The 113474-nt window shown below is 62.2% G+C and carries 112 protein-coding genes and 1 pseudogene (1 of these 113 running past the window's edge); 62 read left to right on the forward strand and 51 right to left on the reverse strand.

Translation table 11 applies throughout. The features are described 5' to 3' along the window. From J7I86_RS01075 to J7I86_RS01085, 3 genes and pseudogenes are all read right to left on the reverse strand, one after another. Positions 1-533: pseudogene (locus J7I86_RS01075) on the reverse strand (hypothetical protein); the annotation flags it as partial. Positions 534-577: 44 nt separating this feature from the next. Further along, positions 578-1072: a DinB family protein gene (locus J7I86_RS01080; RefSeq protein WP_214814954.1), complete on the reverse strand. Its 495-nt coding sequence runs from the start codon at positions 1070-1072 to the stop codon at positions 578-580. Beyond that, positions 1069-1500: a VOC family protein gene (locus J7I86_RS01085; RefSeq protein WP_214814955.1), complete on the reverse strand. Its 432-nt coding sequence runs from the start codon at positions 1498-1500 to the stop codon at positions 1069-1071. The genes J7I86_RS01080 and J7I86_RS01085 overlap by 4 nt, the downstream gene beginning before the upstream one ends. A gap of 47 nt (positions 1501-1547) precedes the next feature. Here J7I86_RS01085 and J7I86_RS01090 point away from each other — a divergent pair, with 47 nt between their 5' ends. Genes J7I86_RS01090 through J7I86_RS01100 form a run of 3 tightly spaced genes read left to right on the forward strand, consistent with a single transcriptional unit; the run spans position 1548 to position 3464 of the window. Beyond that, entirely contained in the window at positions 1548-2036 is a 489-nt protein-coding gene (locus J7I86_RS01090) for a hypothetical protein (RefSeq protein WP_286179152.1), read from the forward strand. Positions 2037-2088: 52 nt separating this feature from the next. Beyond that, a complete protein-coding gene (locus tag J7I86_RS01095; RefSeq protein WP_214814956.1) occupies positions 2089-2778 on the forward strand; it encodes a hypothetical protein in 690 nt (229 codons plus the stop codon). Then, on the forward strand, positions 2775-3464 hold the full coding sequence (locus J7I86_RS01100; RefSeq protein ID WP_214814957.1) for an SDR family NAD(P)-dependent oxidoreductase: 690 nt from the start codon (positions 2775-2777) through the stop codon (positions 3462-3464). Before J7I86_RS01095 ends, J7I86_RS01100 begins: the two co-directional genes overlap by 4 nt. A 143-nt stretch (positions 3465-3607) precedes the next feature. Here the strand turns inward: J7I86_RS01100 and J7I86_RS01105 are convergent, their stop codons facing one another. After that, positions 3608-4108, reverse strand: a complete 501-nt coding sequence (locus tag J7I86_RS01105) for a GNAT family N-acetyltransferase (protein WP_214814958.1) — start codon at positions 4106-4108, stop codon at positions 3608-3610. A gap of 125 nt (positions 4109-4233) precedes the next feature. After that, positions 4234-6600, reverse strand: coding sequence for a glycoside hydrolase family 3 N-terminal domain-containing protein (locus tag J7I86_RS01110; RefSeq protein WP_214814959.1), 2367 nt, complete (start codon positions 6598-6600; stop codon positions 4234-4236). A gap of 211 nt (positions 6601-6811) precedes the next feature. On the opposite strand from J7I86_RS01110, the gene J7I86_RS01115 reads away from it, so the two are divergent. The 4 genes from J7I86_RS01115 to J7I86_RS01130 all read left to right on the forward strand — a co-directional run bounded on the left by J7I86_RS01115 (position 6812) and on the right by J7I86_RS01130 (position 10785). Beyond that, on the forward strand, positions 6812-7918 hold the full coding sequence (locus J7I86_RS01115; RefSeq protein WP_214814960.1) for a Gfo/Idh/MocA family protein: 1107 nt from the start codon (positions 6812-6814) through the stop codon (positions 7916-7918). Between the two features lie 61 nt (positions 7919-7979). Further along, positions 7980-8990: a PmoA family protein gene (locus tag J7I86_RS01120; protein ID WP_214814961.1), complete on the forward strand. Its 1011-nt coding sequence runs from the start codon at positions 7980-7982 to the stop codon at positions 8988-8990. A gap of 1 nt (position 8991) precedes the next feature. Continuing rightward, complete coding sequence (locus tag J7I86_RS01125) at positions 8992-9738, forward strand: cupin domain-containing protein (protein ID WP_214814962.1); 747 nt, start codon at positions 8992-8994, stop codon at positions 9736-9738. Positions 9739-9762: 24 nt separating this feature from the next. Continuing rightward, a complete protein-coding gene (locus J7I86_RS01130; protein ID WP_214814963.1) occupies positions 9763-10785 on the forward strand; it encodes a LacI family DNA-binding transcriptional regulator in 1023 nt (340 codons plus the stop codon). Between the two features lie 38 nt (positions 10786-10823). Here J7I86_RS01130 and J7I86_RS22575 read toward each other — a convergent pair whose 3' ends face one another. After that, a complete protein-coding gene (locus J7I86_RS22575) occupies positions 10824-11237 on the reverse strand; it encodes a hypothetical protein (RefSeq protein ID WP_286179153.1) in 414 nt (137 codons plus the stop codon). Between the two features lie 266 nt (positions 11238-11503). Here J7I86_RS22575 and J7I86_RS01140 point away from each other — a divergent pair, with 266 nt between their 5' ends. From J7I86_RS01140 to J7I86_RS01150, 3 genes are all read left to right on the forward strand, one after another. After that, complete coding sequence (locus J7I86_RS01140; RefSeq protein ID WP_214814964.1) at positions 11504-12241, forward strand: GAF and ANTAR domain-containing protein; 738 nt, start codon at positions 11504-11506, stop codon at positions 12239-12241. 64 nt (positions 12242-12305) lie between these two features. Next, positions 12306-13670, forward strand: coding sequence for an MFS transporter (locus J7I86_RS01145; protein ID WP_214814965.1), 1365 nt, complete (start codon positions 12306-12308; stop codon positions 13668-13670). A gap of 8 nt (positions 13671-13678) precedes the next feature. Further along, positions 13679-14314 (forward strand): hypothetical protein, encoded by a 636-nt coding sequence (locus tag J7I86_RS01150; protein ID WP_286179154.1) that lies wholly within the window; start codon positions 13679-13681, stop codon positions 14312-14314. 33 nt (positions 14315-14347) lie between these two features. Here the strand turns inward: J7I86_RS01150 and J7I86_RS01155 are convergent, their stop codons facing one another. Further along, the gene (locus tag J7I86_RS01155) at positions 14348-15439 is read right to left on the reverse strand and encodes a hypothetical protein (protein WP_214814966.1); all 1092 of its coding nucleotides are present in this window, start codon (positions 15437-15439) and stop codon (positions 14348-14350) included. A 299-nt stretch (positions 15440-15738) separates the two neighbouring features. On the opposite strand from J7I86_RS01155, the gene J7I86_RS01160 reads away from it, so the two are divergent. Genes J7I86_RS01160 through J7I86_RS01170 form a run of 3 tightly spaced genes read left to right on the forward strand, consistent with a single transcriptional unit; the run spans position 15739 to position 18244 of the window. After that, positions 15739-16734: an NADP-dependent oxidoreductase gene (locus J7I86_RS01160; protein ID WP_214814967.1), complete on the forward strand. Its 996-nt coding sequence runs from the start codon at positions 15739-15741 to the stop codon at positions 16732-16734. A gap of 27 nt (positions 16735-16761) precedes the next feature. Further along, entirely contained in the window at positions 16762-17613 is an 852-nt protein-coding gene (locus J7I86_RS01165; protein WP_214814968.1) for an alpha/beta fold hydrolase, read from the forward strand. A 28-nt stretch (positions 17614-17641) separates the two neighbouring features. Next, the gene (locus tag J7I86_RS01170) at positions 17642-18244 is read left to right on the forward strand and encodes a TetR/AcrR family transcriptional regulator (protein ID WP_214814969.1); all 603 of its coding nucleotides are present in this window, start codon (positions 17642-17644) and stop codon (positions 18242-18244) included. 20 nt (positions 18245-18264) lie between these two features. On the opposite strand, the gene J7I86_RS01175 is transcribed toward J7I86_RS01170, so the two are convergent. Beyond that, a complete protein-coding gene (locus J7I86_RS01175; RefSeq protein WP_214814970.1) occupies positions 18265-19452 on the reverse strand; it encodes a TerC family protein in 1188 nt (395 codons plus the stop codon). 180 nt (positions 19453-19632) lie between these two features. On the opposite strand from J7I86_RS01175, the gene J7I86_RS01180 reads away from it, so the two are divergent. Next, positions 19633-20076 (forward strand): hypothetical protein, encoded by a 444-nt coding sequence (locus tag J7I86_RS01180; RefSeq protein WP_214814971.1) that lies wholly within the window; start codon positions 19633-19635, stop codon positions 20074-20076. Then, positions 20073-20378 (forward strand): transcriptional regulator, encoded by a 306-nt coding sequence (locus J7I86_RS01185; protein ID WP_105694115.1) that lies wholly within the window; start codon positions 20073-20075, stop codon positions 20376-20378. The genes J7I86_RS01180 and J7I86_RS01185 overlap by 4 nt, the downstream gene beginning before the upstream one ends. 15 nt (positions 20379-20393) lie before the next feature. On the opposite strand, the gene J7I86_RS01190 is transcribed toward J7I86_RS01185, so the two are convergent. The 11 genes from J7I86_RS01190 to J7I86_RS01240 all read right to left on the reverse strand — a co-directional run bounded on the left by J7I86_RS01190 (position 20394) and on the right by J7I86_RS01240 (position 29369). Beyond that, positions 20394-20606, reverse strand: a complete 213-nt coding sequence (locus J7I86_RS01190; RefSeq protein WP_214814972.1) for a hypothetical protein — start codon at positions 20604-20606, stop codon at positions 20394-20396. 141 nt (positions 20607-20747) lie between these two features. Then, the gene (locus J7I86_RS01195) at positions 20748-21398 is read right to left on the reverse strand and encodes a hypothetical protein (RefSeq protein ID WP_214814973.1); all 651 of its coding nucleotides are present in this window, start codon (positions 21396-21398) and stop codon (positions 20748-20750) included. 60 nt (positions 21399-21458) lie between these two features. Next, on the reverse strand, positions 21459-21941 hold the full coding sequence (locus J7I86_RS01200; protein ID WP_286179155.1) for a hypothetical protein: 483 nt from the start codon (positions 21939-21941) through the stop codon (positions 21459-21461). A 208-nt stretch (positions 21942-22149) separates the two neighbouring features. Continuing rightward, positions 22150-22941 (reverse strand): hypothetical protein, encoded by a 792-nt coding sequence (locus J7I86_RS22580; RefSeq protein WP_286179156.1) that lies wholly within the window; start codon positions 22939-22941, stop codon positions 22150-22152. Positions 22942-23151: 210 nt separating this feature from the next. Then, positions 23152-23769 carry a hypothetical protein gene (locus J7I86_RS01210; protein WP_214814974.1) on the reverse strand — a complete coding sequence of 206 codons (618 nt, stop codon included), beginning with the start codon at positions 23767-23769 and terminating at the stop codon, positions 23152-23154. Positions 23770-23779: 10 nt separating this feature from the next. Next, positions 23780-26179, reverse strand: a complete 2400-nt coding sequence (locus J7I86_RS22585; RefSeq protein ID WP_286179157.1) for a hypothetical protein — start codon at positions 26177-26179, stop codon at positions 23780-23782. A gap of 4 nt (positions 26180-26183) precedes the next feature. After that, the gene (locus tag J7I86_RS01220) at positions 26184-26555 is read right to left on the reverse strand and encodes a DUF6507 family protein (protein ID WP_214814975.1); all 372 of its coding nucleotides are present in this window, start codon (positions 26553-26555) and stop codon (positions 26184-26186) included. Between the two features lie 18 nt (positions 26556-26573). Further along, positions 26574-26879: a pore-forming ESAT-6 family protein gene (locus J7I86_RS01225; protein WP_214814976.1), complete on the reverse strand. Its 306-nt coding sequence runs from the start codon at positions 26877-26879 to the stop codon at positions 26574-26576. Positions 26880-26883: 4 nt separating this feature from the next. Then, positions 26884-27222, reverse strand: a complete 339-nt coding sequence (locus tag J7I86_RS01230) for a hypothetical protein (protein WP_214814977.1) — start codon at positions 27220-27222, stop codon at positions 26884-26886. 1023 nt (positions 27223-28245) lie between these two features. Continuing rightward, entirely contained in the window at positions 28246-28839 is a 594-nt protein-coding gene (locus J7I86_RS01235) for a hypothetical protein (protein ID WP_214814978.1), read from the reverse strand. A gap of 23 nt (positions 28840-28862) precedes the next feature. Continuing rightward, entirely contained in the window at positions 28863-29369 is a 507-nt protein-coding gene (locus J7I86_RS01240; RefSeq protein ID WP_286179158.1) for a MarR family winged helix-turn-helix transcriptional regulator, read from the reverse strand. 84 nt (positions 29370-29453) lie between these two features. Here J7I86_RS01240 and J7I86_RS01245 point away from each other — a divergent pair, with 84 nt between their 5' ends. Continuing rightward, positions 29454-30419 carry an EamA family transporter gene (locus J7I86_RS01245; protein ID WP_286179159.1) on the forward strand — a complete coding sequence of 322 codons (966 nt, stop codon included), beginning with the start codon at positions 29454-29456 and terminating at the stop codon, positions 30417-30419. 146 nt (positions 30420-30565) lie between these two features. Here the strand turns inward: J7I86_RS01245 and J7I86_RS01250 are convergent, their stop codons facing one another. Continuing rightward, positions 30566-31744 (reverse strand): YDG/SRA domain-containing protein, encoded by a 1179-nt coding sequence (locus J7I86_RS01250; protein WP_214814979.1) that lies wholly within the window; start codon positions 31742-31744, stop codon positions 30566-30568. Positions 31745-32077: 333 nt separating this feature from the next. Here J7I86_RS01250 and J7I86_RS01255 point away from each other — a divergent pair, with 333 nt between their 5' ends. Further along, positions 32078-32524, forward strand: coding sequence for a dihydrofolate reductase family protein (locus J7I86_RS01255; protein ID WP_214814980.1), 447 nt, complete (start codon positions 32078-32080; stop codon positions 32522-32524). 526 nt (positions 32525-33050) lie between these two features. After that, entirely contained in the window at positions 33051-33251 is a 201-nt protein-coding gene (locus J7I86_RS01260; protein WP_214814981.1) for a hypothetical protein, read from the forward strand. Between the two features lie 72 nt (positions 33252-33323). Here the strand turns inward: J7I86_RS01260 and J7I86_RS23230 are convergent, their stop codons facing one another. The 3 genes from J7I86_RS23230 to J7I86_RS01275 all read right to left on the reverse strand — a co-directional run bounded on the left by J7I86_RS23230 (position 33324) and on the right by J7I86_RS01275 (position 35605). Then, the gene (locus J7I86_RS23230; protein ID WP_396019844.1) at positions 33324-33872 is read right to left on the reverse strand and encodes an HNH endonuclease; all 549 of its coding nucleotides are present in this window, start codon (positions 33870-33872) and stop codon (positions 33324-33326) included. 52 nt (positions 33873-33924) lie between these two features. Continuing rightward, positions 33925-35169, reverse strand: a complete 1245-nt coding sequence (locus J7I86_RS01270) for an NAD(P)/FAD-dependent oxidoreductase (protein WP_214814982.1) — start codon at positions 35167-35169, stop codon at positions 33925-33927. A gap of 64 nt (positions 35170-35233) precedes the next feature. Beyond that, positions 35234-35605, reverse strand: coding sequence for a TfoX/Sxy family protein (locus J7I86_RS01275; RefSeq protein ID WP_214814983.1), 372 nt, complete (start codon positions 35603-35605; stop codon positions 35234-35236). A gap of 326 nt (positions 35606-35931) precedes the next feature. Between J7I86_RS01275 and J7I86_RS01280 the strand changes: the two genes are divergently transcribed. From J7I86_RS01280 to J7I86_RS01300, 5 genes are all read left to right on the forward strand, one after another. After that, positions 35932-36135 carry a cold-shock protein gene (locus tag J7I86_RS01280; protein WP_024819996.1) on the forward strand — a complete coding sequence of 68 codons (204 nt, stop codon included), beginning with the start codon at positions 35932-35934 and terminating at the stop codon, positions 36133-36135. A 388-nt stretch (positions 36136-36523) separates the two neighbouring features. Further along, complete coding sequence (locus tag J7I86_RS22590; RefSeq protein ID WP_309476639.1) at positions 36524-39082, forward strand: LuxR C-terminal-related transcriptional regulator; 2559 nt, start codon at positions 36524-36526, stop codon at positions 39080-39082. An 82-nt stretch (positions 39083-39164) separates the two neighbouring features. Further along, the gene (locus tag J7I86_RS01290) at positions 39165-40427 is read left to right on the forward strand and encodes an APC family permease (protein WP_214814984.1); all 1263 of its coding nucleotides are present in this window, start codon (positions 39165-39167) and stop codon (positions 40425-40427) included. A 328-nt stretch (positions 40428-40755) separates the two neighbouring features. Then, on the forward strand, positions 40756-41334 hold the full coding sequence (locus J7I86_RS01295) for a plasmid pRiA4b ORF-3 family protein (protein ID WP_214814985.1): 579 nt from the start codon (positions 40756-40758) through the stop codon (positions 41332-41334). A 167-nt stretch (positions 41335-41501) separates the two neighbouring features. After that, a complete protein-coding gene (locus tag J7I86_RS01300; protein WP_214814986.1) occupies positions 41502-42020 on the forward strand; it encodes a hypothetical protein in 519 nt (172 codons plus the stop codon). Between the two features lie 86 nt (positions 42021-42106). Here J7I86_RS01300 and J7I86_RS01305 read toward each other — a convergent pair whose 3' ends face one another. The 3 genes from J7I86_RS01305 to J7I86_RS01315 are packed head-to-tail and all read right to left on the reverse strand — an operon-like array spanning position 42107 to position 45434. After that, positions 42107-42859: a tyrosine-protein phosphatase gene (locus tag J7I86_RS01305; RefSeq protein WP_214814987.1), complete on the reverse strand. Its 753-nt coding sequence runs from the start codon at positions 42857-42859 to the stop codon at positions 42107-42109. A 23-nt stretch (positions 42860-42882) separates the two neighbouring features. Continuing rightward, positions 42883-44268, reverse strand: coding sequence for a UDP-glucose/GDP-mannose dehydrogenase family protein (locus tag J7I86_RS01310; protein WP_214814988.1), 1386 nt, complete (start codon positions 44266-44268; stop codon positions 42883-42885). Next, positions 44265-45434, reverse strand: a complete 1170-nt coding sequence (locus J7I86_RS01315; RefSeq protein WP_214814989.1) for a glycosyltransferase family 1 protein — start codon at positions 45432-45434, stop codon at positions 44265-44267. Before J7I86_RS01315 ends, J7I86_RS01310 begins: the two co-directional genes overlap by 4 nt. Before the next feature lie 182 nt (positions 45435-45616). Here J7I86_RS01315 and J7I86_RS01320 point away from each other — a divergent pair, with 182 nt between their 5' ends. Both J7I86_RS01320 and J7I86_RS01325 read left to right on the forward strand, forming a co-directional pair. Beyond that, positions 45617-47500 (forward strand): FG-GAP-like repeat-containing protein, encoded by a 1884-nt coding sequence (locus J7I86_RS01320; protein WP_214814990.1) that lies wholly within the window; start codon positions 45617-45619, stop codon positions 47498-47500. 225 nt (positions 47501-47725) lie between these two features. After that, positions 47726-48388 (forward strand): excalibur calcium-binding domain-containing protein, encoded by a 663-nt coding sequence (locus J7I86_RS01325; protein WP_214814991.1) that lies wholly within the window; start codon positions 47726-47728, stop codon positions 48386-48388. A gap of 81 nt (positions 48389-48469) precedes the next feature. Here the strand turns inward: J7I86_RS01325 and J7I86_RS01330 are convergent, their stop codons facing one another. Then, positions 48470-48910: a MerR family transcriptional regulator gene (locus J7I86_RS01330; RefSeq protein ID WP_214814992.1), complete on the reverse strand. Its 441-nt coding sequence runs from the start codon at positions 48908-48910 to the stop codon at positions 48470-48472. Positions 48911-49063: 153 nt separating this feature from the next. Between J7I86_RS01330 and J7I86_RS01335 the strand changes: the two genes are divergently transcribed. The 5 genes from J7I86_RS01335 (at position 49064) to J7I86_RS01355 (ending at position 53295) form a co-directional block, all read left to right on the forward strand. Beyond that, a complete protein-coding gene (locus J7I86_RS01335) occupies positions 49064-49486 on the forward strand; it encodes an Hsp20/alpha crystallin family protein (RefSeq protein WP_026005349.1) in 423 nt (140 codons plus the stop codon). Positions 49487-49748: 262 nt separating this feature from the next. Further along, positions 49749-50093 carry a J domain-containing protein gene (locus J7I86_RS01340; RefSeq protein WP_309476644.1) on the forward strand — a complete coding sequence of 115 codons (345 nt, stop codon included), beginning with the start codon at positions 49749-49751 and terminating at the stop codon, positions 50091-50093. Next, positions 50093-50470, forward strand: coding sequence for a hypothetical protein (locus J7I86_RS01345; protein WP_214814994.1), 378 nt, complete (start codon positions 50093-50095; stop codon positions 50468-50470). Before J7I86_RS01340 ends, J7I86_RS01345 begins: the two co-directional genes overlap by 1 nt. 91 nt (positions 50471-50561) lie before the next feature. Then, positions 50562-51599 carry a VOC family protein gene (locus tag J7I86_RS01350; protein WP_214814995.1) on the forward strand — a complete coding sequence of 346 codons (1038 nt, stop codon included), beginning with the start codon at positions 50562-50564 and terminating at the stop codon, positions 51597-51599. Between the two features lie 364 nt (positions 51600-51963). Then, entirely contained in the window at positions 51964-53295 is a 1332-nt protein-coding gene (locus J7I86_RS01355) for a DUF6350 family protein (RefSeq protein WP_214814996.1), read from the forward strand. 39 nt (positions 53296-53334) lie between these two features. On the opposite strand, the gene J7I86_RS01360 is transcribed toward J7I86_RS01355, so the two are convergent. After that, entirely contained in the window at positions 53335-53784 is a 450-nt protein-coding gene (locus J7I86_RS01360) for a hypothetical protein (RefSeq protein ID WP_214814997.1), read from the reverse strand. Between the two features lie 11 nt (positions 53785-53795). Between J7I86_RS01360 and purN the strand changes: the two genes are divergently transcribed. Beyond that, the gene (gene purN / locus J7I86_RS01365) at positions 53796-54365 is read left to right on the forward strand and encodes a phosphoribosylglycinamide formyltransferase (RefSeq protein WP_214814998.1); all 570 of its coding nucleotides are present in this window, start codon (positions 53796-53798) and stop codon (positions 54363-54365) included. A 229-nt stretch (positions 54366-54594) separates the two neighbouring features. Next, complete coding sequence (locus J7I86_RS01370) at positions 54595-55014, forward strand: endonuclease domain-containing protein (protein WP_214814999.1); 420 nt, start codon at positions 54595-54597, stop codon at positions 55012-55014. Positions 55015-55080: 66 nt separating this feature from the next. On the opposite strand, the gene J7I86_RS01375 is transcribed toward J7I86_RS01370, so the two are convergent. Genes J7I86_RS01375 through J7I86_RS01385 form a run of 3 tightly spaced genes read right to left on the reverse strand, consistent with a single transcriptional unit; the run spans position 55081 to position 58354 of the window. Next, a complete protein-coding gene (locus J7I86_RS01375; RefSeq protein WP_214815000.1) occupies positions 55081-56433 on the reverse strand; it encodes an MFS transporter in 1353 nt (450 codons plus the stop codon). 51 nt (positions 56434-56484) lie between these two features. Then, positions 56485-57435, reverse strand: coding sequence for an N-acetylmuramic acid 6-phosphate etherase (gene murQ / locus J7I86_RS01380; protein WP_214815001.1), 951 nt, complete (start codon positions 57433-57435; stop codon positions 56485-56487). Beyond that, positions 57410-58354, reverse strand: coding sequence for an N-acetylglucosamine kinase (locus tag J7I86_RS01385; protein WP_214815002.1), 945 nt, complete (start codon positions 58352-58354; stop codon positions 57410-57412). The genes murQ and J7I86_RS01385 overlap by 26 nt, the downstream gene beginning before the upstream one ends. 121 nt (positions 58355-58475) lie before the next feature. Here J7I86_RS01385 and purH point away from each other — a divergent pair, with 121 nt between their 5' ends. Next, entirely contained in the window at positions 58476-60146 is a 1671-nt protein-coding gene (gene purH, locus J7I86_RS01390) for a bifunctional phosphoribosylaminoimidazolecarboxamide formyltransferase/IMP cyclohydrolase (RefSeq protein WP_214815003.1), read from the forward strand. A 97-nt stretch (positions 60147-60243) separates the two neighbouring features. On the opposite strand, the gene J7I86_RS01395 is transcribed toward purH, so the two are convergent. After that, positions 60244-61353, reverse strand: coding sequence for a hypothetical protein (locus J7I86_RS01395; protein ID WP_214815004.1), 1110 nt, complete (start codon positions 61351-61353; stop codon positions 60244-60246). A 129-nt stretch (positions 61354-61482) separates the two neighbouring features. Here J7I86_RS01395 and J7I86_RS01400 point away from each other — a divergent pair, with 129 nt between their 5' ends. From J7I86_RS01400 to J7I86_RS01410, 3 genes are all read left to right on the forward strand, one after another. Beyond that, on the forward strand, positions 61483-62034 hold the full coding sequence (locus J7I86_RS01400) for a DUF2243 domain-containing protein (protein WP_214815005.1): 552 nt from the start codon (positions 61483-61485) through the stop codon (positions 62032-62034). A gap of 4 nt (positions 62035-62038) precedes the next feature. Beyond that, positions 62039-62905: a cytochrome c oxidase assembly protein gene (locus tag J7I86_RS01405; RefSeq protein WP_214815006.1), complete on the forward strand. Its 867-nt coding sequence runs from the start codon at positions 62039-62041 to the stop codon at positions 62903-62905. A gap of 87 nt (positions 62906-62992) precedes the next feature. Beyond that, a complete protein-coding gene (locus tag J7I86_RS01410) occupies positions 62993-65215 on the forward strand; it encodes an NADP-dependent isocitrate dehydrogenase (RefSeq protein WP_214815007.1) in 2223 nt (740 codons plus the stop codon). A 79-nt stretch (positions 65216-65294) separates the two neighbouring features. Here J7I86_RS01410 and J7I86_RS01415 read toward each other — a convergent pair whose 3' ends face one another. From J7I86_RS01415 to J7I86_RS01435, 5 genes are all read right to left on the reverse strand, one after another. Next, positions 65295-66404, reverse strand: coding sequence for an FAD-dependent oxidoreductase (locus J7I86_RS01415; protein ID WP_214815008.1), 1110 nt, complete (start codon positions 66402-66404; stop codon positions 65295-65297). A gap of 91 nt (positions 66405-66495) precedes the next feature. Next, a complete protein-coding gene (gene phnE / locus J7I86_RS01420; RefSeq protein WP_214815009.1) occupies positions 66496-67350 on the reverse strand; it encodes a phosphonate ABC transporter, permease protein PhnE in 855 nt (284 codons plus the stop codon). Further along, positions 67347-68132, reverse strand: a complete 786-nt coding sequence (locus J7I86_RS01425; RefSeq protein WP_214815010.1) for a phosphonate ABC transporter ATP-binding protein — start codon at positions 68130-68132, stop codon at positions 67347-67349. Before J7I86_RS01425 ends, phnE begins: the two co-directional genes overlap by 4 nt. Further along, entirely contained in the window at positions 68132-69046 is a 915-nt protein-coding gene (locus J7I86_RS01430; protein WP_214815011.1) for a phosphate/phosphite/phosphonate ABC transporter substrate-binding protein, read from the reverse strand. Before J7I86_RS01430 ends, J7I86_RS01425 begins: the two co-directional genes overlap by 1 nt. A 43-nt stretch (positions 69047-69089) precedes the next feature. Continuing rightward, positions 69090-70307 (reverse strand): TIGR03364 family FAD-dependent oxidoreductase, encoded by a 1218-nt coding sequence (locus J7I86_RS01435; protein WP_214815012.1) that lies wholly within the window; start codon positions 70305-70307, stop codon positions 69090-69092. A gap of 163 nt (positions 70308-70470) precedes the next feature. On the opposite strand from J7I86_RS01435, the gene J7I86_RS01440 reads away from it, so the two are divergent. The 3 genes from J7I86_RS01440 to J7I86_RS01450 all read left to right on the forward strand — a co-directional run bounded on the left by J7I86_RS01440 (position 70471) and on the right by J7I86_RS01450 (position 72457). Beyond that, positions 70471-71253: a GntR family transcriptional regulator gene (locus J7I86_RS01440; RefSeq protein WP_214815013.1), complete on the forward strand. Its 783-nt coding sequence runs from the start codon at positions 70471-70473 to the stop codon at positions 71251-71253. Next, complete coding sequence (locus J7I86_RS01445) at positions 71250-71921, forward strand: phosphonatase-like hydrolase (protein ID WP_214815014.1); 672 nt, start codon at positions 71250-71252, stop codon at positions 71919-71921. The genes J7I86_RS01440 and J7I86_RS01445 overlap by 4 nt, the downstream gene beginning before the upstream one ends. A 95-nt stretch (positions 71922-72016) precedes the next feature. Further along, entirely contained in the window at positions 72017-72457 is a 441-nt protein-coding gene (locus tag J7I86_RS01450; protein WP_214815015.1) for a DoxX family protein, read from the forward strand. Positions 72458-72472: 15 nt separating this feature from the next. Here J7I86_RS01450 and J7I86_RS01455 read toward each other — a convergent pair whose 3' ends face one another. Then, entirely contained in the window at positions 72473-73591 is a 1119-nt protein-coding gene (locus J7I86_RS01455) for a Gfo/Idh/MocA family protein (RefSeq protein WP_214815016.1), read from the reverse strand. 1363 nt (positions 73592-74954) lie between these two features. Here J7I86_RS01455 and J7I86_RS01460 point away from each other — a divergent pair. The 4 genes from J7I86_RS01460 (at position 74955) to J7I86_RS01475 (ending at position 78315) form a co-directional block, all read left to right on the forward strand. Continuing rightward, positions 74955-75185 (forward strand): hypothetical protein, encoded by a 231-nt coding sequence (locus J7I86_RS01460; protein WP_214815017.1) that lies wholly within the window; start codon positions 74955-74957, stop codon positions 75183-75185. A gap of 124 nt (positions 75186-75309) precedes the next feature. Then, positions 75310-76404 (forward strand): efflux RND transporter periplasmic adaptor subunit, encoded by a 1095-nt coding sequence (locus tag J7I86_RS01465; protein WP_214815018.1) that lies wholly within the window; start codon positions 75310-75312, stop codon positions 76402-76404. Between the two features lie 4 nt (positions 76405-76408). Next, the gene (locus J7I86_RS01470) at positions 76409-77137 is read left to right on the forward strand and encodes an ABC transporter ATP-binding protein (RefSeq protein ID WP_214815019.1); all 729 of its coding nucleotides are present in this window, start codon (positions 76409-76411) and stop codon (positions 77135-77137) included. Next, entirely contained in the window at positions 77134-78315 is a 1182-nt protein-coding gene (locus tag J7I86_RS01475) for an ABC transporter permease (protein ID WP_214815020.1), read from the forward strand. The genes J7I86_RS01470 and J7I86_RS01475 overlap by 4 nt, the downstream gene beginning before the upstream one ends. Here the strand turns inward: J7I86_RS01475 and J7I86_RS01480 are convergent. Next, positions 78293-78985: an ABC transporter ATP-binding protein gene (locus J7I86_RS01480; protein WP_214815021.1), complete on the reverse strand. Its 693-nt coding sequence runs from the start codon at positions 78983-78985 to the stop codon at positions 78293-78295. The two genes, J7I86_RS01475 and J7I86_RS01480, sit on opposite strands and share 23 nt — an antisense overlap. 2 nt (positions 78986-78987) lie before the next feature. Further along, positions 78988-80463, reverse strand: coding sequence for an FtsX-like permease family protein (locus tag J7I86_RS01485; protein ID WP_214815022.1), 1476 nt, complete (start codon positions 80461-80463; stop codon positions 78988-78990). A 296-nt stretch (positions 80464-80759) separates the two neighbouring features. Between J7I86_RS01485 and J7I86_RS01490 the strand changes: the two genes are divergently transcribed. Beyond that, the gene (locus J7I86_RS01490; RefSeq protein WP_214815023.1) at positions 80760-82250 is read left to right on the forward strand and encodes a polysaccharide lyase family 1 protein; all 1491 of its coding nucleotides are present in this window, start codon (positions 80760-80762) and stop codon (positions 82248-82250) included. 82 nt (positions 82251-82332) lie between these two features. Here J7I86_RS01490 and J7I86_RS01495 read toward each other — a convergent pair whose 3' ends face one another. The 4 genes from J7I86_RS01495 to J7I86_RS01510 all read right to left on the reverse strand — a co-directional run bounded on the left by J7I86_RS01495 (position 82333) and on the right by J7I86_RS01510 (position 87677). Continuing rightward, a complete protein-coding gene (locus J7I86_RS01495; protein ID WP_214815024.1) occupies positions 82333-83430 on the reverse strand; it encodes a sugar-binding protein in 1098 nt (365 codons plus the stop codon). 54 nt (positions 83431-83484) lie between these two features. Beyond that, positions 83485-84756, reverse strand: coding sequence for a multiple monosaccharide ABC transporter permease (mmsB, locus tag J7I86_RS01500; RefSeq protein ID WP_214815025.1), 1272 nt, complete (start codon positions 84754-84756; stop codon positions 83485-83487). A 44-nt stretch (positions 84757-84800) separates the two neighbouring features. Further along, positions 84801-86357 (reverse strand): multiple monosaccharide ABC transporter ATP-binding protein, encoded by a 1557-nt coding sequence (gene mmsA / locus J7I86_RS01505; protein ID WP_214815026.1) that lies wholly within the window; start codon positions 86355-86357, stop codon positions 84801-84803. Positions 86358-86486: 129 nt separating this feature from the next. Next, a complete protein-coding gene (locus J7I86_RS01510; protein WP_214815027.1) occupies positions 86487-87677 on the reverse strand; it encodes an ROK family transcriptional regulator in 1191 nt (396 codons plus the stop codon). Between the two features lie 302 nt (positions 87678-87979). Between J7I86_RS01510 and J7I86_RS01515 the strand changes: the two genes are divergently transcribed. After that, complete coding sequence (locus tag J7I86_RS01515; RefSeq protein WP_214815028.1) at positions 87980-88819, forward strand: carbon-nitrogen hydrolase family protein; 840 nt, start codon at positions 87980-87982, stop codon at positions 88817-88819. 18 nt (positions 88820-88837) lie between these two features. Here the strand turns inward: J7I86_RS01515 and J7I86_RS01520 are convergent, their stop codons facing one another. Beyond that, on the reverse strand, positions 88838-90481 hold the full coding sequence (locus J7I86_RS01520) for a PucR family transcriptional regulator (protein WP_214815029.1): 1644 nt from the start codon (positions 90479-90481) through the stop codon (positions 88838-88840). Then, positions 90471-91703, reverse strand: coding sequence for an alanine racemase (gene alr, locus J7I86_RS01525; protein WP_286179162.1), 1233 nt, complete (start codon positions 91701-91703; stop codon positions 90471-90473). The genes J7I86_RS01520 and alr overlap by 11 nt, the downstream gene beginning before the upstream one ends. 194 nt (positions 91704-91897) lie before the next feature. Between alr and J7I86_RS01530 the strand changes: the two genes are divergently transcribed. Together J7I86_RS01530 and J7I86_RS01535 are read left to right on the forward strand one after the other, a co-directional pair. Further along, positions 91898-93328, forward strand: a complete 1431-nt coding sequence (locus J7I86_RS01530) for an amino acid permease (RefSeq protein WP_286179201.1) — start codon at positions 91898-91900, stop codon at positions 93326-93328. Beyond that, complete coding sequence (locus J7I86_RS01535; protein WP_214815031.1) at positions 93325-95034, forward strand: NAD(P)/FAD-dependent oxidoreductase; 1710 nt, start codon at positions 93325-93327, stop codon at positions 95032-95034. Before J7I86_RS01530 ends, J7I86_RS01535 begins: the two co-directional genes overlap by 4 nt. Before the next feature lie 128 nt (positions 95035-95162). On the opposite strand, the gene J7I86_RS01540 is transcribed toward J7I86_RS01535, so the two are convergent. Beyond that, positions 95163-95681 carry a gamma carbonic anhydrase family protein gene (locus J7I86_RS01540; protein WP_214815032.1) on the reverse strand — a complete coding sequence of 173 codons (519 nt, stop codon included), beginning with the start codon at positions 95679-95681 and terminating at the stop codon, positions 95163-95165. Between the two features lie 117 nt (positions 95682-95798). Beyond that, positions 95799-96650, reverse strand: coding sequence for a formyltetrahydrofolate deformylase (purU, locus tag J7I86_RS01545; RefSeq protein ID WP_214815033.1), 852 nt, complete (start codon positions 96648-96650; stop codon positions 95799-95801). A 237-nt stretch (positions 96651-96887) separates the two neighbouring features. On the opposite strand from purU, the gene glyA reads away from it, so the two are divergent. The 8 genes from glyA (at position 96888) to J7I86_RS01585 (ending at position 104411) form a co-directional block, all read left to right on the forward strand. Further along, the gene (gene glyA, locus J7I86_RS01550) at positions 96888-98183 is read left to right on the forward strand and encodes a serine hydroxymethyltransferase (RefSeq protein ID WP_214815034.1); all 1296 of its coding nucleotides are present in this window, start codon (positions 96888-96890) and stop codon (positions 98181-98183) included. A 130-nt stretch (positions 98184-98313) separates the two neighbouring features. Further along, on the forward strand, positions 98314-99207 hold the full coding sequence (locus J7I86_RS01555; RefSeq protein ID WP_091466032.1) for a bifunctional methylenetetrahydrofolate dehydrogenase/methenyltetrahydrofolate cyclohydrolase: 894 nt from the start codon (positions 98314-98316) through the stop codon (positions 99205-99207). 97 nt (positions 99208-99304) lie between these two features. Further along, positions 99305-100501 (forward strand): sensor histidine kinase, encoded by a 1197-nt coding sequence (locus tag J7I86_RS01560; RefSeq protein WP_214815035.1) that lies wholly within the window; start codon positions 99305-99307, stop codon positions 100499-100501. Continuing rightward, a complete protein-coding gene (locus tag J7I86_RS01565) occupies positions 100498-101163 on the forward strand; it encodes a response regulator transcription factor (RefSeq protein WP_214815036.1) in 666 nt (221 codons plus the stop codon). Before J7I86_RS01560 ends, J7I86_RS01565 begins: the two co-directional genes overlap by 4 nt. Positions 101164-101313: 150 nt before the next feature. Next, entirely contained in the window at positions 101314-101634 is a 321-nt protein-coding gene (locus tag J7I86_RS01570) for an SHOCT domain-containing protein (RefSeq protein ID WP_286179166.1), read from the forward strand. Positions 101635-101795: 161 nt separating this feature from the next. Beyond that, a complete protein-coding gene (locus tag J7I86_RS01575) occupies positions 101796-102725 on the forward strand; it encodes an ABC transporter ATP-binding protein (RefSeq protein WP_214815037.1) in 930 nt (309 codons plus the stop codon). Positions 102726-102762: 37 nt separating this feature from the next. Next, entirely contained in the window at positions 102763-103581 is an 819-nt protein-coding gene (locus tag J7I86_RS01580) for an ABC transporter permease (protein WP_214815164.1), read from the forward strand. Continuing rightward, positions 103578-104411: an ABC transporter permease gene (locus J7I86_RS01585; RefSeq protein ID WP_214815038.1), complete on the forward strand. Its 834-nt coding sequence runs from the start codon at positions 103578-103580 to the stop codon at positions 104409-104411. The genes J7I86_RS01580 and J7I86_RS01585 overlap by 4 nt, the downstream gene beginning before the upstream one ends. A 64-nt stretch (positions 104412-104475) precedes the next feature. Here J7I86_RS01585 and J7I86_RS01590 read toward each other — a convergent pair whose 3' ends face one another. Both J7I86_RS01590 and J7I86_RS01595 read right to left on the reverse strand, forming a co-directional pair. Then, positions 104476-105816, reverse strand: coding sequence for an MFS transporter (locus J7I86_RS01590; protein WP_286179168.1), 1341 nt, complete (start codon positions 105814-105816; stop codon positions 104476-104478). A 27-nt stretch (positions 105817-105843) separates the two neighbouring features. Further along, on the reverse strand, positions 105844-106950 hold the full coding sequence (locus J7I86_RS01595; protein WP_214815039.1) for a C45 family peptidase: 1107 nt from the start codon (positions 106948-106950) through the stop codon (positions 105844-105846). A gap of 168 nt (positions 106951-107118) precedes the next feature. On the opposite strand from J7I86_RS01595, the gene J7I86_RS01600 reads away from it, so the two are divergent. The 7 genes from J7I86_RS01600 (at position 107119) to J7I86_RS01630 (ending at position 112659) form a co-directional block, all read left to right on the forward strand. After that, positions 107119-108171, forward strand: a complete 1053-nt coding sequence (locus J7I86_RS01600; protein ID WP_214815040.1) for a LacI family DNA-binding transcriptional regulator — start codon at positions 107119-107121, stop codon at positions 108169-108171. Positions 108172-108235: 64 nt separating this feature from the next. Then, on the forward strand, positions 108236-108802 hold the full coding sequence (locus tag J7I86_RS01605; RefSeq protein WP_214815041.1) for a hypothetical protein: 567 nt from the start codon (positions 108236-108238) through the stop codon (positions 108800-108802). A gap of 10 nt (positions 108803-108812) precedes the next feature. Then, the gene (locus tag J7I86_RS01610) at positions 108813-109646 is read left to right on the forward strand and encodes an exodeoxyribonuclease III (protein ID WP_214815042.1); all 834 of its coding nucleotides are present in this window, start codon (positions 108813-108815) and stop codon (positions 109644-109646) included. A 19-nt stretch (positions 109647-109665) separates the two neighbouring features. Further along, positions 109666-110790 (forward strand): tryptophan--tRNA ligase, encoded by a 1125-nt coding sequence (gene trpS / locus J7I86_RS01615; protein ID WP_214815043.1) that lies wholly within the window; start codon positions 109666-109668, stop codon positions 110788-110790. A 4-nt stretch (positions 110791-110794) separates the two neighbouring features. Next, the gene (locus tag J7I86_RS01620; RefSeq protein ID WP_214815044.1) at positions 110795-111472 is read left to right on the forward strand and encodes a 2'-5' RNA ligase family protein; all 678 of its coding nucleotides are present in this window, start codon (positions 110795-110797) and stop codon (positions 111470-111472) included. Beyond that, positions 111399-112484, forward strand: coding sequence for a YihY/virulence factor BrkB family protein (locus J7I86_RS01625; RefSeq protein WP_214815045.1), 1086 nt, complete (start codon positions 111399-111401; stop codon positions 112482-112484). The genes J7I86_RS01620 and J7I86_RS01625 overlap by 74 nt, the downstream gene beginning before the upstream one ends. A 22-nt stretch (positions 112485-112506) precedes the next feature. Continuing rightward, entirely contained in the window at positions 112507-112659 is a 153-nt protein-coding gene (locus J7I86_RS01630) for a glycine zipper domain-containing protein (protein WP_214815046.1), read from the forward strand. A gap of 72 nt (positions 112660-112731) precedes the next feature. Here the strand turns inward: J7I86_RS01630 and J7I86_RS01635 are convergent, their stop codons facing one another. Further along, a protein-coding gene (locus tag J7I86_RS01635) for a hypothetical protein (RefSeq protein ID WP_396019851.1) crosses the window boundary here: on the reverse strand, positions 112732-113474 show its 3' end. 1390 nt of this gene lie beyond the right edge of the window; the window shows 743 of its 2133 coding nt (coding positions 1391-2133); its start codon lies off the right edge, out of view — the gene reads right to left on this strand; the stop codon is at positions 112732-112734.

Consider the following 113474-nt stretch of genomic DNA (forward strand, 5'->3'; position numbering starts at 1 on the left):
GCCTGCGCCGCAACGACCTGCAAATACTCCACGCTCCGCGAGATCTCCTCAACCCGGCCCGCGAAATCAGCAGCCTCAACAAACCCCAACAACCGCACCCCACCGGTTGCGGACAAGCGTGCGGAGTCCAGAAGTGCAGCGGCGTCTTCAAGAAGTCCAGTCAGCTCCGATCCCGAAACCGCAACGGGTTCAGGACACTGAGTGTCAAAACATTGGACTGGCTGAGCAGACTTGGAGCCAGGGCCGGTCTGGGGATTCAGCTGTGGTTTAGGGTTCGATCCTGTACTTTGGGCCGAAACGTCGGCCAAGGCGGGGCCCGTGAGCGATGAAGCCCGGGCGGTCCTAGCCAGGCTGCTGACCAGCCCGACGCCGTGAAATGCGCCGGTGATGGTGACGGGCGCCGTCGAATCCTTAAACCCGGCCCTAAGCAAGTCCGGCGTACTCAAGAAGCGTCGTGACCGGACAGCGGTCAGGGCAGCCACAGCGGGGGACAGTTCCGCCCTGGGTGCTGTTAGCTGCCCTGTATCTTCCATAAAAACATCATGTCAGGGGGGTCCGACATTTTTAGGGTGCCCGGCTACCGGGTGATCTGCTCCCGCAAAATATCGGCGTGCCCGCAGTGCTGTGCGAGCTCACGCAGCATGTGCAGGTACACCCACCGTAGGGGGAGCGGGCCGCGGCGGTTTCCCAACACAAGGTCATCAAGCCCAAGAGGAGCCGCGGCACGCCTGGAAGCTTCGCACGCCTCCCGGTGAGCCGCCTGGATGCTGGCAATGGTGTCCGCGTCGTTCAGGATGAACGACTCGTCGGGTGTGGCCGGAATGCCGATCTCGCTGCGGGGACGGGACGTGATGGCTTCGTCGAACCAGACCTTTTCCACGAAGGTCGCGTGCTTCACCAGGCCCAGAAGTGTTGTACGGGAAGGTACCAGCGAGCGGCGCGCTTGCTCTTCCGTGAGTCCATCCAAGCACTCGTTGAGCGCCCTGCGGTGCTCGTCCAGGAAAGCATCGAACTGGGCCCGTGCATCCTGGTTGATGACATCCTCAGCGAACGTCGGCGGTGTGGCGCTCATCCGAAAACCACCGTTCCGTCGTCGTCAATCCGCCAACCGGGATTGTGTGCGATCTCCCAAACGATGCCGTTCGGGTCCTTGACATGGCCGTGGAAGATGCCGCCGAAAGCGCCGGCCTGGGCGGGTTTCAGCACAGTCGCCCCGGCCGCGGTCAGGGCGTCGATGGTGCTGGAGACTTCCGCCGAGCTGCCGACGTTGTGGGAGAGCGTCACTCCGCTGATCCCCGGCGTCGGAGCAGTGGCCCCGAGGTCCTGATCGAACTTTTCGGCGTCGAACAGGCCGAGCATCAGCCCCGGCGCAATCTGGAAGAAGAGGATTTCACCGGGAACGTCCATGGCCGGATCCCAGCCGAGCCCGTCCTTATAGAAGGCGCGCGCGGCGTCCAGATCCTTTGTGGCGAACGTGAGGAAATGCAGTCGCTGGTCCATACGGGAATCGTAGCGGGAAGGTACGACGGCGGTGCCACAATGAAGGAATGGCCAAAGCAGCTCATACCAAGCGCCGCAGGGTGGAGTCGTGGATTCTTGCCGTAGTGCTGGCAGTGTTCCTCACGATTAGCGCTGCGGGGTGTAGCCCTTCTCTGGGTTCACTGCCGTGCATGCCCCCCGAATATAGCGTGACCCCTTCGTCCGCAAAGCTTGGGGGAGTGGTAACGGTTTCGGCCCTGGATGCCACGTGCAATCCCCGTTATGGCGGCAACACTCAGGTCCGCATTGTGTTCACCGACGCCACCGGAGCTGACGTGCTCAACACCACGGCGCCCATGTCTGACAAGGGCGGCTTCGCCTTCACCACAGAGGTTCCCCTGCAAACGGCAGCGGGTGAGGTGGCCGTTTATGCCGCGCCGGAGGGAGTCGACTGGTGTGACGACACGGGTAAGAACAACCGGGCCCGTCCAGACGAGGCCGAGCTGGAGATGGCCTCCTGCGCGAAGCCCATGAAGCCCCTCAACATCACGAACTAGACCCAACGGCCAGTCCTGTTGAGACCCGGTCCAAGCGTGGGAGGATGGAGCAGTGGAACCCCTCTTCGACTTCCTTGGCCATTACTGGTGGCTTATTTTCCCTATCGGCGGCATGGCTGGTGGCTGGGCAAGGTCGTGGTCCAAGGCCAGCGAAGAACGACACCGCCGCAAGGTGGAGTTGCTGAAGTTGCGGAACCAGCTGGCCGTGCACGAGGAAGCCAACCAAGCCGAAGTAGTCTCGCTCGTCGCAGCGCACGATTCCGTGAATCACCGGTGGCTGGAATACGAGCTGGACGTAGGTAACCTCATCGATTTTCCGCTCATGACGGACGTGCGCGAACCGCTCACAGTCGCGTTCCTGCGGGCCAAGAAAGAGGCCGACGGCTTACGTCCCGCCACTCCTGAGGAGATCTCGACGCCGGCCAGGCTGGCTGAGTATCGGGCAGCCGTCCACAGCTACGAATTGGCTTTCGATGTTGCCGAACGCGAAGCCAGGCGCATCAAGGACGGCAACTTCTCCGGCCCGGAACGGCAACGCCTGGCGACTGCAAGGAAGCTCCTGCGCATCGCCGAGGACACCGCGGCCACCCCCGCCGAACGTCAAACGGCGTACAAGCGTGCCCGCAAGGAACTCGATGGCCTGATCGTCCTGCCCGAGGCCACCGTTGCCGCGCTCGAGAACAAGATCATCAGCATGCTGGATTCCCGCAAGGACCCCGAGTCGGACGTCCGATCCGTTTGACGCCGAGGAGAAGGCTCGCCGTTATCACGGGTGCCGGCCGCGGACTGGGAAAGTCTCTGGTGGATGAATTCTCCGACGCCGGTTGGGCAGTTGTCGCACTCACAAGAACACCGACGACGTCGGTCGACCGGCAGCACGTCATGGCAGCCACTCACGACGTCCGGTATGAGCCAACCGCCGAGCTGATGTCAGCCATCGGCAACCGGCCCGTTGATGTGCTCATTAACAATGCCGCCCAGGGAGCTCCGCACGCCAAATTGGGCGGCATCGCAGCAGCGGGCGTTCTGAACGCCGTTGACGTCAATGTCGCTGGACCCCTGCGTCTGGTGCAGGCCCTCTTGCCTCAGTTGCTGGCTGCGCCAGCCCCAGCGGTCATCAATGTCACGTCGCGCTTGGGCTCTGTGACGGCGCAGGCCCGCGGTGACTACTCGGATCTCTCCACGAGCTACGCTTACAAAATCTCCAAGGCTGCACAGAATATGTTGACTATTTCCCTCGCTCAAGACCTCTCGGGCCGGGTGCGATGCTGGGCGGTTCACCCGGGCAAATTGGCCACAGGAATGGGCCAGGCCGACGCGTCCAAGGATCCGCGGGTCGCGGCCCGTGAGTTGAGGGAGCTGCTTGATTCCGAAGACCGTACATCGCCACGCTTCATTTCACTGGGAGCGGCAGACCTCGCCTGGTAGCGGCGCCCTTACTCGCGGCCTTCCGGCCTGTGCGTTCCTCACCCTCTTTGAACCAATAAGACCCATAAACAACCAACATCGGCTGAATTTGGGCCCTCCGAGGATCAAAGTAGGTGATGGCGGCACACCATACCGGACTCCAGCTAGCTGAACTCAACGCCCATCACGGTCCGCGCCACGGATCCGCCCAGATCGTCCCCAAGGTGCCGCATTCCGAGCCGCTCAGCAACCCGGCGGGAAGCCATGTTCTCCGGGTGAATGATGGCAACGAGGAGTGGCACTCCAAGGACATCCCGCGCGAAATTCCGGCAAGCCAACGCTGCCTCTGTTGCGTAACCCAGTCCCTGCGCGTCCCGGCGAACGTGGTAGCCCACTTCGAGTTCTGACTGCCCGTTAACCTGTTGCCACGTCAACCCGCAGTCGCCCACGAACCCGCCGTCGTGCGTTTCAACGATCCACAACCCGTATCCGTGGCGGGCGTAGTTGTCTTGGTTCCACTTGATCCAGGCCGCTGACTCATCCCGTGATTTGGGCGCCGGGTAGTACGTCATGACGTCGGGGTCACCCAGCATGGAGCTCATCAGATCGAGATCAGCCATTGTCATCTCGCGGAAGCGCAGCCGGGCAGTTGGGCGGGGGAGCATCCCCGAAGCCTACCCGTAGCAGGGCGGTACCTTCCTCACCCTCTTTGAACTCGCAAAGCCCGCGAATCAACCAGTTTCGGCTGAGTTAGGGCGTCCCGAAATCCAAAGTAGGTGATGGCGGCACACTATCCCTGCCGCACGCTCACCGGTGTCAACATTTCACGCTCGAAGCCCACCACGCGACGCGGCCCATCAAGGATCACCTCATGCGAAGCAGCATCGGACGTGCTGGACGTGGAAACATGCAGTTTCACCAGCCCGGGCGTCACCACACGCTGGAGGTCCAGCCCCGTGAAGGACGTGCGGTCCGCGTGAACCACGAAATCCACGACGGCGAACGCGCCGGCTTCCAGCTCGACGCGGGCGTAGCCGATCAACTCGCGGACCGGACGGACCACCTCGCCCACCGGATCCTCGAGGTACAGCTGCACAACCTCGGCGCCATCACGCGAACCAGTATTCGTCACCGTGCAACTCACAAGCACCGAGTCCGACGTCGACATTGTGGGCGCGCTGCATTGATGACCGGTCAACTCAAACGAGGTGAAGGTCAGTCCATGCCCGAAACCGAACAGCGGGGACGGGTCCAGCGCGCTGACTCCGCTGGGTCCTGCAAGCTTGGAATGAAGGTATGTGCCGGGCTGGCCGCCTGGGGAGCGCGGCACTGATACGGGCAGCTTCCCGGAGGGATTGACGACGCCGGTGAGCACGTCCCAGAGTGCCTCGCCGCCTTCTTCGCCCGGGAAGAACCCCTGGACGATCGCGTGGGCCCGGTCAACAAAGTCGCCCAGGGCATAGGGTCGTCCGCTGAGAACCACCACCACAGCGCGTGTCCCGGAAGCCTCGCAGGCAGCGAGAACCCGGTCCAGCATCCGGTGCTGATCGCCCGGAAGGCGGAGGTCGGCGGCGTCGTTCCCTTCGCCAGAGGTGCCGCGGCCAAACAGCCCGGCATTGTCGCCAACCACCACCGCGCACGTGTCTGCGGAGGATGCCACGTGGCAGGCTTCGGCGATCTGCTCTTCGGTGGCCGCTTCGCAGTTGCCGGTGACGGAGGTGAGCACGGGCCCAAAACGTGCAGAAGCAACAGCTGCCACGGACGGTACCGAAATACCCATGGGCACCTCCGGATGCGACGCGCCAACGTGGGCGTCGAAGGAGTAACAGCCAAGCATCGCGAAAGGGTCCTCAGCCAACGGCCCCACCACGCCCAAAGAACCGGACGAAGCATCCAGAGTGAGGGGCAACGCCGGAGCACCTCGGAACTCCCTGTTGCTCAACAACACCAGGGACTGAGCGGCCATTTCCCGCGCCAACGCCCGGTTCTCGGCCGGATCCAGCTCAATGGCATCGGAGTCAGCCGGTCCAGGCAACACCGGCGGAACGGCAGAGAACTCCGATGACAACAAACCAAGCTCGGCCTTCTGCGTCAGCACCCGGCGCAGGGCCTGATCAACCACGGATTCATCCAGCACGCCGTCGCGGATACGCCGCAGCAGCGGCTCACCGAAACAGTTCACAGTAGGCAGTTCAACGTCGACGCCGGCACTCAAGGCCAGCACTGCAGCGTCACCGGAGTCAGCGGCTACTCCGTGCGTGATGTCCAGGAAAGCAACGCCGAAGTAGTCGGCCACCACTGTCCCGGCGAAGCCCCAGTCCTCACGAAGCAGCCCGGTCAGAAGGGCGCGGTTCGCGGCGGCCGGTACGCCGTCGACGTCGGTATATGCGTGCATCACCGAACGCGGACCTCCGTGGCGGATCGCCATTTCAAACGGCGGCAGCATGACGTCGGCAAGTTCGCGAGGGCCCATGGAGACGGGCGCGTGGTTGCGTCCGGCTTGGGATGCCGAGTAGCCCACAAAGTGCTTGAGAGTTGCCACAATCCCCGTGGATTCCAAGCCTTGCACATAGGCAGTGGCCACCGTCCCTACCAAGTAAGGGTCTTCGCCGATGGTTTCCTCCACTCGGCCCCAGCGGAGATCACGTACAACGTCCAGTACGGGAGCCAGGCCTTGGTGGACGCCCAGGGACCGCATGCTGGCCCCGATCCTGGATGCCATTTCCCGCACCAACGCAGGGTTGAACGTGGCGCCCCAAGCGAGTGGTACGGGGAAAGCCGTAGCCTTCCACGCGGCCAGACCTGCCAGGCATTCCTCGTGAACCTGCGCCGGTATCCCGAAGCGGGACGCGGCCATGATCTGTTCCTGCGCGGCGGCCAGGCGGCGAGCGCCCTCGGCGGGTTCCACGGGAACGGTGCCGTACATGCGGGTGATCTGCCCCAGGCCGTTGGCGATGATGTCATCCCAGGAGCGCGTGTCGCCGGCCATCTGGCTTTGCAGCGGGGCCACGGAATCGCCGTCAGTGGAAGCGTTGACCCATACTCCCACCAGTTGCGCGAGCTTCTCCTCAAGGGTCATCTCACGGATGAGGTGCTCGACGACGTCCAATGTGGGTATGCGGGCAGGTGCTTGCTGATCGGCGGCGCCGGTGCTCACAGGCTTCTCCTTGATTCTGAAGATGATTTTTAGAAACTATCAGAAACTTCTCATTACTTTCCATAGTCAGAATTCCTTGACTTAGCTCAAGAGTGCTCCCTAGCGTTGAGGAATAGCAGCGAGCTGCCTGTATTCGAGCAGTGGAAAGCTACCCAGCAGTTTTAGAAACTTTCGGATTTTATTCACCTCATATCCTGACGGAGAGACTCTCATGCAGACGTACAGAGTGGCCATTGTGGGCACGGGCGGGATAGCGGCAGTGCACGCATCCAACCTGGCCCGCACAGATGATCGGGCCGAGCTTGTGGCGGCGTGCGACGTGGACGACGCGCGCCTCCAAGCCTTTGCCGACCAGCACGAAATAGTAGGCCGTTACCAGACCCTTACGGAGTTGCTGGCTGAGTCCAAGCCCGACATCGTGCACCTCTGCACCCCGCCCATGATGCACATTGACCAAGCGATCGAGTGCCTCGAAGCGGGCGCACACGTCCTGTCCGAGAAGCCGCCGGCCCTTAGCCTGGCCGACTTCGACCGACTCAACGACGCTAAGGCCAAGGGCGGTGCGCAGTTCTCGTGCGTGTTCCAGCACCGCTTCGGCGACGCTTCGGCGGCCGCGCAGAGCTTGATTGGCGGCAGCGATTTCGGTCGCCCGCTCGTTGCCCGCTGCGACACCCTCTGGTACCGCCCGGACGAGTACTTCGACCTCCCCTGGCGGGGCACGTGGAAGGCGGAGGGCGGGGGACCCACCATGGGGCACGGCATCCACCAGTTCGATCTCCTCCTCCACCTGCTTGGCCCATGGGAGGAGGTCAACGCCATCGCATCAAGGCAAGCCCGCGCCACGTCCACCGAGGACTTCTCCGCCGCGTTGGTCCGCTTCGAGAACGGCGCTGCCGCCACCGTGATCAACTCGCTGCTCTCACCGCGCGAAACCTCGGACATCCGCATCGACTGCGAATTCGCCACGATCGAACTCAGCCACCTCTACGGCTACAGCACCAAGGACTGGACCATCACTGCCGCGCCCGGACACGAGGACACCGTTTCTTCTGCTTGGTCAGGTCAGCCTCTGGAGCGGGGAAGCGGACACTCCGCCCAGTTCCTGGCCATGTATGACGCGCTCGACGCCGGACTGCCGCTCCCAGCCGGCGCGGACTCAGCGAGGCAAACACTGGAGTTCGCTGCCGCGATTTATGCTTCTGCCTTCACCGGTCAGCCCGTGCGCCGGGGAGACATTGTTCCCGGGCACGCCTTTTACGAGGGCATGGACGGTGAGGGGCGCGGCACCCGCGTCCTGGCTTCCACAGCCCGCGCCTGACTCCTTCAGTCCGCCCGATTCCTTCATTCCGCCTGATTCCTTCATTCAACGGAGAACCTTGATGACCGTAACACTTGTTTCCACAGAGACCGAAACCCTCAGCTATTCCGACGACGGCCGTTCCCTGACCTTCACAGTGGGTACCCAGGACATCGCCACCTATACGTATTTACCCAGCGATGACCAGTACGAGAGCCCCCGCCCTTTCTTCCACCCGCTCACCACACTGGAAGGGGATGAGGTCACCATTTCCCGTCCGTGGGACCACGTATGGCACAAAGGTCTTTCCTGGGCATTGCCGAACGTAGGTGAGCACAACTTCTGGGGCGGCGCCACGTACACGCGGGAGACGGGCTACGCCAACCTGGACAACAACGGGGCCATGAACCACCAAGGCTTTAGCAGCATCGAAGACTCCGGCACCTCCATCACCGCCACGGAAACGCTGCTGTGGACAGCCCAACCAACAGCCCAGCCAACCGAATCCGGGCAGGCAGGCAAACCCCTCATAAGTGAACAGCGTTTTATCAGTGAACAGCGCCTCATCAGTGAACAGCGTCGCTTCGCCATCCAACTCCTTCCCTCCGGAAACGCCTGGGCACTCCTCTTCGAAACCACCATGGACAACGTCTCCGGCGCACAGATCGACATCGGCAGCCCCACCACCGAAGGCCGGGACAACGCAGGGTACGGCGGCTTGTTCTGGCGTGGACCAAGGTCCTTCACCGGCGGCGGTTTCCGATCCGAAAACGGGACCGGCGCGGACGAGTTCATGGGCACCCGTTCACCTTGGATCGCGTTCACCGGCCAGCACGACGTCACGTGCCGAAAATCCAGCATCCTGTTCGTCGAGGATCAGGCGAACCCCGGAGCTTCCAACCAGTGGTTCGCCCGCTCCTCCATGTTCGCCTGCCTGGGCTCGGCCCCGTTCTTCAGCGAAGTAGTCCCCCTGAAGGTGGGTGAACCGCTCACGTATCGGTACGCCGTCGTCATAGCCGAAGGCGCACTTGAGGACGGGCAGGCCACCGCGCTCGCCGATTCCGCAAAGTCCGCGCTGGATGCCTGGGTCTGAGATGTGCACATCTTTCCCGGGCGCCACGGCAGTGTCCGAGGTCAGTATTTACGGCTGGCCGGGATCCGATGGTGCCGCCGGAGGGTCACCGCACATGCATACGGCGTCCACGGAGGCGTATGTGGTGCAGCAGGGGAGCGGCCGTTTGGAGACCTTGGATTCGCGGGGCTTCACCTCCACTCCTCTGGTGCCCGGGACGGTTGTGTGGTTTACGCCCGGCACCATTCATCGCGCCATCAATGACAGCGGCGATCTCAGGGTGCTCGTGGTCATGCAGAATGCGGGGTTGCCGGAGAACGGTGATGCCGTCCTGACCTTCCCGGCCGAGCATTTGGTGGACGTCGGGGCTTACTCCCGGGCGGCGTCGCTGGCGTTCAAAGACGCCGACGCCGGTGACGCGGCGGCGGAGGCGGCTGCGCGCCGTCGTCGTGATCTTGCGTTGGAGGGGTATTTGGAGCTGAAGGCTGCGGTGTTGGAGTCGGGGGTTCCGGCGCTGGCGGACTTCCATGCGGCCGCGGCTCGGTTGGTTCAAGCCAAAACTGTCAGCTGGAGGGATCTCCTCAGCGGGGGAGCTGAGCGACAGGCGGCGGTCACGGGGCAGCAGTTGGACTCTCTGGGTTCCTCGGAAAGTTTCTACTTGCAGGAGGCGAGGACTACGATGGGCGAACGGAAAACCCGCAGGATCTACGGCATGTGCGGCCGGATCCAGGCGTGGGAACTTTCCGAAACTGCAATGGTCGGGACGTAAATTCCGGCTGGAAGGTGAGGGACCATGGTGACCAAGCAGGATTCGGGTCGGGCAACCATCAGCGAGATCGCGCGGGAGGCGGGCGTCTCGGTGCCAACGGTTTCCAAGGTCCTCAACGGCCATGCCCACGTCGCTGCGGCCACCCGTGCCAGAGTTGAAGAAATCATCGCCAAGCGCGACTACGCCCGCAGGCCTGCCAAGCGCAGCAAGAAGGCCGGCCTCATTGACTTGGTGTTCCCGGGCATGGGCTCGGAGTGGGCGTGCGAGATCATCGAGGGCGTGGAGCGCGTGGCCCAGGAAGCGGGCTACGGCACCGTGGTCAGCAGCCTGTCCTTGGACGGTTCGCGGATCCGCCATTGGCTTGCAAACCTCGCGGAGCGCAAGTCCGACGGCGTGCTTCTGGCGGTCTACGAACTGGACTCCAAGCAGATCCAGCGCATCAAGTCGCTCGGCATTCCTGTAATCCTGATCGACCCCGTTGGGCAGCCGGGGCCGGACCTCATGACCGTTGGGGCAGCCAACTGGGATGGTGCCTTCTCAGCCACGGAGCACCTTTTGAAGCTGGGCCACACGCGGATCGGCATGATTGGCGGCCGTGAGGATCTGCAGTGCAGCAGTGCCCGTGAGGACGGGTATCTGGCTGCTTTGCGGCGGGGCGGAATCGAATCAAATCCCGCGCTCATGGTGCCGGGAGATTTCTCCACCGAGTCCGGCGCCCGGGGGACCGAAGCCTTGCTGGCCCTGAAGAACCGGCCCACCGCGATCTTCACCGGCAACGACGCCCAAGCTCTCGGTGCGTATCGGGCTGCCCGGGCCGCCGGGCTGCGCATTCCGGAGGACCTCTCCATCATTGGCTTTGATGACATTCCAGCTGCCGAGTGGATCGAGCCCGGCCTCACCACCATCCGCCAGCCAGTAGTTCAGATGGCCGAAACTGCCATGCGGGCACTGCTCCGCCACCTTGAAGGTGACGAGGAGCTGCCGCAGCGGATCGAACTGGGAACGGAACTGGTGGTGAGGGGCTCGACGGCGGCACCGGTCGCCTAGATCGCGCGCACAGCCCTGGGCCAGTCAGATAGCGGTTTCTAACCCCGGCCCATGCTCGTGGACGGGTCTCCGCCGCCCTCCGAGGGGTCTGCGCGCAGATCGTCAGGATCTCCCGCGGGCAATCCTGCCGGGCCGGGAACGTCGCCGGAGGTGGTTGGGACGTCAGCATCCGATTCGTCGTCGCGGAGGGTGTCGGCGTCGGGTGTGTCTGCGTCGCTGTGGCTCTGGCCAGTGTCCGTAGCCGACCCCTTAGCTGTGCCCGTCGATGGCTTGTCCGGTGAGATGTCCTCGTCCATAGCGTTGGAGCCCTCGCTGATGGAGGAGTGAACCTGGATGTCGTCGTCCTTCTCGCCAGGCTCGGGCACATGCCCGTCGTTAACGGGATCGGAGGTGCCGGCCAGGTCTTCCATTGCGTTTTCGGTGGCCTTGCGGATGCTGTCTTCAACGCCCATGAGATGTCTCCTTTGAACGAATAGTCCGTATCACGGATCTCGGTTTGTATTAGTAAGCCTACTTACTTCTGCGATCATGCGAAACCGCTACCGGGGTTGACAAATGGCTGTCCGTTACTCATGTATCCGCAGGTCAAGACCGCCGGGCCGCACTTTGTACCGTTGATCGTTGGACGATAAGGTATTGCCAGACCGTTTTGCAGAGGGCGGCAATATTCGCTCCTTTGCTGTCTGCTGGGGACGCATTTCAGTCAGTAGGAACGTGCATGGTCAACCCCCGCCCTGAGCAGGAAGCTCTCCAGAACGGATACTTTTTAGATCTCGTCCTGGGCAGCGAAGATGTCGAAGCTTTTCTCGGCGATCTCGCGGCTTTCTCCGCCGAAAGCCTCTCGCGCCCGGAAGCGCCCGTCTTTTGTGGCATCACTGTATTGCGTCGTAAGAAGTCGGCCACCGCGGCCAGCAGCGATGACCGCGCCAAAGCCATGGACGAGCTCCAAAATGACTTTGATGGCCCCTGTCTCACGGCCATGGACAAGCTCACTCCGGTGATGGTCCCGGACCTTCTTCGGGAACACCGCTGGCCGGAGTACGTTCAGGCCGCCTCGCATTCAGGCCTGCGATCCATCCTTAGCGTCCCCCTTCTGGTTGAAGGCGATACCCGTGCAGCCTTGAACCTGTATTCCGAGCAGCCTGACGCTTTCAGCGCCGAGGACATAGAGCGGGCCGAAGTTTTCGCGTCCCACGCCGCTAAGTCGTTGCGCCTGGCCCTGAAGATCGCGCAGCTCAGCGACGCCCGGAACGACCTCGCGGCAGCCATGCAGTCACGCACTGTGATCGACCTTGCGGTGGGCGCCATCATGGCGCAGAACCATTGCAGCCAGGACGAGGCATTCACCATCCTCCGCACCGCGTCCAGCAACCGCAACATCAAGCTGCGGCACTTGGCGAAGTCCATCATCTCCGCCGTCTCATCGGGGAAAATCACCACGCACTTCGAGGAGTGAGGCGCGCGTCCGCTCTGTGGCCCGGTTTCGTGACCTAAGGCAACCATGGAGCAGACTTAGACGGGTGACCGCCAACAAACCACGCCCCGGCCTTGCGATTGCTGCGCTGAGCCTCGGGACGGCGCTGAACCCGTTGAACTCGTCCATGATCGCCGTGGCATTGGTGGTCTTGCGGGAACATTTCGAGCTCGACGTCGCAACCGTCACCTGGGTAATCACCTCGTTCTACCTGGCGTCCGCGGCGGGCCAACCGCTCATGGGCCGGCTCGCTGATCGCTTCGGTCCCCGGCGGCTGTTCATGTTCGGCATGGCCTTGGTGGCGGTGACGTGCGCGATCGCGCCGTTCCTGCCCAACTTCGCTCTGGTCTGCGTGGCTCGTGCGCTCATGGCTGTAGGGACCGCGACGGCGTACCCGTCCGCCGTCGTGATGGTCACGGAGCTGAGCCGGCTGGCCAACTTGCCCTCCACACGGCCGTTGGGCCGGATTCAAATGGCGAATACGTCCGCTGCCGCCATTGGCCCCGTAGTGGGCGGGCTCCTTGTGAGCCTGGTGGGGTGGCAGGCGCTGTTCGCAATCAACGTGCCCATCGCTTTGTTGGCTCTGTTGGTAGTCCGCCAGGCAGCGCCCGCAGATGCCGGGCGCGAGACCGGCAAGCTCGGCCAGCTCATCCGTGATTCCGACATCCCCGGCATCCTGGCTTTCGTCACCTCGCTGATGCTGGCCATGATGGCACTGCTCAACGTGCTGCCCGGTTACCGTTGGTACCTGCTGAGCGCCGCCACTGTTATCGGCGCGCTGTTTGCTTGGCGTGAGCTGCGTTTCCAGCCACCGTTCCTGGACCTCCGCTTGCTGGGCCGGAATCGACCACTGTTGCTGGTCTACCTGCTGTTTGTGGTGTTCAGCGGCGTCTACTATTTTGCGTTCTTCGGCCTTCCGCAGTTGCTGCAGGAGGCAGGGAATTACGACGCCGGTGTGGTGGGCCTGCTGATGCTGCCCCTAGCGGCGTTGTCGGTTGTGGTGACGCCGGTGACCGTGAGGTTCATTGAGCGGTTCGGCGTGCGTTCAGTCCTCATCACCGGGGTGTTGATTCTGACCATTGCGGCCGGCACTTTGGGGTTCCTGACCATGAGTTTGTGGGCTCCGCTGGTGTTCGTGCTTACTGCCTTGATGGGTGTTCCTTATGGCGTTGTGAGTACGGCTTCGAACCAAGGCCTCTACGTTTCGGCCCGTCCCGAGGAGCGGGGCGTGGCTGCCGGGATTTTCCAGACGTGCCGCTACCTTGGGGCCATCACCGCGACTGTGCTGATCGGCGTGCTGTACGGCCCGGGAGTGAACCAAGCCAACTGGGGGATCATGGTCCTGGTGATGCTTGGCCTCAGTGCTGTGGTGCTGGTGCTGGCCGTGATGTGGCGCAAGCCCGCGGTTTAGGAGGAGCAATGGCTCGATCAGTGGACTTTGACATGGACCTGCACAGGGACGGAGAGGGCGCTTTCGGCCCGGAATCCTTGACGGCGGGAGCGATGCTGCCCTTCGAAGGACGAACCCGGATGCTGGGGCCGGACGGCTTGCCCGCAGGCGTGCTTGAGGCTGAGCGCGACGGATGGATATCGCCCAACAACCCGATTCTGGTGCGCGGGCTGGCCAAGATCCTGCCGCTCGCCTGGCGGGGCCATCCGCGCAGCGGCTTCAACCCTGGCGTCAGTTCGAGTGAGATTGCGGTGTTTGCGTCAAGGATGCAGTCTGCCGGGATGTACTGGGCGGGACCTTGGCGGGTTCTGGATCTGGAGACGCGTAGCTCAGACAGCATCGGCTCTTACACGGCGGCCCTCCGTTCAGCGGGGGCCACTCACGTGGATTGTTGGACGTACTCCGAGGCCGTAGGGCTCGCACTCGTTTGGGCCGGGTCCGAAGACGCGGGAACTATGTCCCTGGCGCTGCACATGGTGCCGGCCAGCTGGGTGTCTGAACCCCGCGCCAAAAAGGCTGTGCCCGGCGTCGATGTCGGGTGGTCCTGGGCTGAAGTGATTGACCTGTACGCCAGTACGCACCGCGGAACTGCTGGAACGCTGTGAGGTGAGGACCGGCGTCGTTAAGTCCCGACGGCGTCAGGGCCGGCGTCGCTGTTCTGCAATCCACGTGTGATTGACGATCGCGGCTGCGAAACTCTTTGCGAGCGCCGCACTGTCCGGCCCTCGGTAGAGATCCCTGTGAAAGTACGGCGATTCCTCCGTGTGAGGACGGCTCTTGTCGATGCGTTGGGCGAGGTCTGAGAGGAAGTCCTTGCCTCCTGATCGGTAGGCTTCGAGCTCGTCAGGCTCCAGGCGGAGGAGAACGTCAGAGTCCACCATTGAGTTGAGCCAATACCGGGCTTGGAGGAAGAGTTCTCCTTGCTGTTCCACCAGGAACCAGGCACTGGGGTGGTGGTCGACGTAGTGCATGGCCTTGCGATCCTTCGCCAGCCTCGAAGCGTCGCCCCATTGCTCAACAGGCGGGATCTTTTCCAGTGGCCTTCGCCGGGCCTCGTCCATGACCGCATACACAAAGGTGGGTGCGGAAGCGCGGAACAGGGTGAGGCAAATGATCCTCCGGCACTGGGTGCAGGTGAGTTGGCTCTCTGCCCTTTCCATGAGTCCGGATGCATACAGCGGTCGGAGATCAGCAAGGGGGACCCAGTGCAGGCTCTCTTTGATCAGACCGGCGGACACCGCAGAGGATAGCGCTGCGATGGTGCGTTCCACGTCCATACCAGCGGCGCTTCCTTCAGTGGCACTTCCAGTGGCGCCGTTCTGGTCGCCGTCGGAGTCGCTGTTGCGGACGAGCACGTCGCTGCAGACTGGACAGTTATCGTCCTCCGGGCGGCAGCTGCGTCCCGGCGCCTCGACGGTAAGGGTGATGCTGAGGAGGTTGCCAGGATCGTTCCAGCCGCGGTTGTTCTTGAAATTGGGCACCGCGTAGGCGCCGTCCATGTCGAAGGCCATTCCCGTGCGGTAACGGGGAGCATCGATTGCTTTCTTGAGGTCCTCAAGGGTCGCGCCGCTGTTGAGGCCCGGGATCCACTCTGGAAGGTCGAATCCGTGCGCTGCGAAGTCCGTAGGCGCTGCGTGCAGCACTGTCGCCACCACGGCGTCGTCCTGCAGTATGACCTCGGCGCCGGATGCGAACTGCAGCCGGCGCGATTGGTAAGCGGGTTGGCCCACCAGGCGTTCCTTCACCGATGCCGGCTCGCCTCCGAGTGCTTCGACTAACCGCCGGACGGGTGGATCCTCCTCGGATCCCAAGAGTGCGTCAAGGATCAGGGGCAATCGTGTTCTCGTTCGCCACTGTTCTGTCTCGTCATTTCTCCGCTGTCCCACTGGACCATTATGTAGTGCCCGTTTGCGACGAGCTGGGGACAGTGCTGGTGCGTTGAGATCAATCATCCTGGTGTCAGCTCTTGCTTAAGTTTCTGAGTCCACTCATAATTGAGTTAAGTCAGAAATTAAATTACGGAGAACCCATGAAAGCCTTCGTCCTCAATCAGTACAAGGAACCCCTTCAGCAGCAGGACGTCCCCGAGCCTGTGCTCGGAGACCATGACGTTTTGGTCGACGTGGGAGCAGCAGGCCTGAACCAGCTGGACGAGAAGATCAGGCAGGGGGATTTCAAGCAGATCCTCCCGTACAAGCTGCCCCAGGTTCTGGGCCACGATGTGGCAGGCGTCGTCCTCAAGGTCGGATCGAAGGTGCGGTCCTTCACGCCCGGCGACGAAGTGTTTGCGCGCCCCGGTAATGACAGCATTGGCACGTTTGCGGAGCGCATCGCCGTGGCCGAGGGAGACCTGGCCATCAAGCCGGCCACCGTCAGCATGGAAGAGGCCGGGTCACTTCCGCTGGTGGCGTTGACCGCTTGGCAAGCGTTGGTGGAGCGGGGTTCCGTACGGCCTGGCCAGAAGGTGCTCATCCATGCGGGCGCCGGGGGAGTGGGATCCATTGCCATCCAGCTCGCCAAGTACTTGGGTGCCACGGTGGCCACTACCGTCAGCGCCGGGAACAAGGACTTTGTGCGGGAGCTGGGCGCGGACGTGGTGATCGACTATCGGACTGAGGACTTCGCCGAAATTCTCCATGACTATGACCTCGTCCTGGATAGCCTCGGTGGCGAGAACCTTGAGCGCTCGCTGAAAGTCTTGAAGAAGGGTGGCCGGGCCATTGGCATCGCAGGGCCGCCGGATGCCGGCTTCGCCCGGCAGTTGGGCGGAAACCCGGTACTGCTGGGTTTGATGACCCTGCTGAGCTCGGGGATCCGCCGCCTAGCCCGTCGGCTAGGAGTCACGTACGAGTTCCTTTTCATGCAGGCGAACGGGCAGCAGTTGCGGGAGATCGCGGCGCTCATTGATTCCGGAGACATCAAGCCTGTAGTGGGACGGGTGGTCCCGTTCGATCAGACGGCCGATGTCCTAGCTGCTTTGGAAAAGGGTGGCTTCCGCGGCAAGACCGTCATCAGCCATCTCTAGCCATCAACCACACCGACAGGATGAATCATGACCACTGAACAGCACAACCAGCCTTATCTGCGGGTGCCCGCGAAAACCGTCTTGGCCAACGGCGTCAGCTACGCATGCCGTGAGATGGGGCCCGAGGGCGGAGTTCCAGTAATCTTCCTGATTCACCTTGCCGGGACCATGGACAACTGGGATCCGCGCATTATCGAACCCATCGCAGCGAAGCACCACGTGATTACCTTCAGTAACCGCGGCGTCGGCGCCTCCACGGGGTCCGTGCCGGACAGCATCGAAGCTATGGCTGATGATGCCGCCGCCTTTATCCAGGGCCTTGGCTATTCGACAGTGGATCTCTTCGGCTTCTCACTCGGTGGCATGATCGCCCAGTCGCTGGTGCTCAAACACCCCAACCTTGTCCGAAAGCTTGTCCTGGCTGGTACAGGCCCTGCAGGTGGGAAGGGCATCCAGAAGATCATCGCCACCACCTATTTCGATGTTCTCCGGGGAACCTTCACCCGGCAGGACCCCAAAGAGTTCCTATTCTTCAACCGCAACGCCGCCGGCAAACCCGCAGCGAGGGCGTTCATTAATCGACTCAAAGAACGCACCACCAACCGGGAGGTGCCCATCAAGCTCGGCGCATTCCAAGCGCAACTGAAAGCTATCCGCAAGTGGGGACTGTCGCCGTCGGCCGATCTTGGCGTGATCACCCAACCGACGCTCATTGCCAACGGCGATAACGACCGCATGGTGCCCTCAGTGCTTTCGGCCGACATGCACCGGAGGATTCCCGGCAGCGAGTTGGTCATCTACCCCGACTCCGGGCATGGTGGCATCTTCCAGTTCCATGACAGGTTCGTCCCTGTGGCCCTCGAATTCCTGGCCCGCTGAATTGCCAGCCCGCTGATACGGTAGCTAAATGCAGCCTGCGCCCCAGACACTCGGCCGACGTGAGCGGAATAAGCAGGAAAAGCTTGACCGCATCACCGCGGCCGCACGAGAACTTTTCACCCAGTACGGAGTGGATGAGGTCACCACCCAGCAGGTGGCCGACAAGGCCGACGTCGGATCGGGAACCTTGTTTCTGTACGCGAAAACCAAAGCGGAGCTACTGCTGTTGGTGCACAACGCCAAATACGCTCAAGCGCTCGCGGCGGGGGTGGACGCCGCCGCCGCGGAAGTAGCGGTTCTCGACGCCGTGATGGCCATCATCCGTCCCATCATTGAGTGCAACCGCGTTCAGATCGAAAACGGCCGCACCTACTTGAGGGAAATCGTCTTTGGCGATCCTGCCGAACCACACCATGCAGAGGCGTTGTCTCTCACCATGCGCACCGAGGCGGCCATTGCCGAGATCCTTACTCGGGACGAGCGACTGGTCTCCCGCGATCCGGAAAAACTTGCTCGGATCGTCTCCGCGGTCATGTTCGTCAGCATGGCGTCCTCTGCGACTATCCAACTGACAGACGCCCAGGTTGGCGACGAAATCCGGGATCAGATCAGCGTGCTCCTGGGCGCCTGACTCTAGCGCTCTGGCTGGTTCTAGCGGTTGAGGAATTCCTCGTGCTGGCGGTGTGCTTCGGTCACCTGCTCGCGGATCCTGTCCACGTCCTTGGCCTTGTTCCGGTACTTCAGCGGCATCTGGACAATCTGCGCTTCCTCGGCGGTCAACGCCCGGTAGATGCGCTCGCGCTCGTTGGCGTCGGCGGTGTAGTCGAGGTCCAGATAATCGACGGCGTGACGGCGCGCGTTATTGATGGCCGTCTGGGCCTTGCCCGCTGGGCTAATCAGTGAGAGCACCACGGTGATGATCAGGACGCCGATGATGACGCTCAGCGAAAGGCCCGTGGTGATTTCGATGACGTTCACGTGCTCACCGTCGTTGATGAACGGCAGGTTGTTCTCGTGCAGGGCGTGCAGGATCAGCTTGACGCCGATGAACGCGAGGATGGCTGCCAGGCCGTACGAGAGGTAAATGAGGCGGTCCAGCAGTCCGTCGATCAGGAAGTACAGCTGGCGCAGGCCCATGAGTGAGAATGCGGTGGCTGTGAAGACGATGAAGACGTTCTGGGTCAGGCCGAAGATTGCCGGGATGGAGTCCAGGGCGAAGAGGATGTCCGTGCCGCCGATGGCCACCATTACCAGCAGCATGGGAGTCAGGGCCCTCTTGCCGTTCACGACGGTGAAGAGCTTGTCGCCGTCGTACTTGTCCGTGGTGTGGAAGAGCTTCTTGGCGAGCCGGATGATGAAGTTGTTGGCCTGACCGTCCCCATGGTCACCGGGCTTGAGCAGGTTGCCGGCCGTCAGTAGGAGGATGAGGCCGAAGATGTAGAACACCCACGCGAACGAGTTGATGAGTGCGGCGCCCAGGAAGATGAAGCCGGTGCGGGCGATCAGGGAGAACACGATGCCGAAGAGCAGGACCTTCTGCTGATCCTCACGCGGCACCCGGAAGCTCGCCATGATGATCAGGAACACGAACAGGTTGTCTACCGACAGGGCCTTCTCCGTGATGTACCCGGCGAAGTACTCGGACCCCATTTGGCCGCCGCCGAATATCAGGACCAGGATGCCGAAAACTATCGCGAGTCCCACATAGATGGAGGACCAGATGGCCGCTTCCTTCAGCGATGGGACGTGGGCTTTCCGGATGTGGAAGAAGTAGTCAAAGGCCAAGAGCGCCAGAATGACGACGATGGTGATGCCCCAGATGAGGGGAGAGACGGTCATATGATCCTGCTTTCGTGAGGCGCGCGAGTGGTGTTGCTCACCGAGGGTCAAACTCTTGGAATCAAATTTACCGGGACTGATGGTGCGTGCGCTAACTAGGCTGTCATGGGAAAGTACTTGACAACTTGGAAAGTGCTTTCTTAGAGTGAGGTTATTGATCCGCACAACTTTGGGGAAACCATGAACGAGAACACAGGCAACATGTCACCGGCTGAAGCACGGGAACTCCTGGCACGGGCCGATTCACTGGGCGCCTCCTCCACCAATGCAGCTGCCTGGCCAGTGGCTGTGATGTTCACCAGTCTCGCGATTATGGGTTCACTGCTCATGATCGGGATGCACATCGTTCTGGTCGCCGGCTACGGCGCTGCGTTGTTGGCCTGTTCCGTAGGGGCCTGGGGTGCGATCACAGCGTGCATCTGGCCAATGTTCCAACGGTCCACCTTGGTCGGCTTCACCAAACGGTTCCTGACGTCTCTTCTGGGGTACTTCGCGCTGTACGTCGTGGCGCTCGTGGTTGGCGCCTACTTCTTCCGGGACGGCAACGTCTGGTTCTACATCCCCGCTGCCATCGCATTGGCCGCCATCGGCCTTGCTGCTGCCTTCCGTGAGCTGCGCGCATGAGCACTCCGGCGGAACACCCGCGTCACAAGCTCAACGAGCTCGTCCACTCGCCGGTCCGCTTCTCCATCATGGCTGCGCTCGCGAAGGCTGAGTCGTTGGACTTCAAGGACCTGAGGGACGCGATTCAGGTCAGCGACTCGGTGTTAAGCAAGCAGCTCTCAATTCTGGAGAAGGCCGAGTTCGTGAAGATCAAGAAGAGCTTCGCCGGCAAAATGCCTCGGACGTCGGCCAGCCTGACGGGTACCGGTCGGAACGTGTGGGCGGCGCACTTGCAGACGTTGCGGGAGATCGCGGGCGGCTAGGTTCTTCCGGCCGGCTCAGTTCGAGCTGCCCTCGTGGAGTTTCTGCCTAAGCCACTCCGGCTGCTTGTGCTCATCTCGCGAAAGGTCGATCACGGTGGGGCTCGATCGTAAAGTCGGGTCCTCGGTCAGCGACAGAACGGCGCCGGTTCTTCCACCTCTGACTCCGGCGTAGGTGTTCGCGATGGTCACCAGGGTATTGGCGTTGTGGCCCCCGTCCGCGTCCTTCATCTCGCGCAATAGGGGACGCGCGCTCCGCGGCTGGCCGTCTGAAGGACTTGGGGGTCGACGACGGCTGGCTAGGGTGTTGGGCCGGACGAGAGTTCTGACTACCTTCAGTTAGGCGAACACCGTTGACCGGTCCCGTTGGTCTTACGCTCCGAAGAGCTTCTTGCTGATCTTGGCGAAAACACCTGGCTCCAGCGAAGGATCAATCACAGTTGGCTCGACTGTGAAATCGGTTCCCCTGTCAGTGACCGGCCGCCGGCGGTTGTCCCAGTCCACCGTTCGGAGTTCCGGATTGTATAGCGGTGGTGCAATGTCTTCCGCCCTGAGGGTTGCCCACATCCACTCCGGGATGTTGTCTGCCGTACGTGGAAAGGCTATGAGCTCTGATTTCCAAGTTGCAGCATCAGAAGGTGATCTCTGCGACCCCGACGAAGCAAAGAGTCCTTGTGTCAGGAGTTCTTCGTCGAATACCTCAAGTCGACCGGGGACATCTGGGTAGAGGAGCACCCGGTATGTTATCCATGTCCCTTCGCCGGGGCTATAACACCGTTCGCGAACGTCCAGAAGCCAATCGTCCATGGCTTCATCCGAGAAGCGGGCAGAAAAGCTTGGAAAGCCCCACTGCCCATTTATTCGTACGTCTTCGCACCTGCGCGAGAGGCTCTGTTGTACGACAGATGTACTGACGACCTCCTGAGCGCCATATCCTGGTCCACCCTCCGAAAAGGCTTCGGCTTGAAGGCGGGCCAATCCGGCAGCAACGAATGGCGTGTCGATTACTACGCTTCTTCTCATCTTTTGATCCTTCAGACCTTTGGCAGGTTGTTGAATCGTTCCGTCAAAAGCGGCCCTCCGTCAAATGCATGGAACAGAGTGAGCTTTGAGGGCAGGCCGGGTTTGGGACTCGGGGTGAGGGTCATTTCCCAGTCCAAACTTACGGGTTTTCCTGAGTACAGGCGCTGTTTCACTTCTCCGATTATCTCGGCTTCGACCTTCCCGAAACGAACCTCGTCGATCTTGCTGTGGGAAAGCGCCTGCGCTTTCACCGATGAATCCCAGGACGGACGGTGCTGCATGTCCGCCGTCGTAGCCGGGGCCGCCGAGCCAGCCTGCTTTGCGTTGCTGATAGCCGTTTCGGTTGATGTCGCCGACAAGGGTGGAGACGATGTGGCCCTTGGCTGATTCGAGGTGCCCGTTGCTGTCCATCTTGAGCGTGAAGGTGTTCTGCAGCCCGCCGTCGACCTGGGCGACGACGTTGTATGTGACGTTGGGCATGGGTTTGTTCAGTTCGGGGGACCAGGCACCTCTGACTCCGGCGTAGGTGTTCGCGATGGTCACTGTGCCATTTTCGTCGGTGTAGAACTTCTCCAGGGTATTAGCGTCGTGGCCCTTGACAGCGTCCTTCAGCTCGCGCGATAGGGGACGCGCGCACCGCGGCTGGCCGTCTAAAGGACTTAGGGGTCGACGGCGGCTGGCTAGGGCCTGGAAGGTGGCAAGACTTCCGATTGGCTCCAGTGGCCTACCACCGCTGACCGGTCTCGGTCGTCTATGCTCCGAACAGCTTCTTGCTGATTTTGGCGAAGACACCAGGCTCTAGCGAGGGATCGATAACAGTTGGCTCAATCGAAAAGTTAGTTCCTCTGTCAGTAACCGGTCGACGACGATTCTTCCAATCAACAGACTTGAACTCAGGGTCATAAATCGGCGGAGCCAAGCCCTCAGCCCGGAAGATGTCCCACATCCACGCCGGGATGTTGTCGACGGTCCGCGGATAAGCATAGAGTTGCTCGGCCCATGAAGCTGCACCAGCAGGCTTACCTCCCGGGTACCATCCGCCATCCTTCATCCGCGGTAGGTGTTCTTCATCGAAGACGACCAGTCTCCCTGGTCTGTCCGGAAAGACGTGGAACTCGGCAGTTGTCCACGTTCCGGAGCCCGGGAAATAGGAGAGGGCCCTGCACTCACGAAGCCAGTTGTTTAGGGCATCGTGAGAAAAGTCATCGTCAAAACTACGAGCCTTGTTTATCTCTCTGCCGCCCATAACCTTGTGTCCATACCCGAAGGTTCCTGAACCTTGATTGACCAAAACGTGAACTACTTCGTCCATGCCATGTGCAAACCCCTCCGGATTGAAAGCTTCCTCAGCGAGCCTTTGAAGACCTTCAATTACGAATATGTTGTCGTTCAAATCCACAGCAGTCACTGGTCCCGAAACCATCTGCCCCCGGAGGTATAGCGACGAAGGCCGGCTCACAACGATTTCGACAACTTCGTCCATTGTTTGCGCAAAGCCGTTATGACCAAAGGCTTCATCTTGGAGTCGTTCAAGGCCGTCCATCACTAGAGGGTGCAGTTGTAGATCGTATGTAGTCGTAGTCTCAGGGGGGAGGCTCGAACACCTGTCTAGGTGTGAACGATGGGCATTTTGATGGTTTGAAACTTCCCCACGACATTGCGGGAGGTGGCCGATATTTTCTTATTTTCAGACTATTGAATCTTCCAATGATGCGATTTACCACAAGCAAGGGCTCCTGACTGTTTAGAGTACTTAAGCACCAAAAAGCTTACGGCCGATCTTCGCGAAGACACCTGGCTCTAACGAAGTGTCGATGACAACCGATTCGGCAGTAAGATCGGTGCCAAGATCTGACACGGGCCGCCGCTTGTTTTTCCAGTCGACTGCCTTGAACTCGGGGTTGTAAATGGGCGGTTGCAGTTCCGCTTCCTTGAAGATGGCCCACATCCACGGCGGAATCCTGTCAGGAGTGCGAGGAAAGGCCGCTAATTCAACTATGTATTCTTTGGGTTTAGGCCCCACCTCAAACTGATGAGCCGGTGACGTTACATTGTCATCAAGGAACTTAACTTGCCCAGGCGCATCCTTATGAAGCTGGATCTCTACCTTCATCCATGTGCCAACGCCCGGTACGTAAGAGCGCCTTTTCAGCTCCTCTGCCCAACTATCGAGGGCATTTTCAGAGAAGGGGATATGTACAGAGGGTCCACCCGGGGAGGGCTGAGGAAAAGTTTGATATCTGTAGAACGATGTTCCCCGAATCGTCACTTCAATACGTACTTCCTGGTGTTCCCCCAAGATGCCCGAGTCCAAGGCCTCCTGCTGAAGCCGGCGAAGGCCCTCTTGGATGTAATCTGCCCGGTCCAGCATGTCTAGTTCGTCACCATTCGTCTATGTAGTCGTTAAGATTATTAAACTTGTGAACGGAGTGGTTTTCGTTTCCGAACCAATGTTCGAGCTTCACGCTACTGGGCAGTGTCGGCTTGCTTCCAGGCACCAACGAAACCTCCCAGTTCAGATCAATCCCTTTCCCTGCCTCTAGGCGGCGCTTAGCTTCGGCGATGACCGTCATCTCAACTGCATGGAAATTACTTTCTTCCGGTCCGTTTGGTGTGCCCAACATTCTATTTTGCCACGCATGCTGGGGAAAGAGCCCGCCGCGCTCACCTATGAATCCAAAGAAGGATGGTGCTGCGTGGCCGCCGTCGTAGCCGGGGCCGCCAAGCCAGCCTGCTTTGCGTTGCTGATAGCCGTTACGGTTCATGTCGCCGACCAATGTGGAGACGATCTGGCCCTTGGCTGATTCGAGGTGCCCGTTACTGTCCATTTTGAGCGTGAACGTGTTCTGCAACCCGCCATCAACCTGGGCGACTACGTTATAGGTGACGTTGGGCATGGGTTTGTTCAGTTCAGGGGACCAAGCGCCCTTTACCCCTGCGTATGTATCTACGCGAGTGACTGTGCCGGTGTCATCGGTGTAGTACTTCTCTACGGTGTTTTCCTTCAGTTCACCCGCGCTGTCTTTCATCAGGCCGCGACCTTCGATGATGTACTCAGTGTTTGGTTCAAGAGTGGTACGCGCTGCGAAGTTCTCCTTGGGGTGGACCGGGAAGGCGCTGTTGCCGTGCCGATACACCACGGTGTTGGTAGCGTTGTCCGGCTTCGGGAAACGTTCGGCCATGGTCGTGGCAGCGGCGGGAGGTACCGGCGTGTCGCTCGGAGAGGCCTTGGGCGGCGTGAAGGCTGGTGGATTGTTCTGGCGGATACCGGCGGCGGTGGTGTCGAGTTTGTCGGGGAATCCAGTGTCGATGCTGGTGCGGGCCATGACGCCACTGGGGTGCGGGATGAACGGACCCGAAATGGTTGCCTCAGCTGCGCGGATTCCGTCGGCGAGGCGTTCAAGCTCGTTGGCCGCCGCATGTTTGGCGGTGGTGATTGTTTCCAGGGTTGCCGCTTTTGCACTGCCTACCGCGGTCCAGGCCGCGTGGCGGGCCTGGGCTGTGGTGTTGATGACTTTGGCGGTGGTGTTTGGCATGAGGATGTCAGAGATCTTCAGGGTGAGGGAGCCGGGTTTGGCCAGGAACACTGCGGTCGTGTTGAGGCCATTCGCGGTGGTGCCGAGCATGGCCGAGAGATTCCCGAGGCGTGGCCTGTGTACTGTGGCGACGCTGAGTCGTTCGGCCAGGGACCCGGCTTTGCTGGCCAACGCCCCGGATTTTACGGCCGCACCGACACCGTAGGAAGCGGCGATGCCGGCGAGGTTGAACACTGTGGCGCCGGCGGCCCAGTTGGCGTTCGTGTCGGCCTCATCGGCATGGATGAACGCCGGCCCCATGGATCCGAACAGGTCCAAAGCCTTTTGGACTTCCGGGGCCTCGCGTTGCTTGCGTTCTTCGTCCCAGAGGGACAAGGGTGTCATGGCCAGTGTGCTGAGCGCCCCTACGGTAGCGCCTAGCCCGGCTAGCGCCTGCTGTCTTTTGAGGTCATTATCCGTCACGGTGAGCGACCAGACGCCGTCGATGAGTTCGATGGCTCCGGCACCGAACCCCTGCAGAAGTCCCAGGGTCCCGTTCGGGCGGTAGGGGACTGTTGCTTTGCCCCAGGGATGTTCCTCTTGAGGGTGTTCTATTCCCAGGAAGGTCCCGGCGTTCCAGAGGGCCTCGTCCACCGGGTTCCCGGATTTCAGGTCAGGACCGGTAGGCCGTGAGGCGTAGTACATTTCACCTCCGGAGACAGACGACAGCGCGCCTGCGCACTCGTTCTGCGCGGCGAGGTAGTCGTCATGAATGGCTTTGACTTCGGCGGCGAGCGTGTCGTGCCGGGCGGTGAGGTCGGCTTCGCCGGACCAATGCTGATTCACGCGGGTCGTGATCACTTCGTCTTTGACGACGCTGACTTTTTCCACTGACGTCGGAAAGGCGCCGATGTCAGCGTTTAGTGCATGGACCTTCCGGGCGTAGGCCTCGAGGCGTAGCTTCAAGTCCCGGCATGTGGAGGAAAAAGTCGCCAAGGCGGTAGAGGTCGACACAGCTGTGCCCTGCACGCGCTGGGCTGAGGGCATGATGGTCCCGAACGCGGCGAGCACGGTGGGGGACTCGTCCGAGGAGTACGAGGACGACAAACCACGCCATACCGCCGTCGAGGTCGCTACTCCGGAGAGGAACTCATCGGCGTGCTGCCTCAGCGACTTTGCCGCAGCGTCCAGGGCACCAACGTCGGGCAGTGCGAACCCGCCGGTGGGATTCAACCCGCAGGGGCCAACATCCGAACTATTCGACATGTTCTTAGTCCCTTAAGATTTTCGCGGGGCCGCCATGTGGCGCAGCCACGGCGTGTTGATCTACCTGGCCTGCGCTCCGTTGTGCCGCGGTGGCCATGGTCAGGTCACCTTGTTGGTAGAAGTTCAGCGCTTGGGCGGTGGCCGTGATGACGTTTTCCGAGCGGTTCACCACCTCATTGGCCGACGGTGTAAGTCCGAGGACCACTACGTCGTTCAGCGCTGCGAGGACCACAGCCGCGTCTCCCGGAAGGGCGGCCGCGGCCTGTTCCAACGCCTTGCCCATGCCTTCAAGACAGGGCTGGACGCCCTCGACCTGGGTCGCGGTTGCTTTGATGGTCGAAGTCGCGGCAGCAACGTCTATGTTCCACACAGCCATGAGTGAGAGGCTGCCGGGTTAGCCGATGCTCTGCACGGCGTTGCGGGCAGAGGTCGCGGCGGTGGTGGCGGTGTCGTCGTTGGTGCCCAGGGTGGTGCGGACCAGGGCGATGATGGCTTTGACTTCGTCCGCGGCGGCGGTCCAGCGGGTTTCGACTGCCTGGTATTCGGTGTCGACGCCGTCGGCGCGGAAGTCTGCCATGGCCTGGTTGACGTCGGCTTGGCGGGCGGCGATGAGGGTTTCGAGGTGCGCGGCGAGGGCTTGGATGTCGGATTGGACTTGGGCGGAGACGTTGGTGTCGTAGGCGATGCGGTTGGTGGTCATGGTGTTATGCCCGTCCTTGGAATCGTGCGGCGTCGAAGTTCGCGGCTCCTTCGGAGCGGCGTGCGTTATCCGAGGCGGTCAGGTCGCCTTGGGTGAAGGCGGTGTTCATCCCGGATTGGCCGGTCACGATGCCGGCCAGGGCGGTGTTCAGTTCGGAGGCGACGAGGTCGGACCGGTTTTTGAAGGAGTCGAACGCGGCTTTGCCGGCGCCGCTGAATTTGCCTTCGAGCGGGGTGACGGCGTCCACGAACCGGCGGACGAGCGCGCCGAGGTCCTGGTGGGACGCGTCGGTTTGGTTGCTCAGGTTCCCGAGTGTTTCGGCGCCCATGTCAAAGATGGCCATTGGTTCCCCCAAAGGTAGATGGTTGTGCTGGAGCACTTTAACAGCATGGTGAACAGGGCTTGTTATGTCCAGTCGATGCACTAACAAGAAGAAAGTGCCTTATGACGGCTTAGTCACAAACCGAAAAGGTCAACGACGAAGCCCCACGGGGTTCACCCTGCCCCACCAGAGGGGACACCTAGGGCCGAAAAGCACCCTCTAGGTGCCGTTTCGGGCCTGTCTAGGTGCTGAACAACCCTCAAAATGAGTGCTCCCCACCACCGACTAGGTACTCCGGGGAGGACGCACTGCCAAATTTGGCATCCCTCCACGAAGCCGAGAGTTTGTACGCCAGCCGGCCAGTCGCCGTCGTGCACCAATTGGAAGTACGACGGCGGAGGGTGACTTTGGTGCCGACCGCTTAGCTGACGCTGACCAAGACTTGGTCGATGGGGCGAGGAGGCCGGGCCAGCCGTTACTGTCGATTTAAGGGCATTAGGTGTTTCTGACGAGCCGGAACACCTTAGCGTCAGGCGCCCGGTGAGTTCGTCCGCCATCAGAGGTTCTCCCGGAAGGGCTGTCGAGGATGGGGTGGCACCTAGACGAGGCTGGCGGCCACTCATTTTTAGGGTTTTTGGCACCTATTTCTGTTCAAGGGGCACCTAGTTTGGCGGTTTTCGGCACTTAGTCCCGGATTCGTGGCGCAGACTGTGCGAGTCAAAGCAAGATGGTTCTTCGCTAGGGGCAGTCATGATTCGGAATCGCATCAGCAAGACCTTTCCTCAATGGCAGGAGGATCGGTGAGTAAGGTTCCACATCCATTTCAAGTCGTGGCGTTCTTCCTTATGGCCGTCAATTTCGCGTTGTGGCAGCCGTTCGTATGGTGGCGTGCCGGTGCCGCAGTTCTCATGTTGGGGTTCGGCTGCTATGGCGTTTATATGTTGCGGCGAAGCAGACGTAAGGAGTCCAGCCCGGAGCCTAGCGAGCCTGAATGACCGGGGACGTTGATGATGGCCTGTGGACTGACGTCTGCAGGCCATCTCTCTATTCTTGGGTGTTTTTTTCCTGGCGAAGGCGATTCTGAAGATCCGGGTCACCTGAGCCGGCGACGAACCCGAAGTCGTATTTTCCGTTGTCCGGGCGTGCCTCGCGCTCAAGTTTCAGCACCGTGGAGAGTGTGTAGAAAGTTTTCGCGATCCCGCTTTCCGTTTCAAAGGTGAAGGACCCGAAGATCGTCGGGTCCGTGCGGTCCCTGAGCAGGAGCGTCGTGTCTGAGCCATGTACTTCGGAATCGACCGGGTGGTAGCGGTCCATGTACCGGCCCCAGATCGGTAAGGACAGGGGGAAGGCAAGCTTGACGGGTTCAGGGAAGGAAAACGGGATTCGGTCAATGGATAGGCTGTATGGATCATCCACGCCGTCGGTCTGGATGATCATTCTTTTGGGGTCGAAGCTTCGGGAGCTCCCGTCCGGCAACTTTTTTGCGGACCAGATGAAACCCCTCGGGACCACCGAGATGGCGTAGCGCTCGACGTGGATTCCGCTCTGGCAGTACGAGATGCCGTCGTAGGACGTTCCGTCCCCGCCGCCCATGGCCTTACCGATTGCGATCGCCAGGTTTTCAGAGGAAGTGTCCACGCCTCATCCTTGCACGGGCCCGCTTAGGAGGGTTCGCCGTCGTCGTTTGTCAGCAGGAACTTGCGCAAAAGGTTGGCGAGTTGTGTCCGCTCGGTCTTGGAGAGTCCTTCGAGCATCTTGTGTTGGTTCTCTACGTGGTGCTCCACCACCTCATCCACCAAGGCCAGTCCCTCAGGGGTGAGGCTGATCAGCAGTTGCCGGCGGTTGTCCGGGTTGGTCTCACGATGAACCAGCCCGCGGTTGACGAGGCGGTCCACGCGATTGGTCATGGCTGCGGAACCAATCATGGTCAAGCTGGCTAGTCGTCCCGGAGTGAGCGGAGCCTCGGGTGCCGAGCGGCGGAGCGTTGCCAGGACGTCGAACTCCCAGGGCTCCAGTCCGAACCGGTTCATGAACTTCTGGACGTCCAGCGACGCCAGACGGCTAGCCCTGTTCAGCCGGCCCAGAACGCCCATGGAGCTGACATCCAGATCGGGGCGCTCGTTGTTCCACTGATCAAGAATCATGTCTACTGCGTCGCGGTCCATCATGCTCCAATGCTTGACCTCAAACAGTACATCACCTACATTGTCTTACATCAAATAGTTCGACATCGAAATGTATGGAAGTGAACAATGTCCGCTTTGGCGACGGCTGGTAAGCCGATCGGTTCCGGCCTGGCGAAGGCGTCTCCTCGAGACCTCTTCATCACTGCACTCGCGCCGATGGTGTGGGGATCCACCTACCTGGTGACCACCGAGTTTCTCCCCGCCGACCGGCCGCTCCTGGCCGCAACCGCGCGGGCTTTGCCGGCGGGCATCGTTCTGATGCTCATCACGCGAACGTGGCCGCGGGGGAGCTGGTGGTTCAAATCCGCGGCGCTGGGCGCGCTGAATATTGGGCTGTTCTTCTTCCTCTTGTTCTTCACCGCGTACCAACTGCCGGGTGGGCTCGCAGCGCTGGTCATGTCCATTCAGCCCCTTTTCGTCCTCTTCCTAGGGGTGCTGCTGCTGGGGGAGAGGATCCGCCTTATGCACGTGGTTGCCTGCGCGGTGGGCGCGGCGGGTGTCGGCTTGCTCGTCCTGCGGTCCGACGCGTCCCTGACTCTGGTGGGTGTGCTTGCCGGGATGGCCGGTGCGCTGAGCATGGCGGCGGGGATTGTGCTCACCAAACGCTGGGGAAGGCCCGACGGCGTGGGGCTGCTTGGGTTTACCGGCCTGCAGTTAGCGATGGGTGGGGTGATGCTCCTGCCGGTGACGTTGGTGGTTGAAGGGTTGCCGGGGTCGGTTACTTTGCCTAACCTGGCGGGCTTTGCTTACCTAAGCGTGATTGGTGCGCTGGCGGCTTATGCGGTGTGGTTCCGAGGGATCCAGCGGTTGCCGACGATGGTGGTGTCGTTCCTGGGATTCCTGAGCCCGCTTGTGGCGACGGTGCTGGGGTTCGTTTTCTTGGGGGAGTCGTTGTCGGGGTGGCAGATCGTGGGAGCGGTGCTGGTGCTGGGAGCGGTGGGTCTGGTGCAGGGGGGGAGGGCGGTTCGCTCCCAGCACCCAGGGCAGAAGAAGTCATCTCTGGCGGCAGAGAGTCCAGGAAGCAGCACCTAGGTAGGTCATCGCGTGGCTGCCCAGGAGCCCTTGCCACCCTAGAAGCTCGGCATTGTTGTTCGATCCGTAAAGCTTGCTGACCTTGTAGGTAGTGGAACCGGTCCACCCTTCCGTGTAAGGGCGCTCGCCCGTGCCGCGAGTACTAGCTATCTGCGGCCTGACACGCCAATGGAGATCTGCTCTTGATAAGCGATGTGCTCAAAATTCAGTGCGTGGGCTGTGGCGACAGTAAGCTGCCCGACTGGCTCACCCAGGTTCAGCACGGTACCGTCTGGACGAATAGTCAGGGCATGCCCATCAAGTAGCTTGTGGCAGTTTGGGCATAGACACAAGATGTTGTCCAACGTATCGGGCCCATTGTGGGGTATGCCTAGCGGTCGAATGTGTGCACCCTCCGAATATGGCCCTGCGGAAGTGACAAGCCGGGCGCTGCAAATCTGGCATGTGTGGTCATAAAGCCGCTTGATCGAAGCTGCGACTTCATAGTTTCTAACGATGCGACTGATTTGTGACCCGCGGCGTAGTGGTGCCACGTCTTCCCCGCGCGTTAGGGCGATGGCAGTCTCGTCCGGGATTAGGCTGTCGCCTGCAACTGCCCGCAGCTGATAGATCAGTACTTTCCAGCCATCACGTATGCCCCAGCTCCAACTGGTGACTGTGAACAAGCCGAGATAAATGTACTGTTCGTGTGACCGATCCCCTGTGAGCACCGACTCCTTGACCAGCACCCGCACAGGCCGGCCCAGATTGTGGTTTTCGACCAGGCCGAGATTTCCCTTCTCGAGCTTTTGGTCAGCTACGTGTCTGCCCGAATTGGCATTGCGTCCCCCAAAGCCGGTGTAGGTGATGAGGTCACCTTGGATCTCATCATCGGAGTACCCCGCTGAAAGACAAATGGATTGTGTGCCGTGTGCCTGACCAGCGATGCCTGCCTGCAGTGTCCTGTGCACGCCGGCGTCGTAAGCCTCTCGTCGATTAGCAAAAATGGTACCGGGAGGGCATTCGGGGATTTCTCCATAGTGGGGTGCAGGTTGGGTATCGTCCCGGACGACAAGTTCAATACCAAAGCGTTTGAGGGTCCGCCGAGTCTCATCGCCGCCGGAAAATAGGCGAATCGGAAGGGGACCGTTGGCAGGATGTTGCTTTCCATATGCAACGGCCAAGAGCGGCTTCGAATCGACCAGCGTGCCATCAACGTCAGCGAAGTACCTATGTGAAGCCTGCTGCTCATATTTTTCAAGGAAAGCAGTTCGCCCTAAAGTTTGAAACTCGGCGACGGTCCTGGCGATTGCTAATGCGTCAGTCAGCTCAGATAATGCGCGCACAGAAGTAGCCCCCCGGTCCTATCCCTTTTAGCGACGTGGTCTGAGTTCACGTCGCTAGATCGTCTGAGTCTTGGCATGGTGCCAACGATCTGTACTCAAATATACGAAAAAATGGCGTCACGTTCCGTATGTGTCCCACACATATTGTGGGGATCTATTTCTCGGGTCGGCCCAGTAAGGCCAGGTTAACCGCCGGACGCTTAGGGTCACCCCACGCCTGCACCGACCTTCTCCAGGTGCCTCCAGGTGCCCATTGCCCAACAACCCACCTGTGGCACCCCCGTGGTGATCCTGTCGCCTGGGTGACGATGGGTTGCAGAGAAGGAGCCCAGGATGGGACTCATCCATATTGACCCGTTCGCCTCGCTCGATGGCGTCGTGCAGGCGCCCGGCGACCCTGAGGAGGATCCAGCCGATGACTTCGCGTTCGGCGGTTGGCAGGCGCCATTGATTGACGATGTGGTAGGGCAGCACATAGACGCGGGCCTGGCGGGGATGGACGCGTTGCTGCTTGGGCGCCGAACGTGCGACATCTTTGCTTCGTATTGGCCGCAGCTGGATGGCAGAATCGCGCAGTTGTTCAACCGCATTCCCAAATGTGTGGCTTCGCGAAAGTCGCTGAATCCCGAATGGGCCGGCACCTCTCAGCTCGGGCGGGACCTCGTCAGCTCCGTGCAGCCGTTACGCGAGAAGCACCAGAGTTTCCACGTGATTGGCAGCCTCGACTTGGTGCAGACGTTGTTCGCTGATCGCTTGTTCGATCAGCTCAATCTCTGGTAAGTGGATGTGGTGCATTCCGTCCGCGGACGGTCCTCGATGATCTTTGATGCGAAGTACAAGGCCGGATCTCCAGTGGAGCGTCTCTTAACGCGGACCATTACCTAATGCTGGCTTACTGCACCGCGCTTGGGGTGCCCCGTGCTTGGCTCGTTTACGCAGGCGCCGGACAGCCCCGTTCCCGCCGAGTACTGAACACAGGAGTGTCCGTAATGGAGTTTCCGCTGGATCTTTCTCGGGACCGGAGGCTTTGCTGGCGCGGGTGGGTGAATTAGCAAGTCGTGCCTACAGCGAATTAGCCGTGCACGCGGAAGTAGGGTCCTAGAAGTCTTCCGGGGCGAGTAACAACAAAGCTTGCCCACGTCTGCGTATATGACCCGCCCCGAAGCGGAAGATGATGGCACACCACAGTGCAGATAAGTAAGTAATCCTGATCGGGAATATCGGATGTCTGATTCCTAGGTCCTGCACCGCAGTGACAGATGACGTTACGCTATCTGGACGACATCGTAGGGGGACGATTTTGAAAATGACTACTGCACGTAAGATCCGCGTCTTGAACATTGCATCAACAGTCCTGCTGCTGACCGTTTTGACTCTGCAGTTCACAAAAGTAATCGACGGGTTCTGGACTCTGACGCTGCTCGTGCTTATCGCGGCCCCGACGACGGTTGCTTGGGTGGTTCTGGAGAGACGGCAGGGCGCGGAAAAGATGCGAGGCGGCGCCTAGGCTGCTCAAGGCGCGCGAGTTGCGTCCCTCAGAGGCTTCGTCGTTCACCCACCGAAATCGCATCGCCACTTCCTACATTCGAAGCACGACGACGCTCAAGGCGCGATAACATACCGGGGCTCGGGATACTGGCGCCCTTACGCGCCGATTGCAGTGACTGCAGGCAGCAACGAAATTTTGGAGCGAAGTCGCTCCACCTTTGGACCATCGATAGAAGTGATCTCCGTGTTCTGCAGCCCGGGCGCAACGCCGCCCGAAACCCGGCTCCAGCTCGCAACGCCCGGATGCCCGCTTCATTCCTTCGTGGCGTTGGTACCGCGTGAACCGTCGCCGTGGATCACGACGACGAACGTCTGTTGTTCGCAATACAACGGCTACAACGAGCAACATCACAATCGCTACTGTGGGCGGGCCTATAGCTATCCAGAGGCGACCAAACACTTCCTGTAAAACGCTTGAGGCTGAGCCAGTATCGGAAGCGCCAATGACTCGCTGCTTAGCAAAGAACGGGAAGATTGCCGCAAACAGCCACGCCGCAGACACTGCGACTAACAGACGAAGGGATTGGCGCGTCCAATAAATACGCTGCAATTCATTCTGAAATGACTGGCCCTCTGTCATGCCGCGACGTTAGCAGCATTGCATGCCTCCCTGTGGGCAGGCTCGCGAATATTTAGTCAGCGGCAACCCTTCCTGCTACGTACTCCGCGTCCAGCCCCACCCCGCCAACGATCGCTGAGTAGTGTCGGGTTAGCCATGGCAGGCCCACGACGTATAGTCCGGGGGTTTCCGTCACGCCTCGCGAGTGTCGAGGGTAGCCCCATTCGTCGACTAGGGGCAGGTCGACGAAGCTGAAGTCGAGTTTGTACCCGGTGCCCCAAATAACTGACGTGATGTTCGCATCGACGATGTCCAGCTCAGTTTGTTCTGAGGGGAGCCAGTCATCTGGCGGCGGAGGCTGCTGCTCCGGTGCGTCGATCCCTGCCGCCGCGATATACGCATCAATCGCCCTTCCCGAGCGTTGCGCGAAGATCGACTCAACTGTCCCAAGACGTTCAGGGAGGTCATCGCTGAAGGTGATGTCGCCGGCGTCGATGGTTTCCAGGTGACCGTGCAGGTGCATACCCCGGCGCCCGAGTTCGCGGAGGTGGATGCTGTGTCCGCCGTCGGTACCGGAGAGCAGTGGGTTGGGCGCGAAGCGAAGGGCGGGAGAGGAAAGCGCCTCGGTGGTGAGGGCATGGACCCCGTAGTCGGGGCCGTGTTTGCCGGTTTCCAGCATCCAATAGATGAGGTCCTGGCCGCGGTATCGGCGGGGTGCTTCGGGAACGATGGAGACGGAGAGGTGGACCTCGCGGCCGGCGGCGTGCAGCTCCTCGGCAATCTGCCCGCCCGATTGGCCGGCGCCGACGATGAGCACTGCCCCCGCCGGGAGCTGCGACGGACTGCGGTAGTCGTGAGTGTGGAGTTGTGTCACGCCGGCTGGAAGCTTGGCGGCCAGTGCGGGGATCTTGGGGACTTGGTAGGCGCCGGTTGCCATCACCACGTTCCGCGCTCGCAGGCCGCCCAGAGATGTCTCAAGCTCGAAACCGCCGCCTGAGGCGGAGGACAGACGAGTGACGTCGACGCCGGTGTGAACGGGTGCTGCGATCAGCTCGGCATAGCGCCCGAAGAGATTCACTACAGCGGTCCCTGGGATGAACGCCTGGCGGTCTTCGCCGTCGTACGGCATCCCGGGGAGGTCCAGCGCGAGGTTGGGGGTATTCATGTAGAAGCTGTCCCAACGGTCCTGAAAAGCGCCACCCAATGATTCCCGCCGCTCAAGGAGCTGATGTTCCACGCCGAAGTGAGTCAGCCAGTAGCTCGTGGCGAGCCCTGCCTGGCCCGCACCGATGATGACCGTATCCGGGGTCGGTCCCATGAGGTGGAGTTTACGCTCGGGCGGAGCTCCAAGATACACGTCCGCGCAACTGCAAGGCCAGGGATCAACCCTGCTTCTTAGGTGCCCGCGCTTTGGGCTCCTTCGCGGGGAGCGCTGCGACGCGAGCGAAGGCTTTCGCCACCCACGGCTCGGCCTTTGCCGGATTGTCATTCCAGGCTTCCGGGAGCCCGACGTAGCCGCCCATGGGACGTTCCTCCGGCCCGAATGGTTGGGTTTGGTGAGACGACTCAAGGTCGGCCTTGTCATTTTCTGAAAGCTTGATGCCGATGGTTGGACCGAAAAGTCCTGCAAACATGTTCCCGTTGACGAACGCACCCAGATTGCCAAACATGGGCTTGACCACCACGTCCGGGTGGTCAGGTACCACTGACCGGAAGCGTTCCTTGTCAGCCTCGGACGGCTTTGGCATCTGCATGATTTCCTCGGATCCTGGCGCGCGGTTGCCTCTGTCTGCAGCATACGACGGCGGTGCGCTGCCAGCTAGGCGCGCTGGCGGTGGTAGCCGCTTCGGGCGGTCTTGGCGTACCTCAAATGGATAAATTTCAAAAGAAGTTGGCTTACCGCTTCCCATCTCCCCAAATCTCTGTAGACTAGTTGATGTTGTTGTGTTTGGCATTTGGTAGTTCAGGCAGTCCCCACGATCCTTCCGGATCGTGACTTTCTGAAGTAACTGTGGAGAACACCCCACACCCGGAGACCCGAAAGTCGGGACCATCTCCACCTTCAGTAAGGACTGAAAAAATGGCTACAGGTACCGTAAAATGGTTCAACTCCGAAAAGGGCTTCGGCTTCATCTCTCCTGAAGATGGCAGCCAGGACGTTTTCGCTCACTACTCTGCGATCAACTCCTCGGGCTACCGCTCCCTCGAAGAGAACCAGAAGGTTTCCTTCGACGTCGAGCAGGGCCCCAAGGGTCCCCAGGCAGTAAACATCCAGGCTGTCTAGTCTTCGGATAGTTTAGAAGCAGGGCCGGTCACTGACCGGCCCTGCTTTTTTGTCTGCCCGCATATGGAATATATCTTCTAGTTCTAGAAGTCGTAGTCGAACACATATCCACATAGTGAATTACACCCATGTAATTCGCTTCCAACTCTCCGTAGCGTGGAAGTAATCCACCCGCCGAGCTGAGGAAGCACCCCATGGATCAGCCAACTTCTGAACGCCTCCGCCACCTAGACGAGTCCCGCGAGCACCTAATTTGGCCCAAATCACCACCTAGAGTGCCCCAAAACTGTCTGTGCAAGGCTGTTTTGCCACCTAGTCCCGTTTTCAAGATCTAGCCTGCGAAGTGAGCCGCATGTCGGGTATCCACAAAAACAGAAGGCTAGGTCGCGTGTTCGATTCAGAGGTTCAACGAATCCTGGACTTCGTTGCACGCGGCATCGGAGTGAGGGTTGTCGGCGCACCGGGTAGCGGTAAGACCACCGTATTGCGCAGTGTCATGAGCAACTTGGAGAAGGCCGGAGTTTCCGTACACCTCATCAGTGGTCTCCGCACGCACCGGTCCATCCCATACGCGGCCATCAAAGGACTCGGACTGGACCTGAGACCGGGCCGCAGCGGAGTATTGGACATCGCCGACGTGTTCTCCAGCCAGTTGGCCAAAGCCGGTAAACACTTGCTGCTTGTTGACGATCTCCACTTGGTAGACAGCGAATCTCTAGCCGTCCTGGAAGCTGTGAGACGGAGATCGGATTGTCCTATGGTGGCCACCGCTCCCGACACATGGGCTTTCTCCAGAGGTCAGCTCGCGGTCCTCAACAACGGCCGGGAAGCGCATCTGCAACTGGATCCGCTCCACTACGAGCAGGTCCACTTCCTCATCGCACAGGTCCTGGGAGCCCCGGCTGACGCGGACACCACTGCGCGCATCCTCACTAAGTCCGCCGGCAACCCACGCCTCATAGTACGGATCGCAGAGACCGCATCCCTGAGCAACCTTCTAGTCCTGAAGGACAAGCAATGGATCATGTCGGCCGGGACCCTATGGAACGAACACCTACGCGGCACGCTTGAGGCACTCCTGGCTGAACTGAGCGCTGACGAGTTCACGGCCCTACACATCATGGCCATTCTCGGCACGGCACGGGTGGATGTCCTCCACAAGGTCATTCAACCGGATGCTTTGGAGGGCTTGGAACGCAGAGGATTCCTGTCCGTACTGGCCGACCATCACAACGGCTCCATCGCGGCCATCAGCCCTCCAGTCATCGCTGACTACTTCCGCGGAAGCAAGAACTTGCGAGACCGCAAACTGCTCCGCAGCAAGATCGCGGGCGTTCTTGAGGCCCCTCCGCACCAGGTCCCGGAAAAGCGGACGACCGCTGACAGTCTCTCGCGAGTGCTTTCATCTCTTCGCCTTGAAAAGGGCGACGACGACGCCATCACCTCCCGGCAAATCCACGAGCACAACGCGGACCGAGAACGTATCCGCTTTGAACGCTGGCAGGACAACAAGTCAGCGGCCAATGCCTCGGCATTCCTTCGTATCTATTGGGGTGCACCCGTGGACGTGGAGCGCGCCACGCGCGTCTGCGCCGAAACCTCAAACTTCGACGCCGATCCCCGGGACCTCCTGTTTGTCGCGATCACCGAGGCCATGCTTGCCGTTCACACCGGGCGGGGTCCGAGGGCCGCCGTCGACATCCTCCAAAAGTTCGCAGGGGACAATCCGCGCCTGCGGACGGAAGTGGAGGAAGCCATGTTGTTCCTCAATGCGTCCCACGGCAGGGTCCCGCCGAATACCGGTGACGCGGAAGGTGCTTTTGAGAGCCCGAAGACAGGAATGGGGAGCTCGGTGCACGGGCTCTTGGAACTCTATCGGTTCAAACCGGTAGCAGCCTTGGAAGCGGTGGACGGAGAAGGTGAGGACGATGCTTTCCCACATCTTCGCCCATTTGTCCTCAGTTTCGGACTCTTCGCGGCAGGCCGGGTGGAGGAGTCTTTGGTACTCGCCTTGGACTGGCGAGCCGAAGCACGCAGGAACCTGGACCTGTTCGGTGTGATCACCAGCAGCTATGTGGCCGCGCATGGCCTGCTCTACCGTGGACACTTCGAAGAGGCTGAATACCTCATGAGCAGCGTCTTCGCGATGGGTCGCCCGGGCTTCGTGGTGGATTCGCTATACGACGCCATGCTCAGACTCGCAGGGCTCAGACACGCTACAACCGCTATAGCGCCGGCGCTTTCCATAGCCGCACAGGCGAGAACGGACGTGGCTGATGTCGGTCCACTTCCCGGTATTGGCAAAGGGGCATACGAGCTCGTAGCCCACAACAACTCTCAACCGTCCACGTTCGACCGGAAGGCCATAAAACTCATCAGGCGGCAGTTGAAGAGCGGCTACGTCCTCGAAGCCATGATGACAGCGCTGCTGTGCACGTGCCTTTGCCCTGGCCGAGCGGTTCTGGACCTGTTGCAGAAGATCTTGCGCCAGAGTGGCCTTACGGTTCACGATCAGCTCGTTGCCATCGCATCCGCGGTTGTTGAAGGTGACCATAAGCTTCTTGGCATTCTCCTCAATCACTATGAACCTGACGTAGACACGTACCAGGTTGGAATGTTGCTTAGAGGAGCGCTCAAACGCCATGTGATCGACGGCGATGCGACCGCAGCTGACGCCATGGCACAAGCTTCGTCCATTTTCGCTGTCCGGTTCCCATCAGCAAACGAGCAGCTCTCCTACAATTCCTTCAGGACCACGCCGCTGACTGAACGGGAGATCGAGGTGGCCATTTTGGCCGGACACCACACCAACGTGGACATCGCGGAACAACTCGGGATCAGTGCCAGGACAGTGGAGAACCACATCTCCAACGCATTGAGGAAGTCGGGTGCAACGTCCCGCAATAGTCTCTTCATGCTCGTGGGGAATTCACTTCCGCCTCGCTGACCCGGGATAGGCTGGATTCACCTCAAATCGCCGGTTTTTAGCCCTACTAGCTACGCCGGGTTCCCCAGTGTGAAGGGTTTCAGTGAGCAACTCTCCGGCTTTGGCCCGCCGACTAGGCACGTTCGACGCATCACTGATTGGGCTAGGGTCCATGATCGGTGCGGGTGTTTTCGCGGCCTTCACCCCCGCCGCTGCAGCCGCTGGATCAGGGTTGCTCATCGGCTTGGTGGTGGCGGCATTCGTCGCCTTCTGTAACGCTACATCATCGGCCCAGCTCGCCGCAGCCTATCCAACCTCCGGCGGAACCTACATATATGGTCGCGAACGGCTCGGCCCGTGGTCCGGGTTCCTGGCGGGCTGGGGCTTCGTCATCGGCAAGACTGCAAGTGCCGCAGCTATGGCCATGACCTTCGCCGCCTATGCCGCGCCGCAAGGCTGGGAGCGCCAGGTGGCGATTGCCGCCGTCGTGGTTTTAACTGCGGTGAACTATCACGGGGTAACCCGAACCGCCGGGCTGACGCGCGTCCTGGTGATAGCAGTGCTTGCTGCCCTGGCCATTGCTATTACTGCTGTCTGGGGTGGTTCCGGTCCTGACTTCGGCAGCTTTGTGGGCGACGGGCTATTGGCCCACGGTTGGTACGGCATTCTGCAATCGGCGGGGCTCCTATTCTTCGCGTTCGCCGGGTACGCAAGGATCGCGACCATGGGCGAAGAAGTTCGGGAGCCCAAGCGCACTATTCCACGCGCCATCAGCATTGCCTTGGGTATCACCATCACCATCTACGCCGTCATAGCGGTTACGTTGCTGGCGGCACTTGGCCCTGATGGAGTGGCTGCCACACCCACGCCGTTAGCCGATGCTGTGAGTGCGGGGACCTTGGCTTGGGCTGCGCCGGTAGTTCGCGTCGGTGCTGCGGTGGCTTCCCTGGGTGCATTGTTGGCGCTCATCGCAGGGCTCGGAAGGACGAGTCTGGCCATGGCCCGGGAACACGACCTGCCGCACTGGCTCTCCGCAGTACATCCGCGCTATACGGTCCCGCATCGTGCCGAGATCACCCTGGCTGTGGTGATCTGCGTGATCATCGCAGTGGCTGATCTTCGCGGAGCCATCGGTTTCTCGTCATTCGGAGTACTGCTCTACTACTTAGTGGCAAACGTCGCCGCCTACACGCAGCCGACGGAAGACCGCCGCTACCCGAAGTTCCTGCAGGTGGTGGGCGCGGTTGCCTGCGTGGTTCTTGTTGCTACCCTGCCACCGGTGTCCGCCGGGCTGGGTGTGCTGATGTTCGTAGTGGGCATTGTGTACCGTTTGGTGCGTTTGCGGCTGATCCGCCCAACCCGCTGACGTCTCCGGCTGGGCGCGGCCCCACCAGGGGGTGGTAGGTGGAGCCGCGCCGTAGTGCCTCCTACGCCAGGACGGGTGGGACTCCCGCCGGACACCGGGATGCCCGCCCCGAAGGCACAAGAAGAGACTATGGGCGGTTTTCAGGCTCTAGGTGTTCGGAAGAGGCAATTAGGTGCCGCTGGAGACCGAATTAGGGGTGCTGAGGACCAAAAATAGGTGGTGGGGCGGGCCGCCTAGGTGTTGGCGCGCCGTCGAGCGCTCGCGGTGGTAGCCCGAATCAAGGACACATGACGCGAAACCGCTCCACGGCACTGGCAGAATGGCGGACATGGAATCACCCGCCACCGTTCCCGCCGTCGAGCTGCGCATTTCCATCAGTGAAACTGAGCCGCTGATCTGGCGCCAACTCGTTCTCCCCGAAACCGCCACAGTTGCTGAGCTACATGAGGCCATCCAGTGCGCCTTCGGGTGGAAGAATTCGCATCTTTACGCCGTTGCCGGCCGTGACCGCACAGGCAAGAAGCGCATCATTATGGGAGTAGACGACGGCGATCTCCCGGCTGATAGCGAGATAGCGGCGAGTGTGCGGCTACTCGAGCTCTTTGACGCGCAGACCTCAGGACAGTCAGACCTTGAGTACGACTACGACTTCGGGGACAACTGGACCCACGAGATCGACGTCGTTGGACCTGCCGTACTGCCGGAGAGCTCCATCACGTGCAACGGCGGAGCGATGCGGGGTCCCGTGGAGGATTCCGGGGGAGTCCAGGGCTACGCCAATGTGGTGGCTGTGGTTTCCAACCCCAAGCATCCTGAGCACAGAGAGGCTGTGGACTGGCTTGAGCTTGTGACGCTCAGGAGAGCCTGGCAAAGTTTGATCCGGCAGCTTTTGATAGCAACGCCGTAAACGATCAACTGCGACTGCTGGCTCGTCGGCTTTGGCCAGGGAACGTCACCGATGAAGACGTCGAGTTCGTCCTGGGGCCGGTCCTTTGGTTCCTTAACCAGGCGGGCCCGGATGGCTTGCCACTGACAGCGGCCGGTTATCTCAAACCAACCGTGGTTAGGCGAGCAATGGCAGAACTCGGGTGGATGGAACCCTGGAACGCGAACGTCTCAACAGAAAGTCACGCAGCACCTGTCCGGGTAGTGCGCGAACGGCTCCAAGAATGGAAACTCCTTCGCAAAAGCAAAGACAGGCTGCTCCTGACTCCGGCAGCCAGAAAGCTCATAAACAGGCCCACGATGCTTTGGCATTACATCGCTGATCGATTGGCCGCACCCGGGCACGAGGGCGTGAAACTTGCAACTCAACTCAGGGTGCACTGGGAGCTTACGGGAAGCCAACCGCCTTGGAATGTGGTGGACGAGGTGGTGCAGCTCGCGCTCCACGACCGCGGCCTGCGAACCGCCACAGGTGCTGATATTCCATTGGACTGGGCAAGTGGCTTGAGGATTGACGTCTATCAAACCCTGCGCTGCCTGAGACTTTGGGGTTCGACAAAGTGGGGTTCGGATGGGCTGGGACCATCCGACGCCGGCATCAGATTCCTGCTCGACGTGCAGAGCCGCTGGGACGGCCGCAGCATCTAGGATGCTTCTAGGTTGGTCAGGTTGTTGCTCATTGATGTGGCGTGGGCTGAGGAGCAGTGGCGTCCGTGATGGTAGAACGCCCGGCCTCAGGTGATATTTGAGCCTGGCAACCTGCCACGCCAGGTGCTGAGAGCAGCACGGTCACTTTCGGGAAGGTCCGCTGCCTCGATGAAGCTTTGCAGGTCGAACCCGGCCAAAGCCGTCCGAAAGGCCTCTTCCGTGGTGGTGCCAAAGCGTTCGCAGAGTTCGTTGAGCAAGGGTTCGGCGTTGTTTCTGTTACTGCTGGCGGCTCGGACGTCTCCCAGCCGGACGGTTTCGAGGTAGTCGTCAACTATTGCTTCACTACTGGTGTTAACGGCCGAAAGCAGGATCATGGCAATAAGTCCGGTCCTGTCCCTGCCACCCATGCAATGAAAAAGGACTCCGCCCGGCGGTGCATTGACGATCAAGGAGATGGCACCCCCCGCTCTTTCTGGCATTGCCGTGAGGTGAGGCAGGAAGTACAGCGCGGTGCCTACCAAACCGTTGTCCCAGTAGCCCGCCCAGAACTCAGTGTTCTCAAGACCATCGAGATCCAGATTGATCGTGGTCAGCCAAACTGGACGTTTTCCGGTGTCCCTTTCTCGTTCCCGTGGTTGGCGAAGATCGACGACGGTACGAATCCCCGCCTCGTAAACTTGCTCCCAACCGGCGGGGCCAACACGGTCTACATTGTCGCTCCGGAAAAACACCCCGGGCGGAGTTTGTGTTCCGTCTGCACGCTCCAAACCGCCGAGATCGCGGCCATTGGCCAGACCATCAACCCGCAGCAAACGGTCCTTGCCCCTCAGTTCTCCCATGCCCCAAGTAAATCAAACGAGGGTTACGCTCGTGCGTGCTTCTTCCTGTCCGCAGGCTTCGCAGCGTCGCCCGCCCCAACAACCACCGACGCGCCCGTCCCCAACCCGCGGACCGTCCACCCGGCACTGCGCCAGGCCTCAGCGTCCAGTACGTTGCGAGCATCCAGCACCATCCGGCGTCGTACGAGTGCCCCCGCGACAACAGGTGAAAGTGAGACGTATTCGTCCCATTCGGTGAGCAGCAGCACCAGTTCGGCGCCTTCGAGGGCGCGTTTGGTGGAGGCTTCAAAGCGGATTTGCGGGTAGCGGATCCAGGCGTTGTTGATGGCTTTGGGGTCCGTGACGGTCACGTGAGCGCCGGCGTCGGCCAGCTGCTGGGCGACGTCCAGGGCGGGGGAGTCGCGGATGTCGTCGGTGTCCGGTTTGAACGCCGCGCCAAGGATGGTCACCGTGCGGCCAGACAGGAAACCGCGGCACATCTCGCGGGCCACCTCCACGGCACGGGAACGCTGGTCCAGGTTCACCGAATCAACCAGAGCCATCCACTCGTCTACCGATGGCACCGAAAGTTCGCGGGCCTGCGCACGGAAAGACCTGATGTCCTTAGGCAGGCATCCGCCGCCGAAACCGAGCCCGGCGTGCAGGTAACGGTTGCCGATGCGCGGATCCAAGCCCATCGCCTCGCTCAGTTCGCTCACGTCAGCACCCGACGCATCGCACAGCTCGGCCATCGCATTGATGAAGCTGACCTTCGTAGCCAGGAACGCGTTCGACGCCGACTTGATGAGTTCCGCCGTCGCAAAATTGCAGACCAGCCGTGGTATCCCGGCGCTGATCAGGGGCTCGTACGCCGCGTCCAGAACAGCAGTAATGGGCGCCCCTGCCGCAGCACCTTTGCCGCCGGGAACCCCGTAAACCAGACGATCCGGAACCAAAGAGTCCTTGACGGCTGTACCCTGCCGCAGGAACTCCGGGTTCCAGCCGAGCAGCACGTCCGAGCGTCGGGCGAGGATGGCGCGGAGTGTCTCCACCGTGCCTACCGGCACTGTCGATTTACCGACGACGGCGGCACCCTTGGCCAGATGCTGCAGGAGGCTCTTCGTGGCGCCCATCAGGTAGGAGAGATCGGCCGTGCCAGCGGTTTTGGACTGCGGGGTGCCCACGCATAGGAAGTGGACCTGGGCATCTGCTGCAGCCGCGAAGTCCGTGCTGAAGATGAGTCGGCCGGTGGTGCGGCCGTCTTTGAGGAGCTCATCCAGTCCCGGTTCGTGGAACGGCGCAATCGCCTTATTGAGCTGCTCAACTTTGGCGGAGTCGACGTCGATGCCCACCACGGTGTGGCCCATCGAAGCGAGCGTGGCGGCATGAACTGCGCCGAGGTAGCCGCAGCCGATCACGGAGATCTTCATGAGAAGGGTCCTTTGCTTGAGGTGAATTCGCTGGGCCCGCTTGATCCGCTGGGTACACCGGCGATGACTTCGTTGTAGTGGCGGACCAGGTGTGAGCTGAGGACGGGCCACGTCCGGCCTTGGACCGAAGCGGTAGCTGCCGTTGCGAACGCGCGGCGCTTGGCGTCGTCTCCGATCAAGTCCTGAACGTAGCCGCGTAGTTGGCCGAGGTTCCCGGGCTCATACAACCAGCCCGTGCGCGAGTTTTCCACGAGGTCCAAGGGGCCGCCGCGGCCAGTAGCCACTACGGGAACGCCCGATGCCATGGCTTCCTGGATGGTTTGGCAGAAGGTCTCGAACTCGCCGGGATGGACGAAGAGGTCGAAGCCGGCGACTGCCTCCGCCAATGCATCCCCGCCAAGGAAGCCGGCGAAGTGGGCAGCCGGAAGGGCGCTTTGGAGGGCTTCCCGCTGCGGGCCATCGCCAACGATGACCAGCTTCGTGTTCGGCAAATCAGCCAGCACGGCGAGATCCTCAACCTGCTTCTCCACGGCAAGCCGGCCGACGTAGCCGATGATGCGGTGACCGCTCGGTGCCACTGAGCTGCGCCACGCCGTCGAACGCTTAGCCGGGTTGAACCGCGCGGTGTCCACACCACGCCGCCACATGTCAACGCGTAGGATGCCGCGTCCACGCAACTGGTTCAGCGCAAATGTTGACGGCACCAAGGTTCGGGTGGCCAGAAGATGGATGTTGTCCACGCGGTTCCAGGCCCAGTTCTCCAGGAACGGCACACCATAGCGGGCGGCGTAGCTGGGAACCTCGGTTTGGTAGATGGCCACAGTGGGGATGCCGAGCTGATGGGCGGCCTGCACGGCGCGCCAGCCGAGGACGAACGGGGAAGCGAGGTGCACGACGTCGGGGGAGAAATCGGCAAGGATTCGCTTGACCCGATTCACACCACCCAACGCAACCCGCACATTCGTGTAACCGGCCAGCGGCACCGAAGGAAGCCGGTGCACATACGCACCCTTCTCGACGCTCGAAACATCAGTGTCCGACGTCGACGGCGCGATCACCATCACCTCATCCCCGCGCTCCTGCAGATGCTCCAGCACCCGCAGTATGGAGTGGGTTACCCCATTCATCAATGGCAGGAATGATTCGGCGACGATTGCGATCCTCACGCTTACAACGGTGGTCGCGGCGGTTGGCTTGGCGGGTTCGAACGGGTGGCTTGTGGGGGAAGAGTTGGTTAACAGGTGGGTTGGGTTAACACAGGAGTAGGACTCAATGCTGGGAGTTTCCTGTGCGCGCTGTAGACTCCGCTCATCGACGCGACAGTCGCGTCTCAATTAATGGGGGTCCCATGGGTTCTGTCGCGTTCGGATCAGCTGTGTCCGGGGCCAGAAGAAAATATCAAAGACTCACGACGACGGCCCTCGCCGTTGCCGGGATTCTTACTGCATCGCTGCTCATCAGTACGCCCGCGGTAGCCGACGTGGTCGTGGCCGACATACCAGTGGGAACGGCGCCTCGAGACCTGATCGTCGGCCAGTTCAGGGACGAAAAAATCTACGTTGTGACGGACTCCGGTCTGTCCATCATAGAAAAGGGCACCCACAGGGTCACCACTGTGGATGTAGGCGGAGTTCCTCAGGACGTCGCCATTCATCTGGGGCGGGTTTATGTGAGCGTTTCTACGGGTGCGGGCAAACCGGGAACAGTCGTGATGCTGAACTCTTTCACAGGTGAGATTGCTCAGACCTACCCAACAGGTGTGGATCCACGGCAAGTGGTGGCAAACGAGAGTAACGGTAAAATCTACGTCGCCTTCAAAACCGGAGTGATGGTGATGCAAGTCGGCTTGCCTGATGAAACGGTGCCACTACCGGAGACGCCAACAGACATGGCGTTCAGCCCGATCAACCACAACCTCTATGTTGCCAATGGCAACGCGGTGACGGTCATCGACAAGAATACCAACGCGACGACCTCTATTGACCTTGGTGCTTCGGTAACGAGAGTGGCCGCGAGCTATACAAGCAACAACACGACTTTTGCTACCACAGTGAGCCAAAATAAGTCCTCAATTGTGGCAATCAACGGGTTCACCAACGCTACTAGTACCGTGTACGAGACTTTTGGGACGCTCGGGGAAGTCCTGACGGACGGGAATTTCCGGCTCAACGTGGCCGCATCGAATGGCATGAACGGAAGTTCCGTCATGGTGTTCGATACCGATACCAAAACAAAAATTGCGGAGGTGGGCACGAATGGTGAATCGGGCAAAATGGGCGGTCTCAGAGGCCAAAGCAGCGTTTACGTCCCAAACTTGGCCGGTGGCGTCACCATCATTGACCATAACTATGCTTCAAGCACCGTTCGAACAGGGAACAATCCTGTAGCAGCCGCTGTGGACATGGACAATCGAAAAGCCTATGTCGCTAACAAAGGCAGCAACACGGTGACGGTCATCGACGCTAACATTCCGGCGCCCGTTAAGAATGACTTCAATGGCGATCGAAAAACTGACGTACTGGCACGGGATGCCGCGGGCCGGCTTTGGCTGTATCCCGGAAACGGTGCAGGCGGCTGGCTGCCGAAGGTTCAAGTGGGCTCAGGCTGGAATGTCATGACGGCTTTGATCGCCCCAGGTGACTTCAACGGGGACGGAACCTCGGATGTGCTCGCCCGCGATAGTGCAGGTACCCTCTGGCTGTATCCGGGGAACGGCACGGGCGGCTGGTTTCCCCGCAAGCAGGTGGGCGCCGGATGGTCTGTCATGACCGCCATTACTGCTGCCAGCGACTTTAACGGTGACGGAAAGGTTGATGTCCTGGCCCGGGATGGTTCCGGGCTCTTGTGGCTGTACCCGGGCAATGGTTCAGGCGGTTGGTTGTCACGCGTTCAGGTGGGCTCTGGCTGGACGGGTATGTCCGGAATCATGGGCGTCGGCGACTTCAATGGCGACGGTACGGCTGACGTGGCCTCCCGAGACGGTGCCGGGACGCTCTGGCTCTATCCCGGGAACGGATTCGGTGGATGGTTGGCCCCCCGCAAGACCGGCTCAGGGTGGAACGTCATGAACACCTTGGTGGGACCGGGTGACTTCAGCGGCGACGGCAAAGCTGACATTCTGGCCAGGGATTCCGCCGGGGTCCTCTGGTTGTACTCCGGCAGTGGCGGCCCAGCTTGGCCTATCCCGACGAAAATCGGCCAGGGCTGGGAAGGCATGACTGTCATTTTGTAACCCATACTGTGTCGCGGCAAGAGCGGAGGATCTGCATATCTTGCCGCGACACCGGTGGCGCGGGGACATTGTGATGACGGTGATTAGCCAGCATTATTACGCACTTCTTGTTTGCACAGCCGCACTACGGGCCGCGCACTGTTACCTTTTGACTTGGCATGCCTCAGAAAGCTCGGCACTCAGGCCCTTTCCAGAGTTCTGGCATCGCTTCAAAAAGGGGACATTTTGAAAAAAACACTCGCACTAGTTGTGCTCTCCGGACTTTTGCTGACCGGTTGCGCCACCAAGCAGGCCTCAAACCAGACGCCTGCGACGGCGGCTGCATCTCCGGTAGCTGAGCGGACTGTCGAAGTGCCGGACGTCGTCGGACTCACCCTCGACAAGGCCACGGACCAGCTCAAGGACCTCGGTCTCAAGGTCGAGGCCAAAGACGTAAATGATGACAAGTCAATCATCGTCCAGAAGAACTGGCAGGTGGTCAGTGCAGATCCTGTCGGCAAGACCAAGGTGGCCGAGGGATCAACCATAAAGCTTGGGGTCAAGCATCTCACTGACGAGACCGCGACCCCGACGCCCACTCCGGCCCCGACGCAGGCACCGGTTCCGTTGGTGGCACCCGTGGCTCCAGCAGCTCCGGTCGTGGAGGCACCACCAGTGGTGGCGCCTGTTGCTCCGCCGGTTGTGGAAGCGCCACCGGCTCCCGCGGCGCCAGTTGCACCCGTCGCGCCGGCGCCTCCGGTTGTGGCACCGCCAGCGGCACCCGCAGCTGTCTACTACGCCAACTGCGCAGCTGTTAAAGCCGCTGGTGCAGCCCCGATTCACATCAGCCAACCCGGATATGGGCGTCACCTTGATAAGGATGGCGACGGCTGGGGCTGCGACAAGTAAAGCTCCATAGCAGGTCTTAGCAATGGCCACTCCGTTTCGGGGTGGCCATTGCCATGCTCGTAAGCCGAACAGTGCTGCGAGTTACTCGCCGACTGTAGTCTCCCGCGCTCGCTTCAAATCCTTTCGCAATCCCCGGTTGTCCGCTCGCAGCTCCCGGTTATCGTCAGCCAACCCACGGTTGTCCTCCGTCAGCCCCCGGTTCTCCGCTTCCAGTTCCAAGACCAGTTTCACCCCGGCCAGGTTCAGCCCTTCATCCAAAAGCACCCCGATCCGGCGCAGTGTCTCGAGGTCGTTTTCGCTGTAGCGGCGGGTCCCACCGTCGGTCCGGCCGGGGGTGAGCAGGCCTTTGCGCTCGTACTGCCGGATGTTCTGCTGCCCTGTGCCCACGAGCTCAGCAGCAACCGAGATCGCATAAACCCCGCGCGAGCCAGCCGGCCCCGCGCCTGGGGTGCCGTCCGCGCCGGAAGACGCCAGGCCGCCGTCGTACTCTTCAGCGGCAGTCCCGCCGTCCGAACCCGCCATGCAAACCTCTCCAAAAATCTTCCGGAAAACTACTTGCATCCACTCTCTCACCAGTGCTATAAAAAATCTATACCAGCCATTACAGATCAAGCGGTTCAGGAAGGCTGGTACGAACAACAGAATCAGCATCAAAACCAAAGGAGTGAGAACCAAATGCTGATGCGCACTGACCCGTTCCGCGAATTCGACAGGCTCGCCCAACAGGTTTTTGGCACAACAGCACGCCCGGCCGGAATGCCGATGGATGCATGGCAGGAGGACGGACAATTTGTTGTTGCCTTCGATCTGCCAGGGGTGGATCCGCAGACCGTTGACCTCGACGTCGAGCGCAATGTCCTCACCGTAAAGGCAGAACGCAAGTCGCCCGCGGGCGAGAACACCGAGATGATCGCGGCCGAGCGCCCACAGGGCGTCTTCAGCCGCCAGCTCATCCTCGGTGACACCCTGGATACCGACGGCGTCCAAGCCAGCTACGACGCCGGGGTGCTTACACTCCGCATCCCCGTCGCCGAGAAGGCCAAGCCGCGGCGCATCGAGATCCAATCCAGCGGGCAGAGGCAGGAAATCAACGCCTAGTCCCCGTCCGCCCTGCCGGAAGGCTCACCCGGGGGTGGCCAACCGGCGGGGCGTCAGCCGGGAACAACGGAGGCGGCCGCATCGGAATAGTTGGGCGCAGGCTTCGCGCCACGTCACAGCGTTTCTTAGCGCACATGAAAGCGACCCCCGCCCGTCGTCTCCCGATTGATGGCCCCCGGCTCAGCCGGGGGCCATCCCCAATCCGCAGCAGGAACCGGAACCAGAAGTGAGCACCCAACCCGACCACTACGCCACTCTTCACGTGTCGCCGGACGCGACGGCCCGTGAGATCACCCGCGCCTACCGCACGCTGCTTCGGACCCATCACCCGGACACACACCAAAGGGTCGACGACGGCGACACCACCTCCGCAGCCGACCTCCAGAAACTGCACGCCATCATGCAGGCGTACGTCGTTTTGTCGGACCCGAGGAAGCGGGCGGCTTACGATCGTGCGCGAAGGGCGCCAGCGGGGGCGGGCGGAACGCCGGTTAAAGTGCGCTTCCATAGGACCGGGTCCGCACCTCCACAACGCGAGCAGGCCCCGCTTTCGTTTGGACCCGCCCGATGGGAACCTTCGCCCCTAAGAAACCCAAGGAGTCATTGATGAGCGCTTGGCGCCCCTATGACGGCCACATCATTCCCGCGTTCTACGAGCGGTTCGAGAAACGCTGGGGGAGAGGGACAGCCCCGTTCCTGGACCCCGAAGTTCACGAACAACCCCTGCCCCGCGCCCAGTGGATCAACCCGGACACGGGGGCCGCGGTAGCCGTCGTGCCGATTTGGACCGATGACCCCGAGCACCGCTCTTTCGGCGTGTTCTACCTTCCACCCGCCGGCGATATTTGGATGCTCCGCCCAGGACCAACCACCTTCACCGAACCCGGCGTAGGAGCCAGCGGTGAGCAGGTGACCCTGCGCAACGATGCGTTCAAGAAGGCCGTCAACCACGCCAGGGAGTTCATCTACGGTCCGCAGCTTTGACGCTCCTCGGCGCAGGTGCAAAGCGGACTGATCCTGTCCTCAAGCAGTCGTAGGCTGAAACCCACGGAACCCACCTGTAGAGGACACGAACATGACCGCGGCAGACCCGAGCATCAGTACAGTCCCCACCGGCTACTCCAGCGTCAGCCCGTGGCTCATCACAAGGGACACCAACGCCCTCTTCGAATTCATCACAGCAGCGTTCGGCGCTGAGGAGATTGACCGCGTTGTGGGCGCAGACGGCACTATCGGGCACGCGGAAGCGCGGATCGGCGAGTCAGTAGTCCTCGCCTTCGACACCCGACCGCATTGGCCCGCCACGCCGTCGTACCTCCGCGTCTACACCCACGACGCCGATGCCGCCTTCCACGACGCCCTCGCCGCGGGTGCCACCACGGTTTCGGTCCTCGATAACAGCGCCTGGGGTGACCGCGGCGCCCGCATCCAGGACCCGCTGGGAAACGTCTGGTGGATCATGTCGCACATGGAAGACGTCTCCGACGACGAAGCCGCCATCCGCTGGCAAGCGCCCGAATACGCGGCTGGGATGGACTATGCCGTTGAATCCCTTCACCGGCACATGACAGGTCAGCCGGATGCGCCGGTCCCGGACGCGGTCAAGGCGATGGCACCGCTTGTCCGCACCGACGGAGTAAGTGCCGTCCCGGCAGGGTACCGATCAGTGGAACCGTGGATCATCTCGCGCAGCACTCCCGAGCTCTTCGACTTCATCACCGCTGCTTTCGGTGGTCAGGAAGCGTTCCGCGTCCCCATGGAGAATGGGTCGATCGGGCATGCGGAGGCAAAAATCGGCGATTCCAACATCCTCGCCTTCGACTCCCGCCCGGACTGGCCTCCCATGCCTGCCTTCCTCCGCGTGTACGTCGACGACGGCAATGCCACCTTCGCTGCCGCGCTCGCCGCGGGTGCTACGGCGGTCACTGACATGACGGAGATGTTCTGGGGTGAAAAAGTAGGCCGGGTCCGGGATCCGTTGGGTAATCTCTGGTGGATCCATTGCCGGGTTGCAGAGCCCAGCGCGGAAGAGGCGTACGCGCGGATGGGCGATCCGAAGTTCGTGGAGGCCATGGAATACGTGTCGGGCGTGGACTTCTTCGCGAGGGGGTAGCTCTCCACTTTATGTGGATTCAAAGTGCTGAGATCTGGCCCCTCGGCGAGGGGAGAAGCACAAAAAGAAGGCTGGTGCAGCCTATGGAACGAATCCCAAGGCGGCTGCACCAGCTGCTAGTACGACTTTCTGTTTATGAGTTGTGACACCTATTCATTGGCCGCTCCTAGTTCCCGGCTTCGATTGTTTCCGGGCTTTTCAAAGTTTGCGCAGGCGGGGAGGAGCTGAGGTGGTCATTGAGGGCTCCGTCCCCGGGAGAACACCTCCAATTTTACGGCGGCCCATAGGAAAAAGCGCTGGAATTCGCGGTATTTCAGGGGCGCCTGCCGGGGGAGTGCGGCGCATCGTGGCACGATAGATCACGATGAAACTGCGCGCTGATCAGACCGGAAACCGTGGCCTCCCCATGCCCCTTTGGCTACAGGGTGGTTTGGAAGCGGCTCAGGCAGCGTTCATTTCCGCCATTGTGGTGATCCTCCCGTTGGTGGGAGTGTGGGCCACCGACGGGTTCCAGGACCGGAACGTGGACTCCTTGGCCCGTTTGGCTGGCCAGGCTTGGCTGCTGATTCACGGGGTTCCGTTGGAGCTGGCGCACGCCAACCTCGGCACTGCAGCCCAACCCGGTTCGGGCTTGCTGTCCCTTATACCTCTTGGCCTGACGCTCATTCCCTTCCTGCTCGCGTGGCGGGCTGGCCGTCGGCTTGCCCGGGCGTCTTACACGGACCAGCTATGGCAGGCGTTCCTTGGCGCGTTCGTGGTGTACGCGGCGTTCGGAACGGCCACCGGATTCGTCTGCCGAACCCCGGAAGTTATCATCAACCTTTGGTTCGCCATGACCCTCCCGCTGATCTCGTTTGGCCTGGGCATGATTGTGGGCGCCCGGCGTGAGGCAGGCTCGTGGAGCCGGCTGATCGGCGTCGACGCCGTGGCCTGGATCGCGAAGACCAGCCAGCACTCTCGCTGGGCCGGCTCATACGTGGGCTCGGCATTGAAGGCCGGTTTCGTAGCGGCGATGGCTTCAGTTTGCCTGGCCGCACTGCTCCTGGCGGTGACCATCGTGTGGCATTGGACGGACATCATTGCGGTCTACGAGGGGCTGAAGGCTGGAGCCCTGGGCGGTGCCGTGCTCACCATCGCGCAGCTCGGGTACCTGCCCAACCTCGTCATTTTCGCTTTGTCCTGGTCCACCGGCGCCGGCTTTTCTCTCGGCGTTGGCTCAACAGCGGGGCCGCTGGGTACCGCCGTCGGACCGCTTCCGGCCTTCCCGGTCCTCGGCGCCCTTCCCGCGGGTCAGCTCGACGCCGGGGCCACGGCCCTGGCCCTGCCGGTCGTAGCCGGGATTCTGGCGGGGTGGTGGTTCCTGCGCGAAGGCGAGAACCACTTTGACGAGTGGCTCTCCATCAAGATCAAAGCCCGTTGGTTCACGGCTATTGTTTCCACCCTGTTCCTGGGCGCATTCATTGGCGCCGTTGCGGGGCTTCTAGGCGGGGCGTTGGCGTGGATTGCGCGCGGTTCAGCAGGCGTTGGACGGCTCACGGAAATCGGACCCCACCCGCTGTGGATGGCAGTCTGGCTGGCCGCCGAGGTAGGCATCGGCGTCGTGATTGGCTACGCAGCGGGGCCGTGGCTGGAACGCAGCCAAAAGCAGCGTGAAGCGAATCTGGACGAAGCCGCGTACGACGACGAACACGCCTGAGCGGGTTCGATCAGTTAGCGCTGGGGTGCCGCGGAATAGCTACCGCAACGGCCCCGGCATCGAGTTCTCGAGCTGCGTGAGGCACTGAGTCTTGGCAGATTCCGTGAGCGCCCCGCGTGAGCAGTCCTGATACGTGCTGACCTGGTTGAAGAACAGCGCGGAGGTCAGGATCAGCAGGCACATCACTGCCGTGACAACCAGGCCCGAAATGGTCCCGAACAGCATCAGTTTCGGGTGCTTGTGTTTCAGCGTCCGTACCAGCACTACGATGCCCAACACCAACGCTGCAAGCGTCAGGATGGCGCTCAACCACACGTAGTTCACATTCAGGGAGAACACGAAGAACGCACCCAAAGCCGCCAAGAGGAATGCGCGGAAGAGGTTCTGGCTCACGCCGAGGGTGGACTTTTCGGCCTCGGAGCGGGGTTGTTGGTTCGGCTTGGAACCGACGTCGGGATTCATGTTTTCCAGCCTACGCGAGCCGCCCATAAGCTAGTGCAATGCGCATTGTTGTCCTCGTCTCCGGTACCGGTTCAAATCTTCAGGCAGTCATCGACGCCGTGAAGTCGGGTGAACTGGATGTCGAGATCGCCGCTGTGGGTGCCGACCGGCCCGATACCTACGGTGTGGAGCGCTCTGATGAGGCCGGGATTGAGACGTTCGTGGTCAACTTCAACTCGTTCGACACCCGCGCCGAGTGGGACTCAGCCTTGCGGGACAAAGTCCTGTCCTACGAGCCGGACGTAGTGGTGTCTTCCGGTTTCATGAGGATCGTCAGCGCCGACTTCATTGATGCTTTCGGTGGCAAGTACGTCAACACACACCCCGCGCTGCTGCCGTCGTTCCCGGGCGCCCACGGGGTGCGCGACGCCATCGCTTACGGCGTGAAGGTCACCGGCTGCACAGTCCACTGGGCCGACGCCGGCGTGGACACGGGCCCCATCATCGCCCAGGAAGCCGTGACTGTTCTTCCCGAGGACTCCGAAGAATCCCTGCACGAGCGCATCAAGGTAGTGGAGCGCCGCCTGCTGGTCCAGACGCTGAGAGACCTCGCCGCCTCCACCAAGTAGCCCCGCACCCAACTGAGTCGCATTTAAGCGCGTTTCGAGCCCTCAAACCGCGCTGTGCTGCTACTTAGTTTCCGTAGAGCATCTTGCGCCTGCAGAACATGCCTTCGCGGACATGGTTCGCCCAATCAGGTTGGTCACGCCGTTCTCTGCAGCCTCGCAGGCCACTGCCTTTTTGCTGTGGGAGTTCCCAGGATTTCTACCTGGTAGCCACAGCCCCGACATCCACAGCATGGATGAGCTCGAAGAGATGCTCGACCGCCACTGGGGGACACTTGGGATCCGCAAAGCCCGCCTCGCTTTGGAACAGGCATGCGTGGGTGCCGACTCCGCCCCCGAAACGAGGCTCAGGCTGGCACTCAAGTGGGCTGGGCTGCCTACAGCGGAAGTCAATGTGCCCACTGAGTTGAGTGCCGGCGTCGTACGTCAACCAGACCTGGCCTATCGAGAGCAGCGCGTCGCGGTTGAATATGAAGGCGAGGGGCACTCAGATCCGGAGCAGATCGTGCGGGACATTGCCCGCGAAGAAGACTTCAGCCGCGCAGGATGGATATTGGTGCGTATCTCAAAGCGTCACATGAGCACCGGCGCGAGGTCCGCCGTCGCCAAAGTCCGGAGGGCGCTCGAGCAACGTGGCTGGTCACCCAAGTAGGTCGCAGCAGAGCGCGTTTTGAGCCGTCAAAACGCGCACTGCTGCGACTCAGTTGGGTAGCTGGGCCTACTCGAGGACGCGCTGCTTCGTTTCCGGGGCGAAGAACGCCATCCACAGCACGGACAGCAGGACCAGCCCGCCAGCCATAGCGAACGACTGCGCCAACCCGAACTCCGGCCAGAAGAACGAGGCAAACACCAAGGGGCCGAAACCTGCGCCGATGCGGGAGAACGTCGAGGCCCAGCCGAAGCCGGAACCGCGGAGCTCAGTGGGGTACAGCTCTGACACATAGGCATAAAGCACCGGGATGGCCACTTGGACGATGAACCCGAACACCAGCAGCCAGAACACGGCAGCTGAGGGCACGTCCACCACGAACGCCACGATCACCAAGGTCAGCGCGGACAAGGGGCCGGTGATGGCGAGGATCCACTTGCGGCCCATACGCTCCACCAGCAGCGCTGCCACCACCACGCCCAGGAGTCCGACGGCGGCCATGCTCGCCGTGGTGACGAACGCCTTGTACTCCTCGAACCCGGCGCCGATGAGAATGCGGGGCATCCACGTCAGCGACAAGTAGTAGACCAGAAGGATGCTGAAGAACAGGGCCCAAGCCGCGGTGGTGATCTTCCAGTTGAACTGCCAGATCCCCCGCAACTGGGCCCACGCGCTGCCGGGGGAGAGGCGCGGCGCGGCCTGGGGTTCGGGCAAGCTGTACGCCCGTGGGGAAGCGCCGGTTGCCTCGACCAAACCATCGATCACGGCCGCCGCCTCCTGCCGGCGGCCCGCACGGATCAGGAACAGCGGCGACTCCGGAACCGAACGCCGAACCCAGAAGACCAACAACGCGGGCAGCACCATGATCAGCATGGTGAGCCGCCAATCGCCGAAGGCCGCCACCAGTCCGGCGGAAATGAAGCCACACAGTGCCGCGCCAACAGGCCACCAACCATCCATGGCCGTGAGCACCTTGCCGCGTTGCTTCCGGGGCGTGAACTCACCCACCAGCGCGTAATCCACGGGGATGCAGCCGCCCAAGCCGAAGCCGGCCATGAAGCGGAAGAGGCAGAACCACACGATGTCCGGAGCTAACGCGCCGAAAACCGTGAAGATGCTGAAAATCAGGAGGGTGGCCGTGAACGCCTTCTTGCGGCCGATAGTGTCAGCAATGGTTCCCCACGCAAACGCACCCACAGCCATGCCGATCAGGTTGGCCGTGCCGATCCATGCGGCATCAGCCGGTTGCAGCGACCAGTGCTTGGACAGCAGCGGGATGAGGATGCCGTTGAGCGTGACATCCCAGGCGTCGAACATGAACCCGAGCCCGCCGATGACGAAAATCCGTCCTTGGACCTTCCACCGCCACGGCAGTTCCTGCACTACTTGTTCGCCGCTGGGCACGGCTGTGTATGTATTCATTTGCCCTCCTGCAAGCAACTTTATGCGCTGCGGAAGGCACCGCCGTTCGCGTTACTTCCGGTTCTGGATGGCTCTCCGCAGGAAACCGCCGGCTTCTTCCAAAGCTCCCTTGGCTTGACCTGCCTCGATGCCTGTCAGGAGCACCAAAATGGCTGCCTTCACCGAACCGCCAACGGAGTCCAAAGCATTGGCGGCTTCCTGAGCGGATACCCCGGTGGCGTGTTGAACCGTCCGTTGTGAGCGGGCCAGCAGCTTCTCGTTGGTGGCACGCAGGTCCACCATGAGGTTCCCGTAGGTCTTGCCGAGCTTCACCATCACCAGCGTGCTGATCATGTTGAGGACAAGTTTCTGGGCGGTGCCGGAGTTCAGTCGGGTGGAGCCCGCGATGAACTCCGGACCCACCACAACCTCAATGGCGGCATCCGCGAGATGGCTCACGGCCGAGCCCTTGTTGCACGCCAGCGATGCCATAAAAGCCCCCCGCTTCCGCGCTTCTTCCAGCGCGCCGATCACGTACGGCGTCCTGCCCGAGGCTGTAATACCTACGACGGCGTCGGCTTCGGTCACGTTGACATCGTGCAGGTCCCGCGCGCCGGCGGTTGCGTTGTCCTCGGCGTACTCCACCGGTTGCTGGATTGCTTTGGTGCCACCCGCGATCAGTCCGACGACGAGTCCCGGCGGGGTGCCGAACGTCGGCGGACACTCGCTCGCGTCGAGCACACCGAGCCGCCCTGCCGTTCCGGCTCCCACATACAAAAGGCGGCCGCCGCGCTGGAGTCGCTCCGCAACGGCGTCGACCGTTTGAACAATCGCCGGGCTCGCCGCCTCAACCGCAGCGTGTACTCCTGCACTGTGGGCAAGCATGGCTGAGACGAGTTCTTCGGTGCCAAGGACGTCCAGGTTTTCCAAACCCTCGGCTGTGGCCTCAGTCTGCAATCCGGCGAGTTCCGTGCGCAGGCCCGCAAGATTGTCGGCGTTAGTCGGGCCAGTTTGTTCCGTCACGGTGGATGTACCTTTCCTGGATGAGCCCGCAGCGCGTCGCAGCGAGGGCAGCACCGTCCAAGCCATCGCCCAGCGGCGCCACCACCTCAATCCCAGCCGAAGCGAGGGACTTCCGCAAGAGCGCGGCAAAGAACTCCGATCCCACCACTCCGCCAAGGAGCGCCACGCGCGACGAACCGGCCTCGCCAATGGACGCGAGCCGCACGGTGTGGGTCAGGATGCGGCACGCCTCGCCGATGATGTCATGTGCGACGGCGTCACCCGCCTCCGCTGCGTGCAGAACCAGCGGTGCGAATCGGGCCATTGCCCGGTAAGGGTTCTCGTGGGCCGCGAGCCAGCCCGGGAGCATCTCCGGCGACTCCACCAAAGCGCCGGCTGCGGCCGACAACGACGTGGCCGGGCCGCCGTCGTGCGCTTCGAGAACTGCCTGCAGACCTTGCTGACCGATCCATCGTCCGCTGCCGCGATCGCCAAGGTAGGGACCCCAACCGTCGGCCCGGTGCAGGACTCCGGCTTCGTCGAAGCGGAAGGCCACGGCGCCGGTCCCCACGATGAGCGTGGTGCCGGGGGCGCCTTGAAGTGCGCCAAGCTGGGCCGCCGTAGCGTCAGAGAGGACGGCCGCGGGGACACTGAATCTTTGGGACAACATGGTGGCGAGTTCCTGCGACTTTTCGGCGGATGCCTCAACACCGGCAACGGCCGCGCCAACGCTGGTGATCGCGCCGACGGGAAGCCCGGGCGGCAGCAGGCTGACCGTCTCGAGGAGGAGCTCGAACGCGAGGGTGGGTCCGTTGTCCACGTGCACCCCGGGGAAGCCGTGCTGATCGGCTGCGCCCAGCAACTCCGTACCGCCGCGCAGCTCCACGCGGCAACGGCTCTTCCCAACATCGGCAACAAGAACAACCTCGGTGGCTTCCATGGATCAACCCTATGTTGCACGACGCAAAACCGGGGCGGCAACGAAACACGATAAACTCTCCGTATCCCCACCACCCGCGAAACCACCCGCGACATCTACGCGAACTAAGACGGAGACTTTTGTGAGCTTGACGCAGCTTGACCGTGTTCCCATCCGCCGTGCACTGATCTCGGTTTACGACAAAACGGGACTGGAGGAGCTCGCGAAGGGCCTGCACGCAGCCGGCGTCGCCATTGTTTCCACCGGCTCCACCGCCAAGAAGATCGCCGCCGCAGGCATCCCGGTGAAGGAAGTCGAAGAAGTCACCGGCTCCCCGGAAATGCTGGACGGCCGCGTCAAGACCCTGCACCCGCGCGTGCACGGCGGCATCCTGGCTGACCGTCGCGTCCCGTCGCACATGGATACCCTCGCGGGCATGGAGATCGAAACCTTCGACCTCGTTGTGGTGAACCTCTACCCGTTCGTCGAGACTGTGAAGTCCGGCGCAGCGCAGGACGATGTGGTGGAGCAGATCGACATCGGAGGCCCCGCGATGGTGCGTTCGGCCGCGAAGAACCACGCCGCCGTCGCCATTGTCACGGACCCGAACTTCTATGGCGCAGTTGTCGACGCCGCGGCACATGGCGGTTTCGACCTCGACACCCGTCGTCGCCTGGCCGCCAAGGCCTTCGCTCACACGGCAAGCTACGACAACGCTGTGGCTTCCTGGACTGCCAGCCAGTTCCTGGACGAAGACGGCGACGGCATCATCGATTGGCCCGCCTACGCCGGCCTGTCGTTGGAACGCTCCGAGGTCCTGCGCTACGGCGAGAACCCGCACCAGCAGGCCGCGCTCTACGTGGATAAGGCTGCTCCGGCGGGCATCGCCCAGGCCGACCAGCTTCACGGCAAGGCCATGAGCTACAACAACTTCGTCGACGCCGATGCCGCCCTTCGCGCGGCCTTTGACTTCGCCGGGCCGGCAGTTGCGATCATCAAGCACGCCAACCCGTGTGGCGTCGCAGTCGGTTCCGCCGACGCAGCCGACCCGATCGCTGACGCTCACGCCAAGGCCCACGCCTGCGACCCCGTCTCCGCATTCGGTGGCGTGATTGCTGCGAACCGCACCGTCACTGCAGGCATGGCCCGCACGGTTGCCGACATCTTCACCGAGGTTGTGATCGCCCCGGACTTCGAGCCTGAAGCCGTGGAGATTCTCTCCAAGAAGAAGAACATCCGCCTCCTCGCACTGCCCGAGGGCTACGGCCGCTACCCCTCCGAGATGCGCCAGGTTTCCGGCGGCGTCCTGGTCCAGATGAGCGACAAGGTGGACGCCGACGGCGACAACCCCGCCAACTGGACCCTCGCAGCCGGCGAAGCCGCCGACGAAGCAACGCTCGCTGACCTCGCTTTCGCCTGGACCGCTTGCCGCGCGGCCAAGTCCAACGCCATCCTGATCGCCAACCACGGTGCAGCCGTGGGCATCGGCATGGGCCAGGTCAACCGCCTGGACTCCTGCCGCCTGGCTGTGGAGCGCGCCAACACGCTGGGCGTGAAGGTGGAGTCCGACGTCGAAGGTGCTGGCGGCGCGTCCAACACCAGCGGTGGCGACGCACCTGAGCGTGCCCGGGGTGCCGTTGCATCCTCGGACGCGTTCTTCCCGTTCGCTGATGGCTTGCAGATCCTGATCGACGCCGGTGTCCGCGCCGTCGTCCAGCCGGGCGGTTCCGTCCGTGACGAGGAAGTCATCGCCGCAGCCGACGCTGCCGGCATCACCATGTACTTCACTGGCGCACGCCACTTCTTCCACTAAGAGCAGTACAACGCAACGGCGACCGCCCCCGGAAGGGGACGGTCGCCGTCGTACTTAACACGTACTTAACAGGGACGTGCCTACAAAAGAGAGCCCGCTACGAAGCCGCTGCAGCAGTGTTGTACGTGGACTGGATCACGGAGCCCCAGTACGGGCCGTACATGGACGTGGAGTTGCTGCCGTATCCGTAGCTGTTCACGGAGTTCTGGTAGCCGGTGGAGCTGGTGCCGATGAACCACGGACCGCCCGAGGACCCACCGGTCATGTTGCAGGGAATTCCCTGGCTGTTGAACTGTGGGTTGTAGGGATCGTTGGTGGCTTTGCCGGAGCAGCTCTTGAGCGATTCGCCGTTGAAGGGCGAGCCTGCCGGATAGCCGAAGGACTTGTAGCTCAGGCCGCGGGCGGCGTTGAACTGGACGCCGGAGGAACCGACGACGTCGGCGAGCTTCTGGCCGTTGAGGGTGTTCATGACGGCGAAGGCGGTGTCGTACTGCATGTTGCCGTTGGAGGCCCACTGGGTGGGGGAGTACAGCGCCTTTGCCGTCCACTTCCCGTAGGGTGCTGCGCCGTTGAGGTAGGCAGGCACGAAGACGAAGTTGGTTGCGTAGGCGCCGGGGCCTTCGTTGACGCAGTGGCCGGCGGTGGAGACGGTGCTCTTGTTGGCAGCCGTCACTGAGTTGCCGGAGCAGACGTAGTTGGAGCCGCCCAGGGTGAAGAAGATCTTGCCGATGTGCTTGACCGGCGTTTCGCTCTGGTTCACCTTGCGGTCGATGGTCTTGGAATCGGGTGCTGGCTGCTGGCCGGCGATGCTGCTGATGGCGCCCGGGGCTTCATTTACCGGGGCTTTGCCGAGGTTGAGGAGCTTGCCGCGTTCGAGTGCTTTCGCGGCAAGGACTTCGCCGGACTGCGCATTCTTCATGCGTTCCGGGGTCCAGTAGTCTGCAGCGCCGGCGTCCGACGCTACATGGCTGCTGACCGAAGCGCCGCTGGAGTCTGTGGTGTTGACCGGTGCCGCGTTGGCGCTGGTGGTTCCAACCAGCGCCAGGATTGCGGCAGCGGACAGACTCAGCAGGCTTGTGGCCAGGGTCTTGGTTTTTGTCACGTTGTTCCTACCTATCGAGGGAGTGAGGCGGTCAGTGATGGCGACCGCCGACTGACGAAATTGAAGGTATCGAACGTATGACAAGTTTGTAAAGAGATGTTTCATAGTTTGTGATAATTTGCTGTCACTTCCTTGTTGAGTGGCGGGGTCCCTTTGGCATGCGGTTGCGCAGGCTCTGGATGACGTGAGGTACTAAGGGTACTGTTTATCTGGTTGTGGAGGATGGGAGCAGACATGGCTCAATCATCATCAGTCAAAAAGGCCGGCCGGACGCTGGGGGATATCGGCCTTCCCGGAATCATCCTCGGGATCGGCCTGGGTGGGTTCGTGGACGGGATCCTGCTCCACCAGATTCTCCAATGGCACCACATGTTGTCCAGTTCGGAGACCGCAAATATCGACGTCGGCTCGTACCCCGTGACCACGGTGCACGGTCTGCAGATGAACACCTTATGGGACGGACTCTTCCACACCGTGACGTGGCTGGCGGTGCTGATCGGGCTCGGGATGCTCTATTCGCGGCTCAATGACAAGCGCTCGCGGAACAGGGTGTGGGCCTCGCGCGCACTGTGGGGGTGGATGCTGTTCGGCTGGGGCTTCTTCAACGTGGTCGAGGGCCTCATCGACCACCAGATCCTGGGCATTCATCACGTCATCAGCGGCGGGTTTCAAGTTCTTGCCGACATCCTGTTCCTGGCGTTCGGGGCGCTGTTGATGGTGGGCGGTTGGCTGCTTCAGCGGAGCGCTGAGTCCCCTAAGCAGCAATCCGCTGAAAAGCAGCCCTGACCGCATGCACCAGCACCCTACCGGGACCGGCGCCCCAGGAATCCTGATCACCCTCATCGTGATTGCAGCCCTGTACGTGCTCCTAGTTGTGCGGCAAAGCAAGCAGCCCAAAAGCTGGCCGCGGTGGCGAACAGGACTCTTTCTGGCGGGGCTGGCCGTCCTGGGATTCGGCCTCACGCCGCAACTTTCGCCCTATCCGACCGGGAGCCTGCCCGCCCACATGTTCCAGCATCTGCTGATGGGTATGTATGCACCGATCGGACTGGTCCTCGGGGCGCCCGTGACGTTGCTGTTCCGGACAATTCCACGGAAACAAGGCCGCATGCTGGGGCGGATCCTCCGCTCAAGACCCCTGCACGTCCTCGCCCACCCTGTCACGGCGTTGATCCTGAACGTGGGCGGCCTCGCAGTCCTGTACTTCACGCCGCTGTATGACGCAGCTACCCGGAACCCTGCCTTGCACGCACTCATCCATCTCCACTTTGTGGCGGCCGGCATCCTCTTCGCCTGGGCCATAGCCGGCCCGGATCCAGCACCGCGAAGGCCTTCGGTCCCGGCGCGCCTGGTGGTGTTGGGGGTGGCAATAGCCGGCCATGCGGTCATCTCGCAGCTGCTCTACGCCGGCCTCTTTGTCCAGGTGGACGGATCCGCCGCGGAGCGCACGCAGGCGGGCGAACTCATGTACTACGCCGGCGACATCGCCGAATTATTGTTAGCGTTCGCCCTCGTTTCGTCATGGCGGCCTGCGCGGCAAGCCAACAGGGGCAGTGTCCACAGAAGCAAAAGCAACAAGCACACGACGGCGGGAGTTAGCAGCGGCGGTCAGGCCGCCGTCGGACGTTATTCACCGGAGAGGGTAACGAACACGTGATCCCGGACACGAAGAGCCGCCAAAACGGTCTACTCGGGTAAGTTAGGAGATGTTGAAATCTGCAGACTTTCAGGGAGAACCCCGCCAATGGCCAAGATTATCTATACCCACACAGACGAAGCGCCGATGCTGGCTACTTACTCATTCCTGCCGATTGTTGAAGCGTATGCCTCCACCGCAGGAGTAGAGGTGGAGACCCGCGATATTTCGCTGGCCGGCCGCATCATCGCCGTCTTCGGTGATTTCCTGACAGAAGAACAGCGCACGGGCAATGCCCTTGCTGAACTTGGTGAACTGGCAAAGCAGCCGGAAGCCAACATCATCAAGCTGCCCAACATCAGCGCCTCCGTGCCGCAGCTCAAGGCTGCCATCGCCGAGCTCCAGGCCCAGGGCTACGCCCTCCCGGACTACCCGGACAACCCCTCCTCGGACACCGAGACGGACATCCGCTCGCGTTATGACAAGATCAAGGGCTCCGCTGTGAACCCGGTGCTGCGTGAAGGTAACTCGGACCGCCGCGCACCGCTGTCGGTGAAGAACTACGCTCGCCAGAACCCGCACTCCATGGGTGCCTGGTCCGCTGAGTCCAAAACCAATGTTGCCACCATGGGCGAGAACGACTTCCGCTCCAATGAGAAGTCCGTTGTGCTCAAAGCTGATGATTCCCTGACCATCCAGCTGGTCCGCGAGGACGGCAGCACCAAGGTCCTCAAGAAGGACTTCCCGGTCCTTGCCGGCGAAGTTGTGGACGCTACCGTGCTCCGCGCCGACGCCCTGGACGAGTTCCTCAAGGCACAGGTTGCCCGCGCCAAGGAAGAGGGCGTCCTCTTCTCCGCACACCTGAAGGCCACCATGATGAAGGTCTCTGACCCCATCATCTTCGGCCACGTGGTCAAGGCTTACTTCTCCGAGCTGTTCGAGACCTACGGCAAGCAGCTCGCAGCCGCAGGCATCAGCCCGAACAACGGCCTCGCAGCAATCCTCAGCGGCCTGGAAGACCTGCCGGAGGACGTCCGCGAAGGCGTCAAGGCCGCCATCACCAAGGGCCTCGAAGACGGTCCTGCGCTGGCCATGGTCGATTCGGACAAGGGCATCACCAGCCTGCACGTCCCGTCGGACATCATTGTTGACGCCTCCATGCCTGCCATGATCCGCTCCTCCGGCCACATGTGGGGCCCGGACGGCAAGGAAGCAGACACCCTGGCCGTTATCCCGGACAGTTCCTACGCCGGCATCTACCAGGTTGTCCTGGACGACTGCCGCGCCAACGGTGCGTTCGATCCCACCACCATGGGCACCGTTCCCAACGTGGGCCTCATGGCACAGGCAGCCGAAGAATACGGCAGCCACGACAAAACCTTCGAAATCCAGGCAGCCGGCACCGTCCAGCTCGTGGACAGCAAGGGCAACGTCCTCACTGAGCACCAGGTCTTCCCGGGCGACATCTGGCGCGCCTGCCAGACCAAGGATGTCCCGGTCCGCGACTGGGTCAAGCTGGCCGTCACCCGTGCCCGCGCCTCCCAGACCCCGGCTGTGTTCTGGCTGGACGAGACCCGCGCGCACGACGCCAACCTAATCACCAAGGTCAACGAGTACCTCAAGGACCACGACACCGAGGGCCTGGAGATCAAGATCCTCTCCCCGGTTGAGGCCACGGCCTTCACGTTGGAGCGCATCCGCAAGGGCGAAGACACCATCTCGGTGACCGGTAACGTCCTCCGTGACTACCTCACGGACCTGTTCCCGATCCTCGAGCTCGGTACCAGCGCCAAGATGCTCTCCATCGTTCCGCTGATCAACGGTGGCGGCCTGTTCGAGACCGGTGCCGGTGGTTCCGCTCCCAAGCACGTCCAGCAGCTGGTCAAGGAAAACCACCTCCGCTGGGACAGCCTGGGCGAGTTCCTTGCCCTGGCCGTCAGCTTCGAACACCTTGCCACCACCACGGGCAACGCCCGCGCACAGGTCCTGGCTGACACGCTGGACCGCGCCACGGGTACGTTCCTGCTGGAAAACAAGTCCCCGCGCCGCAGCGTTGGCGAGCTGGACAACCGCGGAAGCCACTTCTACCTGGCCACCTACTGGGCCCAGGAACTGGCCAAGCAGACCGAAGATGCAGAGTTGGCCCAGGACTTCGCGGCAATCGCTGACGCCCTGACCTCCAACGAAGAGGCAATCGTCGGCGAGCTGGCCGCCGTCCAGGGTCCCGCCGTCGAACTGGGTGGCTACTACCGTCCGGACGCCGCGAAGGCCGCTGAAATCATGCGCCCGTCGGCTACGTTCAACAAGGTTCTTGCGACCCTCAAGAAGTAGTCCCGGCGTTTCCCAACTGACTCGCAGTTGTGGTTTGTTTGAAACTTCATGACAACCACAACTGCGAGTCAGTTGCCGTTTAACGCTCGGCGCGGAACCGCTGCGGTGCCACGCCGCCGTCGACGATGTCCTTCAGTACCCGGCCGATAGCGGGCGTGAACTTGAAACCGTGACCCGAGAAGCCGGCGCCCACCACCAGCGGACCGAAGTGGTCCAGCACAAAGTCCTCATTGGGTGTGGTGGTGTAGGTGCAGCTGATGGGAACCGCGGTGGAGGGGTCGACGCCGGGAAGCCACTCTTCTGCGTACCGCACCAACGCTTCCATCTGGTGGGGGATGGGCTCGAACGTTCGCTCGTCCGGGTCCATGACCGGGCCGACGCCGTGCCAGCCGGCCTTCACGCCCTCGCCGGGAGTGAGCATGCCGTAGACGGGGCTGTACCAGTACTCGTAGGCTTCGTTGTTCGGATCGGGGTCCGGGTTGTGGTTGAAACTCGGCCACACCAGCGTGTTGTCCGTGGGAGTGAAGTGGGCCGGCTGCTCTTGGGTTACTACCAAGGCGGGCAGATCGGTGAGCTTGCCGATGAGCTTGGGCGTCCAAGCGCCGGCCGTGACCACGACGCGGCTGGCCGTGTACTCCGTGTCCTCAGTGACAACTACCGCTGATTCGCCGCCGGTGACGCGGATGTCCTTGACCGGCGTCGAGTACTTGAAAATGGCGCCATGGGCTTCAGCCGATTTCCGCAGCGCCACCAGGGCGTCAGCCGAGCGGATCCGGCCGGAGCCCGGCACGAAGAGGACGTCGGTGGCGAAGTTCATGCCCAGCCATCGGTTGGCAGCTTCATCGGGGGAGATGAAGTAACTCTCGATGCCTCGTGCCTCGTGGGCCTCCCGCACTTGTTGCAAATGGGGGACGTTTCCATGGTTGACGAGCCCAACCATATCCAGGAGCGGCGCGCCGTGCTCGGCCGCTAGCTCGTCCCACAGCATCTTGGACTCGGCCAGGAGGTCCAGGTAGTCGGCCTCGGCGTAGGCGGTGTTGAAGTTGCGGGTGGCGCCGTGCGAAGCGCCGATGTGGTGTCCGGCCTCAAACTGCTCCAACAGAACCACCGAGCGACCCGCCCGGGCCAGTTGCCAGGCGGCAGCCGATCCCATGGCTCCTCCGCCAACAACTACAACGTCAACCTGCATGCCTGCTCCATCCACCGTGGCCCTCTTGAAAATCTCGACCCCTGAAGAGGGCCACCTCCCATTCTGCCCCCAGTTGGGTCCGGCGGGGGCGTTACGCAGCCAGGCGACGGCGGATCCACGCGGAGAACTGGTCCACCACAATGATCAGCACCAGCACGATCAGGATGTGAGTGAGCATGGAGTCGAACTGGAACGACTTGATGGACTGGTTGATCAGCAGCCCGATTCCGCCGGCGCCCACCAGGCCAAGGACCAGCGAGGACCGCACATTGACGTCGAAGCGGTAGAGCAGCAGGCCCACGAACTGCGGGACCACCATGGGCAGCGTTGCGTTGGCTACTTGCTGGATCCGATTGGCACCCGCAGTCCGGAGCGCTTCCTGCGGGCCGGCGTCGATCTCCTCCATGGACTCCGCCCACAGCTTTCCCATGACACCGGTGTTGTGGCAGATCAGCGCGAGCACGCCCGCGAACGGACCAAGCCCCACAGCGGTGACGAAGATCAGTGCAAACACGATGTCCGGCACGGCACGGAAGAAGGACAGGATGGCGCGCGCGGCCTGATAGACGAGCCTGTGCGGGCTGGTGTTGTTGGCAGCCAGCGCTGCGAGCAACAGGGCGGACGGAACGGACAACGTAGTTCCCAGAAGCCCGATCCACAGGGTTACCAGTGTGGCTTCCAGCCCCGGACGGAGGGTCTTTTCCCAGCTGAGGTCCGGCGGGAACGCATCGCCAATGAACGCTGCCATGCCCTTCCAGCCATCCACCAGCAGTCCCGGTTTGAAGTCCGTCCCCTCGATGGCCACGGCGTGAAGCCCGACGACGGCGGCCGCCACTGCCGCCGTCGTGATCCACCGCAGGGGCTTCTTGGGGCGGACCAGTGCCACACGGCTTTCGCTGGTGGAGTCCCGGCGCGCGACGGCAGGGGTCAAGGTGTGAGGTGTCATGCTGCCTGGGTCCTGTCTGAAACGTCCCTGTCTGAAACGTCCCGGTCCGGGGCGTACAAGGTGTCGAGGTGATCCGCGGTGATCTCTGTGGAGGGAAGGTCGAAGGTCATGGAGCCGTGGAGGAGGCCGATGGACCTGTCCGCGTACCGCAGGGCGAGATCGGGCTGGTGCAGAACTGCGGCCACAGCCAGCCCTTCGGAGTGAGCGAGTTCCCGCAGCAGCGCCATGACCTGCTCCGCGGCGTGCGGATCCAAGGCGGACACGGGCTCGTCGGCGAGTACGACGTCGGCCCGCTGGCACAGTGCCCGGGCTACGGCCACGCGCTGCTGCTGGCCGCCGGAAAGACGGCCCACGCGGTCGAAGGCACGGTCTGCCAGTCCAACGCGGTCCAGGCAGTCGAGCGCTTCCTGTTGGACGTCGGCCGGTAACAGCAGGGAACTCAGTGAGCGGACGGTGGGGATTCGCGAAAGGGCACCGGCACACACGTTGTCCAACGCAGTGCGTCGGGGGACCAAGTGTATTTTCTGGAAGATCATGGCCATGCGCTGGCGGGCCTGCTGCAGCTCACGCCCTTGGAGGGTTTCCAGCGCAGTTCCGTCGATGCTGATGCTGCCGGAATCCGGGTTGGTGATACCCATGACGCAGCGCAGGGTGGTGGACTTGCCCGAGCCGTTGGCGCCGAGGAACGCCACCAGCTCGCCCGCAGCAACGGAGAAATCCACGCCTTTCAGAACGGTCCGGCCGTTGAATGACTTTCGCAAGCCGTGGACGGAGAGCGGCATTACAGGTCCTTTTCGGTGAGGCCCATGGTCTCGGCGAGTTCAAAGAGTGGTGTGTAGTTGTCCTTGGTGACCGCCAGTAGCGGGCCCGGAGGGGTGACGTCCAGGAACTCGCCAACCTTGGCCACGTCAGTGGGATCCAGGCTGAGGAAGGCGTCCTTCACGGCAGCCTTGAACGCGGGATCGGCGTCGCCGCGAACGGTGATGGGGTCGTTGGGGATGGGATCGGACGTCCACACCTGCCGGAAGTTATCAGGAGTGAAGGTGCCTGCGGCACTGGCCGTGGCGAGCGTTTGCGAGTTGATCTCGGCAGCGTCCACTTTGCCGTTGGTCAGGGCGAGCAGGGCTTCGGGGTGGCCACCGGTGTAGTCCATCTTGATGTCGGCGTCCGCGATTCCAGCTTCACGGAGGCCGAAGCGCGGCAGGACATCGCCCGAGGTGGAGCCGACGCTGCCCAGGGCGAGGGACTTACCCTTTAGATCCCCAATTTCCTGGATGGGGCTGTCCTTGGGAACCCAGATCCCTGCCGTGTAGCTGCTGAGTTCCTTCTCTGCCGTGCCAAAGGAAACCAGCGGCTCAGCACCTGCTTTGGTGTCAGCGAATACATAGCCCAACGGACCGAACTGACCCAGGTCCAGCTTGCCGTTGCGCATGGCCAGCACCTCGGCGGCGTAGTCCTCCACCACCTGGACGCTCACCGGGCATTCGAGCTTCTTGGACAGGGCCGCAGCCAGGACGTCGTAGGCCGGCTTCAACTTGGCGGGATCCTCGTAGGGCTCGATGCCGAACTTGATCTCGCCGTTGGGGCAGGTGGCGGTAGTGGCTTCGGGGGAGGACTGCGCAGAGCCGCCACAGGCAGTAAGCGCCAGAACGGTGGCGAGGGCAAGCGCGGAACCGGTGAGGAGCGAGGTTTTCATGGGAATCCTTATTGCAAGGGGACTGGGGAGGGAAACGGGATAGTCAGTGCAGGCGCGATACGTTGCGGTGAGCCAGGCCGAAGGACAGCGTCATGCCGACGCCGGAGGTCACGGACACCACAGTGACGCCGGGTTGGACGTCGCGGACCAGGATGGGTGCCACCTCCGAGGAAGCGTAGATGCCTTGCCACCGCTGGATGATCTCCAGCGGCTGGCCGATCCGGCCTGTGATTTCAGTGTTGAGGGTGGCTGTCACGGTTTCGTCCAGGAACGGATTGGCCGTGAGTTGGTAGTGGTGCGAGTCGCCCAAAATGATGGTGCCGTCGGGGCGTTGGGTGAACATGACGTTGGCGCCGATCTCCAACAGTTCGGGCTGGTTCTGCAATACTTCGGAGCGGAGTGCGGCAGCGGCAGGCATATCCGTGAAAGCGGGGTACCGCAGCATAGAGGTTGCGGTCAGGACTGCAGGAGCGAATTCAACACCCGACGGTTTGGCCGCCAGGGACATCTGTAAGGCGCACCGTTGAATCCGGTGTTCCTCAGCGAGATCCGGGAAGAGGTAGTCGACGTCATGGCCGACGCACACGAAGACCTGCTTCGCAGTAACTTCGCCGCGTGACGTCAGGACGGTCACACCGTCCAGGGATCGGCTAAAGCCCAGTGCAGATGTGTTCCAGCGAAGCTCGACGCCGGGTTGTTGGCTGAGCCACTCGGCCAACTTTGCCACCGTGGTGCGGGGATCAACGCGGAGGTCGTCCCGGAGGAGGGCTCCGCCAATGAGGCCGGGCCATTCGCCGCCTTGGTGAGGGCCGTCGTCGTGCGTTTCTTCTGAGGCGGACACCGCGGGACGCAAGCGGGCACGAGTGCCCGCGGGGGACAGCAACTCAACCTGGCCGGGCTCACGGACTGCGGAGAGCTCGCGAAGGACATCCATCTCAGCCTCGGTGCGGGCAAGGACAACAGCACCGGCTTCGCTGGCCCAAAATCCCGCACGCTCTGCGAACTCGAGCCAGTACTTACGTGAGGTCTGCGCAAGTTCGTACAGTTCGCCGGATTGGGCCGTGATGCAGCAGTGGCCAAAGTTGCGCACAGAAGCGCCTGCCGCGTGGTGGTCGCGCTCAATGATGGTGACGGTCAGGCCGTTGGCAACAGCGTGGGCGGCGTGGGCCAGGCCCACGATTCCAGCGCCGACAATCACGACGTCGGTGGGCTGGCTTGGGTTGCTGCTGGTGGCTTGGGGAGAGGTGCTCGGGTTGTTCACACCACTGACATTGTCGGCTCAGCAGTGGAGAATCAAGCTCAAGCGGCACTTGTATATACAAGTTAATCAGAATTTAACGTTTGTTCACTCAAGTTCACCATGAGTTCATCTCAAAGCTCTCAAAAGCAACGATGTCGGCCCGCCCAACTTGTATTATCAACTTGTGAGCACACAGCAGAATGCGCCCCTCCACGTCCGTCTTAGCGAGGAATTCATGCGCCGGATCACCGACGGTGACTGGCCCCCGGGTTTCCAGCTGCCCAGCGAGGCGGAGCTGTGCCGTGAGTTCGGAACATCCCGCGGGCCCATCCGCCAAGCGCTCGCGTTTCTGCGGTCCGAAGGTGCTGTGACTGGCGGAAGAGGCCGGCCACCCATGGTTCGTTCGTCCGTGCCGTCACAGTCGTTCTCCACGTTCAACTCGTTCACCGAATGGGCCAGCGGCATCGGCAAGAATCCCGGTCAGCGGACCCTGGAGGTGGCGCGCCGCGAAGCCAGTCCGGAAGCGGCGGAAGCTCTTGGCTTGATGCCCGGAACCACCGTGGTGGAAGTCCTGCGCGTCCGCTACCTGGATGAAGCTCCGGCCATGATTGAGCGCACCACGTTCATCCTGGACGTGGGCCGGAAACTGTTCGACTTTGATACCGATTCTGGGTCCATCTTCGCGTTCCTTAAGGACCAAGGCGTGGACCTGCACAGCGCACGCCACACCATTGACGCCGTGGCGGCCAGCGACGAGGATGCCGAACTTTTGGAACAACCCGAAGGCATTCCGCTCCTACGCGAACGCCGCATCACCCGATCCGGCGACGGACAGCCCCTCGAATACTCCGAGGACCGCTACCTGCCGGCACTGACCAACTTCACTATCGATAACACCGTGGAACGCCGCGCCGCCCTGGTCCGCATCCACACCGATCTTCAGTCCACACGAGGAGCCACCCCATGATCAAGCTTGTTGCCTGCGATATGGCCGGAACCACCATCGACGAACACGGCGATGTCTATGTTGCCCTGGCCCGCTGTGTTGAAGAAACGGGGGTGACCACCACGCCCGAGGCTGTGCAGGAATGGATGGGCGCGGACAAAGTTGAGGCCATCACCGCGCTCATCGAGGCCGGAGGAGGAACGGCTACTCCGGACGTAGTGGCGGCTGCATTCCGGCGCTTCAAGGAATTGCTCGTGGAGTTCTACGACGCCAACCCGCCGGTCGCGCTTCCGGGCGTGGAAGATGCGTTCCGCGAACTCCGCCGCCAAGGGATCAAAGTGGCCCTGACTACCGGCTTCTCACGCGACGTCGTCGAGCCTCTCCTTGAGCGGCTGGGTTGGAGCGTGGGCGACGATAACCTGCTCGACGCCGTCGTGTGTTCGGACGAAGTAGCCGCGGGCCGACCGGCGCCGCACATGATCCACCGGGCCATGGAACTGACCGGCGTGCAGGATGTTTGCGCCGTGATCGCTGCCGGCGATACCTTGAACGACCTCGCCGCCGCCAACAACGCGGGAGTCACCGCCGTCGGCGTCCTGACGGGCAAGCTGGACCGCGAAGCGTTGGCCGCGCACGCCCACCATCACATCCTGGACGGCGTGAAGGACATCCCGGCGCTGCTTTCCTGACAACCCGCTCTCGTAGCAACCCGCCGGTCTGGCGGTGGGCCGGTTGGCGGTGGGTCGGTTGGCGGTGGGCATGAAGGCATGGAAGATTGGAACCCGTGAAATTCCTTCACCCGTCACCCAAGTCCTCCGCCCGCGGCGTCACCATCCTGAGGGTGGTGTTTGGTGCGCTCCTCATGGTCCACGGGTTCCAAAAGTTCACGGCCGGGCATGCTGCGTTCGCCGCTTCTGTTGCCGCCATGGGTGTGCAGAAGGCGGAGATCGTGGCATGGCTGGTGATCGCCGGCGAACTGGGCCTTGGCCTGCTCCTGGTGCTCGGCGCCCTGACCCGGGTGGCCGGATTCCTGGCAGCGATCATGTTCGCAGGGATTTGGTTCGTGACGGAAGCAGGCAAGCCCCTGCTCACCGATAAATCCGGCGTCACCGCCGAACTCTTGATCATCTATGTAGCTATCTCCGTCGCGTTCGTGTTCCTTGGTCCCGGTGCTCTGTCCCTGGACCGCAAGCTGGCGCGGCAGCCAGCCCGCCAAGGGCGTTAATACAGTTGAGTTAACTTACGACGGCGGCACACGCCGCCGGGGCTGACTCACCGCGGGATCGACTCGGCGGGCGTCGTTGGGGTACCGAATGCCCAGCTGTGAGCGCACCCCGTCAAAGAGGCGCATGACATTGACCGAGTCCTCCAGCGGCATGACAGGGCTCTCGGTGAGGCCCTGCTGGATGCAGCGGGTGACTTCGCGGAGTTCGTACGTGTAGCCGGTCCCAACCACGTCAAAGTGCTCGCGCCTCGGCTCGTCCCAACCAATCCGAATCATTAGCTCGCGGGGGTTGTTCACGGACCCCACGGTCTGCAGGAACCCGAGCCCGCCGGCCACTGTGGCGGTCCGGGGACCATGTGCCATCAGCGACGACGTCAGTTGCGCCTGTGCACCGGTGTCATAGCCGAGGGTCAGGGCGTTCTGGCTGTCCACGCCGTCCTCATTGAGCGTGCCGATCGCAGTGACGGACTGCGGGAAGCCCAGAGTCCCCAGCGCCCAGAGCAGCGGGTAGACAGTGATGTCCAGGAGTGCTCCGCCGCCGTCATTGAGAGCCCAGATTCGTGCGGAGGGATCGTAGGGTGCAGGGAATCCGAGGTCAGCACTGACCCACTGGATCTGTCCAAGCTCCCCGGAAGCCGCGATGGAAAAGGCTCGCTGCATGCTCGGCAGGAAACGGCTCCACACGGCTTCCATAAAGAACACGTGGTGCTTCCGGGCGAGCTTCACTAGCTCTGTGGCTTCGCGGGCGTTGATGGTGAGGGCTTTCTCGCACAGTACGTGCTTCCCCGCCCGCAAAGCTGCTGCGGCAATCTGGAAGTGTTGGGCATGCGGCGTCGCCACGTAAACCACGTCCACGGCGGGATCCTCGAACAGGCGCTGGTAGCCGGGTACGTCGCCGTCGTCCCCGTAGCCCTTGGCAAAGCCAAGCGTATGGGCAAACGCATCAGCGGCAACCTGGGTGCGGGAGCTCACGGCATACAGCTCAGCATCTTCAAGCAGTGCCAGGTCCTGGGAAACACTGTTGGCGATGTTGCCTGTGGACACCACACCCCACTTGAGGCGCCGGCCGGTTGCTGCCCGGGGATCCTGGTTGGTCTGGGTGGAAAGCCATGGCACGGCGATAGGGAGCGTCATGCCGTTCATCCTCTCATTTCGGGCAGGCGAGTTTGGCAGCGACCGGGCCTTGATGCGCACCCTTTTACGCCGTTCGCTGCCGTAACCTCTGGTGCGTCCGGCGGGTAGGGGTGCGCCCGCGGGGAATGTGGGGTGCGTCCGGCGGGCAGGGGTGCGCCGCGCACGAGCAGGGCAGGGCCGGGGCTCGTTGTGTGCGGGGTTTGAGTGTGTTTAGTGCGCACCCTTTTACGCCGTTCGCTGCCGTAACCTCTGGTGCGTCCGGCGGGTTCGGGTGCGCCCGCGGGGGATGTGGGGTGCGTCTGGCGGGTACGGGTGCGCCCGCAGGGAATGTGGGGTGCGTCGGGCGGGAATGGGTGCGCCGGGCACAGGCAGGGTAAGGCCGGGGCTGGTCGAGTGCGGGGTTTGGGTGTGTTTGGTGCGCACCCTTTTACGCCGCTCGCTGCCGTAACCTCTGGTGCGTCCGGCGGGTTCGGGTGCGCCCGCGGCGAACGTGGGGTGCGTCTGGTGGGAATGGGTGCGTCGGGCACAGGCAGGGTAAGGCCGGGGCTGGTCGAGTGCGGGGTGTTGGGTGTGTTTGGTGCGCACCCTTTTACGCCGCTCGCTGCCGTAACCTCTGGTGCGTCCGGCGGGTACGGGTGCGCCCGCGGGGAACATGGGGTGCGCCGGGCGGGTTCGGGTGCGTCGTGCACAGGCAGGGTAAGGCCGGGGCTGGTCGAGTGCGGGGTTTGGGTGTGTTTGGTGCGCACCCTTTTACGCCGCTCGCTGCCGTAACCTCTGGTGCGTCCGGCGGGTACGGGTGCGCCCGCGGGGAATGTGGGATGCGTCCGGCGGGAATGGGTGCGTCGTGCACAGGCAGGGCAGGGCCGAGGTTCGTTCGAGTGCGGGGGTTGGGTGTGTTTGGTGTGCACCCTTTTACGCCGTTCGCTGCTCTAACCTCTGGTGCGTCCGACGGGTACGGGTGCGCCCGCGGGGAACATGGGGTGCGTCGGGCGGGAATGGGTGCGCCGGGCACAGGCAGGGCAGGGTAAGGCCGGGGCTGGTCGAGTGCGGGGTGTTGGGTGTGTTTGGTGCGCACCCTTTTACGCCGCTCGCTGCCGTAACCTCTGGTGCGTCCGGCGGGTAGGGGTGCGCCGGTGGGGAATGTGGGGTGCCCTGGGCGGGAACGGGTGCGCTGGCACAAAGTGGTAGCGTCTGCTGGGAAATGCAGTTATTGGGGGAATGTGGAAACGAATATTAAGAAGCCTTCAGCAGGCCCGCGAGTTGCGTCAATTGTGCTCGGCGTGGTGGGGTCAGTGCTTTCTCTGCCGGTGGCAGCGCTGCTCGGTTTTGCCTTGGGCTTTATCCAACCCGTATGGAATGCACCATGGGAACATACGGCTCTGGTTGCTACGAAGGCGATCTTCTCAACGCCACTATCCTCTTCGCCTTGGTTTATCTGCCGTTTCTTCTGCCGACCATTGCCATCACCCAACTACAGCGGAACAAAGGGCGCAGAACCACGGATTTCATGCCACTGATTGTTCTGTGCGTCGTGCCAGCCGTAGTGATTGTCCTGTGTGCCGTGCTTGCCCTGATTTCTCCCGGCTCGCTCTAATACCCCGACACACTAAGCATTCTGTCAAGTCATAGGAATGCTCGGCGTACCGAAATTCCTCGCCTAGGCTTAGGCAATCATCCCTCGCAGAGGTTCTGTGGGGAGTTACCGAAATGGAGCAGGGATGGGTACTTTTCGGCGCGTCATTTTGCCGGTTGCCTGGTTGTTGGTTTTCGCGATTATTGCGGTGGCCTTAGTCAAAATCGCTTTTGTGGATGGTCTGGAATCGGCTGCTGCCGGGCCAGCACCCTTGGCGCAGGTGGATATTCCGGTGGTCCCGGCCACTCGGGCTACCGTCACCAACACTGTGGAAATCAAGGGCACCGTCCAGAGCGACCCCGCCGAGGCCGTCCGCAGCACGTCAGCCGGAAAAGTAGTGCAGGTTTTCGTTGAGCAAGGCGCGACCGTAGCTAAAGGCGACGCCCTTTTCCAGGTCAAAGCCGAGCGCGCGGTCACAACCCCGGAGCCGTCACAGGATGGTCCGCAAACGGTTCCGAAGCCCGTGTACGACTACTTCGATATCCTCGCTCCGAGGGCCGGAACCTTGCAGCAGCTCACAACACTCGTTGACCAGCAGGTCACGGTGGGCGAGTCCGTGGGCAAGATCGATCCCGGTACGTACACAGTGGCCGGTTCCGTGACGGCGGCCCAACAGTATCGCTTGCTGGGGAAGCCCGGTCCGGCCGACATTGCTTTGGTGGGTGGTCCGGCGCCGTTCCAGTGCGCCGATGTGACGCTCAAGAACAACGCGTCCGACGACGGCGGTGCGGCCTCGGGCGGGCTGGCCGCCACAGGTGGAGGTGCCGGAATGGGCGTGGGCGCAGCGGTTGCTGGTCCCGGCGGAAACGGCCAGCCGGAAGAAGGCGGCACTCCTACCGGAACGTTGAGCTGCCCGATTCCCTCCGGTCAGCAGGTCTTTGCCGGACTTGGCGCCACCATGACAGTGAGCGCCGGAGTTGCACCTGACGTAGTGACTGTTCCCCTGACGTCAGTGAAGGGCAGCGTGAAGGACGGGATCGTGTGGATCGCGGGCCCGGGCGGAACGGGTGCCGCCCCCGAGCAGCGCACTGTCCAGCTGGGACTCAACGACGGTTCCGTAGTGGAAGTGACCTCCGGGTTGAGCGAGGGCGAGCAGGTCCTCGAATTCGTTCCCGGGGCACCGGCTGTTCAGGATCCCATGATGGGTCCGGGCCAGGCCGTCTACGGTCCGATGGGCTAAGGGCATGGACGAAACAGGCAAAGAAACGCTCGTCAGTCTGAGGTCGGTCACCCGATCCGTCCGGCTGCCCGATGATCAACAGCTGAATATCCTCCGTGGCATCGATCTGGAGGTGCGCAGCGGAGACCACACGTCCATTGTTGGCCGGTCCGGTTGCGGCAAATCAACCCTGCTCAACCTGCTGGGCCTTCTGGACATTCCCACGTCCGGGGAGCTGGAGTTCCTTGGCCAGCCCGCGGATCGTCTGGGCAACAACGCCCGTGCCCGTTTGAGGGGCTCCACCGTGGGCTTCGTGTTCCAACAATTCAACCTGTTGCCCGGCCGCAGTGCCTTGGACAACGTCATTACGCCGCTGTTCTACGCCAAAGGCAAGGAGTTCTGGAGGCGCCGCGAGATTGCCATGGACATGCTGGACCGCGTTGGCCTCGCCGCACGCGCCAACACCCTGCCCAACATGCTCTCCGGTGGCGAGCAGCAGCGCGTGGCCATTGCCCGCGCCTTGGTGCGCAGGCCCAGGTTGATCCTGGCCGACGAACCAACCGGAGCATTGGACGTGGAAACCGGGCAGTCCGTGATGGCCCTGCTGGACACCGTGGCTACCGAAACGGCTGCGGCATTGGTGACCATCACGCACGACACCAACGTGGCAGCCCTCGCCCGGGCTTGCTACCGTTTGGATTCCGGTGTGCTCAGCCCGCTGCCTGTGGCAGAAACTGCAGGAGTGAGCGCATGACCGGCTTCATTTCCACCCTGGTAGAAGCGTGGCAGGAACTCCGCATCAACAAGGTCCGTATTCTCTTAGCACTCCTTGGTGTTGCCTTGTCCGTTGCGGCGTTGACCTCGGTGGTGGGCGTGGGCAGTTTGGCACGCGAAGGCATGAAAGTTCAGTCCGAACGAAATGGTGGCCGCGTCGCCACGCTGTCCTTGAACGTCAGCGGGCCAGCCATGCCTGATCCGGTGAAACTTGAGAAGGCCTACCAAGGCATTCAACAGCGCTACGGCATCACAACCTCCACGCACGCCAGCCAGACCCAGGCGGGGTTCCAGTTTCCCCGCGGTGTGACAACGGTGAACGTGACCATCGTGGATGTGGGCTATGGCATCATCCACCGGGTTCCGCTTCAACAAGGTAGCTGGTTTGCTGCCGACGACGGCAAAAGGCTCGCACCCGCCGTCGTCGTCTCCGAAGCCTTCTACAACCAGGCGGGCAGGCCCAACCTGACCACCCATCCCACGGTGAGCATCCCGGGCGACCAGCCGGCTACGGCGGTGATGATCGGCGTCGTGCCTGATTCCTACCCGAACATGCCGCCTTCCGCGTTCATCCTTACCGAGGGCGCGGCCATGACCGGCATCAAACCTCAAATGTCGGAGTTCAAGATGTGGGTGGGGGAGGAACAGGCCGGCGCCCTTACAGCAGCAATCACCGCCGATCTCCAGGGACAATTCCCTGGCTACTACGCCCAAGCGAGCCGCATGGACTATGCAGCGTACGGAGATCCCTTGGCGCCCGTTCAGCTGGTGGTGGGAGGAGTAGCCGGTCTTGTGCTCCTGCTCGGGGCCGTGGGGATGCTCAATATCTCCATGGTCACCGTGCGCTACCGGGTCCGCGAAATAGGCATCCGGCGAAGCTTCGGCGCAACCTCCGGACGGATTTTTGTGGGCGTCATGATGGAATCCGTGGTGGCCACCGCGGTTGCCGGCCTGGCGGGAGTCATGCTGGCAGTCGCAGTGGTGAAGCACCCGTGGATTGAATCCAGGGTAGCGCCGGGACTCACCGAATACCCGGCCTTCCCCATCGACGCCGCGCTGATGGGCTTCGGCGCGGCAGTCCTTGTGGGCGCACTCGCCGGAGCCATCCCTGCGCTCGTGGCGGTGCGCGTCAAGGTCATCGACGCGATCCGGTTCTGACCTCCTCGGTGAGCCTGCCCTGCTGAAGCCGGAAGCAGCGCTCGGTTTTCTGCGCCAGGCTGCGGTCGTGCGTAACCACCAGGACGGTGGTGTTGTGATCGCGGCTCAGTGAGCTCAACAGTTCGATGATGTGCTCGCCCGTGTGCTCATCAAGGTTGCCGGTGGGCTCGTCGGCGAGGATCAGCTTGGGCTCGTTGGCCAGCGCCCGGGCGATCGCCACACGTTGCTGCTCGCCACCGGACAGCCGGTTGGTGCGGCGTGAGTGCTTCTCCGGGTCCAACTGCACCTGCTCCAACAGCTCCTTGGCACGCTGCAACCGGGCTGCTTTGCGGACACCGGCGAACTCCATGGGCAGCATGACGTTGTCCACTGCGCTGAGGTTGGGGATCAGGTTGAACTGCTGGAACACGAAGCCGATGTCCCGGCGACGGTACTCTGTCAGTTTGCCGTCCGGCAGCCCGGCCAGGCTGACGCCATCCACGACGACGTCTCCGGAGGTGGGCTTGTCCAGCGCACCCAGGAGGGACAACAGCGTGCTTTTGCCGCTGCCGCTCTTGCCCACAATGGATGCCAGCGAGCCCTTTTCCAGCTCGAAGCTGACACCGTTGACCGGCTTGATGGTCCGGTCACCGGACTTGAACTGACGGACCAGGTCCTTGACTACGATCATGGTTATTCTCCTCGGAGGACTTCGATGGGACGGATGCGGGCGGTCAGCAATGCCGGTACCAACGCGCCGATGATGGCTACCGCGAACACTGCCGCGATACCGGCAGCGAGCACGCCGGGGGAGACACTGGCTGTGACGGAAGTCAGCAGCTGTGAGGCGCCGCCGAAGGGGCCACCTTGGCCACCGCCCATGCCACCGCCGGGAAAACCACCGCCGGTCCCGCCACCGGGGACTGCGCCGTTAGGCATCGCCCCGGAAAGTCCTCCACCCCGCTGGGAGGTGGTGGCCGCCGTCGTGGTGGTGTTCGAACTGATGAGGGCCGAGGCGATGCCCCCGCTGGCCAGTGAAGCAATCACTGCGCCCACAACACTGCCAAGGGCCACCAGGACCAGAGACTCGAGGACGAACTGCAGCCCGATGGTGCGGTTGCGGGCACCAATGGCTTTCAGCACGCCGATTTCGCGGCGGCGCTCGCGGACCAACATGACCATGATGAGCAGGATGATGATTCCGGCAGTGGCGAGTGCTGCGATGAAAGCGATCAGCGAGATGTTTTTGACACTGTCCAGTGAGCTGACGGCGGTTTCGAGGTTGCGCTGGCCCTGGGTGACGTCGGCCTTCTCCGTGCCGAGTGCGTCCTGAACGGCCGTTTTGGTGCTGTCCACGTTCTCCATGCTGTTGACCGTGACGATCATGGTGGAGAGTTCATCCGGGGTCTCGGCCAGCGTTTGCGCTTCCGGGAGGGTGACGTAGACGGCATTGTTGCCGAAGGTCGTTCCGGCGTCGAAGATCCCCGCTACGGTATAAGTCTTGTCCTGGATGGTGAACGTGGAACCTACGGCCAGATTGTTCTTCTCAGCCAGCGACGTGCCCACCAGGGCCTTCGCCTCCGATGCTGTGTAGTCGCCCAAGCCGGTGCCGCTGGTGATGTTCAGTGCTTTCCCCGTGCTGTCCACCTCGGCGCCAATGCCCGTCGCCGTGATCGGGAGGGTGCGTGCGGGTTGGGTGGTTGTTCCGGTGGCGCCTGTTGTGCCGCTGGTGTTGTTGCGGTTGCCGAGCGTACCGGCGTCGACGGCGGCCGTTAGGTTGGTACTGACCGTTGCCTGTTGACCGCCCGGACCGAAGCCACCGCCGGGGCCGGCCTGCTGGGTGCTACCCGTGGTTGAATCGGTGGTTGTCTGCAGACGCAGTGCCTTGGTGCCCACTACCGACGTCACGTTGGCGACCGATGCCGCAGTCTCAGCCTCCGCCGTCGTCAGCGGTTCGCCGCCACCTTCGAAGCCCTGGCCGCCCGCCGGATTCACTGTCAGGGTGGTGCCGACGGACGCGTTGAGCTCCTGGACCTTGGCTCCCACGGCCTGGTTGGCCACGAGCATGGCGAGTGCCAGGCCGATGGCTACGGCCAGGACGGCAACAACAGCCGCCGTTCTGATTTTGTTGCGGAAGGCATTGCCTACGCTTCGGGCAAGGACGCTCACGTTTCTCCTCTTGACCTGCAAGTTTGTTGGCCCACTGGACGTGGGCTGCAGATCCAAGACTCGTGAGTCCTGCTGTGCAGGAAGCCAGCCGAAGCTATGCGTGGGCTGTGAAAGGTTGCGGGAAACCGACAGGGACGTATTCCGAACGACCCTTGACAGCGTGGCGCGCTGCACAGGCATAATAGGAAAGCCCCAGAGAAAACGGTTTCTCACTGCTGAGGCAAGGTTCCCAAGCTAGTCGAATTGCCCATCCCTACCAGGCATGTGCTTTGTTTGGCATGCCGGAAAACAGGCCAATGACGTCCACCCCATCACAAATTCCAAGCACCAAACCATTTCGCTTCGCCGCAGTATCCGCCATTGTCGGCATCACTCTTGCAGCTACGCTGGCGACAGCTTCTGCTGGTCAGGCCGATTCCGTCAATTTGCACGGCTCGCCCACAGTCTCAGTTCACGACTCCGCTCCCACGGGTTGGGCATCAGTGGGGCCGGGGACCAACGGTGGTTCCGACGCCCCGCCGGAAAACATTCACGTGGTCAGCACGCTAGCCGAACTGAAAGCGGCAACGTTGAACAACGGAGACCCCAAGGCACCGAAGATCATCTACGTTAGGGGGACCATCAACGGCAATGAGGCTGCCGATGGCACGGTCATGGGAGAACAGGACTACGCACCTGGCTATGACATCCAGAAGTACATGAGCTGCTTCCTGGACAACGGGAAGACCTGGAGCGACCAAGCCTTTCCCTATTGCAAGCAGATGCGGCAGCTACGCCAGCAGGGCAGTAATGCCATGAAGCGGCAAATCGAGGTAAACCTGCCGAGCAACACCACGCTGCTGGGGCTGGATGATGCTGCCGGCTTGGTCGGCGCCAACGTGATCATGCACGTCGCGAGCAACGTGGTCATCCGGAACCTCAGCATCGAATCACCGGTGGACTGGTTCACCACCTGGTCCCCGGACGACGGGGACGGCGCTTGGAACGCCCGCTTTGACTGCCTGTCTGCCGTGACGTCGGACCACCTTTGGATTGACCACGTCCTGCTGACCGATGGACGCTACCCTGACAGCGAAGCACCCAAGGACTTCAAAAACGAACCCGTGATCCGGCACGACGGCCTCCTGGATTTGAAGGACGGTACGGACTTCGTCACCATCTCCAACAGTCAGCTCCGCGACCATGACAAGACCAGCCTCCTGGGCTCCGGCGATGAACACGTGGACAAGGACGGCGGGAAACTGCGCGTCAGCTTCATCTCGAACCTGTTCGAGAACACCCAGCAACGCGGACCCCGCGTCCGATTCGGTCAGGTTCACGTCCTGAACAACTACTTTGTAGGGAGCACCGACGATCCGGACTACCCCATGATCAGCGAGGCGCAGGGTGGAACCAGCTACTTCCTGGGAGCGGGGTATGACTCAAGGATCTTCTCCGAATACAACGCCTTCGACTACAACGGCGCTGATGCGGATAAGTCCATCACCGTGAGCAGCTACAACGGCAACATGTTCAGCGACACCGGATCCTGGTTCAACGGCGAGTCCGTCAACATGAACGCCGTGGCCGAGGATTCCTTCGCGCAGCGGAAAGCTGCCGCGATCGCGGCCGCAGCTGAGTCTGGGACTCCGGTGCCTGATTGGGCCAATCGTAACTTCACGTCCGACGTCGGGTGGTCACCTTCGGAAGTCTATGGATACCAGACGCTGAAATCGCCAGCCGCTGTCCGGAACGCCGTGCTCAACTTCTCGGGGCCCGGAGTGATTAAGGTCCGCGAGGGGAAGTAGCAACGGCGCGGTTGAACGAGGGCAAAGCGAAGCCCCGGCCCGCCTGATGGCGGACCGGGGCCTGTCTTGCTTTGGTGACCAGTTACTTGGTGATCGGGCCGAGTACCGGATCGTCGACGTAAGCCGTCTTGACGTTTTCTGCCGTAACGATCTGCGGGGGCAGGAGGAACGCGGGGACGGTCTTGACACCGTTCTTGTAGGAGTCCTTGTCGTTGATCTCCAGCTGCTTGCCGGCCTGGAGGTCCTTCACCATGGTGATGGCGTGCTCAACGAGCTTGCGGGTGTCCTTGTTGATGGTGGAGTACTGCTCGCCGGCGATGATCGACTTCACGGACTCAACTTCCGAGTCCTGACCGGTCACGATGGGAAGCGGCTTGCCGGCGGCCTTGACGGAGGTCAGGACTGCACGGGCCAGGGTGTCGTTCGGGGAGAGAACGCCATCCAGCGAAGCGGTGCCGTAGCTGCCGGTGAGCAGTGTGTCAGCGCGACGCTGGGCATTTTCAGCCTTCCAGCCCTGGGTTACAGCTTGCTCGAACGAGGTCTGGCCGGACAGGACCTTAAGGGTTCCGTCATCGATCTTCGGCTTCAGGACACTCATGGCGCCGTCAAAGAAGACCTTCGCGTTGGCATCATCCGGGGAACCGGCAAAGAGCTCGACGTTGTACGGTCCGGTTGCCTTCTTGGCCTTCATGCCGTCCAACAGGGCCTGACCCTGCAGTTCGCCAACCTTGAAGTTGTCGTAGGCCACGTAGTAGTCCACGTTCTCGGTGTTGAGAAGCAGACGGTCATAAGCGATGATCGTGGCGCCGGATTCCTTGGCCTGCTGGAGCTGCGTACCCAGCTGGGCGCCGTCGATGGCTCCCACAATGATGACCTTGGCGCCCTTGGTGACCATGGCACTGATCTGGTTTTGCTGCTCGGACACGCCGCCGTTGGCGAACTGGACGTCGGCCTTGAAACCGGCGCCGGTGAGGCCGTCGTTGAACAGCTTCTCCGCAAGAACCCAGTTTTCACTGGTCTTCTGCGGAAGTGCGACGCCGATCAGCGAGTCCTTGGGGAACGCTTCCCCGCCTGCTGTGCTGCTGCTTGAGCCGCTGTCAGTGCGGCCGCAGGCTGTCAGCGCCAGTGCCGCGATGGCAGCGACTGCTGCTGCCTTTCCTGCTTTACCAAACATTCGCATATCTTGGTTCACTTTCTGTGTGGGTGGGGTGGAGCGAGTCTGTCAGGAAGCGGATTACGCCTCCTTGGAGATGACCTCTTTGGTTGTTGTGGTTTCGTCAGGCTTGATCTCGTTGTTATTCCGCTGGAAACCCTTGATCAGCATGCCCGTAATGGACCTCTTGCCTTGGGACTTGTTGTAGACATCGAAAGCGACCGCGGCCAGGAGCACCAGGCCCTTGATGATCTGGGTGAGGTCGGCGCCGACACCCAGGAGCTGGAGACCGTTGTTCAGGACAGCCATCACCAGGCCACCTACGATCGAGCCGATCACGGTACCAACGCCACCGGTAACGGCAGCGCCACCGATGAAGACGGCTGCGATCGCATCCAGTTCCCAGCCCACGCCGTCAAACGGTCCTGATGCCGTGGAGCGGGCAACGAAGATCATGCCGGCCAGTCCGGCCAGGATGGACATGTTCATCATGACCATGAAGTTGACCTTCTTGGACTGGACGCCGGAGAGTTCGGCTGCGTGGCGGTTGCCACCCACCGCGTATACGTGACGGCCAAGGACCGTCTTGTCAGCGACGAATCCGTAGATGAGGACCAGCACGGCGAGGATCAGGCCAGGGATGGGGAAGGAGGTTCCGGGGCGGCCGGTTGCGAACAGGTACGTTGCGTAGAGGATGGCACCGCAGATCAGGACCAGCTTGGTGACTTCCACCCAGAGCTCGGGAACGTCTGCGCCAAGGGCCTTCGCGGCGGCACGGGCACGCAGGGACATGATCACAACCAGTGCTGCAGCCACAATGCCGATGAGCAGCGTGAGGTTGTTGAAGCCGGTGTTCGGGCCGATCTCCGGCAGGTATCCGGAACCAATGAACTGGAAGTCCTTGGATACCGGGATGGTGTTGGACTTGCCCACGAACTGGTTGAAGCCGCGGAACAAGAGCATGCCGGCCAAGGTCACGATGAAGGCCGGGATGCCCACATACGCTGTCCAAAGTCCTTGCCAGGCGCCGATCACCGCACCCAGAAGCAGGCCGAAGAGCACGCCTGCCCACCAAGGCAAGCCCCAGTCCCGCATGGCGAGGGCAACTGATACGCCCACGAATGCTGCCACGGAACCTACGGAGAGGTCGATGTGGCCGGCGATGATGACCAGGACCATGCCAATTGCCAGGATCAGGATGTAGGAGTTGCCGTTGAACAGGTTGATCACGTTGCCTGGGGTCAGCGTGCGGCCCCCGGTGAAGATCTGGAAGAAGACGATAAGTGCCACCAGGGCGAAGATCATGCCGAACTGGCGGGTATTGCCACCAAATAGCTTCTTGAGCGCGTTCATTGTTTTGGTCCTTGTGTCAGGAAGGGGTAAGGCTGGGCCAACGGTCAGGCTGTCTTGCGGGCGGAAGTCATGAGCTTCATGAGGCTTTCCTGGGTTGCTTCGTTCTTGTCCAGGACGCCGGTGATGGCGCCCTCAAAAATGGTGTAGATGCGGTCGGACAGGCCCAGGAGCTCCGGAAGTTCCGAGGAAATGACAATCACTCCCTTGCCTTGGTTGGCGAGCCTCTGGATGATGCCGTAGATCTCGTATTTGGCACCCACATCGATACCGCGGGTGGGTTCATCCAGGATCAGGAGGTCCGGGTCAGTGAACATCCACTTGGCCAGCACCACCTTCTGTTGGTTGCCGCCGGAGAGCTTGGCAACACCTTCCTCAACCGACGGAGTCTTGGTGCGCAGGGATTTCCGGTACTCCTCGGCAACGGAGAATTCCTTGCGGGCGTCTACCACGGTGTAGTTGCTGATCTTGTCCAGAGCGGCAGCAACCGTGGTGGTCTTGATGTCGTCCAGCAGGTTCAGGCCCAGCGACTTGCGGTCTTCTGTGACGTAACCGAGCCCGGCGTCGATCGCTTGACGGACGCTGCGGAGGTTGACCGGCCTGCCGTCCTTGTACACCTGCCCCTTGATGAAGCGTCCGTAGGAGTGGCCGAACAGGGACCGGGCAAGTTCCGTGCGTCCGGCGCCCATGAGGCCGGCGAAGCCCACAATTTCGCCCCGGCGGACGTAGAAGTTGGAGCCTTTGCAGATCAGGCGGTCTTGGATCTGGGGGTGTCCAACCGTCCAGTCCTTGACCTCGAAGAAGACTTCACCGATCTTTGGTTCGTGATCCGGGAAGCGGGACTCGAGCGTCCTGCCCACCATCCCCTTGATGATGCGGTCCTCGTCCACGCCATCCCGCTTGACGTTCAGCGTTTCGATCGACTTGCCGTCGCGGATGATGGTGATCTCGTCGGCGATCTGTTCGATCTCGTTGAGCTTGTGGGAAATGATGATCGAGGTGATGCCCTTGCCTTTGAGGCCGAGGATCAGGTCCAGGAGGTGCTGGGAATCGGACTCGTTCAGCGCGGCGGTGGGCTCGTCCAGGATCAGCAGGCGAACGGACTTGTTCAGTGCCTTTGCGATCTCCACCAGCTGCTGCTTGCCCACACCGATTTCCTTGATGGGGGTGTCCGGGTCCTCCCTCAGGCCCACGCGGGCCAGCAGTTCCATGGAACGCTTGCGCGCTTCTGCCCAGTCGATCACACCCCACTTGGTGGGTTCGTTGCCCAGGAAGATGTTCTCCATGATGGACAGTTCCGGGATCAATGCCAGTTCCTGGTGGATGATCACAATGCCGGCCGCTTCGCTTGCGCGGATGTCCTTGAACTGCTGCGTCGCGGCTTGGTACACGATGTCGCCCGTGTAGCTGCCGTAGGGGTAGACGCCGGACAGCACCTTCATCAGGGTTGATTTCCCTGCCCCGTTTTCTCCGCAGATGGCGTGGATTTCTCCGGCCATCACGCGCAGGCTCACATTCGACAAGGCCTTCACGCCTGGGAATTCCTTCGTGATCGAGCGCATCTCCAAGAGGATGGGATCACCTTGCGTGTCGAGGGATGTCATCAGCCCTTACGCCTCCAATGCATGACTTCGTTGTCGGCCCCGCAATGGCGAGGCTGTCTGATCAAAAAGTAAACTGGATCACCCGTCTTGTCGTCAAGACTTGAACGCATGATCCAGCTAACGATTTCGTTACCTACCGGTAATACCGGCGTGTTGGAACACCAAAGCTGCTGCTCCGAGCGCTTCTGCGCGTGCCCCGAGGGAGGACATCGCCAAGTGCGTCGTCTCGCCCACCACAGGTACCGCGTGGCGCACCAGGCCCCTCCGGATGGGGTCCAAAAGGAGGTCGCCGAGGCCTGCCAGCGGACCGCCCACCACAATGACCTCCGGGTTGATCAGGTTGGAGACGTTGCCCAGCGCACGGCCTACCGCCAGTCCGGCGTCGTCCACTACGCGTTGGGTGGCAGAGTCACCGGCGAGGCAGTTTCGGACGATGTCCTGCGGCGTCAACTGCGCCTCCAGGCCGCGCCCTAGCAACTCGATCATGGTGGTGGTGGAGGCTATCGTTTCGAGGCAACCCCTGTTTCCGCAGCGGCACACCAGTCCGTGCTCGTGAATGGTTGCGTGGCCGATTTCCCCGGTAATGCCAACATTGCCGTAGTAGGGAAATCCATTGAGGATCAGGCCGGCGCCGATGCCCGAGCCGATCTTGAGGAACATCAGGTTTGAGACCCCACTGTGGGGCCCCCAGGTCACCTCCGAGAGGGCGCCCAAGTTTGCGTCGTTATCAACGAACACGGGGCAGTTCAGTGCTTCCTCCAGCCGATGGAGGATGTCGATGCCTACCCATTCCGGCAAGATAGCGCCCTGGGCCACGGTGCCGGATCGGCGGTCGATGGGGCCCGGAATGCCGGCACCGGCTCCCACCACGGCAGTACGGTCAATCCCATTCTCCTGGAGCAGTTTTTCAAGCAGCAGGACCGCGGCAGCAATGCCTTCCTCGGCCTGGTGCCCCAGCGGCAATTCGATGTAATCCTCGGCAATGACGTGATAGCCCAGCGAGGCAAGGACTACCCGCAGGTGGCGGCGTCCGAAGTCGATTCCGACGGCGACCGCTCCGTTGCTGTTCAGCCGCACGTTGGTCGCCCGGCGTCCGGAGCTCGTGGTGGGCTCCGTGGATACCAAGCCGGCGTCCTGCATGATTTTGACGATGTTGGAAACCGTTGCCGTGGAAAGCCCGGTCTGCCGTGAGAGCTCTGCTTGCGTGGAGGGCCCGCTCAATAGACACTCGATAATGCGCTGCTGATTCAGGTGGCGCAGTGCGGACTGCGAGCCGGGTTTTCTCGGATGGCTCTTCGTTGAGCGCTGCGTTGCGGACATGACAAGAAGATTGCCCCACAAGCGAGCTTGTAGTCAAGAAGTGAACACAAGGAGTCAATCATTACCGACATACTCCAATGCATGAACACTGCACCTGTACCCCTTGTGAGGCCCGCTATGCGCTCGAAGTTCACCGTTAGGGCGCATAGCGAGCCTCGCAACGTAAGGGGTTGGGGGCAATGCGTCCTGCTTTCGTGGCGTGCGGGTCCAAACGCCCTAACATCCGGTTCCCATGCCTGCCTACTCTGGAAGCAAGAAGATCCCGACGCTATCGGTCCGGTGTGAACGAAACCTAGGTGGTAATGATGCTGCTCTCAGTCCTGCAGGCGAACGCTTCCGTCATGGATGTTGAAGCGAACCTGCGCACAATCGATGACGCCGCGCAGCGCGCCGCCCAGGCGGGGGCCGGGCTGCTCCTCACCCCGGAGCTGTTCCCCGTGGGATACGCCCCTCTGCGTCTGCACGCCGAACTGGACCCTGCCACCCTCCCGGGCGTTCGTGAACGCCTGGCCTCCATCGCTCGCCGGCATAAGATCGGCCTGGTCTACAGCCTTCCGGCGGTGAGCTTGCAGCTGCCAGCGCACGACGACGACGCGCAGCCGGCTGCCGCTGACAACGGCTGGAACATCACGGCTACTTTGCTGGACGCCTCTGGCGCCGAAGTCCTCAACTACGCCAAGGTGCATCTCTTCGGCCCGGAGGAGCACAAAGCATTTGTGGCCGCACAAGAACCTCCCGCCGTCGTGGATTTCAACGGGATCCGTACGTCCATGCTCATCTGCTACGACGTCGAGTTCCCGGAAGCCGTTCGTGCCGCTGCCACCAGAGGCGCCGAACTCCTCCTGGTGCCTACCGCCTTGTCTGCCGGATTCGATAATGTGCCTCAGGTCCTGATCCGGGCGCGCGCGTTGGAGAGCCAGTTGAACGTTGCCTATGCCAACCACAGTGGGCATGAGGACGTGTACAACTTCCTGGGCGGCAGTGTTGTGGCCGGACCGGACGGTTCCTTGCTTGCAGCGGCGGGGGAGTCCGCTGCGCTCTTGTTCGCCGAGGTTGGCACCGAGTCAGTCAAGGCAGCACGCGACGAAGTCCCATACCTGCGCGAACGTCGGCCGGAGCTGTACGCCAACTGGGATAAGTAAGCAGAAAGACAAGCGCGTCTAGTCACCCGTCCCATCAACAGGAAGGCCGGCCACCAGCTCGTCCACATACTGCAGGGCGAACCACAGTTCGGCGCGCACCTGCGCCTGGTTAAGGTCCATGTCCAACAGCTCAGCCAGCACGCCGATCTGCCGCCGCACGCTGTTCCTGTGCAGCCCCAGCAGTTTGGCGGAACCGTCCCAGCTGCCATTTTCACTGAGCCACCCCCGGAGGACAGCCAACAGTGGGTCGCGACGGTCCGATTCCAGCTCGAGCACGGGCGCCAAGAGCCTTTCGGCAAGCAGGGTTCCCGCTTCGCGCCCCAAAAGACCGGCAACGGACCAGGTCACCTCATCCACGCGTGCGCTCTTGCCCGTGGTCACCACGCGGCTGCGCAAGGAGCTCGCCCGTTGGTAGGCCGCTTGGAGCCCAAGGAGCTCCGTCGGTTCGCCAATGACCAGCCGCCAGCCAAGTTTTTCCACATCAGAGAGCAGCGAGTCATCAACCTTCAACCGGGTAATGGCTGCGAAACCGTAGTCGGTGATCTCCACCAGCTTGGTGTCGAAAAGCCTGCGCCATTGCAGCAGCTCACGCACCGGCCCATCGTCCGCGGCGCCGTTCACCCTGACACCTTGAACCACCCGCATCTGCCCGGATCTGGTGGACGATAAGCTCTGGGCCAGCAGATCCTTGAGGCCATTGACGTGTTTGGTAGAGCCGGACGCCAGCGAGTCAGGGTGCAGCAGGACCGCCGTGGCCAACTGACTCGGAGCCAGCGAGCCACTGGTCCGCTGCCGAACCAACAACTCCAACAGGCCAACGGCGGACTGCACCACGTTGTTCTGCGCAGGCGTGAGGGGTGTATCCGAACCAAGAATCAGCGCGCCCAGGTTGGCGTCCTTGGTGCTGCGCAACGGATGCCCGAACACCAAAGCTGAGCCCGGCTGTTCGAAACCATCCATTTCCACGCGCGGACCACTGCCGGACAGCAGCCGCTCCAGCATGGGCGAAAGCAAGGAAAGCTCGACGCCGCTGCTGCCGCCGGCGTTGTGTCCGGCGGTATTCTGTCCAGCGGCATTGTGCCCGCGCGCCCGGACCCGCCCGTCAGCGCCCACAAGAACGGCCCAGACCGGTACCCGCTGCACGAGGGCGGCGAGAAGTTCGTGTTCGGGCCTGGGGGAGAGAACCGCCCGCATGAGCTGCCGGTTGGTCTCCGCCAGCCGCCGGAAAACTTTGGCGTTGTCCGTTTCCAGGAGCTGGGAAAACTCCAACCCGATTGCCGCGAACGGTACGGACTCCGGCACCTCGAACAAGGTGAGGTTGTGCTTCCGGCAGGCGTCGAGCAGGACGTCAGGGACGGCGTCGAAATAGGGTCTTATCCCAAACCCGAGGGCTGCCACCTTGGCGCCCACGAGCCGCTGGACGTAGGCATCCACCTTGGCCGCCGAGCCGCCTTCCCCAAGGAAAGGCAACCCGGCGGTGAGGAGGAACTCGCCCTCCGGCAGGTAAGGCGTGGGATCTTCGAGCTCACTCGGTTCAACCCATCGCAGCAGCGAGGCGCCGCTGCCGCCGTCGTGAAGCATTTTCAACTCCGGCGGCAGCTGCTCCACGAACTGTTCGAGTGTGACGAAACTCAGGCGGGCAGTGGCGGCCTCAGGCGACATCGTCCTGCCCGGCGGTGGCCGGCTCCTGGTAGTCGGGGCACTGGTAAGCGGTAGTGGCGTAAGCCCGGGGTAGTCGGGGCGCGATCCTGTTGATGATTTCGTCGCCGTGACTGCCTATACCCGCGCCCCAGTCGTCGGCACTCGCCGCCCCGTCGGCCGGATCGCCGAATAACACTGCGGTATCCCCAACGTTTATCCCTGAAGCGTCCGGGCCGAGGTCCACCATGAACTGGTCCATGCACACCTTGCCGATCACCGGCACGCTGCGGCCCGCAATGTTCACTACCGAGCGTCCGCTGATGCCCTTGGGGATGCCGTCCGCGTAGCCGAGCGGGATGAGGCCCAGGTAGCGGGGTTCGTAGGTGATGGCCTGGTGTTCGTAGCTCACGCCGGTGCCTGCCGGGACCTTCTTGACCATGACCAGCGGAGCCGTGACGCTGAGCGCTGGCCGCAATCCGAAGTCGGACGGGTTCAGGTGGTCCGCAGGTGCAAGTCCGTAGATAGCCAACCCTGCGCGGACCATGTCGAAGTGGAATTCGGGCCGGTCCAGGATATTCGCGGAGCTGGAAACGTGGCGGAGTTCCGGGCTGAGCCCGGCGTCGCGTGCCTCGCGGACGGCGTCCTCGAACTCTGCGACGGCAGTGGCGTTCCCCGGGTGGGCGGGGACATCGGCCCAGGCCAGGTGGGTCCACAGCCCCCTTACGCGGAGGGTGCCGTCAAGTTCAGCTTGCCGCGCCTGTGCCACAAGTTCAGGCCAATCTTCCTTGCGCGCACCGCCGCGGCTCAGGCCGCTGTCCAGTTCCAGATGCACGACGGCGGGACGGCCAAGGCGTTGTGCGATGCCTGCCAATACCTCCAGTTGGCTGACGCTCCCGAGGGAAACATCGATGTCATTCTCCAAGGCCTCAAGGATGGCGGCGCTGGTCTGGGATGCCAGATACAGCCAGGAAAGGATGGGCACGGTGATGCCCGCCTGGCGAAGTGAAATGGCCTCTCTGAGCTGGGCCGTCCCGAGCCAGTCCGCTCCGGCGTCAACTGCTGTTCGCGCCACTTCCACCAGGCCATGGCCGTAGGCGTTGCCCTTGACCACTGCCATGAAGAACGGCGCCTCGGTGCGCTTCTTCAGGGCCCTGACATTCTCTGAAATGGCGGACAGGTCCACGATGACCTGCCCGGAAAGGGCGGCCGGAGCTACCTCTTGATAGTGTGCATTACGTCTCATGGTTGAACACTATAGGTCATTTTGCACCATGATGAGAGGTGGCTCACATGCCAGTCTTGTGGAGGGGAAATCGAAACTACTTTGAAGGGACGTCAAGGGTGACTGTGCCTGTGAACACCAAAAACCCGGCAGCGGCAAGCATCGCCAGGCCGAGCCTGGGAGCCCAGCTCCTGCGCCGCAAGCCGATCGGCCAGATGGTCAACGAGGCCGGAAGCGGCGAAGGCGGCACGCCGTTGGTCCGCAGCTTCGGGGTCCTCCAGCTGACCATGATCAGCGTTGGCGCCACGCTTGGCACCGGCATCCTGGTGATCCTTGGCGAGTCCGTGCCACTGGCAGGGCCGGCCATCTGGATCTCGTTCGTCATTGCCGGTTTGGCTGCGCTGCTCTCCGCAGTGTCCTACGCCGAAATGGCCGGGCTCGTGCCGGTGGCAGGCTCCAGCTACTCCTACTCCTACGCCACCATGGGCGAAGGCATGGCCTGGATCTGCGGCTGGTGCCTGGTGTTGGAATACGCCGTCTCCGTGGCAGCCGTTGCTGTTGGTGCCGGGCAGTACGTGAACGAGACCCTCGCCGCGTTCGGCCAGGTCCTGCCTGATGCCATGAGCCAGCCGCCGGGAGACGGGGGCTTGGTGAACGTACCGGCCATGGTGATCGTCATTCTTGCCATGATCCTGCTGGTCCGGGGAGCCCGCGAGAGTGCATGGATCAACACCGCCATTGTCATCATCAAGGTGGGCATCCTGATCTTCTTCTGCGCCGTGGCCTTCACCGCCTTCAACGCAGGCAACTTCGAGCCGCTGCTGCCCATGGGCGCCGCCGGTGTTTCTGCCGCAGCGTCCAGTGTCTTCTTCTCCTACATCGGTTTCGACGCCGCCTCCACAGCCGGCGAGGAAGCCAGAAATCCCAAGCGTGACCTGCCCCGGGCCATCATGCTCTCCATGGTGATCGTCACCAGCATCTACGTCCTGGTTGCTGTGGCAGCCATCGGGGCCCGCCCCTGGAACTGGTTCGACGGCACGGAAGCTGCGCTGGTGCAGATCCTTCACGAGATCACCGGCCAGCCTTGGATTGCCTTGGTCTTCTCCATCGGCGCTGTGCTGGCCATCGCCAGCATCGTTCTGACCGTTCTCTACGGCCAAACCCGCATCATGCTCTCCATGTCCCGCGACGGCATGATGCCCAAAGTCTTCGGCCGCGTATCCCGCCGTACCGGCACCCCGGTGGCCGGCACGCTCATCATTGGCACCGCCGTCGCCCTCACCGCGGGCCTGGTCCCGCTGGGTGCGCTGGCGGATGCCACCAGCATCGGCACGCTCTTTGCCTTCGCCCTGGTCAATGTGGCCGTCATTTACCTCCGGCGCAACCGCCCCGACTTGGAGCGGAGCTTCCGGGTGCCGCTGTACCCCATCACGCCCATCCTTGGCACCCTCATGTGTGCGTACCTGATGCTCAACCTCGGCGCGGATACCTGGATTACCTTCGGCGTCTGGATGCTGGTGGGTGTCGCCATCTACTTCGGCTATGGACGCCGGAACTCCAAGGTAGCCGCGCTCAGCGAGCAGGACTACCGTGAACTAACCACCAGGGCCGTGAGCCCGGAACCTGTGAAAGCAGAAAACTCATGACCATTGCCACCGAGCTCCCTGTCGTCGAGAAACCAGGTGCGCCCACCTCAGACGCAACTGGAGCCCCCATCACCATGCTGAACCCGGATTTCCCGTTCAGCTACGATCATTACCTGGCGCACCCGGACGGGCTCGGCTCGGTTCCCGAGGAGCTCTACGGCACAGAAGTCGCGATTATTGGCGCCGGCCTGTCCGGACTCGTTACTGCCTACGAGTTGATGAAACTCGGCCTCAAACCAGTGATTTACGAGGCCGACCAAATCGGTGGTCGTCTCCGGACAGCCAGTTTCCCCTCCGCTCCGGGCATCGTGGCGGACCTTGGCGGCATGCGATTCCCCGTTTCCGGCAAAGCGTTCTACCACTACGTGGACCTTCTTGGCCTGGACACCAACGAGTTCCCTAACCCCATGGCGCCGGCCACGTCCAGCACCGTGATTGAGCTCGCCGGCAAGAAGCACTACGCCACCACATCCGATGAACTGCCGGAGTTCTTCCGCGAGGTTGCCGACGCATGGAAAGCAGCAGTCAACGACGGCGCGGCCTTCGCTGAGATGCAGGAGGCCATCAAGGCCCGCGACACCAAGCGGATCAAGGAACTCTGGAACGCACTCCTCCCGGAGCTCGACGAGCAAACGTTCTACGGCTTCATCGCCGCGAGCAAGTCCTTCAAGGAGGCAGGGTTTGCGCACCGCGAAGCCTTCGGCCAGGTGGGCTTTGGCACGGGTGGCTGGGACACCGACTTCCCCAACTCCATCCTCGAAATCCTCCGCGTGGTCTACACCGACGCCGACGACCAGCACCGCTCCATCGCTGGAGGAGCGCAACGGCTCCCCGAGGCACTCTGGAACCACGCGCCGTCGGGCCTTTCATACTGGCCGGAAGGCACCTCGCTGTCGTCGCTGCACAGCGGTTCGCCGCGCGGAGCCGTGGACAACATCCGCCGGGCAGAAAACGGCGACCTCGTGGTCCGCGAGAACTGGGGCCGCGAAGCCACGTACCAAGCCGTGGTGACCACCTGCCAGTCCTGGCTGCTGTCCACGCGCATCCACACCGAGGAAGCACTGTTCCCGGCAGAACTGTGGACGGCGATCGAGCGCTCGCACTACATGCAGTCGTCCAAGACGTTCGTCATGGTGGACCGCCCGTTCTGGAAGGACATTGATCCGGAGACCGGACGCGAAGTCCTCTCCATGACGCTCACCGACCGCCTCAACCGGGCCACGTACTTGCTCGACGACGGTCCGGACAAGCCCGCCGTGATGCTCCTGTCCTACACCTGGAACGACGACGCCCTGAAGTGGTTGGCCCTCACCGCCGAGGAACGCGTCAAGCTCATGCTGCACTCGTTGGAGCAGATCTACCCGGGCGTGGACATCGCAAGCCACATCGTGGGGCAGCCCATCACCGTGTCCTGGGAAGCGGATCCCAACTTCATGGGCGCGTTCAAGGCCAACCTGCCCGGACACTACCGCTACCAGCAGCGCCTGTTCACCCACTTCAAGCAGGACCGGTTGCCGGAGCACCAGCGCGGAATCTTCCTCGCCGGCGACGACGTGTCCTTCACTGCCGGCTGGGCAGAAGGCGCCGTGACCACGGGCCTGAATGCCGTGTGGGGAGTGGTGAACCACCTGGGTGGCTCGTCCGCAGACGGAAACCCAGGACCGGGCGACCTCCTGGACGAGCTCGGCCCGATCTCTTTGGACTAAACCCTAGCGTTGCGAGGCCTGCTCTGCGTCCCAAACCAATCGCGGGGCCCACACCGCCCGGGTTCCCTGGCTGAGCTAGCGAAGCCAGGGAGGCTGTGGGGATGCAGAGCGGGCCTCGCATTCGTCAGTTAAGCGTGCATTTCCCTGTGCGCCGCAGCGAGTTCCTTGTATTGGGCAGCGTTGTGCTTCACGCCCTCGAACTCTTCGTCCGTAAGTTCACGGCGTACCTTGGCTGGGACACCGGCAACCAAGGAGCGCGGAGGAATCACGGTGCCCTCCAGAACCACTGCGCCGGCAGCGATGAGCGAGCCCGTGCCAATCACCGCGCCGTTGAGGATAGTGGCGCTCATGCCAATGAGGCAGTCGTCCTCCACAGTGCATCCATGGACCACGGCGCTGTGCCCCACGGACACGCGCTCGCCCACGGTGCAGGGAAAGCCGGGGTCTGCGTGGAGGACTACGTTGTCCTGTAGGTTCGATCCCGCGCCGACGCTGATCGCGGCTGTATCTGCCCGGACGGAGACGCCGTAGAAGGCGCTGGAGTCCTCGGCCAACGTTGCCTTGCCGATGATCGATGCCGTTGGTGCCACGAAGGCAGATTCATGGATGGCCGGGGTGTCCCCGGCGAAAGTGTAAGAGGGAGCCATAGGCCCCAGCCTACTTCCCATGTAGGTCGCAGCTGAGCGCGTTATGAGCGCTCAAAACGCGCTCAACTGCGACTCAGTTGGGTGCGGGGGTGCGGGGGTGCGGAAGACGGAGCGGTGCTAGTTGAAAACCACGGTGCGGGTGCCGTCCAGAAGAACCCGGTGTTCGGCGTGCCACTGGACCGCCTGGGCAAGTGTTCGGCCTTCCACATCGCGGCCCATCTGGACAAACTGGGCAGCCGTGCGCGCGTGGTCCACGCGGATGACTTCCTGCTCGATGATCGGCCCCTCGTCGAGGTCCGCCGTCACGTAATGGGCCGTGGCGCCGATGATCTTCACACCACGCGCATGAGCCTGGTGGTACGGCTTGGCGCCCTTAAAGGAAGGCAGGAAGGAGTGGTGGATGTTGATGGACTTGCCGTTCAACTCCGTGCACAAATCATTGGAGAGGACCTGCATGTAACGGGCCAGGACGGTGAGCTCAACATCGTGCTCGGCGATCAACTTCAGCAGCTGCGCCTCGGCCTGCGGTTTGGTTTCGGGCGTCACCGGGATGTGGTGGAACGGGATGCCGTAGAACTCCGCCAACGACTCAAGGTCACGGTGGTTGGACACGATGGCCGGAACGTCAATTGGCAAGGTGCCGGTGCGCTGCTGGAAGAGTAGATCGTTCAGGCAGTGCGCGTCCTTGGAGCACAGGATGATGGTGCGGACCTTCTCGCCAACAGGGTTGATCTGCCAGGTCATGCCGAAGGATTCGGCTACCGGACGCAGCGCGGCCGCCAGTTCCTCCTGGGAGGACGCGGTGGTTGCCTCCACGCGCATGAAGAAGTTGCCTGTGCTGGGGCTTCCGTACTGCTGGGAGTCGGCAATGTTGCAGCCGGCCCCGAGGAGGGCTCCGGCTACCGCATGGACGATGCCGGGGCGGTCGGGGCAGGAGAGTGTTACAACGAAAGCGGTGGAGTCAGTCACACGATCAAGCCTACCCGTGCAGCCTTGTTGTACTGTTAACGGGTCGCAACTGGCGTTGGGTGGACTACCACCAGGGAGCGGCAATCATGAAGACCACGGATCGTACGCCTGGGCCGAGGGTCATGTCTTACCGCTGCACGCACGTGACCGGTCCCTGACGTCATCAAGGGGACGCGGGAATGCTGCTGCCGGTAGCCTGACCTGTAGCATCACCCGTTGCCTAGCCAGGAGATCTCCGTGACTACCACAACCACTTCCGCGTCTGTCAGCAACCAGTCGCTCGCCGATCTCGATCCCGAGATCGCAGCAGTCCTCAACCAGGAACTCGGCCGCCAGCGCGGCACCCTGGAAATGATTGCGTCCGAAAACTTCGCCCCCCGCGCCGTCATGGAAGCCCAGGGCTCCGTCCTGACCAACAAGTACGCCGAGGGCTACCCGGGCCGCCGCTACTACGGCGGCTGTGAGTACGTCGACATCGCCGAGCAGCTTGCGATCGACCGCGTCAAGGAACTCTTTGGCGCCGAGTACGCCAACGTCCAGCCGCACTCCGGTGCCCAGGCCAACGCTGCTGCGCTGTCCGCCATGATCACCCCGGGCGACAAGATCCTTGGCCTGTCCCTGGCACACGGCGGTCACCTGACGCACGGCATGAAGCTCAACTTCTCCGGAAAGCTCTACAACGTAGCTGCCTACCAGGTTGAAGAAGACAACTTCCGCATCGACATGGACAAGCTGCGCGAGCAGGCCATTGCTGAGAAGCCGCAGGTCATCATCGCCGGCTGGTCCGCGTACCCGCGTCACCTCGACTTCGCTGCCTTCCGCTCCATCGCTGATGAGGTGGGCGCCCTCCTCTGGACGGACATGGCACACTTCGCCGGATTGGTCGCAGCAGGCCTGCACCCGAGCCCGGTGCCGCACTCCGACGTCGTCACCTCCACGGTTCACAAGACCCTCGCAGGTCCGCGTTCCGGCGTGATCCTGGCAAAGCAGGAGTGGGCCAAGAAGCTCAACTCCAACGTCTTCCCGGGCCAGCAGGGCGGCCCGCTCATGCATGTCATCGCCGCCAAGGCTGTTGCCTTCAAGATCGCCGGCAGCGAAGAGTTCAAGGAGCGCCAGGAGCGCGTCCTCGAGGGTGCCAAGATCATCGCCGACCGCCTGAACCAGTCCGATGTTGCCGAAGCAGGCGTCTCGGTCCTCACCGGCGGCACCGATGTTCACCTGGTCCTGGTTGACCTGCGCAACTCGCAGCTGGACGGCCAGCAGGCCGAAGACCTCTTGCACTCCGTGGGCATCACCGTGAACCGCAACGCTGTTCCGTTCGACCCCCGCCCGCCGATGGTTACCTCCGGCCTCCGCATCGGTACGCCTGCCCTGGCTACCCGCGGATTCGGTGCCACCGAGTTCACCGAGGTTGCCGAGATCATCGCCACCGCGCTCAAGGCGGGCTCCGCCGCCGACGTTGACAGCCTCCAGGCCCGCGTCGACAAGCTGGCCGCTGACTTCCCGCTGTACCCGCAGCACGAGCAGTGGTAATCCGCATTTTCCGCGGATAAAAGCATTACCCGGGCCTTGAACCGGAGCCGACGGGATCCGCCGCCACACCTACGGCGGCGGGTCCCGTTGGCATGAGCCATTAGGTCACCCACCAGAAAGAGCAGATGGAATGACACAGTCCACCGCACAGATCCTTGACGGCAAGGCCACCGCCGCAGCCATCAAGGCAGAACTGACCACTCGCGTTTCCGTCCTCGCCGCCAAGGGAATCGTCCCCGGCCTGGGCACCATCCTGGTGGGTTCGGACCCCGGCAGCACCTGGTACGTGGGTGGCAAGCACAAGGACTGCGCTGAGGTAGGCATCCAGTCCATTCGCCGCGACCTCCCCGAAGACATTTCCCAGGAAGACCTCCTGGAGGTTGTCCGCGAGCTCAACGACAACCCGGAATGCACCGGCTACATCGTCCAGCTTCCGCTGCCCAAGCACATTGACCAGGACGTCATTCTCGAAGCCATGGATCCTGACAAGGATGCCGACGGCCTGCACCCCATGAACCTTGGCCGCTTGGTGGCCAACGTCAACGGCGAAATGAAGTCCCCGCTGCCCTGCACGCCCAAGGGCTGCGTGGAACTGCTCCGCCGCCACAACATTGAACTCAAGGGCAAGCGCGTCCTGGTGGTTGGCCGCGGCGTCACCATCGGCCGTCCCATTGGCCTTTTGCTCACCCGCAAGGAAGTCAACGCCACGGTCATCCTTGCGCACACCGGAACGGTGGACCTGCCCGCAGAACTGAAGCAGGCCGACGTCGTGATTGCCGCTGCCGGCGTGCCGCACATGATCAAGGCTGAAGACCTCAAGCCGGGCGCCATAGTGCTCGACGTCGGCGTCAGCCGTGTGGACGACGGCAACGGTAAAGCTGTTGTCACCGGAGATGTGGATCCGGCGGCTGCCGACGTCGCCGCTTGGCTGTCCCCGAACCCGGGCGGCGTGGGGCCGATGACCCGTGCCATGCTGCTCGCGAACGTGGTGGAGAGCGCCGAACGCCAAGCTGGCATCGCGTAGTTTCCTCGAACACGGCAGGGCGCCTACTCCCCACGGAGTAGGCGCCCTGCTCCGTTAACCCGACGACTTACCGGCGGTCCGAAGCTAGTCTCTGTGTATGCAGCCCCGTTTCTCAGAGTCAAAGCGGCATCCGGGGTCAAAGCGGCACACGGGCCCCCCACGAATTCCGGGCCAGCGCAGATTCGTTGGTCCTCCCACGAGTTTCATCGTCATCACCGTTGCAGTGATCCAGCTGGTGGGGTCCCTGTTTTCCGCGAGCCACCAGGACTCGCCCCGTCCGCTCGATGCCCTTGCGATCATGCTGCTCCTGGCCGGTCCGGCCGGGCTGGCATTCCGCAAGCGGGCGCCGCAAGTGATGCTCCCCGTCGCCCTTGTTGCCACCGGCAGCTACCTGACTTTGGGATACGCGTGGGGTCCGATCGTACTGTCGCTGGCGCTGGCCATCGTTCTTACGGCAGCGGCCGGTCTGCGCTGGCAAGCTTGGGCGGGTGCGGGTATTGCTGCGGCCGCGGTGATCACAGGTGCCGCCCTGACGGGTGACGAGAACTGGCCGGTACGTGCGTCCGCCGGCGTGGCGTGGGCTGCCATCCTGGTCCTGATCGGGCAGGGAATCCGCCGCCGCGGTGAACGGCAGGCGGAGTACCGGCGGCGCCACGAGGAAGCGCAAAAGGCCGAGCGGGACGAATACAGGCTCACTCTGGCGAGGGACATTCACGACGTAGTAGCGCATTCCCTTTCCATGATCAACGTGCAAGCGTCAGTTGCCCTGCACGTCGGCGCCGATGATCCGGAAAAGCTCAGGCCCGCCCTCGAAGCCATCAAGGCTGCCAGCAAGGAGTCGCTCACGGAGGTCCGCCAGCTCCTTGGCGTGCTGCGCGAGGACGTCCCCCTGACCCCGGCAGCGCGGCCTACCCTGGCCAGGATCCCTGAGCTGGTGAAGAACGCGGAGCTGAGCGGGCTGCGTGTGACGCTGGAGGACCACTCGAACCACCAGACGGTGGGGGAGGCCCAGCAGGAAGCCGCCTACCGGATCATCCAGGAAGCCCTGACCAACGTCGGGAGGCACTCCGGCGCCCGGACCGCCGTCGTGCGTGTTGTCGAAGCCGCCGGGGCGCTGACGGTGACAATCGACGACGACGGCGCGGGCATGGGCGGCGCGCTCCCCGGCAACGGGCTGACCGGTATGGGGGAGAGGGCAGCAGCCTTAGGCGGGACGCTCACCCTTCAAGAACTGGAGCCGGGCCTCCAGGTTCAAGCAATCATGCCGACAAGAGCAAAAGGAAACTTCCAGTGATCCGCATCCTCCTCGCCGACGACCAGACCCTCATCAGGGCAGGCTTCCGAGCCCTCCTTGACGCCGAACCGGACATGGAGGTGGTGGCAGAGGCCAGCACGGGTCGCGACGCCGTTCGTTTGGCTGCACGGAACAAGCCGGACGTCATTCTCATGGACATCCGCATGCCGGACGACGACGGTCTGACCGCCAGCCGGAAGATCCTGGGCGATCCAAGCCTGACCGGTACGCGCATCATCATCCTCACCACCTTCGAACTCGACGAGTACATTGCCGAAGCCGTCCGGGCCGGTGCCGCAGGGTTCCTGGTCAAGGACACCGAGCCCGCCGAACTTATCCGCGCCGTCCGGGTGGTCCACGATGGAGATGCGTTGCTGTCGCCCTCAGTAACCCGGCGCATCATGGCCCAGTTGGCGTCGCAGAGCCGGGCGGCAGCAAAAGTAGTCCCGCTGGAACAGGTGACGGACCGCGAACGGGAAGTGTTGGCGCTGGTAGGCGAGGGCCTGAACAATGCCGAGATAGCGGGACGCCTGTTCATCACACCCCTCACGGCGAAGACCCACGTCTCGCGAATCATGACCAAGTTGATGGTCCGCGACCGGTCCCAGTTGGTGGTGTTGGCCTACGAATCCGGTCTGGTGAAGCCTGGTTGGAGCAGTTGACCCGCCAAAGGCGCCTCCGCCGGGAGTAGCGGCGCATCCCAAGGTGACTCCCGACGGCGGACGCCTCACCAGCCGCATCCGAGAAGACTCGAACCAGAGCCGAAACACGGTTCACGCCGGGCACCGGCGGAGAGAGTTTGGATCACTGACATGTTCACCGCATTCACTTCACTCGTTGGGGAAACCACAACACTCGGAGGAACGCTGGCACAGGTGCCGGCCACCGTCGCCATGCACGGACCGTGGGGAGACGGCCCCGCCTGGCCGTTCTTCCTGCTGTTCCCGCTGTTCTGGATCCTCGTGATTGGTTTGTTCATTTTCATCGCACGCAGGACATGGCGCCGTAACCATCACTGGGCTGCGACGCAAGGCGCAGAGGGCGTACTTCGTGAGCGCTATGCCCGGGGGGAGATTGATGAGACCGAGTTCCGTCAGAGGCTGGAGGTACTGCGCTCGCAGCCCAGCAGCTGATCCATACCCAAGCCGAAACGGAAGGGCTCTTGCAAGAATATCTGCAAGAGCCCTTTCACATGTCAGCGGGCGCTACTAGTCTGCTGAGGGTGCACAATGAAGCAATCCGCTCACCGACACCGTCACCAACACCGTCAGAATCGTCGCAATCCGGCTTCGACATGAACCGACCAACCGTCATTAGCGCGCAAAACCTCACCAAGACCTACGGTGATCTCACGGCCGTGGACAACATTTCCTTCGACGTGCCGGCAGGGGAGTCCTTCGGTCTGCTCGGCCCCAACGGTGCCGGCAAGTCCACCACCATGAAAATGATCGGCGGCGTCTCCCAGCGCACTTCGGGCACGCTGAGCATCATGGGCCTGGATCCCGAGTCTCATGGGCCGGAAGTCCGGGCACACCTTGGCGTGGTCCCGCAGCAGGACAACCTCGACGAAGAGTTGAAAGTCCGCGAGAACCTGATCGTCTATGGGCGCTACTTCGGCCTGCCCTTGAGCTACTTGAAGCCGAAAGCTGATGAGCTGCTGGAATTCGCGCAGCTGACGGACAAGGCCAATTCCAAGGTCGACGCGCTCTCAGGTGGCATGAAGCGCCGGCTCACCATTGCCCGGTCACTGATCAACGAACCCCGCATCCTACTCCTGGACGAGCCCACCACCGGCCTGGATCCGCAGGCCCGCCACATCCTCTGGGACAGGCTGTTCCGGCTCAAGGAAAACGGCGTCACCCTCATTCTCACCACGCATTACATGGACGAAGCCGAGCAACTCTGCGACCGGCTGATCGTGGTGGACAAGGGCCGCATCATGGCCGAAGGATCTCCGGCCAACCTCATCCGCGAGCACTCATCACGTGAAGTACTCGAGCTCAGGTTCGGGTCCGAGCGGAACGCGACCATCGGCGTCGAACTTCAAGGCATTGGTGAGCGGTTGGAGACGTTACCGGACCGCGTGCTCATTTACGCGCACGACGGAGAGGCCGCTTTGGAACAGGTCACCGCGCGCGGGCTGCGCCCCATGACGTCGCTGGTCCGCCGCTCGTCGCTGGAGGACGTGTTCCTCCGGCTGACCGGCAGGAGCCTCGTTGACTGACCCGGCGAGCAAACCACTCACGACGGCGGAGCAGCCGTTGCGTGCCCACTCACCTGAAGTTTCGGCTGCCCGGGCGCGACGCTGGGGTTCCTTCTTCTATGCGGAGCAGGTGCTTCGCGTCATGCGGAACTACGGCTGGTCCGTGATCCTGTACAGCGTGGGGCAACCGGTGGCGTACCTCTTCGCCATGGGTGTGGGCCTTGCCAGTTTGGTGGACGCCAACAGCGAGGCCGCGTTCGGAGGCGTCAGCTATCTGGAGTTCGTGGCTCCGGCTCTGTTGGTCTCCGCCGCGGTTATGACGGCGTCGGGGGAGTTTTCGTATCCCATCATGGATGGCTTCAAATGGCGCCGTGTGTTCTATGGACCGCACGCCTCGCCGCTGACACCGCAGCAGATCGCCAGTGGCCACGTCATGGCCAGTTCCCTGCGGTTCCTCCTGCAATCGGTGGTCTACTTCGCGGTGGTGGCCATGTTTGGTGCTTCGCCGAGCCTGTGGGGCTGGATGTCTGCGATCGTGGCCACTGTTGCAGCGTTGTCCTTCGGGCTGCCGCTGATGGCGTATGCCGCCAGCATCAAGCAGGACAAAGGCCAGTTTGCGTTGGTGCAACGGTTCATTGTGATGCCGCTGTTCCTGTTCTCGGGGACGTTCTTCCCGCTGGATTCCCTGCCGATCGCAGTCCGCTGGATCGGATGGATTTCACCGGTGTGGCATGGAACTGAACTGGGCCGGGTCTTCACTTACGGCATGGACCAGAACCCGTTGCTGACCATCACTCACGTGGTTTTCCTACTGGTCACAGCAACAGGTGGGTGGGTTCTGGTCCGCCGCCAGTTCGTCAAAAGGATGGGCTCATGAGTGTCCTCACCGGCGGCCACAGCGCCACGGATCTTGCCCGGGAGCGCAAGTTCGGTCCGCTGTACTCCCGCAACGCCAAGGCCGTTGTGGGCCGCGGACTCATGGCGGCCAAGAGCAGTACGTGGTTGGTCATGGTCTCCGGATTCTTCGAGCCCGTGCTGTTCCTCCTGGCCATGGGCGTGGGCATGGGCTCGATTGTGGGCACAGTCCAAGGGCCCGGCGGAGAGGAAATCAGCTACGCCGCCTACATTGCGCCCGCACTCCTGGCGGTCTCAGCAATGAACGGGGCCATTTACGACTTCACGTGGAACGTCTTCTTCAAGATGAACTTCGCCAAGCTGTACCAAGGGATGCTCTACACATCCTTGGGGCCGCTGGATGTGGCGATCGGTGAGATCTTCCTGGCCCTCCTCCGGGGTCTGCTGTACGCCACGGGATTCACCGCAGTGATGGGGGTGATGGGGTTGATCACCAGTTGGTGGGCCATCCTGGTCATTCCGGCCGCGGTGTTGATCGCCTTCGGCTTCGCAAGCTTCGGGATGGGCATCACCAGCTTCATGAAGACTTTCCAGCAGATGGACTGGATCAACTTCTTCCTGCTGCCCATGTTCCTGTTCAGCGCCACGTTCTACCCGCTCAGTGTCTACCCGCAGGTCATCCAGTGGTTCATCCAGGCGATGCCGCTGTGGCACGGCGTGGAGCTGCTACGGCAGATCAGCGTGGGCTCGTTTAGCCCGGCCACTGCCATCCACGTGGGCTACTACCTGGTGATGATCGCACTCGGAATCATGCTGACCACTGGAAGGCTCCGGCAACTGTTTCTGAAATGATGGAGTTTTTTTATACAGCTCATGCCCCTAAAACGGTGTCTTAGGGGCATGAGCTGTGCGAAAACTAGGCCGTCTCGATTTCGGCCATGGTCAGCTTGGCGTTGTCGCGCAGGCCCCACGAGCAGAGTCCCATCACGGCCAGTGCGGTCACCGTGTAAATCACGACGCCGATCGGGTCACCATGGGTGGCGATCAGCAACGCCGTGGCAACCGTGGCTGCCGTGCCTCCTCCAAGTGCAGAACCAATTTGGTAGCTCGCCGAGATGGCCGAGTAGCGGGAGGCTGCCGGGAACTGTTCACTGAGGAAGGCCGGCAGTGGGCCCTGCGGCACTGTGTTGAGCGCGCCACCCAACGTGAACATCAGAAGTGCAATCCAGCCAGTGTGCGTCTCGATGGCCGGGAAGAACGCCACGAAGTAGATGATGAGCATCACCGAGCCGCCCACCATCACCGGCTTTCGGCCAATCCTGTCGGAAAGGATCGCGGCCAGGGGCGCCGATATGACGCTGGCCACCGCGCCCCACAGCTGGAACTGCAGCGATTCGCTGCCTGTAAAGCCGCGCTGGAGCACGTAGGACATCAGGAACACGGTGGCGATGTAGGTGAAGGTGTTGTAGCCGTAGCTCACACCGATGGACATCAGGATTTGTTTCGGGTGCGACTTCATGACAGCAAGCAGCGGAATGCGCGGTGTCTCTCCACCGGAAGGGCGCTCGTCTTGCGGGAGGGTCAGCCGGGCAATCAAGCCCGCGACTACCAACAGGCCGCCGATCCAGAAGGGGACGCGCCAAGCGAAGCTGGCCATCTCGCCGCCCGCGATGGCGTCCGTGAGGGAAAAGACGCCGGAACCCATCAGCACGCCGAGCCCAATGCCCATGCTGGTGAAGCTTCCCCACAGTCCTCGACGACCTTCCGGTGCCGCCTCGATTCCTACCAAGGCAGCGCCGCCCCATTCACCCCCGGCAGAGAATCCCTGAACCAGCCGCAGGGCAATGAGCAGCATTGGAGCGGCTGCGCCGATCGAATCTGCACTGGGCAGGCAACCGATCAGGAAGGTGCTTCCACCCATGAGGATGAGAGTGAGGATCAGGATTTTCCGCCGGCCGAAGCGGTCGCCGAAGTGGCCCAGGACGATACCGCCCAGGGGCCGGGCCAGGAATCCTGCACCGAAGGATGCGAAAGCCACCAAGGTTCCCGTCAGCGGGTCAAGGTCGGGGAAGAACAATTGTGGGAACACCAGTGCGGCGGCCAGACCGTAGATGGTGAAGTCGTAGAACTCGAGTGCTGTTCCAAAGCAGGAGATGAAAAAGGTACGCCCAGCGGAGACTGGGCGCCTGGACGATGGACCTTGTGGTTCCAGCGCAACATTGGGCTGAAGCGATTGCGGCAAGGGAGTGCCTTTCATTGGGGTGTTTTATTGGGGTGGAGAGGGTCAGAAGATTTGGAAGCCATCGCGTGCTGCGTCGGCAGGGTTGGCAGCTGCGTAAGCAAGGGAACAGTCGCCGGAATTGATGCTGATGGTCAGCAGTGTCTGCCACTGTTCGTGCGGTGGCGCCGAGGCATCGGGGTGGAAGCACACCACGGAGGACGCCCCCTCGGACGAGCAGAACTGCTTGGCCCGGTCTCCAACGCCCAGGCCGGCCAGCTCCGACCGCACCCGCCCGAGGTGGGCCAGACGCTGGGGCGACAACGCGTCCTCCTCGATTGCGTCCTCCTGCGCCAAGACCGGATCGAGAAAGTGGTTCGTGTGGAGCAGCCAACCATCGCTGCCGGCATCCACGACGGCGGTGCCCGCGGGGGAGACCTCGATGCTGACAGCCCGGCGTGGGGTGCTGTTTCCGTCGGCGGCCGGGGCGCCGGAGCCTGCAGTGAATACCGTGAACACGGTGGATGCGCTCACCCTTGCCGATGCGGCAATGGCGATTGCTTGGTCAAGGGCGGATGCTTCATCAAGGATCCGGCGGGCGATCGCGTGGACTGGCACTCCGGCGGAGTCGTCGTCGCTGGCGTGGGCAAGGATGTTGAAGTGCAGGCCAAGGCCCTCGCTGTTCACGCCGATCTTGCCCAGCGTCCCGAACTCGGTAAAGGTCTTGGTGGTCCTTCCTGGGGCAGGTGTCAGCTCGAGCAGCAGGCCTTCGGGAGCGAGATCGTCGTGCCAGTCCCAGGTTTGCAGAGTCTGCGGAGCGCCATGGGCGGCGGGTGCGTAAACCGCCGTCGAGCATTCATGGGAGCCGCGCTTCTTCGGAGCGGCGGCCAAAATCTCCGTGCGGGCGTTCACCACACTGAGTTGCCAGGTTTCGAGTCCGGCGCCGGTGGCCCAGCCTTCGGCTTCCTCTGCCAGTGTGGGACTCCAAGCACGGAGGGCCTCGTGGCTCCGCTCCGCAATGTCGCGGACCTTCTGCTGGGCGATGCCGATCGTGGCGAAGAAGTCGCTGTAGAGCTTGGCGGTATTGCGCGTCTGCGCATCCCAGGTGCGGCCGATATCCAGGCCGCGCTCCCGGGGATCGGGCACGGTGGATGTGTGGCGGTGAAGCTGCATGGGTCTCCTTGATGAGTGCCACTCCGGTTCGCAACGGGTAGCTCCGGAATGGTGTGGATCACTGGTGACGCTCAAAGTACGGAACAAAAACGTTTTTGTGTAGCTGGTGCCGAAGATTTATTCTTGAGGTCGGAAATCCAATGCCGGCTCGACGACAGGTGGAAGCGCATGCCCCGCGAACTTCAGCACGGTGCCACCATCTGGGACGTCGCCCGCAAAGCAGGAGTGTCGATCACCACGGTGTCCCACTCGCTCAACGGCAAGGGCAACATCAGCGAGGCCACCCGGGAACGGGTCCGCGCCGTCGCAGCGGAGATGGGCTATGTTGCCGATGCCATGGCGCGAGGGCTGAGAAGTTCCAAGACGGATGCGATAGGGCTCGTTTTCCGCGGCTTGGACAGCCTGGGCAACTACGGTCCCAATGGCGTGGATGTCTTCATGAAACTTGCCGGGGCGGCTGCGGCGGAGACGCTTAACAGGAACCTTGGCCTGATGCTCGTGCCGGACCTGAGCCGTGGACCCTTGCCGCCCTTCTCCATGTCCTTGGACGGCTATATCGTCTTCGCGCCGCACCTGGACGACCCCGTGGTGGCGTTGCTGGAAAATCGCGGGATTCCCTACGTCACCTGGGATCGCGATCCGGGGCGCCCCGACTTCCGGAACTGGGTGGCGCACGACGACGCCGCGTCCACCCGGACGGTCCTGGACCATCTGGCTGCGGCTGGCGCCGGGTCCATTGCCTATGTGGGTGGCACGGACCGGAACGCCTGGAACTTTGATTGCGAGGCGGCCTATGTCGCGTGGTGCCTGGAAGCCGGAATGGAGCCCCGGATCTACCACGTACCGGAACGCGATGGTGTGGAGGGCGGCCAGGAGGTGGGCGCAAGGATTCTGGCCGACGGGCTGCCGGGTGCTGTGTTTTGCTTGACAGGCAGGCACGCCAGCGGCGCAGCCCAAGCCATGCAGGAGCGCGGGATCCGTATACCGGGGGACGTGCTGGTGTGCACGGGCTCGGATTCCGAGCACTCCAGGCAGCACAGGCCCGCCATTTCCGCCCTTGACGTTGATATTCCTGCTGCGGCCGCGGCGCTGGTCCAGCGGCTCTGTGACGTCATGGAAGGGAAGTCGGAGCCGGACCCGGTGCTGCTGGCGGCTCGGTTCCTGCACCGCAAATCCACGTCGCCGGGTAAGGCCCGGAATCAGCAAAAGCGTGGATCCTAGCCTGGCATGTTCGCCGTCCGTGGAAGCGCACAAGGCACCTTTGCTCATTTGAGAGAATGGGTTCATGCAATCTCTCGGTGACCCGCACCCGTCCACGTCCCCCGCCGGCAAAGGCATGTTCAAGGGCTTCCGTATCGGCGGCTTGGGGATGACAGTTGTCATCATTGCCTTCCTGGTAGCTGTCATCTTCGCGGCCAACCAGAACGACGTTGTGGGCTGGGTTGTTGCTGTGGTTGCCTTCGGGTGGCTGGCACTTGCCACGTTTGTGGTGCTTAGCATCCGCAAGGCCGCGCAGCGGGCCGGTGCCAAGTTGACCGAGGCGCACAACGCGTTCAACGCTGCAGCCGGCCGCGCGCCGTCGTCGTCCGCTGCCGACAGTGGTGGCACGCGCGTCGTTGCCGAGCGGAGCAAGGCCGATGATGTCCGGGACCTCAAACTGGACCATTCGTTCAAGATCGTCCAGGTGCAGGTCCGTGTGGTGGATGAGGAACGAGCCAAGGGCGCAACAGCGGACCAGGACACTATCAACCGCGCGCTGGAAACCATCGCCATTACGGCCACGAATGCGCGCGACATGATCAAGTCTTCCGGCGGCTCGGACGAGCCCGTGGCCGGCACCATCATCGACTAGAGTGGACCGGGTGAGTACGGCATTGAAGAAGGACTTCCTTCGCATCGCATCAGTTAACGTCAATGGCCTGCGGGCTGCCTACAAGAACGGCATGGCGGAATGGCTGGAGCCGCGCGAGGTAGACATTCTCTGCCTGCAGGAAGTCCGTGCCCCTGACGACATCGTCAGGAAGCTGATCGGAGAAGGCTGGCACATCCTCCACACCGAAGCCGAGGCCAAGGGCCGTGCCGGTGTGGCCATCGCTTCCCGCGAGGAGCCCACGGCCACCCGCGTTGGTGTAGGTGATGACTACTTCGACACCTCCGGGCGCTGGGTCGAGGCGGACTACATGGTCAAGAACGCAGCCGGCGAACCCGCCACCCTCACCGTTGTCAGTGCCTACGTGCACTCCGGTGAAGTGGGAACCCCCAAGCAGGACGACAAATTCCGTTTCCTGGATGCCATGACCGTTCGCCTGCCGGAGCTCGCCAAGCACAGTGACCACGCTTTGGTTGTGGGCGACCTGAACGTGGGACACACAGAACTCGACATCAAGAACTGGAAGGGCAACGTCAAGCGTGCCGGCTTCCTCCCGGAGGAGCGTGCATACTTTGACCGCTTCCTTGGTGAAGAAATCGGATGGAGGGATGTCCACAGGGGCCTGGCAGGTAATGTCGCCGGCCCCTACACCTGGTGGTCCCAGCGCGGTAAGGCCTTTGACACTGACACTGGCTGGCGCATCGACTACCACCTGGCCACACCGGGCCTCGCAGCAGCCGCTTTCTCGGCTGTCGTTGACCGGGCGCCTTCGTGGGACACCCGCTTCTCTGACCACGCACCGCTGGTAGTCGACTACCGGCTCTAAGCTCCTAAGGTATTCCTCCATGACTAGTTCCCCCACGACTGAAACCGGCGCAGCCGTTGATGCAGCGACCGAACTCAAGCCTGTGATTTCCACCAAGCCGGCTGTTGGCGCCAAGCACCGCGTGCTATCCGGCATGCAGCCCTCGGCCGATTCCCTGCACCTTGGCAACTACCTCGGCGCCTTGGTCAACTGGGTTCGGATGCAGGAGGAGTACGACGCCGTCTACTTCATTCCTGACTTGCACGCCATCACGGTCCCGCAGGACCCTGCTGAACTTGCCCGGCGCACCCGAGTCACCGCAGCCCAGTACATTGCCGGCGGCGTGGATGTGGACAAGTGCACCCTCTTCGTCCAGTCCCAGGTTCCTGAGCACGCCCAGTTGGCGTGGGTACTGAACTGCATCACGGGCATGGGTGAAGCCGCCCGCATGACGCAGTTCAAGGACAAAGCCCAGAAGCAAGGTTCGGACCACGCCAGCGTTGGACTGTTCACGTACCCCATCCTGCAGGCCGCCGACATCCTCCTCTACCAGCCGCACGGCGTGCCCGTAGGTGAAGACCAGCGTCAGCACGTGGAGCTCAGCCGGGACCTTGCCAACCGCTTCAACAGCCGCTTTGGCGAGACGTTCCAAGTGCCTGAGGCCTTCATTCAGAAGGAATCGGCCAAGATTTACGATCTCCAGAACCCCAACGCCAAGATGTCCAAGTCCGCGGAATCACCGGCCGGCCTGATCAACCTCCTGGATGATCCCAAGACCGTGGCCAAGCGCATCAAGTCGGCCGTCACGGACACCGAGACGGAGATCCGGTACGACCGTGAGAACAAGCCGGGCGTGTCCAACCTGCTGACCATCTACTCGGCCATCAGCGGCACACCGGTGGAGAAGATCGTGGCCGACTACCAGGGCAAGATGTACGGCCACCTGAAGGTCGATCTGGCTGAACTCGTCTCCGGGCATTTGGCGCCCATCCGTGAACGTGCCAACGAACTCCTGGCCGACCCCGCGGAACTGGACCGCCTCCTGGCCCTCGGCGCCGACAAAGCCCGCGAAATTGCGGCAGCCACCCTCGCGGACGTCTACTCCAAGGTAGGGTTCCTGCCATACCGCGGCGATGCCTCCCACGGAATCCAGGGAGTCCGCTAACTCCATGTGCTCCGCTGGCCAACTCAACGTCAAGACCGGCACCCGAGAGGGTGCCGGTCCGGACGACTCGCGCCAGCCCGCTGTGTCCGGCACTGATTGCGGCGAGGGTGACACCATGTGCGTGGGCGTCATCCTTGGTTTCCCACCGGAAATCGCCCGCGAACTCCAGGAATGGAGAGCCTCTTTCGGCGATCCGATGGCTGAGGTCATTCCTGCGCACATCACCCTGATCACCACCACGCCCACCCAGGACTGGGCTGCTACCCGCGAGCATGTCCGGGAAGTTGCGCGGACCCAGGAACCTTTCGATATCACCATTTCCGGCACGGGTTCCTTCCGTCCCGTCTCGCCTGTGGTGTTCGTCAACGTGGAGGAAGGCTTTGAAGAGTGCGTAAAGTTGCACGAGAAACTTCAAACCGGCCCGCTTGAGCGGATGCTGCCTTTCCCGTACCACCCGCATGTCACCGTGGCCCACGATGTTGCCCAGGAAAACCTCGACGAAGCCGAAACGGTCCTCAGGGATTACCGCGCCACGTTCCCCGTGGTTAGCATGGGACTTTACGAGCACGACACCAATGGAATTTGGCAGCTACGGGAAGAGCTCGACTTTGGCGGCGATACTGACGAAGCACAGCAAGCGGATCCAAGCCACAGAGGCGGACGTTCCTCCGCTGCCAACTGAGCTGGCAAAACTCAAACTTCAGCTTCTGCGCAAAAGGCAGGACTGGGGTCATGCCAAGCGCTCCGGTGAGGGCTTGCCGAAAAAGGCGGGCGCATTCTTTGCACTCTTCCTCGCCAGGCTGAACACCAACCGTGCCCTGCGGTCCTTCCAGCATTACACCCGGCAACACGGGCCGCTGCTGAGCGCCGGCATTGGCTTCAACATGTTCTTCTCTGTGACGGGTCTGCTCACCACCGGCTTTGCTGTTGCAGGAATTGTGCTGGGTGGTAATCCTGCCCTACAGGACGCCGTGATCAACAGCGTGGCACAGGCCGCCCCCGGTCTCCTTCAGGTAGATGGGGGCGAAGGGCTGGTGGATCCGCAATCCCTGCTCAACCCGTCGGGACTTGGATGGACAGCCCTCATCGCAGCCGTAGTCACGGTCTTCGTTTCCCTCGGCTGGATCGCCAGCATAAGGGAAGGGCTCCGCGGGGTTATGAAGGCCGACCCTCTGGTCCGCAACCCGATCCTGCAAAAACTCATCGACGCCGGCACCCTGCTGCTCCTGGGCGTCATCCTGGTGGTCAGCGCAGGCGTCTCGCTTGTCTTTGGTACCGCAGCGGACTGGCTCATTGCGATGCTCAAACTGGACGAAAGCGTTGCCGAGCCCATAGCGGCGACCGTCAAGATCGTGGTTCCGCTCCTGCTGAACTGCGCGACGGCGGCGGTACTGTTCCGGATCGCAGGTGGCCTGAAGCTGGGGCGCCGCTCGTTTTTGGAGGGCGTGGTGCTGGCAGGTGTTGGGACCACGGTCCTGCAATTCTTCAGCACGGAACTTCTTGCCCGCTCCGGCAACAATCCGGTTCTGGCGTCGTTCGCCATCATCATCGGCCTGTTGATCTGGTTCAACCTTGTGAGCCAGGTGTATCTCGTCTCGGCGTCGTGGTCAGCTATTCGCGAAGCTGACACGGAATCGGGGGAGTCCCCGCGCAAGAAAGTCCTTGGCTCGCGTCGGGTAGCGCCCCGCACCTGACAGTTTCAATCTGGAGGCCGGCATGAACAACCAACTGTGGATCGCTTGTCTCCTCGGGGCTGCGGCAGGACTCATAGTTGGCCAGTTGGTCTTCAATTCGCCCTTTTTGGGCATCCTCATTGGTGTTGGTCTGGGAGCCCTCGTGGGCGCTGCGGTGGGACCCCGCCGGAGCTAACCGGAACAACGCGGGGTCCCTTACGGCCCATCCAGAGGTGGATTACGGGCCTCAGTGACCCACGTTGCTTGGCTAGGGTGCCTGCACCAGCCCTTCCCAGGCAACGGTCCAGTCTGCCGGGAATCCCGGGGCGTGGTGGTCCGGGCCGTTGTCCCAGCCGGCGGCCATGAGCGCGACAGCGGCCAGAAGCCCACCGTTGCCCGGCAAATAGAGCGGTAGTGAATCGGTTTGGCGATTGTGGCCGTTGGGGAGGACCGTATTCTTGCCGGCCCCCAGGAGGAGTGCATCAACCGCGGCCTCCGGGTCCCCGAGCCGAGCAGCGGTCATGGCCATCACGGGGTAGTCCCAACCCCAGGTGCTGGCCCAGTCCCAATCACCCAGGACGTCCAAGAGCGTGGCACGCATGATGGCCGGATCAATGAGATCGGTCTGCGGGAGGACACCAAGGGCGCACAGCATGGACGGGTGGTCGGTGCGTATGGTGAACGGCTCCACATCGATCGCTGCGTAGACGCCGTCAATGACCCGCGGCGGCACCATGGCATCGGCCACCTTCGACCATTCCTGCACAGGTTCCAGCCCCAGCCGGTGTCGCCAGTCGGCAGCGATCCGCAGGGCCCACTGCCAGTACGCCAGTTCGAACGTGGGATTGGTGACCTCGGCCCTGATGGAGCCGTAGCTCTCCTGCGCCGGAATCAGGGGTGGGCCCAACTCAAAACCGCGTGAGGTGGGGTGTGCGAAGCCAGCCATGAATGCAGCCGATTCGAAGACGATCTCCGCAAATTCCTCCAATACTGCCCGGCTCGGATCTGCCC

The sequence above is a fragment of the Arthrobacter sp. ISL-95 genome, assembly GCF_018613695.1.
In the GTDB taxonomy this organism is placed as follows: domain Bacteria; phylum Actinomycetota; class Actinomycetes; order Actinomycetales; family Micrococcaceae; genus Arthrobacter.

Bases quoted from the DNA above. Each gene is read 5' to 3' on its own strand.
- J7I86_RS01080 (WP_214814954.1), bottom strand. From the start codon at position 1,072: ATGAGCGCCACACCGCCGACGTTCGCTGAGGATGTCATCAACCAGGAT.
- trpS (WP_214815043.1), top strand. From the start codon at position 109,666: ATGACTAGTTCCCCCACGACTGAAACCGGCGCAGCCGTTGATGCAGCG.
- J7I86_RS01405 (WP_214815006.1), top strand. From the start codon at position 62,039: ATGCACCAGCACCCTACCGGGACCGGCGCCCCAGGAATCCTGATCACC.
- J7I86_RS01515 (WP_214815028.1), top strand. From the start codon at position 87,980: ATGATGCTGCTCTCAGTCCTGCAGGCGAACGCTTCCGTCATGGATGTT.
- J7I86_RS01560 (WP_214815035.1), top strand. From the start codon at position 99,305: ATGCAGCCCCGTTTCTCAGAGTCAAAGCGGCATCCGGGGTCAAAGCGG.
- J7I86_RS01175 (WP_214814970.1), bottom strand. From the start codon at position 19,452: ATGACCGTCTCTCCCCTCATCTGGGGCATCACCATCGTCGTCATTCTG.
- J7I86_RS01360 (WP_214814997.1), bottom strand. From the start codon at position 53,784: ATGGGCGGCTCGCGTAGGCTGGAAAACATGAATCCCGACGTCGGTTCC.
- J7I86_RS01370 (WP_214814999.1), top strand. From the start codon at position 54,595: ATGGATGAGCTCGAAGAGATGCTCGACCGCCACTGGGGGACACTTGGG.
- J7I86_RS01295 (WP_214814985.1), top strand. From the start codon at position 40,756: ATGGAATCACCCGCCACCGTTCCCGCCGTCGAGCTGCGCATTTCCATC.
- J7I86_RS01170 (WP_214814969.1), top strand. From the start codon at position 17,642: ATGCAGCCTGCGCCCCAGACACTCGGCCGACGTGAGCGGAATAAGCAG.
- J7I86_RS01090 (WP_286179152.1), top strand. From the start codon at position 1,548: ATGGCCAAAGCAGCTCATACCAAGCGCCGCAGGGTGGAGTCGTGGATT.
- J7I86_RS01195 (WP_214814973.1), bottom strand. From the start codon at position 21,398: ATGAGAAGAAGCGTAGTAATCGACACGCCATTCGTTGCTGCCGGATTG.
- J7I86_RS01520 (WP_214815029.1), bottom strand. From the start codon at position 90,481: ATGTCGCCTGAGGCCGCCACTGCCCGCCTGAGTTTCGTCACACTCGAA.
- J7I86_RS01530 (WP_286179201.1), top strand. From the start codon at position 91,898: ATGGTCAACGAGGCCGGAAGCGGCGAAGGCGGCACGCCGTTGGTCCGC.
- J7I86_RS01445 (WP_214815014.1), top strand. From the start codon at position 71,250: ATGATCAAGCTTGTTGCCTGCGATATGGCCGGAACCACCATCGACGAA.
- J7I86_RS01415 (WP_214815008.1), bottom strand. From the start codon at position 66,404: ATGCAGGTTGACGTTGTAGTTGTTGGCGGAGGAGCCATGGGATCGGCT.
- J7I86_RS01460 (WP_214815017.1), top strand. From the start codon at position 74,955: ATGGGAACATACGGCTCTGGTTGCTACGAAGGCGATCTTCTCAACGCC.
- J7I86_RS01575 (WP_214815037.1), top strand. From the start codon at position 101,796: ATGAACCGACCAACCGTCATTAGCGCGCAAAACCTCACCAAGACCTAC.
- J7I86_RS01240 (WP_286179158.1), bottom strand. From the start codon at position 29,369: ATGATGGACCGCGACGCAGTAGACATGATTCTTGATCAGTGGAACAAC.
- J7I86_RS01475 (WP_214815020.1), top strand. From the start codon at position 77,134: ATGACCGGCTTCATTTCCACCCTGGTAGAAGCGTGGCAGGAACTCCGC.
- J7I86_RS01570 (WP_286179166.1), top strand. From the start codon at position 101,314: ATGTTCACCGCATTCACTTCACTCGTTGGGGAAACCACAACACTCGGA.
- J7I86_RS01165 (WP_214814968.1), top strand. From the start codon at position 16,762: ATGACCACTGAACAGCACAACCAGCCTTATCTGCGGGTGCCCGCGAAA.
- J7I86_RS01320 (WP_214814990.1), top strand. From the start codon at position 45,617: ATGGGTTCTGTCGCGTTCGGATCAGCTGTGTCCGGGGCCAGAAGAAAA.
- J7I86_RS01510 (WP_214815027.1), bottom strand. From the start codon at position 87,677: ATGTCCGCAACGCAGCGCTCAACGAAGAGCCATCCGAGAAAACCCGGC.
- alr (WP_286179162.1), bottom strand. From the start codon at position 91,703: ATGAGACGTAATGCACACTATCAAGAGGTAGCTCCGGCCGCCCTTTCC.
- J7I86_RS01310 (WP_214814988.1), bottom strand. From the start codon at position 44,268: ATGAAGATCTCCGTGATCGGCTGCGGCTACCTCGGCGCAGTTCATGCC.
- J7I86_RS01225 (WP_214814976.1), bottom strand. From the start codon at position 26,879: ATGACCACCAACCGCATCGCCTACGACACCAACGTCTCCGCCCAAGTC.
- mmsA (WP_214815026.1), bottom strand. From the start codon at position 86,357: ATGACATCCCTCGACACGCAAGGTGATCCCATCCTCTTGGAGATGCGC.
- J7I86_RS01410 (WP_214815007.1), top strand. From the start codon at position 62,993: ATGGCCAAGATTATCTATACCCACACAGACGAAGCGCCGATGCTGGCT.
- J7I86_RS01345 (WP_214814994.1), top strand. From the start codon at position 50,093: ATGAGCGCTTGGCGCCCCTATGACGGCCACATCATTCCCGCGTTCTAC.
- J7I86_RS01385 (WP_214815002.1), bottom strand. From the start codon at position 58,354: ATGGAAGCCACCGAGGTTGTTCTTGTTGCCGATGTTGGGAAGAGCCGT.
- J7I86_RS01115 (WP_214814960.1), top strand. From the start codon at position 6,812: ATGCAGACGTACAGAGTGGCCATTGTGGGCACGGGCGGGATAGCGGCA.
- phnE (WP_214815009.1), bottom strand. From the start codon at position 67,350: ATGACACCTCACACCTTGACCCCTGCCGTCGCGCGCCGGGACTCCACC.
- J7I86_RS01270 (WP_214814982.1), bottom strand. From the start codon at position 35,169: ATGGGACCGACCCCGGATACGGTCATCATCGGTGCGGGCCAGGCAGGG.
- J7I86_RS01375 (WP_214815000.1), bottom strand. From the start codon at position 56,433: ATGAATACATACACAGCCGTGCCCAGCGGCGAACAAGTAGTGCAGGAA.
- J7I86_RS01335 (WP_026005349.1), top strand. From the start codon at position 49,064: ATGCTGATGCGCACTGACCCGTTCCGCGAATTCGACAGGCTCGCCCAA.
- J7I86_RS01595 (WP_214815039.1), bottom strand. From the start codon at position 106,950: ATGCAGCTTCACCGCCACACATCCACCGTGCCCGATCCCCGGGAGCGC.
- J7I86_RS01480 (WP_214815021.1), bottom strand. From the start codon at position 78,985: ATGATCGTAGTCAAGGACCTGGTCCGTCAGTTCAAGTCCGGTGACCGG.
- J7I86_RS01180 (WP_214814971.1), top strand. From the start codon at position 19,633: ATGAACGAGAACACAGGCAACATGTCACCGGCTGAAGCACGGGAACTC.
- J7I86_RS01260 (WP_214814981.1), top strand. From the start codon at position 33,051: ATGACTACTGCACGTAAGATCCGCGTCTTGAACATTGCATCAACAGTC.
- J7I86_RS01355 (WP_214814996.1), top strand. From the start codon at position 51,964: ATGAAACTGCGCGCTGATCAGACCGGAAACCGTGGCCTCCCCATGCCC.
- J7I86_RS01120 (WP_214814961.1), top strand. From the start codon at position 7,980: ATGACCGTAACACTTGTTTCCACAGAGACCGAAACCCTCAGCTATTCC.
- J7I86_RS01245 (WP_286179159.1), top strand. From the start codon at position 29,454: ATGTCCGCTTTGGCGACGGCTGGTAAGCCGATCGGTTCCGGCCTGGCG.
- J7I86_RS01585 (WP_214815038.1), top strand. From the start codon at position 103,578: ATGAGTGTCCTCACCGGCGGCCACAGCGCCACGGATCTTGCCCGGGAG.
- J7I86_RS01600 (WP_214815040.1), top strand. From the start codon at position 107,119: ATGCCCCGCGAACTTCAGCACGGTGCCACCATCTGGGACGTCGCCCGC.
- J7I86_RS01190 (WP_214814972.1), bottom strand. From the start codon at position 20,606: ATGAAGGACGCGGACGGGGGCCACAACGCCAATACCCTGGTGACCATC.
- J7I86_RS01555 (WP_091466032.1), top strand. From the start codon at position 98,314: ATGACACAGTCCACCGCACAGATCCTTGACGGCAAGGCCACCGCCGCA.
- J7I86_RS01590 (WP_286179168.1), bottom strand. From the start codon at position 105,816: ATGAAAGGCACTCCCTTGCCGCAATCGCTTCAGCCCAATGTTGCGCTG.
- J7I86_RS01400 (WP_214815005.1), top strand. From the start codon at position 61,483: ATGGCTCAATCATCATCAGTCAAAAAGGCCGGCCGGACGCTGGGGGAT.
- J7I86_RS01280 (WP_024819996.1), top strand. From the start codon at position 35,932: ATGGCTACAGGTACCGTAAAATGGTTCAACTCCGAAAAGGGCTTCGGC.
- J7I86_RS01620 (WP_214815044.1), top strand. From the start codon at position 110,795: ATGTGCTCCGCTGGCCAACTCAACGTCAAGACCGGCACCCGAGAGGGT.
- J7I86_RS01455 (WP_214815016.1), bottom strand. From the start codon at position 73,591: ATGACGCTCCCTATCGCCGTGCCATGGCTTTCCACCCAGACCAACCAG.
- J7I86_RS01275 (WP_214814983.1), bottom strand. From the start codon at position 35,605: ATGCAGATGCCAAAGCCGTCCGAGGCTGACAAGGAACGCTTCCGGTCA.
- J7I86_RS01300 (WP_214814986.1), top strand. From the start codon at position 41,502: ATGGCAGAACTCGGGTGGATGGAACCCTGGAACGCGAACGTCTCAACA.
- J7I86_RS01105 (WP_214814958.1), bottom strand. From the start codon at position 4,108: ATGCTCCCCCGCCCAACTGCCCGGCTGCGCTTCCGCGAGATGACAATG.
- J7I86_RS01305 (WP_214814987.1), bottom strand. From the start codon at position 42,859: ATGGGAGAACTGAGGGGCAAGGACCGTTTGCTGCGGGTTGATGGTCTG.
- J7I86_RS01140 (WP_214814964.1), top strand. From the start codon at position 11,504: ATGGTCAACCCCCGCCCTGAGCAGGAAGCTCTCCAGAACGGATACTTT.
- J7I86_RS01395 (WP_214815004.1), bottom strand. From the start codon at position 61,353: ATGAAACATCTCTTTACAAACTTGTCATACGTTCGATACCTTCAATTT.
- J7I86_RS22580 (WP_286179156.1), bottom strand. From the start codon at position 22,941: ATGGACGGCCTTGAACGACTCCAAGATGAAGCCTTTGGTCATAACGGC.
- J7I86_RS01465 (WP_214815018.1), top strand. From the start codon at position 75,310: ATGGGTACTTTTCGGCGCGTCATTTTGCCGGTTGCCTGGTTGTTGGTT.
- J7I86_RS01470 (WP_214815019.1), top strand. From the start codon at position 76,409: ATGGACGAAACAGGCAAAGAAACGCTCGTCAGTCTGAGGTCGGTCACC.
- mmsB (WP_214815025.1), bottom strand. From the start codon at position 84,756: ATGAACGCGCTCAAGAAGCTATTTGGTGGCAATACCCGCCAGTTCGGC.
- J7I86_RS01185 (WP_105694115.1), top strand. From the start codon at position 20,073: ATGAGCACTCCGGCGGAACACCCGCGTCACAAGCTCAACGAGCTCGTC.
- J7I86_RS01125 (WP_214814962.1), top strand. From the start codon at position 8,992: ATGTGCACATCTTTCCCGGGCGCCACGGCAGTGTCCGAGGTCAGTATT.
- J7I86_RS01495 (WP_214815024.1), bottom strand. From the start codon at position 83,430: ATGCGAATGTTTGGTAAAGCAGGAAAGGCAGCAGCAGTCGCTGCCATC.
- J7I86_RS01230 (WP_214814977.1), bottom strand. From the start codon at position 27,222: ATGGCCATCTTTGACATGGGCGCCGAAACACTCGGGAACCTGAGCAAC.
- J7I86_RS01540 (WP_214815032.1), bottom strand. From the start codon at position 95,681: ATGGCTCCCTCTTACACTTTCGCCGGGGACACCCCGGCCATCCATGAA.
- J7I86_RS22585 (WP_286179157.1), bottom strand. From the start codon at position 26,179: ATGTCGAATAGTTCGGATGTTGGCCCCTGCGGGTTGAATCCCACCGGC.
- J7I86_RS01085 (WP_214814955.1), bottom strand. From the start codon at position 1,500: ATGGACCAGCGACTGCATTTCCTCACGTTCGCCACAAAGGATCTGGAC.
- J7I86_RS01255 (WP_214814980.1), top strand. From the start codon at position 32,078: ATGGGACTCATCCATATTGACCCGTTCGCCTCGCTCGATGGCGTCGTG.
- J7I86_RS22575 (WP_286179153.1), bottom strand. From the start codon at position 11,237: ATGGGCGTTGAAGACAGCATCCGCAAGGCCACCGAAAACGCAATGGAA.
- J7I86_RS01605 (WP_214815041.1), top strand. From the start codon at position 108,236: ATGCAATCTCTCGGTGACCCGCACCCGTCCACGTCCCCCGCCGGCAAA.
- J7I86_RS01430 (WP_214815011.1), bottom strand. From the start codon at position 69,046: ATGAAAACCTCGCTCCTCACCGGTTCCGCGCTTGCCCTCGCCACCGTT.
- J7I86_RS23230 (WP_396019844.1), bottom strand. From the start codon at position 33,872: ATGACAGAGGGCCAGTCATTTCAGAATGAATTGCAGCGTATTTATTGG.
- J7I86_RS01425 (WP_214815010.1), bottom strand. From the start codon at position 68,132: ATGCCGCTCTCCGTCCACGGCTTGCGAAAGTCATTCAACGGCCGGACC.
- J7I86_RS01630 (WP_214815046.1), top strand. From the start codon at position 112,507: ATGAACAACCAACTGTGGATCGCTTGTCTCCTCGGGGCTGCGGCAGGA.
- J7I86_RS01210 (WP_214814974.1), bottom strand. From the start codon at position 23,769: ATGCTGGACCGGGCAGATTACATCCAAGAGGGCCTTCGCCGGCTTCAG.
- J7I86_RS01350 (WP_214814995.1), top strand. From the start codon at position 50,562: ATGACCGCGGCAGACCCGAGCATCAGTACAGTCCCCACCGGCTACTCC.
- J7I86_RS01130 (WP_214814963.1), top strand. From the start codon at position 9,763: ATGGTGACCAAGCAGGATTCGGGTCGGGCAACCATCAGCGAGATCGCG.
- J7I86_RS01150 (WP_286179154.1), top strand. From the start codon at position 13,679: ATGGCTCGATCAGTGGACTTTGACATGGACCTGCACAGGGACGGAGAG.
- J7I86_RS01220 (WP_214814975.1), bottom strand. From the start codon at position 26,555: ATGGCTGTGTGGAACATAGACGTTGCTGCCGCGACTTCGACCATCAAA.
- J7I86_RS01490 (WP_214815023.1), top strand. From the start codon at position 80,760: ATGACGTCCACCCCATCACAAATTCCAAGCACCAAACCATTTCGCTTC.
- purN (WP_214814998.1), top strand. From the start codon at position 53,796: ATGCGCATTGTTGTCCTCGTCTCCGGTACCGGTTCAAATCTTCAGGCA.
- J7I86_RS01330 (WP_214814992.1), bottom strand. From the start codon at position 48,910: ATGGCGGGTTCGGACGGCGGGACTGCCGCTGAAGAGTACGACGGCGGC.
- J7I86_RS01160 (WP_214814967.1), top strand. From the start codon at position 15,739: ATGAAAGCCTTCGTCCTCAATCAGTACAAGGAACCCCTTCAGCAGCAG.
- J7I86_RS01535 (WP_214815031.1), top strand. From the start codon at position 93,325: ATGACCATTGCCACCGAGCTCCCTGTCGTCGAGAAACCAGGTGCGCCC.